We start from the raw sequence: 115,343 nt of genomic DNA, 5'->3' as shown, positions 1-115,343 counted from the left end.
TATTGTTGCTGCTATTGTCGGAATTTTCTGTATGAAAGTAAATGGTTTTTACTTTTTAATGCTAACATTAGCATTTTCACAGATGATTTATTCTTTTATTCATCAATCAACGAATCTAACTGGAGGATCAAACGGATTATCTGGTATACCTCGAGCAACAATAGGAGGATTTGAATTTGCAAATGCCGTATTCATCTTCTATTTAGTTGCCTTCATTTTTATCATTGCTTATGCTGTTTTAAGAATTGTTGTTAAGTCGCCATATGGCCAAGTATTAATCGGCATCCGTGAAAACGAAACAAGAGTAAAATCGATGGGGTATAACACAAGCCTCTATAAGTACACAGCTTTTGTACTTGCTGGTGGTGTTGGTGGATTGGCAGGGTCATTATACACTTATTTTAATGGATTTATTGCACCTAGTGATGTGTATTGGACAATGTCTGGAGGAGTATTAATTATGGTGTTAATTGGGGGAGCAGGGAAAATACTTGGACCAGTCTTTGGAGCAGCTCTATATGTGATCCTTGAAACCGTCATAAGTTCATATACAAATTCATGGATGATGATTGTTGGTGCTGTATTTATTATCTTTGTTATCTTCTTCCCAAAAGGTATTGTCGGAATTGGAGAAAGTGTTATACAAAAAATCAAAACAAAAAAACAACAGACATATGGAAAAAAATCACATGCGGCTTAATGTTTCATATTCAGTCATACACCACCCTTAAGATTCAGGATTTTATTGAATTTTGAATTTAATAAAGTACGACAAAAGCAAAGACTGTGTTGTTTTCATAGTGAAAAGTCCCGTTTTATTTGAAAATGAAATTGAGGTGAGTTGCTTGGGAAGTGGTAAAATCTTAAAAATCAATGGAATAGGTAAAAGTTTTGGGGGCTTACAAATCTTAAAAGATATTTCATTAGAAGTTGAAAAAGGAGAAAGAATTGGGATTATCGGTCCTAATGGTGCAGGTAAAACAACATTTTTCAATCTTTTAGTTGGTGATTTAGAACCAACCCATGGTGAAATCTATCATTATGATACAAACATTACGAAACAGCCTAATTTTAAACGAGTTCGCAATGGGATTGTTCGTACATTCCAAAAAAATAATTTATTAAATGAGTTATCTGTTTTAGATAATTTGCTTTTAGTTTTACAAAGAAAGCAAGGATCTGGTCAAGTATGGTTTAAATTAAGAGGTGAAAAGCAATACCCCAAATTATATGAAAAGGCCGACGAATTACTTGAAACATGGGGCTTGTCACATCAGCGAGATTCCATTGTGAAAAATCTGTCTTATGGCGAACAACGACAAATTGAGATTTTACTAGGTGTAGCAACAGAACCATCCATTCTTTTGCTAGATGAACCAACAGCTGGCATGTCTCAATCTGAAACAAATTATATTGTTAATTTGCTTCACAATCTTCCTAAAGATTTAACTTTGATGATCATTGAACATGATCTAGACGTTGTTTTCGGATTAGCTGACCGGATGGTTGTTTTATATGATGGTGGAGTTTTAGTAGAAGGTGAGCCTGATCAAGTAAGAAATGATGAGCGAGTGAACAAAATCTATATCGGAAGTGGAGATGAAATCTAAATGTTAGATATTCAAAATCTCCATACATATTATGGAGAAAGTCATATACTACATGGTGTTTCATTATCAGTAAAAAAAGGATCTGTATCTGTCCTCCTCGGTCGTAATGGAATGGGAAAAACAACAACCTTACATTCTATCATGGGAATGGTTCCTCCTAAAGAAGGAACAATCATCATGAACGGAAATGAAATTCAGAAAAAATCAAGCTATCAAGTTTCCAGAGCTGGAATCGGATTAGTACCCCAAGGGAGAAGAATTTTCGGTAATTTAACAGTAAAAGAAAATTTACTCACAACAGCTAGACCAGTAAAAGATGGCTGGAATTTAGATAAAATTTATGACATGTTTCCTAGATTAAAAGAACGTGAAACATCAATGGGCGGCAACCTCAGTGGTGGAGAGCAGCAAATGCTTTCAATTGGCAGAGCACTTTTGACAAATCCAGACCTATTGCTACTAGATGAACCGTCAGAAGGTTTATCACCATTAATGGTTCGTGAAGTAATGAAAATAATCAAGCGGTTAAAAGAAGATGGTTTATCTATGTTGCTAGTTGAACAAAATCTTGCTATGGCCTCAAGTTTAGCGGATTATGTCTATATATTAAATAAGGGCACAGTCGTATTTGAGGGTGAATCAGAACAGTTTGATAATGACGTAAAAAATAAATTCTTAGCTTTAAGTTCTTAGCGTTCAAAAAAGGAAGGAGGTTCTCGAGACCCTCCTTCCTTTTTTGAAGTGATTTTTTAGGCTCTTCTTAGAGATTGTCGATTTATAACGAAACTATTTTAAATTGATTGGAGCAGATTGCGAGACTCCTGCGGGAGCAGCGGGAGAGCTGAGGCCGCGCAAGTGTTTCACCTAGGAGGCGCTCACCACATGCACCCGCGGAAAGCAAGCAACTCTCGCTGCAATCAACCACACCGCACTACTTGGTAATTAGCAAAAAGTATGTGAAAGCAGCCCCTGGAAAGTATAAGGGTTATCTCCATTAAAAAAACCCCCAATGATGGAGGCCCGAGTATTATGCATTAACATGTGAATGGAATGGTTGATCTGCTACTTTTATCGATTCAGTTGGACAGCCTTCTTCTGCATCAATTAAATCATCTACTAGATCACCATCTATTTCAGTAATACCTTGGTTGTCATCAAGGATTGCATGTGCAATCCCTTCGTCATCATAATCAAAAAGATCAGGAGCTGTAGCACCACAAGCACCGCATGCTATACATGTATCCTTATCTACCAATGTATATTTAGCCATATTATCGCCTCCGTAATTATCTGACTTTCAAATAGGAATGTTCAGTTTCCCCACTTCGAGAATGAGGAGGGGATATCTTCACGTAAAAATCTACCAGACGAGCATTTTTGCCACGTGAATGCTACAGAGATAGAAGCTCACTTAAGCAAATACACTCGTACTATGAAGCGGTTGAACTTTAGCTTTTGGATCAATAAAAGCTTTGGCATTATTTATTGCAGTAGGTGCTTCTCCAAAGCCGGTTGCAATTAATTTTACCTTTCCTTCGTACGTACAAATATCTCCTGCAGCGTAGACTCCTGGAATATTTGTTTCCATTTTTGAGTTTACAACAATCGAATTTTTTTCGATGTTTAGTCCCCAATTTTTCATAGGTCCTAATGATGAAAGGAATCCAAAATTTACAATCACATCATCTACTTCGACTTCCTGTACTGTACCGTCTTTTGCATGCTCTATCTTTACTGAATGTATACGCTTACTGTCACCTGTTAAATGAATTGGTATGAATGGAGTTTTAATTTCTACATTGCTATCCATTAAATTTGATACACTTGCTTCATGTGCCCGAAATTTATCCCGGCGATGAACGAGTGTCACTTGACTTGCAATCGGTTCTAACATTAATGACCAATCAACGGCTGAATCACCGCCTCCACAAACAAGAACTTTTTTATCTCTAAATTTCTCAAGATTGTCGATAAAGTAATGAAGATTACTAATTTCGTATTGTTCAGCTTCTTCTAATTCAATTTTACGAGGCTGAAATGCCCCATTACCAGCTGTGAGAATGACAGTTTTGGTAAGATGAACTTCTTTATTTGTTGTAAGTCGGATAAGTCCATCATCTAGTAACTCTAAATTTTCAACCATTTGTTCAATGCAAATGGTCGGATTAAAGTGTAATGCTTGCTCAGTTAATCGATCGACTAATTCCTGTGCCTTAACTTTAGGGAATCCAGCTACATCATAAATGTATTTTTCCGGATACAAGGCAGATAGTTGCCCACCTAATTGTGGCAGGCTTTCAATAATTTTAACAGAAGAGTTACGCATACCTGCGTAAAAGGCAGCAAATAAGCCAGTTGGCCCTCCTCCAATAATCGTAATTTCATGAACATCTTGATTTGTCATAACAAACCTCCTAATTGGTTTAAATGAATATTTATTATGTTTATTTTACTATCGTTAATTATAAGTAATATAGAATATTCTAATAAGTCTGTCAAGGTGTTTTTATAAGATTAATAGTTAATATATTTGTTTTATCCTGTACAAGAAAGTAAATACACTAAATTTAAAATAAAAAATTAAAATTATGTTTTTTTCACGTTCGTCAAAATATTGTGAAAAAGAGAGTAATTGAAAGAAATAGTGAGCATGTGAGGTAAATTCGGCTTAAAACTTGGGAATGATCACTTTGTACATTGTTTGAAAATTATATATATTATGAATTAGTTACGAAAGAAACAAAATCATAATAAAAAATCCAGGAGGTTTTTACCAATGACTACAACTTTATCTGAAACTAAAACGCTTACAGTTAAAAAAGCTAATGGTATTGCTGAGGTACATATCCACGTTAACAAAACAAATGCTTATGATCTTGATTATTACAAAGAATTAAATGCAGCGATCGATAATATCCGTTTTGATAATGATATTAAAGTAGCCGTGTTAATGAGTGATATGCCTAAATTTTTCTCAGCAGGTGCAAACATCAACTTCTTAAAAGCATCAGAGCCACGTTTTAAAACGCAATTCTGCTTATTCTGTAATGAAACGTTAGATAAAATTGCTCGTTCACCGCAAATCTGGATCGCTTGCTTAGAAGGACATACAGTTGGCGGCGGTTTAGAAATGGCATTAGCTTGTGACTTACGTTTCATGGGAGATCAAGCAGGTAAAATCGGTCTTCCTGAAATTACACTTGGAGTATTAGCTGGTACTGGTGGTACACAACGTTTAGCTCGTCAAGTTGGTCATTCAAAAGCATTAGACCTAAACTTAACTGGTGAAACATTAACACCACAGGAAGCATTAAATATTCGCTTAGTTGACCGTATCTTCCCACAAGAAGAAACAAGAGCGAAAACATTAGAATACGCAGAAAAGATTGCGAACAGTGCAACATATGCAGCATCAAACATTAAACTATCCATTATGAATGGTAAAGAAATGCCGCTAAATGTAGCAATCCGCTACGAAGGTGAGCTGCAAAACCTATTATTCCGTTCACAAGATGCACAAGAAGGACTAAGTGCATTCATTGAAAAACGCGAAGCTAATTGGATTGGCAAGTAATTTAGGAAACGAAAATGGCGATATCGGAATTCCGATATCGCCATTTTAGACAGTTGGGAATGACTAGTGATTTCTTCACAGCCTCCTATTTTGGAAACTCATTATGGAGATTGAATAGATACAAAGATTTATAGCTAGGAAAGAGGAGGATTGAACGAAAATGAGATCAAATGAGATAGAATTATTAGTCAACTGGGGGGACACGGATAAAGCTGGAATTGTTTATTATCCTAATTATTTTAAATGGTTTGATATTGCCGGACATCAATTTTTCCGTAGTTGCGATTTATCACCGCGCCAACTGGAGGAAGAACGCCAAATTATCGTTCCCATGCTTGATGCAAGATGTAGCTTTGAAAAACCTTTATTATATGAAGATGTCATAACAATAAAAACCCAGGTAGCAGAGATTAATAATAAAACAATTAAACTCAATCATGAAGTTTTTAGAGGAGAAACTCGAACAGGTTTTGGATATGAGCTTAGAGGATGGGTCAAGCAAACGAATAATGTGATAAAGGCTGTTCCAATTCCCGAAGATGTCATAGCGATTTTAAACCAAGATATTCATACAAGTGATAAAGGAAAACGGATATCTTTTAATGCGTAATTCTCAGTTCTCCTCTATAATAAAAATACTCAAAAAATTTTAATAGTTTTTATATGGAGGGCGAACTGTTTTGAAACCAAGATCATTAATGTATACATTATATGGAGAATATATCCAATATTATGGTGGGGAAATTTGGGTTGGCAGCTTAATCCAAATAATGAATAAATTTGGTGTGTCAGAATCGTCTGTAAGAGGGGCGATCTTTCGTATGGTTCAAAAGAATTTAATGCAGGTAAGAAAAATCGGAAACAAAAGCTATTATTCTGTATCCGAACAAGGGAAACGGAAAGTTGATGAAGGTGTAAAAAGGGTCTACACAACTCAAAGTCAAACTTGGGATGGGATGTGGAGAGTACTTACATATTCTTTTCCAGAAGAAAAACGTGAACTTCGAAATGAAATTCGTAATGAACTGAATTGGACTGGCTTCGGTGTTATCTCAAATAGCACATGGGTGAGTCCTAATCCTTTAGAGGAGCAAGTATTAGAGATGATCGAAACATATCAAATAGAAGATAATATCTTTTTATTTAGTGCAGCTTCGATTGTATCTCATGATAATCAAAGTATTATTAAAAAAGGCTGGGATTTAGATCGTATTTCTAATGAATACAACATATTTATAGAAAAGTATACGCCTAAATTTGAAGAGTTACGTGAAAAGGCTTTAAATAATACGTTAACAGATGATGAATGTTTTATTGAAAGAACGAATTTGGTTCATCAATATAGAAAGTTTCTTTTTCAAGATCCTGGATTTCCACGAGATTTATTACCTCCACAGTGGGCTGGAACGAAGGCAAGAGAGTTATTTTGGAACATCCACCAGCTCATATCGATACCTGCTGTGCGGTTTTTTGAATCTGTATATGAACCGGCTCCAGATAAAAACATACAGGCACAGCGTGATAAGGCGATTAACCCTTTCAGAGAAATTTATATGTAAGTCATTAAATTTTTCGACGGATATGGATGTCTCTAAGCAAGTGATGTCATTTTTTAGGAACTGAGGGATGATAATGAAAAAAGTTTTGTTTGAAACAAACAACCATTTAGCATTTGTCACAATAAATCGACCTGAGCAACTAAATTGTTTTGATTATGAAACATTAGTTGAATTAGAAAACATCATTGAAGAGATTAAATTAGATAAAGACATTCGTTCGGTTATTTTTACTGGTGCGGGAGAAAAAGCATTCAGTGCTGGTGCTGATTTAAAAGAAAGACGTACATTAAATGAAAAGGAAGTAAGGAGAAATGTAAGTAAAATCCGCGATGTGTTTACGATGATTGAGGAACTTCCGCAACCAACGATAGCGGCCATTAATGGATATGCACTTGGCGGCGGATTTGAGCTCGCACTTGTATGTGATTTTCGGTACGCAGTGAAAAAGGCCAAAATGGGCTTGACTGAAGTAAGTTGGGCAATTATACCAGGTGCAGGCGGTACACAAAGATTAAGCAGATTAATTGGAACTTCTAAGGCTAAGGAATTAATCTTAACGGCAAGGAAAATCGATGCACAACAAGCTTTTGATTTAGGAATAGTAAATAAGGTCGTTGAAGATGATGAGTTAATCAAAAGTTCGATAGCTCTTTCGGAAGAAATTATGAAAAATGGTCCATTAGCTGTAGCTCAAGCAAAATATGCAATTAATTATGGTAGCAATGTTGACATGAAAACCGGACTTGCGATTGAGTCAAAAGCTTATGAAGTAATCATACCGACAAAAGATCGCATTGAAGCTCTACAGGCTTTTAATGAAAAACGTCCAGCGATATTTAAGGGAGAATAAATTGTATTCATTTTACTTCTATGAATCTAGCATTCAATAAACAATATAGTAAATAAATGAGGGACTTAATCACTGAAATGTTCCTGCTTCATTTAAAAATAACAAGAGGTGAATGTAATGAAAAACTATGAAACGATTCACGTACAAATTGAACAAAACGTTGCATGGCTTACATTATGTCGTGAACCAGTAAACGTATTAAATATTGATATGATGAATGAAATAGTAGACGCATTAGAAAACCTTCTTGCACATGAAGAACCACATGCATTAGTCATCCGATCAAATCAAAAGGTTTTTTCTGCAGGTGTATCAATAGAGGATCATATTGGTGAAAAGGCAGAGCAAATGATCCATGTATTTCATAAAATGTTTCATTTGTTAGCGAAAATTCCATGCCCGACAATTGCAGTTGTAGAGGGAGCTGCCATCGGTGGCGGTTGTGAAATTGCCAGTTTTTGTGACATTTCAGTTGCGACAGAAAAAGCAAAGTTTGGACAACCTGAAATTAATTTAGGACTATTTCCACCAGTATCTGTTGCGATCTTTCCATGGTTAATGGGGTTCAACAAAACAATGGAGTTGTTATTAACGGGGAAAACAATTTCTGCTGCAAAAGCTAAGGAATATGGGCTTATTAATGAAGTTGTTAGTGATGATGAACTTGCAAACTATTTAGAAGAATTACTAGACTCCTTTAGATCAAAAAGCAGAATCGCACTCAGTTACACGAGAATGGCAATTCGTGAAGCGATGGCAAATACGTTTGCGCAAACAATCAGCAAAGTTGAGCAAATATATTTGACTGACTTAATGAAAACAAATGATGCACAGGAAGGATTAATTTCATTTTTAGAGAAGCGTGAACCAGTATGGAAGCATTCTTAGGGGGCGCAAAATGAATATAGCACAGATTGAAGATATTGGATATCGCATTGGTATTCCTGTTCCGTTTCCAATGAAATATGTCTACTGTTATCTTTTAAAACAAGACGATGGTTATGTATTAATTGATGTAGGCTTAAATTATAGTAAAGCACGAGAAACATGGGAACAGGTTTTTGAGTATTTAGCAATCAATCCAAAAGAAATCAGGACAATTTATTTGACGCATTTCCATCCAGATCATTCAGGGCTTGCCGGATGGATGCAAGGATTAACGGGTGCAAAAGTTTATATGCATGAAATTGATGCAAAAATGCTTGAGCGAGTGTGGGGAAAGGATAGTATGCAATCAATCCGTATGAAGGAAATGGTACTTAATCACGGTGTACCTGAAAAACTAAGTGAAGAGATTATGATTCATATGGATAAACTTAATAACAGTGTGCTGCCGCTGCCAATAGTTGAGATAATCGGTGATAAAGTAGAATTCTCAGGCTTGGTGTGGCAAGTTATTCATACACCTGGACATAGTGAAGGACATATTTGTTTCCTGCAAAAGGAAGAGCAAATTTTAATAGCAGGTGACACAGTATTAGAGAAAATTACACCAAATATAAGTGTATGGCCTGGCTCTAGCCAAAAACCGTTACATGAGTACATTGAATCGTTACGTATGCTAAAAGAACTCCCTGTAAAAGTCGCCTATTCCGCACACCACACACCAATTACACAATTTAAGCAAAGAATTGATGAAATTATCTTACACCATGATGAACGTTTGGATAAAATTGAAAAACTTGCTGAAAATAAAACAGCTTTTGAAATCGCAGAAGTTTTATTTGCACACAAAAGCTTAAACCCTCATCAATGGAGATTTGCAATTGCAGAAACCATTGCTCATTTAAACTATTTAGAACAAGAAATGAGAATTGAGCATGAGGGAACCAGACCTATTATTTATAAACGAAAAGTAAATGTACAATAAAACACCAAAAACATGGGCTCTCTACACGAGTTCATGTTTTTTATTTTGTTATTATCCTTTTTACAATGATCGTCACTTTTCCAAAAGTTCGAAAATGGACATTAAGTACAATAATGTAATGACTTAGTCAAAGCATTTATTACAACTTGATCAATAGTGAGTCGAAAAATTTGTTTTGTATACGAAATGAACATGAAATTAAAAATCAGATTATGACCGACATATTGGAAAAATAGCCAAGTTAGTCGATGTTATCAGTTTATTCGGATATCAATTATTCATTTTTATTTTCTTTCGTCAAAAAAACATAATAAAAATATTGACAGATAATTTCGAATGCTTTATATTATTTAATATAAACGATAATATAAAAAACGTAATAAAAGAGGTGTTTATAATGAGTGTGAATCAAACTGAAGTATTAATGGAAAAAGTAAAAAGCGGTTACAAAGTTGAACGTGTTGAAGATATGAATGAAGAGTATTTAAAAGCATTAAAGCAAACGCTAACAATTGTGGGAGATACAGAGCTTCTAAGTGTTCCACCTCTATTAACGGTTTATGATCAAGCTCCTAATCTAAACTATAAAATTACTGCTCTAGCAGTTATGCAAGATGAAATTGGCCACGCACATATCGCTTACAGATTATTAGAAGACTTAGGTGAGAATGTCGATGAACTTCTTTACGATCGTCAACCAAACCGTTGGAAAAACCCATATGCTTTTGATTATAAGCTCGATAACTGGATTGAATTAGGCGTCTTTAATGGATTCTTTGATCGTGCCGGCTACACATTACTTGGTGATGCACACGAACATACATCATACGGACCATGGAAAAGAGCGTTAGTAAAAGTAGATAAAGAAGAGTTATTCCATTTAAGAAATGGCGAAATTATCATGAGAGCAGGTATGAAAAATCCAGAGACAGCTAAACAGGTTCAGGAAGCAGTGGATTGGATGTTCCTAATGTCATTAGAGTTCTTTGGTGTTGCAGATGGCTTAAAAAGTCGTTCAGCACAACTTGATTACAAACTAAAAGGTAGAACAAATGATGAACTTAGACAAAAATGGTTATCAACGGCCGTTCCATTCTGTGAATCAATCGGAGTTAAAGTACCTGCTCATTATGATGAAGAGCAAGGGAAATATGTTTTAGATGTACCATTCCCATGTAAATTTGACCCTGAGAATAAAAAATGGTTATTTGACCAACCGGATACTTGGGAAAATGTCATTAAACGCTTTAAAGAGCGTGGGCCGCAAAACGTAGAGTTCGTAACAAGAATTCAAAAAGGAGCCCGAGAATTAGAAGAAATGAGAGCAGAGGTGGTTTAATGATGAGCGAGACAACAATGATTAGCACATCAACAGAAAAATATTGGAACGCCTTAAAAGAAGTAATGGATCCGGAATTCCCAATTAGTGTTGTGGATATGGGATTAATTTATGAAATTTTTAAAAGTGATCGTGATTTGGAAGTTAGAATGACATATACATCAACTGGATGTGCTTGTATGCAATGGATTGAAAGCGATATCAAGGAACGGTTGCTAAAAGAGGAAGAAATCGACAATGTTGATATCCAAGTTGTTTGGGATCCGCCATGGACAACAAAAAACCTAAGTGAAGAAGGGAAAAAGATACTAAAAAATTGGGGGGTTAGTTCATGACAAAAGAAAATAATTTAATAGATTATGTTCTTTTTACTCGTATAAAACGCGGGGATGACTTAATACAAGTAGGCTCTTTTAAAGCTGTCAGCAATGAGTTGGCCGAAATTTATGCTCAGCATATATATGACGAAGAGGATTGGGTAGAAATGCAAATTGTGCCGAAAGATGCGATGATTTGCATCCGTAAGCCAGAACCACTATTTAAGTGATGAACTGAGTGAGGAGTGAGGGAAATGACAGAGCAAAACAACACTTCATTAATCGAATTAGCAGAAACAATTGCAGACAATAAATATATTTTAGGTGACCGACTAGTTGAAATTGGAGTAAGTGGACCAAAACTAGAAGCAACGCTTTCTGCGATTGCAATGGCACAACAAGAATTAGGACATTCGAGACTTATTTATAGATGGTCTTATGATTTAAAAGGGATCAATGGAAGTAAAGTTGAAATAAAAGACCAAACAGGGAAAGCCTTTTCAAAAAATGTTGAAATTAGTAATTGGATCGAACTAATTGCTGGGTTATATGCAACAAATGTTGCGACAGATTTAGTAATGAAAGCAATAATTGCAGCGGAAAATACTAGTATCAATCATCCATTTAGTAAAATGCTAAAGGAGCAAAATGAACACCTGATTTATTCCAAAAGCTGGTGTAAACAATTATTAAATGACAAGGGCTCAATACCTGTTAGATTTAAACATGCAATCGAGAAAGTTACGATTGAAGTAGTAGATTGGTTGAAGAAGGTAGAGAATGATCCTCTTTTAATCTCACAAAATATCATTGGTCCAAATGCGAACCTTGTTTCTGAAAGTAAACAACAAATCGATGAATTACTAAATAATGGAGTTGTTACAAGTGTCTGATAAAACTGCTTTGGTAGAATGTTCATTTTGCTCTTCTACTAACGTAGAGAAAATATCTTCATTTGGTACAGCCCAATTAGTAAGACAGTATTATTGCAATAATTGTAATAGTGTATTCGAATATATTCGCTGGCAGGAATCAGCAGATGAAAGAATGAAAGGTGTCGAATGACAATGGTTCAGATTAATAAAGTGGGGGTAGTTGGTTCTGGAACGATGGGCGCTGGAATCGCTCAACTAGTCATTCAGAATGGCTATACTGCCATCATGTTCGATATCGATCAAGAAACGGTAAACAAAGCAAAAATAGGTATTGAAGCGAGATTAGATCGCCTTGTTCAAAAGAAAAAAGCAAGTATTGATGAAATAACTTCAGCTAAACAATTACTTAAATCAACAACTACCATGGAAGACTTTAAAGATTGTCAATTAGTAATTGAAGCAGCACCTGAAAAAATTGAAATAAAACGTTCGATTTTTCAACAACTAGAACAAATTTGTTCACATAAAACAATTTTAGCGACAAATACATCGTCACTTTCAATTACCGAAATTTCTGGCCAAATTACACATTCAAAACGTGTTGCGGGATTCCATTTCTTTAATCCTGCACCCATTATGCCATTAGTTGAGGTTATACAAGGTTTAAAAACGGCACCAGAAACAATAGAAGCGTTAGTGGAATTTGCAAAAGCCTTAAATAAAGAGCCTGTTGTCTGTATGGATTCACCAGGGTTTATTGTTAATCGCGTTGCCCGTCCTTTTTACAATGAAGCGCTCAGAATAATGAATGATCAAGTTGCTACAGTCGAGCAAATCGATCGAATTATGAAACGAGCAGGTAATTTTAAAATGGGACCATTCGAGCTTCAAGATTTTATTGGAATTGATATTAATTTTGCAGCCACAAAATCGGTTCATGCAGGTTACTACGGAGAGAGCCGATTTAAGCCTCATTTTTATCAAGAGCGAATGGTTCAAGCAGGGAACCTAGGTAGAAAGGCAAATGGAGGGTACTATCGTTATGACGAGTAAAACGATTATCGTACTAGGTGAAAATTTACTTGCAAAGGAATTATTTAAAGCGATTCAAAAAAATAATACCGGCCAGGTACATTTAAATGAATTGTCTACAATCGGTCATGTTGACATCGTAATTGAAACAACAAATCTAGATTTAAATGATAAGAAAAGAAAACTTCAAGAGATTGAAGCAATGGTTACATCAAATACATTAATTTTATCATCAATCCTTCATGTAACAGCAACAGAGGTTGCATCATGGCTAAAACATCCTGAAAGATTAATAGGATTTGGTACATTTTCTAACTTTTATGAAAGTAATCTGATAGAAATTGCCTATCCATTGCAAGCTGATTCTAGTTATCTCCAAACTGCACAAGAAACTTTCCAATTGTTACAATTGGAAACCGAAATCGTTGAAGATGAGGTTGGTCTAGTCTTTCCACGTATACTATCTTTAATTATTAACGAAGCGGCTTTTGCACTGACTGAAGGGACTGCAACGGTTCAGGACATTGATCTAGCTATGAAAAAAGGGACGAATTATCCTTTAGGACCTTTTGAGTGGGCTGAGAAAATAGGTTTAGAGGATGTGTATGCTGTTTTACTTGGTTTATATAATCAATATGGTGAAGAGCGGTATAGACCAGCACCTCTTATCAAAAAGCTTGTTTCTGCAGGCTGGGTTGGTGGTGATAAAGAGAAAGGATTCTATCACTATCAATATCGCAAAACAAAGGAGTATTCAATATGAGAGAAGCCGTCATCATAGATGCTGTTCGTACACCGATTGGCAGAGTAAATGGTGCTTTATCAAATGTTAGACCAGATGACTTAGCAGGTCATGTGATAAAAGAGCTGCTTGCTCGAGTAAATATTGATAAATCACTTATTGAAGATGTCTACTTTGGCTGTGCAAATCAAGGCGGAGAAGATAATCGAAATGTAGCGAGAATGGGATTATTATTAGCAGGTGTACCTGAAACAGTACCAGGTGTAACTGTTAATAGATTATGTGGCTCTGGATTAGATGCGGTTAACCAAGCAACAGCTGCTATAAAAGCTGGATTAGGTGATGTATTTATTGCTGGTGGAACAGAAAGTATGACGCGTGCCCCATATGTCATGATGAAGCCGCATTTGTCCGGATCAAGAGGAAATCAGACGTTACATGATACAACACTTGGTTGGCGCTTAGTAAATCCAAAAATGGAAGAAATGTACCCTCCTATTAGTTTAGGAGAAACAGCTGAAAATGTTGCTGAACGGTATAACGTAACAAGAGAAGAACAAGATCATCTAGCATTGATTAGTCAACAGAAAGCAGCTATTGCAATTGAAAGCGGAAGATTTAATGAAGAGATTGTGCCAATAGAAATTCCGCAAAAAAAAGGTGAGAGCATCACTTTTGCTAAGGATGAACATGTTAGACCTGGGACAACAATTGAAGCGCTGTCAAACTTACGTCCTGTTTTTAGACAAGGTGGTACAGTGACAGCTGGCAACTCTTCAGGTATTAATGATGGGGCTTGTGCGCTATTAATCATGGAGAGAGAATTGGCTGAAAAATTGAATTTAAAGCCTTTTGCAAAAATCGTAACTTCTGCTGTAAGTGGTGTTGATCCATCTTATATGGGGATCGGTCCAATCCCTGCGACTCAAAAGGCATTACAAAGAGCTAGTATCACAACTGATGATCTGGATCTAATCGAAATCAACGAGGCTTTTGCAGCACAATCTGTTGCTTGTATCAAAGAACTAGGTTTAGACATGGATAAAGTTAATGTTAATGGTGGTGCTATTGCATTAGGTCATCCACTTGGATGCAGCGGAGCCCGTATTTTAACGACTCTTGTACATGAAATGCAAAAGCGTGACGCTAGATATGGATTAGCAACAATGTGTATTGGCGTAGGGCAAGGTATCGCAACAATTATTGAGAAAGTATAAGGAGTGATATACACGTGATCGAAGTGAGAAACGGTGTAGGTGTAATCAAAGAGACGTACCAACTATTTATCAATGGAGAATATACGAACAGCAGCAATAATGAATTTTTTGAAACGTACAATCCTGCAACTGGTGAAGTGTTGGCAAAAGTTGCAAAAGCAACAAAAGAAGATGTGGATCGTACGGTAGAAGCAGCAAGAACTGCGTTTGAATCAGGAAAATGGCCAAGACAAACACATACAAAACGTGCAAGACTTTTAAATAATATTGCTGAAATTATGAGAAAACGTTTTAACGAGCTTGTTGAGGCTGAAGTGTTAAATAGTGGTAAGACAGTAGCTGCAGCACAAGGGCAAATAGGTCAAGCAATCGAAGATTTTGAATTTTATGCTGGAGCAATTACAACTTATGGCGGGCGTACGAATCCTACTCCAAATGGATTTTTCAATTATACATTAAAAGAGCCTGTCGGCGTATGTGCACAAATCATTCCTTGGAATTATCCGTTAATGATGGCTGCTTGGAAAATTGCCCCTGCATTAGCAGCAGGTTGTACTGTGATTTTAAAACCAGCTTCAAATACACCTATTACAGCCTATATGCTAGCAGATATTTGCCGTGAAGCAGGTGTTCCAGAAGGTGTTGTAAACGTCCTGACTGGAAGTGGTTCTGAAATTGGACCATATTTAACTGAGCATCCAGGTGTTGACAAAGTAGCATTCACAGGAGAAACAGATACAGGGAAAGACATTATGTCCCGAGCTTCTGAAACGTTAAAGCGAGTGACACTTGAATTAGGTGGAAAATCACCAAGCATTGTGTTTGATGATTGTGATATTGATGCAGCAGTCGTAGGTTCTATTTATGGAATCTTTTACAATACTGGACAATCTTGTGAAGCAAGATCAAGAATTTTTGTTCATGAAAAAATATATGATGAATTTTTAGACAAATTTATTGAAAAAGCTAAATTACTAAAAATTGGCGATCCATTTAATAAAGAAACACATATGGGTGCATTAATTTCTAAGAGTCATGAAGAAGTAGTTGATGGTTATGTAAAAATCGCTATTGAAGAAGGTGCAGAGGTTCTTTACGGAGGAAAACGTCCTGAAGGCCCAGAGTTTGAAAAAGGGTACTGGTATATGCCAACTATTATTGGTAATGTGACAAACAATATGAGAATCGCGCAAGAAGAAGTGTTTGGTCCGGTAGTAGTAGTTATGAAGTTTAGTGATGAGAAAGAAGTTCTGAAACTATCAAATGATTCAATCTTTGGTCTTGGTTCAGCTGTGTGGACGAAAGATAATGGGAAGGCACATCGAATCGCCGCAGGACTTCGAGCTGGAATTGTTATGGTTAACAGCCCAATCTCAGCATTCCCAGGTACTCCTTTTGGAGGCTATAAGCAATCTGGATTTGGAAGAGAGCTATGTATTGAGACATTGGATTTATACTCTGAAACAAAAAGTGTTGTCTCTTATATTGGAGAACGTCCATTAAATCTATTTGGAATTTAAACTTTGTTATCTTAATCACATGTGAAATAGGCTATTTTTAGAATGATGTTTTTCAAAAGTGCCTAATAAAATAAAAAAAGTTAACTAATTGGAGGAATAAAAAATGACAACAGAAACTAAAACTCAAAATTTAACAGTAGTTAAAAACAATGGAATAGCAGAGGTTCATATCCACGTTAACAAAACAAATGCTTATGATCTTGATTACTACAAAGAATTAAATGCAGCAATCGATGATATCCGTTTTGATAATGATATTAAAGTAGCCGTGTTAATGAGTGATATGCCTAAATTTTTCTCAGCTGGCGCAAACATTAACTTTTTAAAAGCATCAGAACCTCGTTTCAAAACGCAATTCTGCTTATTCTGTAATGAAACGTTAGATAAAATTGCTCGTTCACCACAAATCTGGATCGCGTGCTTAGAAGGACATACAGTTGGCGGCGGTTTAGAAATGGCATTAGCTTGTGACTTACGTTTCATGGGTGATGAAGCAGGTAAAATCGGCCTTCCTGAAATTACACTTGGAGTATTAGCTGGTACAGGTGGTACACAACGTTTAGCTCGTCAAGTTGGACATTCAAAAGCATTAGACCTAAACTTAACTGGTGAAACATTAACACCACAGGAAGCATTAAATATTCGCTTAGTTGACCGTATCTTCCCACAAGAAGAAACAAGAGCGAAAACATTAGAATACGCAGAAAAGATTGCGAACAGTGCAACATATGCAGCATCAAATATTAAACTATCCATTATGAATGGTAAGGAAATGCCGTTAAATGTAGCAATCCGTTACGAAGGTGAGCTGCAAAACCTATTATTCCGTTCACAAGATGCACAAGAAGGACTAAGTTCATTCATTGAAAAACGTGAAGCAAATTGGATTGGTAAATAATATAGGATTTTATCCAACATCAAAAGGTAAAAGCTTAGCTTTTACCTTTTGATAAGCATTTTTTTATTGCAAATAATTCTATTGAAAAATTCTGACCATTTGTAAATAATTGAATAAACAATATGTAGCAAATCTTTTAGTAATAGTAGATCCTATTTATAATCTCATTTACTCTTAAAATCTTTAAAAATATGGAACATTTACGTTTGATCTCTAGCAACCATTCATTATATTGGGGGGAAAAATGTGATTGAAACAACACTAAATTTAAAAGGTGTAAAAAGCCATTATAATGCAGCGAGCCGATTCATCGAAGAAAACGTACGTAATGGTTTAGGTAACAAAGTAGCGATAATTAGTGATGATAAGACGATGACATACAATGAACTATTAACAGATGTTAATAAATTTGGAAGCGCTTTAAAGACCATCGGTGTAGAAAATGAGAATCGAATGCTTTTAATAACTTATGACTCGCCAGAATTTGTTGTTTCGTTCTACGGTGCCATAAAAGTTGGTGCTGTTCCGATTCCGATTAATACAATGTTTCAACCCAATGATTATGAATATGTTTTAAATAATAGTCGTGCAAAGGTACTCCTTATCCATGAAGACTTTTGGGTGAAGCTAAAGGATCAAAGAGAGCGCTATATTTATCTTAAACATGTTATTGTTATTTCTGATCAAGTTGTCCAAGATGCTGATGTGACCGATTATAAAGAATTTATTAATCGTGGTTCTGAAGAATTAGAGCCTTTTTATACAACAGCAGAGGACACTGGTTTTTGGCTTTATAGTTCAGGTAGTACTGGTAATCCTAAAGGAGTTATCCATTATCAAAAAAACATGGAAGCTTCATTTAAAAATTATGCTCAAAATATTTTAAAGATGACCGAAAATGATGTTACATTCTCAGCTTCAAAGCTTTTCTTTGCTTATGGATTAGGAAATGCTATGTATTTCCCGTTTGGAGCAGGAGGCACAACCGTTCTCTTAAAAGATAGACCAACTCCTGATAAAATTTACGAGACATTAGAAAAGACGAAGCCTACCATCTTTTTTGGTGTACCAACTTTATATGGATCGATGATTAATTATGTTGAGAAAACGGGTAAAATCCCAGATCTTTCTTCAGTCAGAATCTGTGTATCAGCTGGTGAAGCACTACCTTCAACCTTTATCCAGAAGTGGCGAGAACTTTTTAATCTTGATATTCTTGATGGAATTGGTTCAACAGAAGTTGCACACATTTATCTGTCCAACCGTATAGGAGATATTAAACCTGGAAGCACTGGTAAGATTGTGCCGGGATATGAAGCAAGAATTCTTAATGATCAATCAATTGAAGTAGGACCAAATGAGACTGGTGATTTACTCATTAAAGGTGAAAGTATAACAGGTGGATATTGGTGTAACATCGAAGAAAATCAACGTAAATTTTATGGTAAGTGGATGCATACTGGGGATAAATATTATCAAGATGATGAAGGATACTTTTGGTATGCAGGTCGTTCTGATGATATGTTAAAAGTTGGCGGCATTTGGGTATCACCAATCGAAATTGAATCCTTACTATTCCAACATGATAAAGTGCTTGAAGTTGCAGTGATTGGAAAGAAAAAAGAAAATAATCTCGTTTATCCAAAAGCTTATATTGTATTAAAAGATGGAGTGTCTCCTTCAGAAGAATTAAGCCAAGAACTAAAGGATTACGTGAAAACTAATTTAGCACCATATAAATATCCTAGAGAAATAGAATTCTTAGATGAATTACCAAAAACAGCAACTGGTAAAGTTCAACGTTTTAGATTACGTGTATAATCAGTAATTACCTTCAAACTCCCCCCCCAATAAGGATATATACCTATTGGGGGGGGAGTTTGAAATATATTATCGATTTTGGTGATTAAACCAATTAATAAAGTTATCAACGACTTTATCTAAAAACTGCACTGTCGGCTCGTGAATTAGTTCTCCTTTATCATTGAATTTCTCATGTACAGCCCCAACATAAACTTCGTTTCCTGGAAGAAGTGGTGATGAAAGGCCCATAGCAAATAAAATATCACGTAAATGTAATTGGGCTTTAACAGTACCTAAATTCCCCATTGAAGCGCCGACAATCCAAGAAGGTTTACCAATCATTACTTTCTCTACGCGTGACAACCAATCAATTGCATTCCCTAATACTCCTGGAATTGTAGCATTATATTCAGGCGTTACCCATAACACTGCGTCAGAATTAGCAACTTTATTTTTGAAATCTTTAACAACCTGAGGTGGATCATTTTCAATATCTTGATCATAGAAAGGCAATTCACGAATAGAAAGAATTTCAAGATCAAATTGTTCTGTATATCGGCTTTGAATAAATTTTGCAAGCTTTAAGTTGTAAGAGTCTTTGCGAATACTTCCCACAATTGCGACAATTTTCATTAAAATACCTCCAAATTACATGTATAGTTGTTATTGTATCATCCTTATCACTTTACCATAATAAAGGATAATTAATTGTAACGGAAATAAATTGCTCAGAAATGATAGAAACTATATAAATACATAAAGAAAGAAGCTGAATTAGAGTGGTATCATCAGCTTCCTATCACATCTTTATAAGACTTTAATGTTTAAAGGATAAAGATAAGGTTCTTTTGGCTCACTGACTTTTTCCCAATTCGTAATTTTAATATAGGGAAGGACTGTACCGTTATAAGTCGTTACATCTAATATGCCTTTAGCTTTAATCCATGTATCCTCTTTAATTGAAGAAGCTTCGGGTAATTCGGTTAGAAATCCAATAATGCTCGCATCTGCTACACAGTGGGAAATCAAATATCTTGAAATGACGAGTTGCTCCTGTTTTAACCCTGCCTCTTTATAGACAAATCCTGTTAATTCAATATTTTTGCCCTTATATTTATCGATATTCATACTAATTTCATCATAGTAAGTAGCAAACATTGCCTCGTCCATCACGATATTTGAGTTTTGTAATAATTCTTGTGTTAATTGTTCATATTCATCTTTTGTTATTGTATTTTGTTCTAAGTCATTAGGGTCTGCATTTTCATGAATGAGTAAATTTTCATCAATTTCATTTTCCTCAGTATTGTCATCAACATACCGTTCTTCCGTTCCTGTTTTATTATTATTTTCAGATGAACCGTTATTTAAGCCTGCATCAGCCATTTGTTTTTGATTGGTTAGAATCGCCATACCACCTTTTTTTTCAGCAATAGCAGCATCCAGAATCTTAGCTGGGAGCAGAAATCCTGATAATAAAGGAGAAATAATAATTAAGTAAGAAAATAGTTTTTTTACTGTAAATGGAGTGTTCCCATGATCGTGGTGATGTTCACAATTGTGATCATCATGATTATGATGACAACGATCATGATGATTTTCCCTATTAGTCCATATTCTAGTAATCTGAATGAAAAACAATAATAAAAAAATAATAGATGCTGATTGACTTAACCCCACATATTTAGGATTAATAAACTTAGTAATGTCCCCAGTAAAATGGAGATGGAAAATCAGAATTGTAAATGCAAGTAAAATTAGTGCTCTAATTGCCTGCTGAAAATTGAAAATCACGATATCACCCCCTTATATAAAACCTTTCAGCAGCATTAGAGTAATAAATATAATTGAAGCAACAATCGAGAGTACGCCAAAAACAAACTTAAATCGGAAGACGCTAAGCATCATGAGGGTATTCTTTAAATCAATCATAGGCCCGAAAATCAAAAAACCAAGGATAGATGGAGTTGGAAAAAGATTGCTAAAGGAAGCCCCTATAAATGCATCTGCTTCAGAGCATAGTGATAAAACATATGCTAAGCCCATCATGACTAGTAATGATGAAACGGGTCCACTGCCAGCTTCTAAAAGAGATTTAGCCGGCATATAGGTTTGTACAAAAGCAGCCAAAAAGGCACCCATGATTAAATATTTAGCCATGTCAAAAAATTCATCTATTGAATGGGTGAGCATTGACCAAAAGCGATTCATAAAAGTTTCATCCTTAACTTGTTCGTGAGAGTGACTTAAATGAAGGGAAGCTTTGAATTGATTTCCTTTAAATAGCATACTTACTATCATTGCAACTATTATTGCAATAATAAAGCCCAAACCCATCCTCAATCCTGCTATTTTAATATCATTGCCAAATGCCATATAAGTTGAAGCGATAACAATAGGATTGATAAGAGGACCTGTCAACATAAAGCCCATTGCTGCGTATATAGGTACACCTTTTGAAACAAGCCTCCGGACGATGGGGACAATTCCACATTCACATGCAGGAAATAATGCTCCTACTACACAACTCATGATAACCGCCATTATTTTGTTTTTAGGAATCCATCTTTGAATATGTTCTTCGGTTACAAAAATTTGAATCATTCCTGCAATAAGTACTCCAATTAAAACAAAGGGAAGGGCTTCTATCAAAATACTAAGAAAAATAGTGTTTAGGTTTAATAAAGAAGGGGGGAAATCTGAAGAAACTTTAACACCAGAGCTTAGCGATACGAGAAAAAGGGCCAAAGCTATAATTAATATACCGGTAATATCAATAATATTGCCACGAATTATGCGGTTCATAGTTACCTCCGAAATGATCATTTATATGATTCTATGTAAAATATATATAGTCATAATTGATAGAGTATGTATTGGAAATGATATTAAATTATGTTAGGTGATTAAATCGAAATAATTACGTTTTATATTTTAGTTTATAAGTATGCCTTTGTAAATTAAATTATTAATAATAATTTTTAAAAACTAATTTTTCAAGAGGGATACTTTGTGATTGTTTCTATTAGTGATATTACAAATTTAGAGATCCTCATTAATGAATGTATGAAAAGAGATGACTAAAAATGTAGTCACCTCAACTATTATTCATTGATCGTTTTTATTTAGAACCATTGATTTTGGCAGTGGTAGTATATTTGATTACTCTATAGTATGTTGGTACCTCGCTACAATAATCACGGTCTTTAGGTAGTTTTCCTAGTATTCAGTTTTGGGTGCTCTGTGTTTTTAGCCATTTATTTTCTTAAATTAATCCGAACACTTTTTCCAAGAAATGCTTGGAATATAGTCAAAAAACAGTGTTTTTACTAACACAATAAGATAAAAAATCATTTTCCCTGTTTTTCAAGAGAGAAAAAATAGAGTAAAATAATAGATGCTTAATAGATAAATAGCTTTAGATAAATGATAAGGTGATAAAGAAATGAAGCTTATAATCGCAGAAAAACCAGATCAAGCATCAACCCTTTGTGCACAATTTCAAAGGGTTAAGAAAGATGGCTACTTTGAGGTCAAACCTAATGAACTTTTCCCAAATGGCGCGTTTTGTACATGGGCAATCGGTCATTTAACACAATTAAGTGCACCTGAAGCTTATAAGGATGAATGGAAAAAGTGGTCAATCTCAATGTTGCCGATCATTCCTGATAAATTTAAATATGAAGTAACAAAATCAAAAGCGAAGCAATTCAATATTGTCAAACAGTTAATAAAAAATCCAGCAGTAAATGAAATCATTCATGCAGGTGATGCCGGGCGTGAAGGGGAGCTAATTATCCGAAATATTATTCAGCTTTCAGGTGTGAAAAAACCATTAAAAAGATTGTGGATTTCTTCCCTTACACCAGCATCCATTCTTGAAGGATTTCGCCATTTACTAGATGATGAAAAAACGAGAAATCTCTATTATGAAGCATATTCCCGAGCTTGTGCCGATTGGCTAGTTGGAATGAACGCTTCACGGGTATATTCCCTTTTATTAAAAGAGAAAGGGATGAATGACGTTTTTTCAGCAGGACGTGTTCAAACACCAACACTTGCATTAATTGTAAAAAGAGAAAAAGAGATCGATGCATTTAAACCTGAACCATTTTGGGAAATCGTTGCAACGTTTCAAGTCAATGGTAAGAAGTATCAAGGGAAATGGCAAAAAGATCATCAAACAAGGGTAATGGATGTTGAGCTTGCTAATAAAATTGCAGCATTTTGTAAAGATAAGCCCGCTGAAATTAATGAAATCATAACCGAGCGCAAGGAATACCAACCGCCATTATTATTTAACTTGTCATCGCTTCAAGCTACAGCAAATAAGGCGTATAAATTTTCTCCTAAAAAGACTTTGGACATTGTACAATCACTGTATCAAAAAGGGATTGTTTCCTATCCACGAAGTGATTCAACCTACGTCACAAAAGGTGAAGCAGAGCTCTTTCCAGAAATTTTAGCGAAATTAAGTGCTTTTGATGACTACAAAGACTTATTTCCTTTGCCAAAATCATCAATCATAGATAATTCACGTTATGTAAATGAAAAAAAAGTGACGGATCACTATGCGATTATCCCAACAGAGCAGGTGAAAGATCCAAAAAGATTATCAGCTGATGAACAAAAAATGTATGACATGATCGTTAGAAGACTGATTGCTGCTCATTACGATAAAGCCATTTTTGACTATTCTACTTTAACAACATTGGTTGATGGCCGTGCAGAATTTATTACAAAGGGAAAACAGCAAATTCAGGAAGGCTGGAGAAAAGTCATTTTCCAAGAGGAGAAAGAAAAAGACCAGCTCCTTCCGAATGTAAGTAAAGGCGATCGCGGGCAAGTTCACAAAGTGGAAACAAAGGAAAGCAAAACACAGCCTCCAAAACGATATACAGAAGGTCAGTTAATCACATTAATGAAAACGGCTGGAAAATATCTGGAGAATGATGAATTAGAAAAAGTGTTAAGCAGAGTAGAAGGGTTAGGAACGGAGGCAACGAGAGCCGGGATTATTACGATGTTAAAAGATCGTAAATATATAGATGTGAAAAAAAATCAGGTATTCGCTACAGATAAAGGCAAGGTTTTGATTGAAGCCATCGGTGATCAAATTTTAGCCTCACCTGAAATGACTGCGAAATGGGAGCAGCGTCTTTCAGAAATTGGTGAAGGACAGGCATCACCAAGCGTTTTTATGGAGTTAACGAAAAAGCTCTCTTCAAAGATCGTTCAAGATGCCATAACAGTTGCACCAAATTGGAGCTTCGAAGGATTAGAAGTAGAAGCTATTCAACGTAAATCTTCACGCTTCAAAGTGAGTAAAAAACTCGGTAAATGTAAGCTGTGTGACGGTGACATAGTTGACAAAGGTGAATTTTACGGATGTGCTAATTACAAAACGAATAAATGTACCTTTACGATTTCCAAAAAAATCCTCGGTAAAAAAATTACGCAGGCAAATGTTCAAAAGTTATTAAAAGACGGAAGCTCCGACCAAATAAAAGGCTTTAAAAAGGGCGAAAAAGCGTTTGATGCAAAACTTGAATGGAAAGATGGGAAAATTGGGTTTTTGTTTGAAACGTAAGCTTATTTTTTTAAGCATTCGTTGAAGCGGGATATGACACGTTTTGTTATATCCTGCTTTTGTACATAAAGAGTAATCATGGTCTTGATCGTTCTTGTGGAATTATCTTACAAATGTAATGAAATCTGTACCAACAGGTTCGAAACCGTCAAGTCGAAGTTTCTGATTAATTTGACCGCGGTGATAATGACCGTGAAGGGCGATATGGGTTAAAATATCTCTTATTGATGTTGTAAATTCTTGACCAGTACTATTTCTATAGGTAATAAGTTTATCCGCATGCTGGTCAGGCAAACTTGCAAAAAATTGTTCATACTTTTGCTTATTTTGATTTATTTGTTTCGAACATTCTTCAATTCCTAGTTCTGTCCAAATCAGTGAAGCTTGATTTTCGAGACCTATTATTCGATTTAACCATACTTCTTCCGTTAGAAGAATATGAGAAAATAATCGTTTCTCTTCATTCATTTTATCTTCACTATTTTGCAAGACAGCTAGTATTTGTTCATTTGCCCAATGTAAATGCTCAAACATCTTGTAAATGGTTTGCAACTAAAACAACCTCCCAGATTCATAATGTTTCCATATCTTGCTAAAAAACCATTCTTATCGATAGTCTATAACAATCTGTTCAAATTTAGTAGTTTTAAATAGGAGCTTTAGTATTGTAAGTTAATAATATAGCTTTGTGAAGAAATTAGTCGGAAGCTTGCAGCATGGATAGGAATCTTTTGCATCTTAATCAACATAGCCTTAAAAGCGTTTTCTTTAGACTCCATTTTAAAAATAGTTCAAGAGGTGATAGCATGAGCAACGTTTGGTCAAAAAAACTACCTGTCACTCAGTTTCGCATTGCAAGACCTACAAATCAATTACAGAAGATCATCGAATTTTATCGCGATGGAATTGGATTAGAAATAATTGGTCATTTTGAGCAACATAGCGGGTATGATGGAGTCATGTTTGGATTACCAAATGCAGCATATCACTTGGAATTTACTCAGTATATTGATGCAGAAGCATGTCCTCCCCCTTCAGAAGATCATTTATTAGTGTTTTATATACCTGACCGGAATGCTAGAGACAAAATCGTCCATAGATTAGCTGCAATGGGTTATCCAGAAGTAGCGCCAGAAAATCCGTACTGGAAAAAGAACGGTGTTACGATTGAAGACCCTGATGGATGGAGAATTGTTTTACAAAATGCCTATACACAAAATGGTGGTGAAACAAATAAAATGTAAAGGTTAATTGTAGTGAATAAGATGGCTTGATTAAATGATTAATAGAGGTCATTTCTTACATATAATTTCCAACAACGAAGAGCTGATCATAAGATAGCTTATCATGAAAATGATGAAAAAAAGCTTTTGCTGAAGGAGAGATTCGATGAAATTGAAATCAACACAACCAACCATTCTAGTATATAGTCCAGACCGAGCAAAAGCTTATGCAGAATGTGTAAGAAATCATGGATTTAATCATATAAAAGTAGCAGCAACGTCAGAGGAAGCAAAAAAGCATTTACCAGGTACAGAGATTATTTTAGGCTGGAAATTTCCAACCCACCTTTTAAATAAACCAAGCGCTTCATCTGTATCATGGTATCAGTCAATGGGAGCCGGGGTCGATGATTTGATGGCAGATGCTACCATTCCTAATAACATAACGATCACACGAATTGTTGATCAATTCGGTACTTATATTTCTGAATACGTTTTTACGTTTCTGTTATACATGTTAAAAGATGTCGCAAGGATGAAACAATCGCAACGTGAAAATCGCTGGGATCCATTTATTCCAGAATTACTAGCTGGGAAAACAATAGGAGTAGCAGGCTTAGGGTCAATTGGAGCAGAAATTGTCCAAAAAGCACGAGCATTTCAGATGAATGTTCATGGGTTAAGTTTTAATGGCAAGCAAGCTCATATAGTAGATCGCCATTTTTCACCGGAACAATGGGTAGCTTTTGTTAAAGATTTGGATTATTTAGTGCTGACATTACCATTAACAGATGCCACAAAACACATCATAAATCATGATATTTTGCTCGCGATGAAAACTAATGCCACTATTATGAATGTGGGACGCGGCGCATTAATAAATGAAACGGATTTGGTTTCTGTTATGAGGAAAGGTCATCTTAAAGCTGCCATTCTTGATGTATTTGAGACAGAACCGCTGCCAGTAGATCATCCACTATACACACTATCAAATGTCCATATCACGTCACATTTATCAGGACCAAGTACAACTGATGGAGTTTGTAGCTTTTTTGTGAATAATATCCAACGCTATGTAAATGATCAACCATTGCAAGGGCTTGTGAATCGTCAGCGAGGATATTAATGAATACTTTGTTTTTAAAGAATTCGCTTTTTCTAGACAAAACGTGTAAAATTTTGACTAGTTGCTAGAAATGATTGTCTTATAAGACTGTTATCGATATACTATTTAGTTGTATGTTTCTCTATTTTTATTCGCTTTATGTACAACATTTATGCAAAAAACAACGAGATCAAGACCATTTAGAAATAAAAGGGTAAGTTTGAAAGGAGAAAAACGTAATGAATGAACAACAACGTAAGGAAAGTACTCAAGTAAATCCATCGGACAAAAAATCCGAAAAGGACTACCCCTACGCTTCGCGTTCATTCAGCCTTACAGCCCCAAGGCTTCAAGCCTATTTCCGCAAAGTTTAAATTATGAGTTTGCCGTAATCCTAACGATTATTAAAATCAGGGAGGATTATCGCAAATGAACCTATCACTAGAAGACTACATTACAGAAATCGAAATCCAAAATTACAGTAAGTCAACCGTCAAAAACAAGAAAGCAATTTTAATACAGTTTGAAAGATGGTTGTGGGAATCCTTTCAGATTGAACTAGAGGATGCTACAACAAGACATATCAAAAGGTGGATTAAGCACCTGTTAGACGAAAGTATCAAAGCCAATACCATTAACACCAAACTAAAAACACTTAACAACTTCTATAAGTTCTGTATCAAAGAGAAAATCCTGAAAGACAATCCACTGAATGACATTGAACTACTTAAGGAAGAGAAGGTAATGATTAAGCCTTTTAGCATTGATGATATTCAGAAGATGATTGACTTCTATTGTGGAAGTAATTACATGGATGTCAGGAATAAAACTATCTTAACCTGTTTGTTTGAAACTGGTATCCGTTCTGCGGAGTTATCCAATATAATGTTAACGGATGTATTCGATGATGCCCTACTGATTAGGGGGAAAGGTAACAAACAGCGGTTAGTGCCTGTAAGCCTACATTTAAAGCGACAATTAAACAAGTATAGGAGAGTTAGAGAGAAGTACCTAAAAGGCGAGGAATGCCCCTTCCTGTTCGTCTGTACACGTGCCAAAGGTGGAGGGCTTGTAATGAAGGATGTTAACTCTATCGGTAGAATGGGTCATGATGCAGTTCTCAATGTAGTAAAGAGAAGCGGGAAAGCCTGTGGGGTAGATGTTAAGCTACTTGTACATAGTTGTAGGAGAAGCTATGCACAAATATCACTAGGGCATACAGACCTTTATACGGTTAGTCGGTTACTAGGACATAACCAGTTAGCGACAACCGAAAGATATATTCAATCAATGGAAGACAAGACTGTTTTAGAACGTGGGAGAAATGCTTCGCCGTTAACCACTCTTAGAAAGAAGTATTCATAATTAGAGATTACAAGCCTACCTATTAATGGTAGGTTCTTTTTTTTAGAAAGGGGCAGGATAGATAAAGAAGAACATAATAAAACAGTACATTTAGGTAAAAATAATTTTAATTTACTTGAATTTTGGGTGGTTCTAATGACAAAAAGATTAAAAACTCTTTTAATGAAGTTAATCATAATATTATTTGTATTTATGGCTGGTAATTATCTATTGGATTTCTTATTTGAGGATTTGTGTGGAAATGATATTAAACAAAAAATCCCTTCTCCTAATGGTGAGAATGTTGCTTATATTTTCGAAAGAAGTTGTGGTGCAACAACGGGATTTTCACCTCAATTATCCATATTAAACAAAGATGATGATTTTCAAAATGAATCAGGAAATACATTTAGGTCTGATAAAGACTTTTCTGTTGAATGGATTGACGAAAAGAACCTAAAAGTTATTTATGATAAATCTTCTGAAACTTGCGAAATGGATAAAAAAGTAAATGGGATTAATATTGAATATGTAGACGAGTAAAAGCCTATGAGGTAGAGACGCTTTTTCTTTATAAAGGATTCTAGCCTAAACGGTTAATCTTTTTTGTTTCGCCAATTTATACTGAGAAAAAAATAAAAATGGATGCCCCAAGTTTATTTTAAAAATGTATTAGATATTAATACCATCCACCAAATTATTCCAATTTTTAAAGCCCCCCAGCATTACCAACAATTCCCAACTATGGATAATCTAATCGTTATGTAAACAAATGGATTAAATGTATCAAAATGGCAATAAGGTTAAATGGTATGTACTGGTTATAATGACAGGTATTGGTAATGTGTTAGTGATAAGGATTTAATGTAAACAAATGGTAGTGTAGGAATGTACCGTTATAATTGGGTACTATTGGAACGGGTGGTATAATATGACATTATCTTTTTATTTCCATAATTCTACAACCAAACAAGATAATATTAACTTTATTGGAAAGGGGTGGGGCTAGGGGGTTGGTGTATCTACACTTATAATTATACAATCGGATGTATGTGGCATTCATCTCTATCCTTGGTAGTCCTAGCTTACCTATTGAATTAAAGACAATCTCCTATGGATTACCGCAAATATCACTCCAATTCTTACCATCTTGGTTGTATGAGGGGTGTATAAGGATAATCTCCCGCTTCCTTAAATTGGTACTTGACATAACGGTACATTTACCATTGGTTGACAAACCCTCTTTCCAACAAATACAAAAATCCTTCCATAAATTTCATGTTGACATTAACGGTTAGTTGTGACTAAAAAGTTTCCCTAAAATAACCATTGACAAAAATATTTATTTGTAAATATTAAAATTTCCAACAATTTACTATTGACATATCATCCCCGTAACGATACTTATTCTTAACACCTTCCAACAAATTCCACCCATCACAAACGCTGCTATGACAGTGTTTTCCTTAATTAGAATAAATATAATGTAGTATGTCTATCGTATCGGTATAACTCTTGTTTATATCGTTTCCCCTTCTTATAAACCTTTATCATAATTCTCTTATTAAGTTTACCGTTTGTATCCTATTTAAATATTTAATTGTGAGTGTAGACGAACAATTCATATCTTCATTAACTTGTAAAGCTTTTTAATAAGAACTGATTACCTTCGGTAGTGTTTTATTTCTTATCTATTATTTATTTCTCTATTAACTAACTTACCTCTCAATAATTAAAGCGACAAAACTTTTGAAAATCTAACAAATTTAAACTAAGTAATTATCACTAACTTATTACCCTTACAGTTATATAAGAGAGAAAAGTTTTGAAAATCTAACAAAAACATATCCCAATTTAAAGAACTGTCCTAACGGTACGGTTCTTTTTTTATGTCCTTTTGTGCATTCAATCCAGTTCCCTTTATTAGTAAGAGAAAGCTTATATAAAAATTGTGCATTTCATCAATTTGAATCGTTTTTTAAATAGGAAGGGTACAGAAAACAAGTTTCAATCGTTAAAAAATTATAGGGGCAAGGGTACAGAAAACGAGTTTGCTTTGTTAGTAAATTATAAGGCTTTTTAATCAACAGAAAAATGTCCCATGTTAAGAACATCATTCGATTAACAACTATGAGGGGTGCAAAAAACCAGTTTGACTTTATTAAGAAGTATAAACAAAACAAAAACAGGAGGAATTAAAATGACAATGTTAACAGAAGCAGAGGGAAAAATCATTAACAAGGTAGTTCAAAGAAAATTAAATCAGGTAATCCTATCTAACAACTGGAAGGTAGCAAAAGTTAAAGGTAAATGGAATGGAGGACACTGGAAAGCACAGGAGGTTGAATCCTATCTAATGGAGAAGGCAACAGTAAGGGCAATACGCTTCATTAATCGCCCAGAGAATGAAAGGACTACCGAATTAGAGAACTGGCTTAATAGGGGCATGGAATGGATTGTAAAGGACTTCTATAAACATATGAAGACACAAGATGTCCTAAACCTTGGAGATTCTTACACAGAGAAACTAAGTGTTAAACGTGCTTCAATGGATAACAAGGTAAAAGGAAACGGTAACCAAGACAATAACCTTACCCTACATGAAATGGTAGGAAATGACAATTCGCAGAAAACTGACAAAGTAACAACTGATAACACCATTATTGAATTGGTGGATGAAGTCCTAATGCTACTGGAAGATAAAGTAAGTGTTAACAAGTATGAAAAGTTTACTATCGTACTGGAAGGAATCGCCTTTGCTGATAAATGGACTATGAAAGATGACAAACTAGTAAAGACTGGAAGTGTAAAGGATAACGGTACAATCCATCTTGAGGGGTTAGGGGAAGAACTTGGAATGCACCCTTCTACCATCACTAGACTACTAAAGGAGATTGCTAAACTACTAGAGAATGATAAAAAATCTCTAAGAAAATTTGCAAAAACTGTAAGATTTTAAAAATAATATCCTCTTATATATATGTAAGGTAGTGCGAATCGCAATTACTTTTACCTCTCTTTTATTTTTTAGTTTGTCTATCTTATATTCCTCCTTTGCTAGACTTCATTAACTGCCATGTTGAGATAACACGCTTTGTTAGTGAGGTTTATGGAAAGTGGGAAACCATTTTCTAAATAAAATACTAATGACTAGAAGCCTAGCACATTCTTGGACATGGTATTGTATTTACCTTTAAGGTTTTCTTGGAATCAACAACCAAGATGTAAAAAGAACGTTGACGTATTCATGTGGACAATCCTTGTAATTTGGTGGGTAGAATTGGAACGCTATCCACCGCCTTTCTATCATGGGAAAAAGCAAGAGAAGAAAAACTGGTAACCAATCCAAGACGAAACAATCTTGTTAGTATCCCTCCGCCATTTCTTATTTTTCTTTCAAGAACCATCATTGTTCTTGTACAGGCTTTCTCTTTTACCTGTTCGCTTTGGAAGGGTTGACGGGTTATCTTGAGTCAGGTTGTTCCCCTTGAGGAAGGGAATGTAAAACCTAAAAGCTTTAACCACAAGTGCAAGACCCGTTACAACATGGATTGTAATGGCTTAGGACTATCCTATTAAAATCATCCTGTGAGGTGGTTATAGGGTAGTCCAATAATTTTTATAATCCGAAAAATAGAAAGGAGATTGGAGTTGGTATGGAAACTAACCAATTGTTGGAAGATACTGTTACCGTCTTATCGGTGGAAAATGAGAAATTAAAAAGAAAATACTTCTTTGCTACTAAGGAGAATCACCAGTTAAAGCAAGATTTAAAGAAAGCAATTGAAGAAATTGACAAACTGGAATTAGAATACCGAAGACTAACTAAGATGTTAGCACTATATGACAGGGGGAGAAAATAATTATGAACATGGAAGCACAATTAAAAGCAATGAACTCATTTATCAATTCACCAGTGGGAAGACAGATGAAATTAATGGCAGAACAAAATTTAAAATCTCAAAAGTCACTTATGGCACAAAAGGTACAAGAACTATCCAAGCTTAAAGAAATGGGAAATCCAACCATTACACTTGCTAGTAATGCAGGTGAAAAACGATTTGTAAAAGTGGATGGGATTGTAAGTTATTACACTGTTTCCCAAAACGGTAAAGTTTCTGATATTAAACCAGTAACCGCTAAGACATATGAAGGATTAGATGATTTATCCAAGGCTAACTTTAATTCTACTTTCAAAGCCGAAGCGATGGCTTTAGAATATGGAAGCTTTGACCAAAAGCCTTCAATGGATTACTATAACAAGGTTGTTGTAGCTAACGGAATGGACAGCCATCTCTTTGAATTAGAGTTGAATAGACCGAAAGTAGAACATGATATGGATTTCCATAAAGTTCCTGAAGTCTATAATGCTTATGATAGCTATGAGGACTATACAAAAGGAATCACTAAGGAAATGAAAGCATACCAACAAGCTACTTCAATCGAAGGTAGACAAGAACGGAAAGCAAAGATAGAGGAATTGGAAACAGAAATTAAATCACTGGAAAGAGAAGTTGGAATGTCTTCCAGTTATGTTCAATTTGAAGGAGGAAACGGAGAGTAAAATCCACTCCCTTTTTTTATTTGTCTTAAAACTAAGGAGGATATAACATGGAAAAACGTACCAAGAGTAAATTAGATGGATTAACCGATAAACAAAGAAGCTTTGCAATAGCCTATGCAGGAACGGGAGTTATAAAACAAGCTAGTGAACAAGTTGGTATTCATGTAAAGACAGGTGAAAAATACATGAAGAATGAACTGGTAAAAGCTTACATTCAGGAACTATCCACTGTTAACACCGAAGTTATGACAGGTTTACAAATGCAGGAAGAGTTATCCAAGATGATACTAAACGGTAAGGATGAAGTAGTAAATTATCAAACTGGTGAAATAGTAAAGGTTGCCATGCCTAACAGGGATAAAATAAAGGCTATTGAATTATTAGCCAAAATGACAGGTAACCTTCTAGCACCAGATAACCTTCATATCCATCTAACGGAGAAACCGAAGGAAATCATAGACCTAGAGAAAAGATGGGATTCCATAAACCGTAAAGAAGTCTATGCCCCAAGTGAAGAGGATTTAAATAACATCTTTGGAAGCGGTGAAGACAATGGAGAATAGTATCAGTAGTTATCGACTGGAAGATGATGGAACTATCATTATTGATTTACATGGTGAAATTTGGGATGGTGAGGAAGAAATATCCAGTGGGCAAATGGTTGGAAAATTTAAATATGCGGAACTACTTGCAGTTAACAAAGTGTATCACCGAATGAAGAAAAAGGAAAATCTTGCCTACGGGTTACATTCCAATCACTACCAAACTATGAAACTTCCAAAAGAATCCAATTGGGTTAAGGCAATAGAAAAATATCCAATAGGAAAAGTTATCCAGTTGAGAAAGGTTAAGTTTGAAATCTTTAAAGTAGAAGTCAATTTACCAGTGGAAGCCTTTGGAAAAGGTAAGGACATAACCAAAGTGGAGGATTTTTACATTGACGTTCATTTCAGGCTAGAAGGAACTAAAATAGACCCGTCAATTATACAAATCGTCTTATAAGCCCAAAGAGAAAAGGAGTTGTTCTAAAAATGTTTATTGATAGTTTTGAAGGATTACAGAATAGGAAACTTTACTTTATAACAGATGCTAATGGTACAGTACATTTACTGGATAACATTGTTAGTCGTGCATGGTTAAAAAAGAATCATCCGTTACATGTACAGCAAACTTCTTTCATATCTAAGTACATGCAATCACATACTAGGATTATTGATTGTACGGGATTGGGTTTAACAGGTAATGAAGAAAACAATTTAACACTGGAGGACTTCTAGGGGATAGCCTAAACGGGTTATTCTCTTTTTTGTCTAATTGCTTTACTAAAGAATAAAAACACTTTGAAGTAAAGAAAATATAGATATTAAATGAGGAAGTGATAAATTATGTCTTATTCTTGGTTCTATGTAGAGGATGAATTATTAATTAATATCTATAGAAAATCTGTTGAACAAAATTTAGATAAAGAATTTATTGAATTTGTATTTACTGAAATCAAAGGAAGAGATTTGGTTAGTGAAAAGCCAGTTCATCTTTTACGTATTAAGTAAACTCTAATTTAAATGGCTAACTCTTCCTCAACAACAAGGCTTTTGTTAAAAGTTCAATATCGCTTTGTAATAGTTTTTGGATGGATGGATTGTTACACTTGGAATAATCGTCTGTTAGTCTTTTTAGTTCCCGATAAAGTAACTCACTTTCAACCATTATTACTCCCCCCCTAAGCTAAGCATTATATCTATAAGTAATTATGAAATATTTTTAGACTAATTACTAGAATGTTTTTTGAAAATTAAGATTTCCTATAAGCACGACCTAACTAGGAGTGAGAAAAAGGGTTAAAAAAGCAAAAGAAGGAAGTCATAAAAATCTGATTAACGGTTAACTTAATATTTTCTTAATTAATAAACCAACAACCAATCCCGGTATAACAAATAGCATAGGAAGCCAAACAGGTCCGAATAAAACCCCAAATATCCTAAAACTTGATGAATAGATACATCCAACCGTTACAAAATAGGCTGAAAATACAAACGGAAGGAAAGCATACTTTTCTTTTCCCCCACCTGCGTCTTTAAACGCATCCCACATTGCGAAAAAATACAAACATGGATAAAACATTAACCATTGATAATCAACTTGTTCAATCGCTTTTTCAATATCCCTATGAAAACTTGAAATGATTGCTTCATTAAAATTCGCTTGTACATTAACTAGAAATTCTAAAAACAGAATAACAACACCTTTTACCACTTTTCCGTTTAAAAATTGTCCAAACCCTGGAAGTGCTATACTCCATAATAATTTTTCTTTTGCACTGTTCACATTATCCCGACTATCCTTTTATCAATTTAGTTTTTTCCATAGGGAGAATCATCATAATCTACTAATAGAAGTTTAGACTGCTTCATTTTTTCAACCGTTACTTTTTTGGTCAAGTGTTGAAGGTTGTATATTAAGCCATCCATTATCAATCATTAGAATATTAACTGGTAGGTAAACGCCCATAAAAAGCCTCCTAATATATAGCATTTAGAGTTAATATCTCCAAAATAAAAGGGAATTATATATTTTGTTTGCCTTATTCGGTAGGACGGGGAATACGGGGAAGGAATTTGAGTGAAAAAGAAAGGCTGGAATTAAGTTAAAACCTACCTTTTTATTTTGTAAGTTTATCCGAAGAAATTTTTAGACTAAAAAGGCTGTTTTTTATTTAGAGGATAAGGAAAGTAAACCATTATGATTATTAGGCAAGCGGTATTTGAATTTAGAAAAGAAAAACGGAATTGCTTTTTTGCTTAAACCGTTTTAGATGTCTTGGTTTATGAATTATCAGCTTTCTTTTACTGATTTCATTTGATACAAATTCAAATTCATACCTTTTATTGAATTGGTAAATAATATCCTAGAGGTGATAATGTGGAAGAGAATAAATTAAAACTCACATCTTCCGAAATAGGAACACTGTGGGGAGAATATGTGAACGGTACAATGACAGATGTAGTAAATAGATATATGGTTTCAATTATTGAGGACGAGTCAATTAAAGCCATTTTTGAGGATGCTATTAAGACGTTTGGAAAACAAAAGGAACAAATCGTAACTTTTATGGAGAACGAGGGGTTTCCAGTCCCAATTGGATTTACAGAATCAGACCTGTTTAAAGGTAAACCGAGATTGTTCACGGATATATTTTGCCTAAATTATTTACATATCATGACATTACATGGTTTGTTGGGGCACAGCACAGCATTTGCCGTATCAGTTAGAAAAGACTTAAGGGATTTTTACGATTCATGCGATAACGATGCGAAAAAGATGTATCATCAAACCATAGAGTTATTGCTTGAGAAAGGAAATTTTCAAAGAGACCCATTATTTTATCCTGCTAAGAATCCTGAATTTATTACTAGCCAAGATTTCACAGATGGGTTTTTTGGAAAAGGAAGGCGTTTAACTGCAACAGAAATTATCAGTATTTCTTTCAATCTTAAAAAGAGTATTATGGCTAAAACTCTTTCTATCGCATTCAGTCAGGTCACCCAAATAAAAGAAGTAAGAAAATTTTTAGAGGATTCCGAGAAAACGTCTGATGGACAAATACAAGCCCTTGCAAAAATCATGCACAAGGATAATTTGCCAGTTCCTAAGTCGTGGGAAACAGAAGTGACAACTTCAACAGATTCCCCTTTTTCCGATAAGTTAATGTTGTATCATATAGGTTTCTTGTTCCAAGCCGCACAGGCATATCATGGGACAGGTCTAGCATCAGCTATGAGAACAGACCTTGTGACCACTTTTGAGAGTACAATTCTACAAAATCTTATGGTAACAAAGAAATGGTTTGATTTGATGGTACAAAATAAATGGTTAGAACAACCCCCACTCGCCCCTAATAGAAAAGAAATTGCTAAAGAAGTGTAGCAAAAATTAGAAAGCTTATGACTTTGTAAACCGTTTGAATACAATATTATTGAAGCTAATATCCAAACTACAAAGACCACTTTTTAGATGTTTATTTCAAACTTGATGTAAGCAAAATAAATCATTCAGACATAATTATTCAAATAGGCTAGGTATCCTTAAAGGAGGTATCCTAGTCTTTTTTTTGTGTCTATCCTAATAATAGAGGTGGGAAACGGTTAAACTAAGGGATTACCGCAAACAGGAAATGAAATCAACTTGAGTTTGCCATAATCCTGCCTTATAATAGAAGGGTTAGAGATTGCGATAACAAACTCATGAAAACGCAATAACAGCAAGGAGTTGAACTAATAGATGAACGAAAAACAAAGATTAGATTCCCAAAAAGTAAATCCATCGGACAAAAAATCCGAAAAGGACTACAGCCAGTATTTCCAAGCAGTATATATGCCACCTTCCTTAAAAGATGCGAAAAAGCGCGGGAAAGAAGATGTTAAATACGAAGGCTTTTCAATTCCTGAGGAATTTAGAGGAATGGGTGAAGGTCGAAAATTTTATATTCGCACATATGGCTGTCAAATGAATGAACATGACACAGAAGTCATGGCGGGTATTTTTATGGCACTTGGCTATGAACCAACTGATGGTGTTGAGGATGCAAATGTCATCTTACTAAATACATGTGCAATTCGTGAAAATGCGGAAAACAAAGTATTCGGTGAACTTGGCCATCTTAAAACATTAAAAAAAGAAAGACCTGACTTATTATTAGGTGTTTGCGGCTGTATGTCACAGGAAGAGTCTGTTGTGAATCGAATCTTAAAGGTTCATCCATTCGTTGACATGATTTTCGGTACGCATAATATCCACCGATTACCAAACATTTTAAATGAAGCATATCTTTCAAAAGAAATGGTCATTGAAGTTTGGTCAAAAGAAGGGGACGTTATCGAAAATCTCCCTAAAGTCCGCAAAGGAAATATTAAGGGATGGGTCAACATTATGTATGGGTGTGATAAATTCTGTACGTACTGTATCGTTCCTTATACTCGCGGAAAAGAGCGAAGCCGCAGACCAGAAGAAATTATTCATGAGGTTCGTCAATTAGCAGCACAAGGATATAAAGAAATCACCCTTCTTGGTCAGAACGTAAATGCATATGGTAAAGACTTTGAAGATATGAAGTACGGATTAGGCGATTTAATGGATGAAATTCGTAAAATCGATATTCCGAGAATTCGCTTCACGACAAGTCATCCACGTGATTTTGATGATCACTTAATCGAAGTATTAGCAAAAGGTGGAAACCTTCTGGATCATATTCATTTACCAGTTCAATCAGGAAGTACGGATGTTCTCAAAATTATGGCACGAAAATATACTCGTGAACATTATTTAGAATTAGTACGTAAAATTAAAGAAGCAATGCCTAACGCATCATTAACAACTGATATTATTGTCGGCTTCCCGAATGAAACAGAAGAGCAATTTGAAGAAACTTTATCATTGTATCGTGAAGTAGAATTTGATAGCGCCTATACGTTTATCTATTCACCTCGTGAAGGTACACCAGCTGCAAAAATGGAGGATAATGTTCCGTTGGAAGTAAAAAAGGAACGTCTTCAACGTTTAAATGCTCTTGTAAATGAAACATCTGCAAAGAAATTAAAAGAATACGAAGGTAAGATTGTTAATGTTTTAGTTGAAGGGGAAAGTAAAAAAAATCCTGATGTTTTATCTGGCTATACGGAAAAAAGTAAGCTAGTTAACTTCAGAGCACCTAAATCTGCGATTGGGCAGATTGTAAAGGTGAAAATTACAAAAGCAAAAACATGGACGCTTAATGGAGAAATGATAGAAGAAGCGGTTGAGGTGAAATAAGATGACGACAATCTATACAAAAGATGATATTGTGGCAAAAGCTCGTGAACTTGCGCAAATGATTTCAGAATCAAAGGAAGTTGATTTTTTTAAACGTGCAGAGGCTCAAATCAATGAAAACCAAAAAGTACGTGAAATGATTGCCAGTATTAAAAGTCTTCAAAAGCAAGCAGTTAACTTCCAGCATTATAATAAATCTGAAGCCTTAAAAAAGGTTGAAGAAAAAATTGAAAAAATTCAAAATGAATTAGATGAAATACCGATTATCCAGGAATTTCAAGAATCACAAATAGAAGTAAACGAATTACTTCAACTTGTTTCTCATACAATTTCTAACAAAGTGACGAATGAGATTATCTCTTCAACTGGCGGCGATCTATTAGCTGGTGAAACGGGTTCTAAAGTTCGTAATTCTTCTGGAGGAAGTTGTTCATAACCTAGACTTATCACATTAGGAATACCACGAATAAGGCATTCGCCTAACGATGGCCCTTTTGAGTTTATGTTCAAGTATATTGCGAATCATATTAGTAAGGGATTGACATTAACTGTCAGTCCCTTATTTTATTTCTTTCGAATAAAAACATGACCATACCCTTTTTCAATCAAACATAAAATGCAACATTCGAGGGTGTAAATTTTTCATATTAAAGTAGCACCTTTTTTGAATTTTAGGCAAATATTTAGAATCCCAAGCATACAATGAACTATATCGTTTCATGAATTGGCGTAACTTGTCATCATTTTCGTTAATTAATTGGCACAATTGTAACTAGCCTAGCATAGGATTAAAAGGAAGATTTATTGAGGAGGGTATGGTCTAATGTCTGAATACAGAGAAATAATTACAAAAGCAGTTGTTGCGAAAGGACGTAAATTTTCACAATGTACACATACGATTTCACCATCGCAAAAACCTGCGAGCATTTTAGGTGGCTGGATTATTAACCATAATTATGATGCTCAAAAGAATGGGAATACTGTTGAAGTAGAAGGTACTTACGATATTAACGTTTGGTATTCCTACAATGAAAACACAAAAACTGAGGTTGTTACTGAGCGTGTAGAATATGTTGATGTCATCAAATTAAGATATAAAGACGATAACTTTCTTGATGATGAACATGAAGTCATCTGTAAAGCATTACAACAACCTAACTGCTTAGAAGTTACCATTTCTCCAAATGGAAATAAAATCATCGTTCAAGCAGAACGAGAGCATCTGGCTGAAGTGATTGGCGAAACAAAAGTTTGTGTACATGTAAACCCTGATGGTTATGATGACAATGATGAAGAATGGGAAGAATTAGAAGAGGAATTTGAAGATTTAAATCCAGAATTTTTAGTTGGCGATGTTGAAGAATAACTAGGAGGTTTAGTCCTCCTAGTTTTCTTTTTTTGTAGTCATAATAATATTATGCAAACTCGGGATAATGATTCCTATCATTCCCTCTCTCTAAATTCACAGAAATTTGTCGATTTATGATATAATGATATGTGATTTTTAAAGAACGTTACGTTAATAGTGGGGGATATACATGGCAACTTATACGCCGATGATACAGCAATATTTAAAGATTAAGGCAGAATATCAAGATGCCTTTTTATTTTTTCGTTTAGGAGATTTTTATGAAATGTTCTTTAATGATGCGATTCAAGCATCACAAGAACTCGAAATTACCTTAACAAGCAGAGATGGTGGGGGAGAAGAACGGATTCCAATGTGTGGAGTCCCGTATCATTCAGCACCGAATTATATAGAACAACTTATTTTAAAAGGTCATAAAGTAGCCATTTGTGAGCAAACAGAGGATCCAAAACAAGCAAAAGGTGTAGTGAGAAGAGAAGTTGTCCAGCTTATTACTCCTGGGACCGTTATGGATGGAAAAGGGATACATGATAAGGAAAATAATTTTATTGCATCATTAACAGCATTTGATTCACAAATTGGACTTGCTTTCAGTGATTTAACGACAGGGGAAAATCTTGTTGCAATTTGCTCTCATTTTGATGAAGCATTAAATGAGATTTATTCCGTTGGTGCCAAAGAAGTCGTTATTTCAACCGATTTACCTGATGAATGGAAAAAACAATTAATAGATCGTTGCCAAGCGACATTATCCTATGAACAAACAACAACCATTACACAGGAGATTTTGGAAGTCGTGAAAGACCTACACGATGAACGTCTGACTTCCACATTTGCTAGATTGCTAACATATCTGCAACGAACACAAAAACGTAGTCTTGATCATCTCCAACTTGTAAAAGTCTATTATTTACAAGATGCAATGAAAATCGATCTTTTTTCCAAACGGAATTTAGAACTAACAGAAACAATTCGCTCAAAAGGGAAGAAGGGTTCATTGCTTTGGCTTTTAGATGAAACAAAAACAGCGATGGGTGGCAGATTACTTAAACAATGGGTGGATAAACCACTTGTTGATCGCGAGAAAATTGAATCACGATTGGCAATGGTCGAAACCTTTATTGCTAACTTTTTTGAACGTGAAGATCTTCGTACTCTACTAAAAGAAGTATATGATTTAGAACGTCTTGCCGGAAGAGTAGCATTCGGAAATGTAAATGCGAGAGATCTAATCCAATTAAAAAAATCACTTCAACAAGTTCCAGCAATTGAAGAATTATTGCAAACACTGCAAAACGATGTGTATTTAACAAAACCACTCGACCCTTGTGAGGACTTAACACAGCTATTAGACGAAGCGATCGTTGATAATCCGCCGCTATCTGTAAAAGAAGGAAATATTATCAAGGATGGATTTCATGCAGGTCTTGATCAATATCGTGATGCAAGCCGTAATGGAAAAACGTGGATCGCCCAGCTTGAGCAGCAGGAGCGTCAACATACTGGGATAAAATCCCTGAAAATCGGCTATAATCGAGTGTTTGGTTATTATATCGAAGTCACGAGAGCAAATCTTCATTTATTGCCGGAAGGAAAATATGAGCGAAAGCAAACGTTGACGAATGCCGAGCGTTTTATTACACCGGAATTAAAAGAAAAAGAAGCTTTAATATTAGAAGCGGAAGAAAAGATTGTTGATCTTGAATATCAATTATTTCTAGAATTAAGAGAAAAGGTAAAAAACTTTATTCCTAGATTACAAATTTTAGCAAAACAAATCAGTGAGCTTGATGTGCTACAATGCTTTGCAACAGTAAGTGAAAACAGACATTATAGTAAGCCGCAATTTTCACAAAATGGTGAGCTTTTTCTAAAAAACGGCCGTCATCCAGTCGTGGAAAAAGTAATGGATTCACAAGAATATGTACCAAATGATTGTTATTTTAATCATGATCGTCAGATGCTTTTAATAACAGGTCCGAATATGTCAGGGAAAAGCACATATATGCGTCAAGTTGCCTTAACCGCGATTTTAGCGCAAATCGGTTGTTATGTACCGGCTACTGAAGCTGTTTTACCCATTTTTGATCAAATCTTTACAAGAATCGGGGCAGCAGATGATTTAATTTCTGGACAAAGTACGTTTATGGTTGAAATGCTTGAAGCAAAAAATGCAATCGCACATGCTACTTCACAAAGCTTAATCCTTTTCGATGAAATCGGTAGAGGAACGTCTACGTATGATGGGATGGCTTTAGCCCAAGCGATCATTGAATATATTCATGAACACATTGGTGCAAAAACATTATTTTCAACCCATTATCACGAGCTAACGATTCTGGAAGAGCAATTAACTTCATTAAGAAATATCCATGTAAAAGCAATTGAAGAGAATGGCAAGGTTGTCTTCCTACACAAAATTGAAGAAGGTGCTGCAGACAAAAGCTATGGTATTCATGTTGCGGAATTAGCTGACCTTCCAAAGTCGCTCATCAGCAGGGCGAAAGAAATTCTGTCAGAATTAGAAGCAGATAAAACCGATATGCCAAATCCTGTTGTCGTAAAGCAAGTCGTAAAAGAAGAAGTATTTTCCGATGCTCAGCTATCACTGTTTTCTGAAGAAGAGCCGAAAGCTAAGAAAGCATCAGCATTACCAAAAAATGTTCAAGCTGTTATCGAGCTGTTAAAAACAATGAACATCTTAGAAATGACGCCACTTGATGCAATGAATGAGCTATACAAGCTGCAAAAGAAAGTAAAGTAATTACATGGAGGTGAGAATTCTTGGGAAAGATTATTCGCCTAGATGAGCAACTTTCCAATAAAATTGCCGCTGGTGAGGTTGTTGAACGACCAGCATCAGTCGTAAAAGAACTACTTGAGAATGCGATTGATGCCAATAGTACGATTGTGGAGATTGAAATTGAAGAAGCAGGCTTAGGGAAAATTAGAATTTTAGATAATGGCGATGGAATCGAACAAGATGATTGCCTGAATGCCTTTCATCGTCATGCCACAAGTAAGATCAAGGATGAAAATGACTTATTCAGGATAAGAACCTTAGGTTTTAGAGGCGAGGCTCTCCCGAGTATTGCCTCCGTTTCTTTATTAGAAATGAAAACAAGCACAGGAAATGGCCCTGGTTCACACATTGTTCTTTCAGGCGGAAAAATGGAGAAGCATGAATCAACGGCTAGCCGTAAAGGAACGGATATCACCGTCAGCAATCTTTTTTTTAACACACCTGCTCGCTTAAAGTATATGAAAACCGTTCATACCGAGCTTGGTAATATAACTGATATTGTAAATAGAATCGCCTTATCACATCCTGAGGTCTCGATTCGTTTAGTTCATAATGGCAAAAAGCTCCTGCATACAAATGGGAATGGTGATGTTCGCCAAGTATTAGCTGCCATTTATGGTATCTCAATCGCAAAAAAAATGAAGAAGATATCGCTAGAATCATTAGATTTCGAAGTGGATGGCTATGTTGCACTTCCTGAGATCACAAGAGCGTCCCGAAATTATATTTCCACAATTATTAACGGTCGATTTATTAAAAACTATCCACTTGTAAAAGCGATCCAACAAGGCTATCACACATTGTTGCCGATTGGGCGTTATCCAATTGTGTTTTTAAATATAAAAATGGATCCAATCCTTGTGGATGTCAATGTGCATCCTTCAAAGCTCGAGGTAAGGCTAAGTAAAGAAGCAGAATTAAATGAGCTCATTACAAATGGAATCAAGGATGTCTTTCGACAACAACAGCTCATTCCATCTGTGGAAATTCCTAAGAAACAACGAGTAAAAATACTAGATGAACAACAGCAATTTTCATTTGACCATAGTCACAATGATGTGAAAAAGGAACAACAAGGATTTAACCAAAAGCCACAATATACGTTTGTAAAAGAAGAGTTTAACGAACCAACTCCTATTCTACAAACAGAAGAAACGAATGTGGAAATCGACAAATATGACTTTGATCCATTTTTAGGTAGAGAAAGTGATGTAAGTAGCCAGGAACAACCGTTAGGAGAAGAGAGTAAGGTAAATAATGATTGTTCGATTGAACATGATCATGAAGAATATGAAGTACAAGAAGTACAAGAAGTACAAGAAGTACAAGAAGTACAAGAAGTACATGAAGAACAAACAACAAAAGATCGGGTACCTCCACTCTACCCAATTGGACAAATGCACGGGACCTATATTTTAGCGCAAAATGAACAAGGACTGTTTATCATTGATCAACACGCAGCCCAAGAACGGATTAAATACGAATTTTATCGAGAAAAAGTTGGTCAAATCCATTCAGAAGTGCAAGAGATGTTAGTGCCGCTAACATTTGAATATTCAAATGATGAAGTGATGATTATTGAAGCACATCTGGATATCCTTGCGAGTGTTGGCATTTTCCTCGAACCATTTGGACGAAATAGTTATATCGTACGGTCACATCCGCAATGGTTTCCTAAAGGAGAAGAAACGAAAACGATTGAAGAAATGATTCAACAAGTTTTAGAAGAGAAACAAATCGATATCAAAAAACTCCGAGAAGAAGCAGCGATCATGATGAGTTGTAAGGCATCGATTAAAGCCAATCACCATTTGCGCAACGATGAAATCTTCGCCTTACTTGAGACATTAAGAAAAACAACAGACCCTTTTACATGTCCACATGGACGCCCGATCATTATTCATTACTCGACATATGAGATGGAGAAGATGTTTAAGCGGGTGATGTAATTACTTATAAGGTAAAACTCTTGATATATAAGGGTTTTACCTTGTTTTTTTGTTATTCTAACCACAAAACGACCACATTTATTGCTCCCTAAACGGTATAACATTATTTCAATATGAGAAAATCACAAGAGAGTCGTACAATGCGTAGGGCATTTTTTATTTCCCTTAACGATAAATGAGAATAGACAAGATGAATGAAGAAATGAATGAAGCAATACGGCAGAAGAAGTGCTCATATATTGAGTGCTTTTTATTTTTGAGGTAAGCATAATGCAGACTGGTGATAAAAATGGTACATGTGAGTGCTGTGATAAGGAAGTCCAATACAATACTGTGGATATTTTAGTGGTTGGATCTGTGAGAATTGTTGGGAAAGAATCGCAGAGAGTGTGCATAAGTGGCGAGTAATTTATACAGCATTTGTAGATACAACACGTTATAAATAGTTATGAATACAGATAAATAAACGTTTATGGATATGTTTAACGAGTGGACAACATTCCTTATTGCTTAAAGGTATGAATAACGTAGTCGGACAAGGTAATGATAAGAAAAAAATGGAATTTCCTTGGGAGACGATTATGCAAAAACAAAACATAAGTGCACTTCAACTCTTTTATATCATATTCGGATTCGAGTTAGGAACAACAATGATTATTGGGATAGGTGCAGAAGCTAAGCAGGATGCATGGTTAGTTATTTTAATTAGTATGTTGACCGGCATGATATTAATGGGTGTTTATACGCAATTATCTGTTTATTACCCGGATGATACTTTAGTTCAGATGATACCTAAAATTATTGGAAAATATTTATCTTATCCCTTAATTATAATTTATATATTACATTTCATTTATTCTGCGGCAAGAGCCTGTCGTGATTTTGGGGTTCTGATCGTCTCAACAATCTTAGTTGATACCCCCTTAGTAGTTATTATCGGAAGTTTTATGGTGTTAATGATGTATTGTCTTCGGGGTGGACTTGAAACTTTTGGTAGAATGGGAGAAGTGATTTTACCAATTTATATTTTAGCAACTGTGGTGGTTTGGTTTTTAATTTTTAGTACAGGTCAATTCAATATTAAGAATTTAACGCCCGTTTTAGGATATGGTTTAAAACCAATATTGAAAGAAGTATTTCCAGTTACAATAAACTTTCCATTTGGAGAAGCTTTTATCATTATGATGTTTTTTCCTTTTTTAAATAATAGAAAAAATGTCAGAAAAGTAGGCATGGCGGTAATTTTAATTACGGGGTTATTGCTAACAGCTAATATCGTTATAACTTTATCTGTATTAGGTCCTGGAATTTACAAAAAGGATTTATTTCCTCTTCTTACTGCAACTCGGTTAGTGTCAATTGCTGATTTCCTGGAACGTTTTGATGCTTTGATTATATTAATGATGGTAGTAGGAGTATTTTTTAAGATTGGTGGCTGGGCATTCGGAGCTGCAGTTGCAATCTCACAATTATTAAAGATAAATGATATGAAATCGGTTTTACTCGCTCTGGGGACCATTATAACTCCTTTATCATTATTAATTGCATCAAATTTTACTAGGCATCTAGAATTAGGACTGGAATATTTTGTTCCTTATTTCCATGTTCCTTTACAAATTATTTTCCCGATAATATTACTTTTCATTGCATTTATACGTAAAAAATTAAACTTAGATAATTATTCTGATTGAAATTCTATTGTTGTGGAGCTGCATACTTTGCAAAGTATTATTATTTTTTAATTTTGAAGAAAAATACAATAAAGTAATTTTTAAATGTTTAAGAAATGAATAGAATTTTGATATCGATGACAATATAAATTGTGAATCGATATTTGGAGGTAGTACGATGACTGATAATGATCAAAACATTAACAATGCATATGAAGACAAAACGAAGATATTTAAGAATGGAGCTCAATCTGCCACTTATTATGTACAGAACGCCATTGAAAATGTTAAAGAAACGACTCAAGATTCAACACAAAACTTGGTGAATAATGAAATGAAAAAAGAGCATCCGAATTAATCTATTTCTCTTTTTTAAATTTTTAAAACGACACAATTCAATAAGTCCTCAATGAGGGCTTTTTATTTTGCCTTTAAAGAGGTGAACAAAAATGTTAAAAGGGGGAGGAGTGAGCAATGTTACAAACTGTGGAGGTTCAACAGGAAATGAACTCATGGGGCTGAATTAAAAACTGACGTGAAGAATTTAGAGCAACGGGTTGCTACTCTTGAAAGAACTTCACATCTGAATGATCATCAGATTATGAATATGAATGAGAAGCTAAATAAAATTGATGATAAAATAACTTCGATAAAAACCACCATCACTGGTGCCATCATAATAGCGATTTGCACCGGAATCATTAAAGGCGCAATCGCTATTTTTTATGCAGTTTTTCAACGATAAATGAGGAACGTTTTTTATGTAAAGTAATAGATACATTCTATTAGTCTTTTATTCTATAATTAAATAAATATTGGAAATTGAGATAATAAGGGAGACAATTATTGAATTTACAAGGGGATTGTCTAGAAGAGATAAAAAACAGCAAGAAAGAAGTAAAAATAATATTAACAAAAGGAATTCCTATACAAGGAACATTTGAAGGACACGATAAATACTCAATTATTATTAAAGTTAATGGGAAACAGCAGACTGTTAGATAAGATAGGCAGACACACGTTTGTCTTTTTTGAATTGTTAGGGATTTTGTTTGAATCTAAAAGAACGAATTGAACATTGCTTGAAGTGAAACCAGCAGGGTTAACCCTGCTTTAGATCTTAAGGAAAGTTTTTTTATTCTGTGGTTACACAGTAAATGATTTATCGGATGTTAAAAAACTAAAAAAAGCAAAAGAGCATTTTCTTCACATTACTATTTTCTTAAATTAAACAAAATGAAAGAAGGCTGTCTCATTAAAAGTCACAATTTGCGACCTTTTGAAACCACCTCCTATCAGTCTCTAATAATTATAGTACATTAACAATTGAACTGGATTCCATTATTACTATTGATTTCTTTCATATCACATTGGTTTATCACCGATGGTATCCTTTTTTATTTGTAGTTTCTGAATTTACTATACTTATCTGCAATAAAAAATTAATGGTTAAGTAGACTAATCTCTAAACTAGGGCATAGTACTATTTCTTTATTCCGCAATCGGACCAGATTAACAATTGCTAAAATGCCGGCAAACTGAAATGATTAAGTTAAGCAAAAGAGACATTTTTTGAAATTACTTAATAGGAGAGAATTAGAATTGTTATATTATGTAATTGATGCATTTACAGAAACAAAATTTGGCGGGAATCCAGCAGGCGTAGTAATCCATGAAAATTTAGACGAAGAGTTTATGCAGAAATTTGCTGCAGAAGTTCGCTTTTCAGAAACAGCATTTATCAAAAAAATAGACAATAAAAATTTTGAAATAAAGTTTTTCACACCAACTTCACAGGTTGGACTTTGTGGACATGCTACCATTGCATCCTTCAAGGCCCTATTGGACAGCTATGCAGTTGAAGATAATAATACATATTTTATGAAAACACTTGCTGGTACACTTTCTGTTGAGCTGAATCAATCATTTATAATGATGGAGCAAGCTGAACCAAAGCTAGGAAAAATATTTGATGATTATGATTATTTATCTGACCTTTTTAAAATTGATAAAAGCCAAATAGGAAATATAAACTTCAATCTAGTTCCTCAAGCTGCAAGCACTGGTCTTTGGGATATCATGCTTCCAATAAAAACGAAGGATGCTTTGTATGCTCTAAATCCTGATTTTAAAGTACTTGCTGAATATACAAGGAATAATTTAGTGGGAGGAGTCCATGCATTTACACTTGACACAAAAGAAGGAATAGCAGAGAGTAGAAACTTTTGCCCACTCTATGGTATTGATGAGGAAGCCGCGACAGGTACTTCGAATGGGGCCTTAACATATTATCTTTTTAATTACCACGTATTAAATAAATTTAATCAAGAGTACTCTTTCCTTCAAGGGTATAGTATGGGCAGACCTTCTTCTATCATTACAAAATTAATTAATAAAAATAATCCAAGAGTTATGGTAGGCGGAAAAGCAATTATATTAACAAAAGGTGAGCTATACTAAGCTTCATCTTCATATACCTGATAACAGAATCCGGTATTCCAGCATAGGGCGCGATTCCTTAATCCAAACGATTCGCACTTTTCTACTTCAAGTATCGGTAAAGGTTGAATGAAATTAAAGGGGAATTTATACAATCTAACGAAATATACAGTAATGTCCAAAACAACAGGAGGAATTTTGTGAGGAATATGTACATATTTTTAACTTTATTCTTTTTTATAGTTATTACCGGTTGTGATTCAACCAAGGTTGATAATAAAAGCAGTTCCATAAATTTACCTAAAGATATTCCAAGTTTTGTAACGGAAAAAGACTTTGAAAAAGTAGATTGGGATAGAACAGTTACCGAATTTGACACAGGTACACGAAGTGATATGGTTGGAAACAAAAATAAACTTGGCATAATAGGACCAGAATTAAAACCAAATGAAGTGGAAAAGTGGTTGTGGCACTTTTGGGGGATTGATAAAGGGGAGATGACAGTCGTTGGTTATAACCAAAGCACTTCCAATATACATCCAGTTTTAAGTGATGGAGTATGGGCTAGGAATGGTGTCGGTGGTAAAGTTAACGGAGCTGATGGAAGTATGCCTTCGAATGTCGTACTACCAGAAGCAGGGAAATGGGCACTTTTGGTTTATATTGATGGTAAATTATTTGATACTTTGGTAATGGAAATAAGAGATTAATAAGTATCAATATCCTTTCTTTAAAAAGAAAACATAAATGATCTTTCAAAATACCAGCTAAATAGGAACTTCTTGCTTATTCAAGAAAAGGTCACGTTTTTTTAGGAACTGGTCTTTTTCGTTATTGGGCCAAGTCTAATTTGATAAAAGATTGCATCCCCCTCACTTTTTTATACTACTCATCAAGCTTACTTGAGCATGTACGAACATTGCTTTATCAACGATATATAAATACTTCTTAAAATAAAGGGTAACATAAAACAAGAGTATTGTAGTCATGAATCTCAAAGAAAAAACGTTTGGAAGGAAGGGACAAAATTGCAGGAAATAACACTTTTTATTAAAGAAGCAACAAAAGAGCAACCGATTCAAACTTTAGAAACTATTCTTATGCAAATGAATGGCATTGATAGAGCTTTGGTGGATATCGATGATGGTGAAGTAAAGATTATATACGACGAAACTCAGGTTGGTCATGAAAAAATCAAAAATAGGATTCAACAACATGGTTTACATCTTCTTGAATAATCATTTATTCTAAGTATTTAGCAGATCTATATTTATTGCCAATTGTTCTAATAGATTGAACTGAAATGCAATGCAATCTGGTTTCAATTCGGGAAATAAAAGAGATTAGGTTGCCTAGATATAAAATTAAGTTTTCTCATTTATAAAAGAGGCTTAGGGTTTTAAAAAATGATAAATTATAATAAAAGTTTGATCGAAATCCTGTATTGATTTATACAGGATTTTTGTGTTTTATTCCTTATATACCAACAATATTATTTAATAATCTGGCCAGATTGTTGAACAACCCCTTTAAATGAAGCTAAAACTACATCATTTTATTTTAATTTAAGTTTTTTATTAGCTGTTTTAGGTTCATTATCATTTAACAAATAAAACCTAAATTACAGAGTTTTTTATACTATCGAATGAGATTTTGTACCTTCAATAAACATACAACCATACCCCCGATTTGCCTGCCTAATCTCAACCCTTCATCATTATCTACTTTAAAATGTACGCCAGCGTACAAGCGTGATATTGCGCATTCTTCCATTGTGTTTTTTATTTCTGATGCTTCTGGTGGAAAGAAATAACTTAATACCGATTCTGCACATCCTGCAACAGTGGCGTGTGAAGAAGGGTAGGATGGAAAACGCGGTGTAGTTAACACAGTAGATAGGTTTCTGCCATATTGATTTGGACGTGCCACATCCCAAAGATATTTAAAATACCACGACATAACAAAGGCATCATTAACAGCAGCGTGAAAATATCCGAGTGCTCTGGCAATATGCGGTGATCCTAGTCTATATTTTTTGGCTAAACTGAAAATCATAGGAGTCATATTCTGAGTTGCTTCGACCGTCCCCCAGTATTGTGCGATGTGTATTTGTTGAGGCTTTATGGATGATAATGTTTGTTCTACAATAGTTAACTCTTTTCCCCAATCAACCTCAATAGGATTTTTAATTTGCCAATTAATACGCTGCCGAAAGGGATCTAGGAATTCATTGTTTCTTTGTCTAATAATAAAAAACATTGGAAAATACGCTGGCGCTGGATAAGCTTTTGGTGGGGTTTGCTCTCCTTGGTAAGGATATTCTGACCATCTTCTGTATCTTGTTCTCATTAAATCTAGCCCCTTATATTTTTTCTACTTATTCTTTATGAGTAAGAGTAATAAAATATAATAATATATGTTGTGGTTTATTATTAGATTGGTATTCGAAAGGGGCTTTTTAAATTCTCGATTTCGTAAAAAATGAAAAATTGATAGTCAGCCGCTAGAAATATCTGGATGACTTAATAATACGAACTGGTGTTTTTTTATTCAATAAGACAACATAAATTATCTTATACAATTGGGCGCTATCCTGGAATAAGCGCTTATTTTTTATTTTAGGGCCATTTAGTTTAAAAATAAAAAGCTGTGTTATTCAATTTGTATATATTCAGTATTATTTGATCTTTTGGGATATCTTTAATTACAAACTCTTTAATATCATGTATATTTGCCATACTAGAACCCTAATAAAAAAGTGAGGTTTTTAATATGTCATTAAAAAATCAATGGTGATATCCTAATGGTGGTACTATCGTGGTTGTCATTACCCATTCTAGGTATTCGTAATAAGATTTTTTCCTGCAACACTCATAATTGTTGTTATAGAAGTAATTCATGCGTGAACTGGAAAAAAACGTAAATGGTGGGTTTTTTACAATAAGCCAAACTCCTTTTTATTTGGTGAATTACCTTTTAATTCTGGTCCGTTTATTTTTATCTCATTGTGGACTCTTAAGATAGCATACGGTAATTTTAAAAAGTTTATTTTTATCAATGCATTAGTAGATGCTTTCTTTGCATTTCCATACTCAATGTTAGCGAAAAAAGTAAAATATTATACCCTAGTTCGTTTTAATAATTTCCAATTTTTCCTTTATTTCTTTTCAAAGGCATTTTTATTATATTGGTTCCAATATCTTTTCGAGAATAGAAATAACGTTTTAATTAAAAAGCATTGAATAATAATCTTCACTTGGAAATTACTTTTTTAATGCAGAAAAGAACTTTTTATGATGATTTGTATGAAGGCCCCTTAGAGCTTTCTTAAATACCCTGATAAAAGAAGATAATCAATAATTTTCTTTTCAATCAGTTATAAAACAGAGTATTGCTCAATTTAAGGGCGCATTTCTATAATAAGAGATGTGCTTTTTTCATTTAACAAAGAACCAAAATTGAATTCAAATCCGATTTGATTGAAAAGGTTTCACATAAACAATAGGGAAGGATAGTTGAACTTAGGAACAACAATTGGTGCGGCTGTAGGTGGATTATTTATTTCAGAATTAGGTTCACCATACGTCGTATTTGTGGGATTTTTATCGTTGCTATTAAGTGAGTATCTATTTTACTAAGGAACTACATGTATAGTGGACAAAAAATCTTTTAGATAATAAATTAATTTAACATACTTTAGAGTTTGTTAATCAAAAGCAGATATATGAAGCGTCCAAAAGCTCAAATTCATCTTTTGATGATTCTTCCATCCGAATCAAGCTTTCACTTTTCAAAGAATATGATTGGGATAGCGAAGTTTGCGTGTCTATACATTTAAAAAGAGTATTCAGAATGGAAAGAAAAGCGTGTGGGGATAGGCGAGATATAAAATAGGATAAAATGACAGAATCCAGAAACCGAATGTGTTGAAGTAGTTAATCCTTTCATGCGTCGTTCTACGATACGTGGGCAAAAAGAAAAACAAAAAGAAAAACAACAACAAAAAGAAAAAGCTTTTAACCCAAGTATAGAGAATAATCAAGAAGTAGAGGGTCAATCACATATACAAAAAACAATCGATGTGAAAGTAGTAGTTGTTCCCTTTTGGAATGTCCAACCGTAACTGAATTTAGAAATCAAACGTTTCTTACACATTGTGAGGAACGTTTTTTATTTTGAAAATGAGTACATCAACCAAATCTTTTTTTGCTTAACAGGAGATTAATAGTAACACAGAATAGTGTTGTCACAAAATGTTCACATTTCAATCCGCTACTTTTCGTCTCATTTTCCCTATATAGTCCATGAAAAGAATTTTCTAAGATGAAAGGATAGTGGTTGAAAATGGCAAAATATCGTATGGTGCGTACTGATTTTTGGAAGAATCCGATTGCTTTAGAAGAGATGACCCCTGAGGATAAGTATTTTTACCTTTATCTTCTTACAAATTCAAATACAACTCAAATTGGAATCTATCGAATGACGAAGAAACAAATGGCATTTGATTTGGGGTATTCGATTGAGACTGTTCAATCATTAATGGAACGATTCATTGAACATCACAAACTGATTCGTTACAATCCGATCACAAGAGAACTCGCGATTAAAAACTGGGGGAAAGATAACCTGCAGAAGGGCGGGAAGCCTGTTATGGATTGTATGAAAACGGAATTAAAAGATGTCGAGGATACTTCGCTTATTTCATACGTTGCCGAAGCCATTACGAAAGAGGAAATTCGCAGTCTATATGAATCTTTTTGTAAACATGATGTAGAGAAGGAAATTAGCCATCAAGCTGATGATGATACATATCCAGATAATGAGAGTGATGAAGTTGACGATCCTTTTATACCTGGTGATAAGGTACTTAGACAACAACCAAGTGTAGAGAACAATCTAGAAATAGAGGATCAAACACAAGATGTGAAAGAAATTGTTGAGTTTTGGGATCACAATGGATTTGGTCTTTCAAACATGAATGGCAAACAGCAGCTGTTATCCTGGTTAGAGAATTCTAGCTTTTTACAGCCAAAAGAAGTCATCTTAAAAGCGATGGCGATTGCCTGTGCGAATAACAAGCGAAAGCTTAATTATGTCGTGGGGATTCTGAAAAACTGGGAAAATGAATCATTACTGACAGCCCGCGAAATTGACTCTTATCATGAGAACCAAAAGTCCGTTCCTAAGAATAAGCATTCAACCGAATCATTTCCTGCTGGAAGAGCAATTCCAGATGAAGTTAACCTTGATCTATCAGCAGGTGAGGATTGGTGAGTATTGCCGAAAAAGCGTTCCTTGGTACCTTGATGAAGGCAGAGTACCTGCTCAAGGATACCGTTATACAACCCCAGCATCTGGAAGGAACAAGGCATAAAGAATTAATGCGAAGAATGGTGGAAAGCTCGTTCTCGATCTTTGTAAGGAACGGGAAAAGAAAATCATTTTAAGAGTTGCAGCTGTGAATGATTGGGAAATCACGAAAGTCATTACTGAATTGGATAACATTAACCAAATGAAGATGGATGATCATATGTCCATACAACAAGCATTGTCAGCTATCTATGAGGCACCCTGGGAAGATCAAACAATCTTAAAAAGTGCAACAACAGGTATCAAAAAGCTCGACGAAGTGACAGGAGGTTTTCAGGATGGGGAAGTGACAATCCTAGCCGCAAGACCATAGATGGGAAAAACCGACGTCATGCTTCATTTTGCAAAGGTGTCCGGTTGGGCTGGATATTTGCCGCTCGTCTTTTCCTTGGAAATGCCTGAAAAGCTGATCACCAAACGATTAATTGCTTCGACAGGGGGCTATAACCGTAGAAAAATGCGGGACCCGAAAAGAATGCTAAATAAATCAACAGAATAAATGGTCGGATGTGATTGATGATCTCAATGAAACGCATATGCAAATTTTTGATGTGCTGAACAAACGGTTGCTGAGATGAGAGCAAAAACGCGAAAATTGATGAATCAATTTCCAAACAAAAAACCAATTCTTTATATCGATTACTTAACACTCATCCGTTCTGGTGAGCTTTACGGAGGGAATTCCCATTTACAGGTTACTGAAATATCGAAATCTCTCAATACGATGGCAAAGGATTTTCATTGTCCAGTCAATGTTTTGTGCAGCTAAATCGATCGGTGGAATCAAGAGCCAATAAACGGCCGATGATGTCAGATATCCGAGAATCAGGCAGTGTTGAACAGGACGCCGATGACATTTTGTTCTTGTATCGTGAAGCGTATTATGACAAGGACTCTCAGAATCAAACACTAGAAATCATTGTTTTGAAATTCCGAAATGGTCTAGATGGAACCATCGCAGTGAATCACAACGAGTATACAGGAAAGATTGAGGAGCAACAAAGACTTATCCTTGAATAACCTAAAAAACAATGACCCAAGGTGAAAAAAATTCTCATATCGAGGTGTTATCACATGATTGTGAAAGACTTTATCTGGACTCTATACGATTTGAAGAATCATCATTGGCCCTTTTGCATTCACCATTTACTAGAAGAGTGGGAAATTTCATTGGACGACAACATATCCAATATAGACCTTGATCAAGCAGTTCAGCAGAATTTCAGAGAATGACAGCTAAAATAAATTGAGTCACAATTATCCAACTATAGATGGTGAGCACCATATCATAAATTTTATCTTTAAAAAAACACATAAAAAAAGTCTTCAGCTAAGAACTCCTTATTATGTGGATAATCCCTGGTTCAATTACAAAATGAAGAAGGATTTAAGCATGTTTTTTTCTACCACAATCAATACATTTTTCAGTGAAATAATCGTATTTATGATATCTGCGAAAAAAGCATACAATAGATTTTAGTACTTTCATGATGTGAATTTACTCCTTACATTGTGTTATGTAGATAATCATACATAAAATACATGATAGCTCCATTACAAAAATATTAAGAAATAAGACAATATAATTAAATCATAATAACATACAACAAAAGTAACCACATCTCCTGTTCAGTTGTTAAGTGAAATGAATGAGGGGGCTGAACTCATGCTCAGGTTTTATAGTTTTGGTTCATGTGAAAACACATATAAATCGCATCTATAAGGAATTAAATTTCCTGGGTAAGCGCGTAAACTGACCTTTTTCTGCAGTAAAGGAAAGAATTCGAGTCTAAGTTATTACTTCTATTAAAATGTTAATTAAATTTTTATTATTGATATGTCGTTTCAATGATGAAAGACTATTTATTCGATTTTTAAACAAACGTTTAATTAAGTATGATAATCATGTCGGGAGGGAATTGATAAAATAGTTCACTATTCTGAAGATTTTTATTTTTATATTCATTACTATAGAAATAAAATAATATTTATTAATAAAAATAAAAGAAGAAATTAAAGGCTTTAATTTTCAACATAAACTCTAATTTTATCTACTAACTATAAAAATAAAGAATTATATTAATAATCCGCAAGATTTTTCTAAATTTTTTTACTTTTCCTCATCATATTCTCACAAAAATTTGACTATGTTACTATCGTATAGGTTTTGGAAGAATTGATATGTACATCAGTGAATTTAATTATCAAGTCAAATCATCATTTTCAAAATCAAATATGAAAGCTTATGAGGTGTACAAAGATGAAAGCAATTGATCATGTTCAAAGTGAAAACATGAATCTATTATTGGAAATATATAATCTAAAAACAACTGTAAACGAATTGTATTCGAAAAAAGGTCCAGTTAATAGAGATTATATTAATTATTCAATTAAGTTAGATTTGTTGATAAAAAAATATATAGATGAGAAAATCACAATATTAAACGATGATCTGAATGAGATGCGAAATCAAAATAAGTTTTCAGCATCATAAATCAGCTGTTGATGGGTGATATTTAATAGAAGGATTGTATATTGGTTCAAGTTAATTAAAAACACTTTTTTAATTTAGTTTAGGTGTCCTGAAAATAAAGGAATTTTTCTGCCCTCCTTCCTAAATAATAAATTCATCTATGTTAATAAAGAGTATAATAAGAATCGATACTTATGGAACAGGAGTGCAGACAGATGGATAAACAAAATAGCAAATACAGATGGGTTGTTTTTGCCACAGTATTGTTCACATATTTTATTATTGTAAGCCAAAGAACTGCACCGGGATTAATTTCTGACCAATTGATGAAAGATTTCAACGTTACTGCAGCAACTATTGGTTTATTAACAAGTATACAATTTTTTGCATATGCAGGTTTGCAAGTTCCGATCGGAATTTTGTCTGATCGTTATGGTCCAAATTTCTTTCTTATTGTAGGCACATTCCTTACTGGTTTAGGTACAATAATTTATAGTCTTGCACCTAATGAGTCCTTTCTCCTTTTTGCAAGATTAATAGTCGGAACAGGTGATGCGACGATTTGGGTGAATTTAGTTTTAATTTTAAGCCAATGGTTTAAAGGAAATGAATTTATTAAATTACTCGGTATGGCCGGAATGACTGGTAGTCTTGGGTTTTTATTGGCAACTGTACCTTTTTCTTTATGGATTGCGATAACGGGGTGGAGAGCGTCCTTTTTTACGACTGGAATTATTTTATGCCTGTGTGGAATTCTTCTTTATTTTGTACTTGTTAAAAATACAAAACGGATGATAAAAAACAGTTCTGTTACGAATTCATCTTCTAATAAGATGGAGAAAAATCGCGAAAAACCGATGATAATATTAAAAAGAATTTTTTCTAATCGTCAAGCATGGGCAGCGTTTTTCTGTCACTTTGGCGCAGTTGGTACGTATGTAGGATTCATCGGTTCATGGGCAGTACCATATGGAATGCATGTATATGATATGTCACTTTCCGTTGCAAGCCAATTTATCATGATTGGTCTCATTGGAGCAATCATTGGTGCTCCTTTAACTAGTTGGATTTCAAGTCGCTTACATTCAATCAAAAAACCGTATATTTTTGTTCATTTGCTAATTTTAATAAGTTGGACTGCTTTTCTTTTATTTAGCGGGAAACCACCATTTTTTATTCTTATTTTTCTTTTTTTATTGATTGGATATGGAAATGGAGCGAGTGCCTTAACATTTGCATTTGTACGTAAGTCATTTGATATAAAAGAGGTCGGTGTTGCCTCGGGGTTTGCGAATATGGGAGGTTTTTTAAGTGCTGTTCTTTTACCGATCATTTTTGGAAAAGTATTGGACCATTTTCAATCTGCAGAAAGCAGTGTTGGTTATCTATACGGTTTTATTATTCCAGTGATCTTTTCAGTCATTGGTCTAATTGGAGGAGTTCTAATAAAAGAACAGTCAAAGGAAGAAACTCATGCAAAAAAATTAACAGTAAGAAGCCACCCTTAGCTGCTGCTAGCTTTATTTGGGTGGTTTTTTGTTTCATTTAATTATTGACATGTTGAATGTCTATGCTTATTTCTAAATGAATTGTGATAAATTCAAGTATTTATCAAGGTTTATATCCTTATGAACCCATTTCAGGTAACTGAATACAATGGGAAAAAAGGAAAGGAACATCAATATGCTTGAACTTTTAATTTATATGATGATTGGTATTGTGTATTCAGTCTATAAAGTGAAAGAGTTAAAGCGTCATGAGATCATCCTTACAACGTTAATATGGCCCTATGATTTGTTAATTAATTATATTAGGCTTATCGACCGAGTGAAAAATCAAAGAGACAAACTCTAGTCCTCAGCTGAGGGCTTTTTATTTTGCTGGATTCATTCCACAATTTAATTGTTTTAAAAATAAGTCTAGCTATAGAAGGGGTGAATATAAGATATAAGAGATGATTTGAAAAAAAGAGAGATATAGAGGAGGCATTAATTTGGATATTCCAAGCATTGTTCGTTTTACACTTCTAATTGTTGCTGTTGTGAATACTGTGTTAAATACATTGGGCTATCAAACAATTCCTGAGGATAAAGTTAATGATGTTATCACGATCTTATCTGGATATTATTTTCTATATGCTGGTTGGAAAAATAATTATCTGTCAAAAAAAGGAGTAAGGCAAAAGGAATTATTACATGCAAATAAACTAAAGTAAGGTGTATTAATTTCCGATAAATATATTATGTAAACTTAAATTTGTTAGAAGGTAAAATGTTTACAATTGTATAAAAAAGGGTACAATATTCTGGTGTTCACGATGTTCACATGGTAAGATGATGAACGTAGTATTTATCTGGTGTGAAAGAGTGATTGTATTTGAAAAAAAGGAAACTCGTCGTCATCATTGGTCCAACAGCAGTTGGGAAAACGAAACTTAGTATTGATTTAGCACATCGACTAAATGGAGAAATAATTAGTGGTGACTCAATGCAGATTTACAAAGGAATGGACATCGGTACAGCGAAAATAACCGAAGCTGAAATGGAAGGGATTAAGCATCACTTACTTGATATTAAAAATCCTGATGAAGACTTTTCTGTCGCTGAATTTCAACATAGAGTCCGACCCTTAATTGATGAAATTAGCAATCAGTCTAAGACACCTATGATTGTTGGAGGAACTGGATTATATATCCAATCTGTATTATATAATTATCAATTTACAGAGAATCCATCTGATCCTGAATTTAGATCTAATATGGAATTGGTGTTAAAAGAAAAGGGTGAACATGCAATACATGAAATGCTTGAGAAAATCGATCCTGAATCGGCAAGTAAAATTCATCCAAACAATAGTAGAAGAGTGATTCGTGCGCTTGAGGTTTTTCATTGTACGAATAAACCGATGTCTGAATACATAAGCAGCCAGGAACAAGAATTACTTTATGATGTAGCTTTAGTTGGATTAACGATGGATCGTGACATACTCTATGAACGTATAAACAAAAGAGTGGACATTATGGTAGCGCAAGGACTGTTCGAAGAAGTTAAGTGGTTATACGATAAAGGAATTCGCAACACACAATCAATTCAAGCAATAGGCTACAAAGAGATCTATGACTATTTTGATGGAAAGATCACATTTGATGATGCCATAAATCAGCTGAAGCAAAATTCACGAAGATATGCGAAACGTCAATTAACATGGTTCCGCAATAAAATGGATGTTAATTGGTTTGATATGACGCCACCAATTAACTATAATAATATGGTTGATGAAATATTTACATACATTGCAGGAAAGCTTTAGTTTTAAGCGAATTATATAGGTATAGAGAAAAGAGGAGGACGAAACATGAAACAATCAATCAACATTCAAGATCAATTTTTAAACCAATTACGCAAGGATGGTACATTTGTCACTGTGTTTCTATTAAATGGATTTCAATTAAGAGGACTTGTGAAGGGCTTCGATAATTTCACAGTTCTTTTAGAAACGGAAGGTAAGCAACAGCTAATATATAAGCATGCAATTTCAACTTTTTCCCCGCAGAAAAATATCCAATTGGAATTAGAATAGTTTACATTCAAAGTTAAAACGGAGCTGATCTTCTATCAGCTCCGTTTGTTTTTTAGTTTTTATCTTCAAACGGTTGTAATTTTTTAAGAAATGAATATAAATAAAGGAATGAATATTTCTTGGGAAAGCGCAAATATCAACAGTTTTCAAGTGTTTTCGTCAATAATTTGTAAAAACATGTAGAGTTGTACAAGATGAATGTTCATTTTTAGGCTTATAATGATGCAATCATTTTAAGCCTACATATCAATAGTCAGAGATTTGGGGTGAACATCTATGGAAAGAGATCAAGCTGTCACATATAAAACAAATGGACAGATTAATATCATCTTAAATAATCAATCTAAGGAAAAATTCGATGAAAAAGATAAGGCCTCTTCCTTTGATTTGAAAATTCCAAAAGTGGAAGGAAAACATATCATTCTAAAAGAAATTGAGAACGAAATGAGCTCGCTAGTAGGAATGAATGAAATGAAACGAATGATAAAGGAGATCTATGCTTGGATATTTATCAATAAAAAACGTGAAGAACAAGGGTTAAAGGTAGGGAAACAAGCTCTTCATATGATGTTTAAGGGCAATCCAGGTACAGGAAAAACAACAGTTGCTCGATTAGTTGGAAAGTTGTTTTTTCAAATGAATGTATTATCGAAAGGCCATCTTATTGAAGCAGAGCGAGCAGATCTAGTTGGTGAATATATTGGTCATACTGCTCAAAAAACGAGAGATTTAATTAAAAAATCTCTTGGAGGAATATTATTCATTGATGAAGCTTATTCACTTGCAAGAGGTGGTGAAAAAGATTTCGGTAAAGAAGCAATTGATACATTAGTAAAGCATATGGAAGATAAACAACATGACTTTGTGTTGATTCTTGCAGGGTATCCTCGGGAAATGGATAACTTTTTATCACTTAATCCTGGCTTATTATCTAGATTTCCATTGGTTGTTGATTTTCCAGATTATTCTGTTGAGGATCTTATAGAAATTGCAAATAGAATGATGTCTGAAAGAGAATATCGATTTAATGATGAAGCAGCTGTCAAACTCAAAGAACATTTAATGGCTGTAAAAGTAATGACACATCCATCAAAATTTAGTAATGGCAGGTATGTTCGAAATATAATCGAGAAATCAATTCGTTCCCAAGCCATGCGATTATTGCTCACCGATCGATATAATCGGGAAGATCTATTGACGATTAAAGGTCAGGATTTAGACTTATCTGATGAAAAAAAGTAATAAAGAAAAGGACTAACTACTATGGTTAGTCCTATTTGAATTAGTTTATTTATTTCCTAGATATTCCCTTGCTCTTTTTTGATTCTACCGGCTTACAAGATATATCATATTGAATGTTCTGAAGGTCATGATGAAAGCGGTCGGTCTAGTATTATTTGTTGTATAATTAGGTATCTTTTTTTCTTATTCTTTTATTAGCTAAACCATCTGACAAACTAGAAACAGAACAGTTAAAACATGTAGAAGAGAAGGGATTAAAATTAAAGTATGTTATTAGAGAAGTAAAGGGATATAACAATTACTGTCAATCATTGGCATTTGTAGAGTGTGAAAATCATACAGTTGGAATAATTAAATAAGAAAAAACCGTTTAAGTCAAAGAGGCTGAAAATTTTTCAGCCTTTTTAAAATTTATTTTTCATAAGGAGTATACATACGATCATGAACAATTTCTTCTTCTAGAGATAAAGGCGGAGTGACTTCCGTTTGATTAAGTGCAGAATTTGTTTCATTATATACTTCTGTTTCTTCTGAAGGTAAGTTAGCTTGTTCTGGTGCGGAATTTCCAGGTATACTCGGTGGAACTTTTGCATTGAAATAACCTTTGCCGTTTTCAGGATTTGAAATGATCCCTAAAGAAACTAAAATACCGAGAATGGCTGTCACATATGTTTGCCATGCTGTTAAGTCGATTTCCAAACCAAAATCTTTAAATATCATATATAGAAGCGATGCAATTGAGACCCATAATCCATAGTTTTTCCATTTCATACATTCATTCACACCTTTCAGAAAGGAGCATTCTTCTTAATTTATTCATTTACTAAATTTTCGGTGAATCATTTCTTAGGGTGAGATGAATTATTCAATGTGTATAAAAAAATCAATCAGTAAAAAGCATTAAACTCGTTAAATTTGATCGTAAAAAGCTATAGAAATTATTTATGGAACCGCTTACAAAAATAGTGCTGTAATGTTAAAATATTAGTATCAAAGGAGTGATTAGCATGAGTGATAATAAAGAATTTTTAGAAGAGCTTAAATATCTTGTTGAAAATGATTTGTCACTTAACGAGAATAAGATGATCGATTTGCATCATAGGTTTGAGAAAAGCCCTATCCTAATTACTCAGCTTTATCAAATTTTAACAAATAATAAATTACTTTTACCATTCTTCAATGATATAGAAGCAACAATCTATGATTATATAGTTAGTAATGAAATGTTGAATGACAAAACATATTATGGAGCAACTTTATTTGTCGCTGAATTATTTGATACTACTCACACATATGTTAAATGTAAAGTAAATCAATCAAGACAAATTCTGCAAAAAATTAGCTGATACATAAAGTGACATAACACGGAGAGAGGCAAAAACTGTTGTTTTTCTCTAATTTAAAGGTAAACAAGAGGAACTTATAGTAGATAGTTTGTAAGGTCCTCCTGTTTATATGTTATATAAGAGTAAGATGACAAGCTTTTGTTTATCATTACATCATTTGATTTTTAGTAGTCGAATGCAGGCTTCTAATCGGTAATCTCCAATTGAATGTATAGGAGAGGACTCTTAATACAACGATTCCAATGAATAAGATATAGAGTTCGATAGGTTGTTTTACAAGCTCAAATCCTATAAGTAAACCAGCAATGATTGCCCAAAAAGCGTAAATCTCAGCTCGTAAAACTAATGGTTTTCGACCTGCAAGTAAATCCCGTACAAGTCCACCACCACTGCCTGTTAGTACTGCTGCAACGACAACTGCACTTGTTGGATGTCCCATTTCAACTGCATAAAGTGCACCTTGAATAGCAAATGCTGAAAGACCAATCGCATCCGTAATATTCCCCCATTTATTCCAATGCTTTAGTAACTTGTCAGGGAAAAGGAAAATAATTGTCATGGCAAAAAGGGCAATTTGAAACAATAAACCTTGGTCCCATAAAGCAGTGACAGGTACTCCTATAAGGAGGTTTCGTATCGCCCCACCTCCAAAAGCGGTAACAATTCCTAAAATATATACACCTAAAATATCATATTCTTCTTCCATAGCAACAATTGCACCACTAATGGCAAATGCAAAAGTTCCAATAATACTCAAAACTTCCCAAGTCATAGTCAAATCTCCTTCAAGTTCAATCAATCTAATTACTGAAATTGATTTTAAAGTCCATTTTTAAAAAGGTCAATGATAATTGTGAAGGATAATATTTTTTTGTAAGAAAGGTGATAAAAATGGTTCAATCATATTTTGATGAAAAGTAAGAAATAGTAAGAAATAATTAGTGAAATATCAAAATGTTTGATATGATAATATTGGCAAATTAGCGAAAAGGAAGGATTTTTTATTGAATCATACAATTGATGTTTTAAAGGAAAAAGTCATATTAGTTGGTTGTCAACTTCAAACGATGCTTGATGATCATTTTCAATACTCAATGGAAGAACTCGCTTCATTAACGAAAACGGCAAATGGTGAAGTATTAATAAACATGATCCAAAAAAGAGACAGGCCGCATCCTGCTACATATATAGGAAAAGGGAAAGTCGAAGAACTATTGAATCTTGTCGAAGAGCTAGATCCTGACATCATAATATTTAATGATGAGCTTTCACCTAGTCAAATGCGTAATTTATCTTCAACTTTAAATGTGAGAATCATTGACCGCACACAATTAATATTAGATATCTTTGCAGGTCGTGCGAAATCTAAAGAAGGTAAACTACAGGTTGAATTAGCACAACTCCAATACTTGTTGCCAAGACTATCAGGCCAAGGGATCTCTTTATCACGACAAGGCGGGGGAATTGGTACTAGAGGTCCTGGTGAGACACAACTAGAAACTGATCGAAGACATATCCGTAATCGGATTCATGAAATTAAGCAGCAGCTTTCAACGATTGTAAGCCACCGAAATCGTTATAGGGAGCGCCGTAAAAAAAATCAGGCGTTTCAAATTGCACTTGTTGGCTATACAAACGCAGGTAAATCAACGATTTTTAATCGATTAACAACAGCTGGGAGCTTTGAAGAAGACTTATTGTTTGCAACCCTTGATCCAATGACGAGAAAAGTAGTATTGCCTTCAAACTACCAAGCGTTGCTTACTGATACAGTTGGATTTATTCAGGATCTTCCAACAACTCTAGTCGCGTCATTTCGTTCAACGTTAGAGGAAGTGAAAGAAGCTAATTTAATACTCCATATAGTAGATAGTTCAAATTTGGATTATTCAAACCATGAACAAACTGTTTATCAGCTACTTAAGCAGTTGGAGGTAACAGATATTCCGATTCTTACTGTTTACAATAAAAGAGATAAAACACCAAATTCTTTTGTTCCTTCACCTAATGAGGATTATATAAGCATCTCTGCTTTCTCAATTGAAGATTTAGAAAAATTAATGAGCAAAATAGAAAAATTCGCAATAGAAATTATGGAGAACTATAGTGTGACAGTACCTGCAAGTGAAGGAAGAATCATTTCTCTGCTAAAAACCGAATCATTAATTCACAATTTAGATTTTAATGAGGATGAGGAAACATATGAAATTGACGGGTTTGTTTTACCTACCCATTCAGTCAAAGGACAACTAGAGAAGTATACTAAAAGAGGTTAAAAGAGGTAAAGGATATGTTTAATTATTTAAAACACGGGAGAACTCTTGCCCCAATAGTCAAAAAAATAGAAGAGCAGATTAAAGATATACTTGATAATATAGAGAGACAAAGTGAAGCAAATCAATTTCGCGTTTTGAGAAGTTTTCAAAAGCATCGTGTAAGTGATTCCCATTTCATTCCAACTACTGGTTATGGATATGACGATATAGGCAGAGATACATTAGAGGCTATATACGCTGAAGTATTCGGTGGTGAGGCAGGGTTGGTAAGACCCCAAATTATTTCTGGAACGCATGCGATTTCAATTGCATTATTTGGTATATTAAGACCTGGTGATGAACTTGTTTATATAACAGGAAAGCCATACGATACTCTTGAAGAAATAGTCGGAATTCGTGGAAACGGAGTAGGATCATTAAAGGAATTTCAGATTGATTATAAAACCGTAAATCTGCAAGATAATGGTACAATCGATTTCAACGCTGTGAAAAATGCTATTTCTTCAAAAACGAAAATGATTGGAATCCAACGTTCAAAAGGATATGCAACACGTCCTTCTTTCACAATTGCTGAGATTCAAGAAATGATCAGTTATGTTAAAACTCTAAAAGATGATGTTGTTGTCTTTGTAGATAATTGTTATGGTGAATTTGTTGAGGAACTAGAACCGTGTCATGTAGGCGCAGATTTAATGGCTGGATCTTTAATAAAAAATCCAGGCGGAGGTATCGCTAAAACTGGAGGATATATTGTAGGAAAACAACCTTTAGTTGAAGCTTGTTCCTATCGGATGACATCTCCAGGGATTGGTGCTGAAGCAGGTGCGTCACTTTTTAGTTTACAGGAAATGTACCAGGGCTTTTTCTTAGCACCGCATGTAGTCGGACAAGCATTAAAAGGTGCAATATTCACAGCTGCATTTTTAGAAGTACTTGGCTTAAAAACAAACCCACTATGGAATAGTGTAAGGACAGATTTGATTCAATCAGTTCAATTTGATGATCCAAAGCTAATGGTGGCCTTTTGCCAAGCAATTCAATATGCGTCACCAATTAATTCACATGTTACACCATACCCTAATTATATGCCTGGCTATGAAGATGATGTTATAATGGCAGCGGGTACATTTATTCAAGGCGCAAGTATAGAACTTTCTGCAGATGGACCGCTAAGAGCACCATATGTTGCTTATGTTCAAGGCGGACTAACATATTCACATGTTAAAATTGCCATTTGTACGGCTATTGATTCATTAATTGATCAAGGATTAATCTCAGTAAATAGCTAACTAGTAAATAAACTTTTTCTATGTTATAAATTCTACCATATTCTTGACAGATAATATTACATAATATATAATGAATATAGATAAAAAAAGGAGCCAACAACATGAGTGATAATATTCGACGCTCAATGCCCCTCTTTCCAATTGGAATTGTTATGCAGCTAACAGAACTTTCTGCAAGACAAATTCGATATTACGAAGAAAATGAATTGATTTTTCCAGCGAGAACAGAAACCAACCGAAGAGTTTTTTCATTTAATGATGTCGATAAGTTATTAGAAATTCGCTCATTAATTGAACAAGGGGTAAATCTTGCAGGGATTAAACAAATTTTTTCTCGTAAAGAAACGACACATAATGTCGATCAACAAGAGCAAACTAAAACTGTTGAAAAACCAGATCTTACAGATGCTGAGCTTCGTAAGCTTTTGAAATCAGAATTAATGCAAGCCGGCCGTAATCGTCCTTCATTAAGACACGGGGACATGTCAAGATTTTTCCAATGAGTATATGTAATAAATTAAATATAAATATACTTTTTTCACACAAGAGAGGAGAATTTTTTCAATGGCTAAATATTCAAGAGAAGATATTATAAGCTTAGTTAAAGATAACAATGTTAAGTATATCCGTTTACAATTTACAGATATTTTAGGGACAATTAAAAACGTTGAAATCCCTGTAAGCCAACTTGATAAGGCATTAGACAACAAAATGATGTTTGACGGATCTTCAATTGAAGGCTTCGTACGTATTGAAGAATCTGATATGTATCTTTATCCAGATCTAGATACTTTCGTAATCTTCCCTTGGACAGCTGAAAAAGGTAAAGTAGCTCGTTTTATCTGTGACATTTATAATCCAGATGGAACTCCATTTGCTGGTGATCCACGTAACAATCTTCGCCGCATCTTAGGAGAAATGGAAGAGCTTGGATTTACTGATTTTAACTTAGGACCTGAGCCAGAATTCTTCTTATTTAAATTAGATGAAAAAGGCGAACCAACATTAGAGCTTAACGATAATGGCGGTTACTTTGACTTAGCACCAACTGATTTAGGTGAAAACTGCCGTCGTGATATCGTGTTAGAGCTGGAAGAAATGGGCTTTGAAATTGAAGCATCACACCATGAGGTGGCACCTGGTCAACATGAAATTGATTTTAAATATGCTGGTGCAATTAAAGCATGTGATGATATTCAAACATTTAAACTAGTTGTTAAAACAATTGCTCGTAAACATGGTTTACACGCGACATTCATGCCAAAACCACTATTTGGTGTAAATGGTTCAGGTATGCACATGAACTTATCTTTATTCCGTAATGGTGAGAATGCATTCTTGGATACTAGTGCTGATTTACAATTAAGTGATACAGCAAGACAATTTATTGCAGGGATTATCAAACATGCACCATCATTTACTGCAGTAACAAATCCAACAGTTAACTCATATAAACGTCTTGTACCAGGCTATGAAGCACCATGTTATGTTGCTTGGTCTGCACAAAACAGAAGTCCATTAATTCGTATTCCTGCTTCACGCGGCTTAAGTACTCGTGTTGAAGTACGTAGCGTTGATCCTGCTGCAAACCCATACTTAGCAATGAGTGTTCTTTTAGCAGCTGGACTAGAAGGAATCAAAAATGGTCTTGAAGCACCAAAACCAATCGATCGTAACATCTATGTAATGACAAAAGAAGAACGCGTAGAAAATGGAATTGTTGATCTACCAGCTACTCTTGCACAAGCATTGGATTTATTAAAAGCAGACAGCACAATGAAAGCTGCATTAGGTGAGCACTTATTTGAGCATTTCATTGAAGCAAAAGAAATTGAGTGGGATATGTTCCGTACACAAGTACACCCATGGGAAAGAGAACAATACATGTCAATGTATTAATAAGTATAACCCTTGACACTTCTGGTGTTGAGGGTTTTTATTTTTGTAAACATAATATTCTTCTTAGTCTTTTGAATAAACAAACGCACAATTTCCCCACATTTTTTAAGTACTTTTAATCGATAATGTCGCCCAAGATATGCAAATTTCTCATCACTGACAATCTCCTTTGGAGAAGCTGGATCTACGACGACTTCTTCAAGTTCATAAATTCTCTTTATGATCGAGGGAGCTTTTTTATAAAAAATTGTTTGTATGAATCAAATCCGGCTGGTGGTAGCTTGTATGTATTCCACTGAGTAATTAAATGTGGTTTTCCCGTATTGAAAGCTGTGCATGATGTTACTCTCCCTAAAATAGGTTTTATTATGCTTGGCCAAACTACCAATGAATGATTTATTATAGTTGTAGAAATAAAAAAAAGAGGAGATGTAGATTTTGGCAAATATAAAATTTGAAATACAAGAAAAGCTAGGAACAATTTCTGAAGGAGCAAAGGGTTGGAAAAAGGAGCTGAACCTTATAAGCTGGAATGGGCGTGATCCAAAATATGATTTGCGTGACTGGGATCAAGACAATGAAAAGATGGGTAAAGGAATTACACTTTCTAAGGATGAGTTAATACAATTAAAAGAAATTTTAAATAGGATGGATTTATAAATTTTATGATTTCTATTTTGAAAAATTGAAGAGCAATTATATAGAAAACCTGTTAAAACCGTAAACACAAGGTATTTATCTTGTGGTGTTATGGCGGCAAGTAGATCAATATTTCTCCAAATTAATCTGTTATAATCAGATCCAATCCTTGACAGGGAAGGTTTACAGGTGCTATACAATCATACAATAAATAGACTCCTTTTTTTCTGACTTGCTTCGCATAGTTACGGTCTTTTTTGTTAAAAAATTTGAAGTTGCAGTATCATGTCAAAACAAAGTAACCCGTAGAGATATTTTCTATGGGTTTTTCCTTCAAATTCAACATTTAGAGAGTATAGTTTCTTTGTATAAAAGGTTAATTCACCACTATTTTCACACCCATAAAACCACCCGTAATTAACCCACAGAAGTTTGAAAGGAATAAATGAAATGAAAAGGAAATATAGGAATTAATTATATCAGTCAATTCGAATGAACTTAATTTTTTAAAATAAGAAAGTATATGTTCCGAACACAAGTGCACTAATGGGAAAAAGAACAATACATGTTAATGTGACCTTTTTGATTTCCCGTAAGATGCTTTTATAAAATTTTCTAAAATAACAATAATTGACAGTAAATTAACACAGTGATAATATAATAAAATTGGAAAGCACTTGTTTACAAGATTTATATTCATATAGAAATAGTAATGAAAATTCAAAGGATGTGCCCGTGTTGTTTGAGAATGATAATGATAGAAATACAATAAGCCACAATAGTCACAATAGTCACAATAGTCACAATTATCTTCGTGCTGACTGTGAAAACTGCTTTGGCTTGTGTTGTGTAGCGTTACCCTTTGCTGCTTCAGCAGATTTTGCGATGGATAAGGACGCTGGTAAACCTTGTACTAATTTAAAATCAGACTATAGTTGTAGTATTCACAAAAGCCTGAGACAGCACGGATATAAAGGGTGTACTGTATTTGATTGCTTCGGAGCAGGACAAAAAGTTTCAAATGTCACTTTTGAAGGGATCAATTGGAGAAAAGATACAGATATAGCAAAGAAAATGTTTGATGTGTTTCCAATTATGCAACAACTTCATGAGATGCTCTGGTATCTGACCGAAGCACTGACGTTGAAAGCATCTCGACTGATTCACAGTGAGCTGCACTTTGCTCTCGACAAAACGGAACAACTTACAAAGCTTCGTGCTGATTCACTCATTGATCTAGATATTCCATTACATCGGAAAGAAGTGAACACTTTACTTTTAAAGACAAGTGAACTAGTACGGAAAGAGTCACTTCTCCAATATAAGAGCTCTATAAATAGGCGGAAGATCGACCATAGAGGGGCAGATCTTATGGGGGCAAACCTTAGAGGGGCAGATCTCAAAGGAGCCAACTTGAGAGGGGCATATCTCATTGCTGCTGATCTTCAATATGCGGACTTGAGATTCGCTGATTTTATCGGTGCTGATTTAAGGGATGCTGACATAAGGGGGGCGGACCTGACAGGGAGTATCTTTCTCACTCAAGTACAGATTAATTCGGCGAAGGGCGATGCAAGTACAAAAATACCAATCTTGCTTTCTCGACCAACACATTGGTTCGAATAAAAATGATATTCAAATCCAACATTACCTGTTAGAGATAGTAGAGACAGATGAACTATTTAATTTTAACACGTTGTAAAAGCGAATCATTGACATCTGGATGTTACTTTTGTTCCAGAGGTTCGTAAATATTACATATTAAGGATACAGAAATTTAGCATTAGAAAAAATTTCTGTATCCTTATTATTTTTACATTCGGCCAATGTTAACTAGTAAAATGTATAAGCGAAAGAGATAATCAACAATCAGCTAATAGGAAATCACGTTGCTCTGTATTCAGAAATCATAATGATTGGTATAATTGATGAACATTAATTGTACAAACATATTTGAAACAATAGATAAGATCAAAATACTTGAAAGTGAATTTTTAATAGGTTTAGAGTATGAAGAAAGTTTAATAATTATTTCTGAAAACATTTTGATGTAAAGTCAATTTCAAAAAATTCTATTTGGATAAATATGCTGAAACGAATGAACAATTCGCTCATTTTATTGAAGATAAAGGAGACGTTCAGCGATATTTAACAGGTGAGGATCCTATTACGATTGTGAAGCCATTGGTACATCGGAAAGTGTTGTAAGGAATTGTGTAATGTAATACGAAGAACATGGTTTAGAAGTGTTGTTTAAAAGATCCTATAGTTTAAAAAGTCCTTAATAATATGAATGATAAAGTAAAAACTGCACCTGCAATTGTTAGATTGTATCCAACAATTGCAGGTGCAGTTCAAATTGGCAAGAGTTTAATGTATTGAACGGTACACACCAATTACTTTACCTAAAATAGAAACATTGCGTAAAATAATTGGTTCCATTGTAGAATTTTCAGGTTGTAAACGGATATAATCCTTTTCCTTAAAGAATCGCTTACACGTTGCTTCATCTTCCTCTGTCATTGCAACAACGATATCGCCATTATTCGCAGTTTGCTGTTGTCTTACAATGACCATATCTCCATCAAGGATTCCAGCCTCTATCATACTTTCACCCATAATTTCTAACATAAAAATATGTTCATCGTCAGTAGCGTATTTGTCTGGAAGCGGAAAATATTCTTCTACATTTTCAATTGCAGTAATAGGTAGACCAGCTGTTACTTTACCGATAACTGGAACATTTATAACCTTGCTTTTTGGGATGTGTAAGGAGTCATCCTCTTCGAGTATCTCAATTGCTCTAGGTTTTGTTGGATCACGTCGAATTAATCCCTTTGATTCTAACCTAGCTAAGTGCCCGTGAACAGTAGAGCTAGATGCTAATCCAACTGCCTCGCCAATTTCACGTACAGAGGGTGGATACCCTTTCTTTTGTACTTCATCTTTTATAAAGCTTAAGATATCTTGTTGTCTTTTTGATAGTTTCGTCATCCTCTGAGACACCTCGGATTCCTATAATATATGTTTATTATAGCATCTTTTTCCTATTAATACAAACATAAGTTCGAGAAAAAAGATTGACTAGAACAATCGTTCGTATTATACTCAATTTATAAATGCGAACAAATATTCTTATGGGGTGATTAATATGAAAAAAGAGTCAATGATCTACATCTTTTCATTTTTTGTGGTATTAGTAGCTGTTTTTGGGGCCGTTTCTTATACAGGTACAAAAGAAAGTTTAGAAAAATATCATCAAGTTGAAATTAAAGAAGGTGACAGTTTATGGAGTATTGCCGAAGAATATTCAGTTAACACAAAAATATCAAAACAAGAATTTGTTGTGTGGGTACAGGAAAAAAACGAAATTCATTCAAGTATAATTAAGCCAGGCGATTTAGTTTATGTACCAGTAGAAAGAGAGCAGGAGCATCAAATTGAACAGATTGCCAGTAGTAAATAAAATGTAGTTTTTACTTTTTTAATTTAGATTAGGTATAGTCATATATAAATCATTTGGGGAGTTAAAAATGAAGGCTATTATTTATTGTCGTGTTAGTACAGAAAAAGAAACACAGGATTCATCAATTGAAAGACAAAGAGAAGAATTAGAAAAGCTAGCGTGTTTACATAAAATTGAAATTATAAAGATTATTGAAGAACGGCATAGTGGATTTGATATCGATCGAGAAGGAATGATAGAAGCATTAGCGCTGTTAAAAGATAAACAAGCTAACATTCTTCTTGTTCAAGATGATACCCGCTTAGGGAGAGGTCATGCAAAAATAGCTATCTTACATGAAATAAGGAAATTAGATGCGAAGGTTTTTACACTTACAGAACAAGGAGAGCCTGAATTATCAGAAAGTGATCTTATGGTATTGAATATTCTTGCAACGGTTGAAGAATTTCAAAGGAAACTTGTAAACTATAAAATCAGTAGAGGTATGAATAGAGCTATAAAAAAGGGGTATAGACCTCAAGATAATTTATCGAATTTAGAAAGTGGAGGAGGTCGTGAAAAAATTGAAGTTCCAATTGAGGAGATATTAAAACTACGTCAAAAAAAGTTAACCTTTCATGAAATAGCTGCTACTCTAAGAGGTGTAGGATTTGATGTTAGTAAAGCAACAGTTCACAGAAGATATAAGGAATACATTGAAAAGCATATGGAAGATGCACAAAATTAATTGAAAGAGAGCAACATAATGAATGCATTGCTCTCGTTAATTTAATGACTCTTTTTTATAAAGACTTTCATATGTGTGCGCTTTCAAATAATATTTTTTATATATTGTTTTACCTATTATTGATTATTACTTTTCAGTTAGTAGTAGAGAGTTTATTTACATACATCCAAATAGCTAATTGAAGAGGAACTGAATCTTTAAAAACTTGTGGATCATAGCCTGTTTCTTCTTTTATTTTTTTTAATCGATAAATAAGAGTATTTCTATGGATAAATAGTTTACTTGCTGTTTCAGTAATATTAAAATTACATTGAAAAAATGCTTGTAATGTTTCAATTACTTTTGCATCTATTGTTGGGAAGATTCTCTCTAAAAAACGTTTTTTCAAATCCTCATCAATCTGAATAATAAGTGCTTCTGCTTCCATATTAGAGTATGAATTAAATGATAGTTCTCTAACTTTTCCAATCGATAACGCAATTTCTGATTCATTAAAGGATACTTTTAGCATTTCTCTTGTGTAAACAGGAGTACCGTAGCCTATTTTACATTGTATTTGTAATTTAGTTAGCATGTCTTGAATAATGTTGATTTTATCTATTGCCTGTTTACTAGAAATACCGGAAGACAGAATAAACATTCTGCCAACTTCTAGAAACCCAATAAGTGTGCATTTTTTATTAAATATCTCTTCAAGTTTTCTAATTAGTGATTGACTTTGTATTTTTATCAATTTGATTTCTATTAAAAACATATGAAAAGGTGGAATCAGATTAATTTGTAATAATTCAAGCCTTTGATCAATAAAGTCATAATTAGGTTTTTCTTTTACTAATTCAACAAACGTTTCTTCTTTTGATCTAGCCTGCCATTCTGATTGAGTAGCTAAATATGACTGTTTAATCATCATCTCAGTAGTCATTTTTACGAGTTCACCAAATTCTTCTACTTCGTTTTGTTCTCCGGTTATTCCGATGACTCCAATAATTTTATTTTGGAATTCAATTGGCAGATTAATTCCTATTTTACTTCCTCTCCACTGATCTTTGTTATGTTTTGTAATAACTAAAGGCTTTCCAGACTTAATGACATGAAATCCACCTTCATGGAAATAACTTATTCGAGTTGAATCTCCTGAAGCAATAATTGTCCCAGTAGGATCCATGATATTTATATTGCGATTTAAACGTCTCATCGTTTCTTTAACAATTTCTTCTGCAATTTCTTGAGTTAACAATTTGTACACATCCTCATTGTCTCATTTGTAAGATTTATAGTGGAATTGTAAAAAGACTTTCAATTTATATCTGAATTATATAGTTAATGACAAATTTTAAAGTTCCTCTGAGCTAACTAGATGAAAGCGGAAAATTAATTCTTGAGAGGCATTTAGCTTTTTTATTTATAGTAAACAAAAAATTCTTAAAAATATACACTATTTTTATTTAATATGAACAAAGCTATTTCTCGGTACTATTTATATAATAAACTTAACCTATATTGAACAAGGTTAATAAAAATGTAAGCGCTAACCAGGGGGTGGATACCATAAAAATTGTCATAGCACCAGATTCTTTTAAAGGAAGCGTTAGTGCATTAGAGGCTGCGGTTGCAATTGAAAAAGGAATTAAAAATTATCTTCCATATGCTGAAACTGTATTAGTTCCTGTTGCAGATGGGGGAGAAGGTACAATGGACAGTCTTGTTGAAGCTACTACAGGAAAAAAAGTATCAGTGAAAGTAAAGGGGCCAATAGAAAAAGATGTATTAGCGGAATATGGAATGCTAGGTGATGGAAAAACATGCATTATTGAAATGGCAAGTGCATCTGGCTTAAATTTAGTTCCTGCTAATTTGAGAAATCCATTGAAAGCGACAACATATGGTACAGGACAATTAATTAAGGAAGCATTAAATAATGGATGTCGTCATTTTATTCTGGGTATTGGTGGAAGTGCAACAAATGATGGTGGTATTGGAATGCTTCAAGCATTAGGAATGAAGTTACTAGATATTAATGGTAATGAAATTTGCCTGGGAGCTGAAGAAATAGACAAAATCGCCACAATTGATGATAGCACATTTGATAAAAGAATTGCTGAATCATCATTTCTACTTGCTTCGGACGTGCAAAATCCACTTATAGGTTTAAATGGAGCATCATATGTATTTGGTCCACAAAAAGGAGCGACACCTAAAATGGTCGAAGAATTAGATCGAAAGCTTCGTCATTTTGCTGAGAAAGTTGAAGAATTAACAGGTATACGACTCCATGATAGACCTGGTGCAGGAGCAGCTGGGGGATTAGGAGGGGCTTTTCTAGCATTTTTTCCAGTTAATATGAGGCGAGGTATAGATATTGTCATTGAGTATACAAATTTTGCTCATGCATTAACAGGAGCTGATCTTGTCATAACAGGTGAGGGGCAGATCGATTTCCAAACTGCGTCAGGTAAAACTCCTATGGGTATTGCACAAGAAGCTCAAAAATGGGGGATCCCAACGATTGTATTAGCTGGATCAATAGGTAAGGGGATTGATGAGTTATATCAATATGGAATTCGAAGTATCCATAGTATTGTAAACGCTCCCATGGATCTTGATGAGGCATTTGAGAAGGCTACTTTCTTACTCGAACAAGCAGCTGAACAAGTTTTACGTACTTTTTCCATTCATAATTCGAAATTCGTTAAACAAGGGGGAGATGTTAATGAAAATAAAACAATCTATTGAAAAAGTTCCTGGTGGTTTAATGGTTGTTCCACTTTTGTTAGGTGCACTAATAAATACAATCGATCAACTGCATATCCCATTTATTATGGATTTTCTAAAAGTATTAGGTGTTGCTCCTACTGAAGAAGGAAACTATGAAATGCTTAAGATTGGCGGTTTTTCAGAAGCATTGTTTAAAAACGGCTCATTAACATTAATTGCTTTATTTCTATTTTGCTGTGGAAGTCAAATGAATTTAAAGGTTGGCGGAAGAGCGCTTAAAAAAGGTGTATTACTTACTACATCTAAATATCTTACAGGTCTTGCTGTTGGTGTTGTGTTTGGGATGTTATTTGATCCTATGAATGGATTATTAGGATTATCAACTGTAGCTATTATTGCCGCTATGACAAACGGAAATGGTGGTATGTATGCTGCTTTAACAGGTCAATACGGCAACCGTTCTGATGTTGGAGCAGTTTCAGTTCTTTCATTAAACGATGGTCCATTCTTTACATTAATGGCTCTTGGAATGATGGGTTCAAGTTTTCCGGTTATTGCATTTATTGCTGTATTACTTCCGATCGCAATCGGTATGATTTTGGGTAACCTAGACCCTGAAATACGTGAATTCCTAAAACCGGGAGAGCTGTTACCTGTACCATTCTTTGCCTTTGCTTTAGGTGCAGGAATGAACTTAGCAAATTTCTTTAATCCGGAAGTAGTAGGTGCGGGATTATTGCTTGGAGTTTTGACTGTAGTCTTAACAGGAGGTACAGGTATTCTTGTATTTAAATTGTTCAGAGAAAAGAGTCAAATCGCACCAGTTGCAGAAGCTTCTACAGCTGGCAATGCGGCAGCAACACCTGCAGCAATTGCAGCGGCAGCAACAGTTGCTGCTGGCTCTGGTATGATGACAGCTGCTGAAGCTCAAAGCTATCAGGATATTGTTAACATTGCCACTGCTCAAATTTCAATTGCTACTTTAACAACTGCTGTTTTATGTCCAGTTGCTGTTATATTGATGGATAATTATCAGAAGAAAAAAGGTATTGATGCGAAAAAAGAATATGATGAATCTAGTCATGCTGGTAAAAATGCATCAATCGATCTGTAAAATTGTTTATTTGCCCCTGATGTGTAAAGAGCTTCAGGGGTTTTAAAATAGAAAATGAAAAAGGACATTTGATACTAACACAGGAAGTGAGATAAAAGAATGAAAACAACACTTTTATATGGTAAAGAAGGATTAACAATAAATGTTCCAGATGACTCAGTAATTGTTGTACCTAATAATCTAGAGGGCTTAGAAAATGAAGAAAAAGCCGTTATAGAAGCATTAAGAAATCCTATCGGGTCAAAACCACTTCATGAAATGGTTAAAGAAACCGATAAAGTTGCAATCGTTATTAGTGATATTACACGTCCAACACCAAACCACAAGCTAGTACCTTGGTTAATTAAAGAATTACCACATGTTCCATTAAATAATTTTGTCATCATAAATGGTACAGGTACACATCGAGATCAAACAAGGGATGAATTTGTACAAATGTTGGGTGAATGGGTCGTAGACAATGTGCGTGTAATCAATAATAGTTGTCATGATAAAGAAACGCTTGTGAACGTTGGGGAAAGTAAATTCGGGTGTGATATTTATCTCAATAAAGAGTATGTTGAAGCAGATTTTCGTATTGTTACTGGTTTTATTGAACCACATTTTTTTGCTGGATTTTCAGGGGGACCTAAGGGTATTATGCCTGGCATTGCTGGTATTGAGACAATTATGACGTTTCATAATGCCCGAATGATTGGTGATCCATTATCAACATGGGGAAATATGGTCAATAATCCTGTACAGGATATGACCCGCGAAGTAAATAGTTACTGTAAACCACATTTCATGTTAAACGTAACATTAAATAAAGCAAAACAAATTACCAATGTTTTTGCAGGTGAGCTTTATGAAGCACATGATGAAGGTTGTGCTTATGTCAAAGAACACTCAATGATTAAATGTGATGATCGTTTTGATGTCGTCATCACATCTAATTCTGGCTATCCGTTGGATCAAAATTTATACCAGGCTGTAAAAGGTATGAGTGCTGCTCATAAAATTGTCAAAAAAGGAGGGACAATTATCTGTGCAGCTGAATGCTCAGATGGATTACCTAACCATGGAAATTATGCAGAAATACTTAGGATGCGAAAAACTCCGCAAGAAATATTAGATATGATTAATGATCCTGAATTTAAAATGTTTGATCAATGGCAAGTTCAAAAGCAGGCTGTTATTCAAGTATGGGCAGATGTTTTTGTTTATTCAACATTATCAGATGAAGATGTAAACAATGCAATGTTTACATCTACTAAGGATATTGATCGAACATTGGAAGAATTGAAGGAGAGTTACGGAGAAGATATGAAAGTTGCAGTACTTCCTTTAGGACCACTGACAATTCCATATGTTGAAGAATAACGTATTCATTCAAATTTACTTAATAAGCATTCTAACTACAAGCAAAACTACTCCATGAAGAGGAATGAAAAACGAAGTATATTGATAAGTGGCAGTCATATTAGTTGTCAGATGTTTCTCCTTTTAGTAATATGACATGTATGTTATAACTATTTTAGGTATTTTAAAGATAAAAGATTACGGAGATATGAACTCCTTCTATTTCTTTTATTTCTTTAAATCAATGATATAGAATTCTAACATGCATGAGCTGAGAGGAGAAGATAAAATATGTTACCTAAACAAAAACTTAATCGTATAAATGAATTATCAAAAAAAGCTAAATCTGTTGGTTTAACATCGGAAGAAAAAGAAGAGCAACAATCACTTCGTCAACAATATCTTCAAACTTTCCGTTCATCTATCAAAAATACTTTAGAAGGTGTAACGATTATTGATCCAAATGGAAATGATGTAACACCTCAAAAACTAAAAGATGTGAAAAAACATAATCTTCATTAAAAAGGATAAATCCTAGTGATTTATTCTTTTTTATATCAGTAATTAAGATGACCCCTTATTTGCTAGACCAATTATTTAGTTGTATCGTTATGGTATTTAGCTTTAAAAATGATTTGGATCTTTCCGTGGGATTAAAGTTTAGCAGGACTGATATTTTGTCCTACTTCTATGGACTTATTTTAACGGGTTTTGGTTTTCTTATCACTTCGACAAAAATAGTGGCTTCTTTCTCCATCTTAAGACAATTATTGCTTAAAGAATCTTTTATAATTATAGCAATTGGATGGTAGAGGGAGAGTGAAATAGTGAGACACTATTATATATACTTAATAGAAGAGGAATTTGCTAGTCACTACTTTGGACGGGAGTCGAAAATTTATCACCTGTTTCAAGACTATCATTGGACAACAGCTCGCTCAAATCATGTAGATATGCTTGCAAAACAAATAAATTATATTACAAAACCAATACCTACTTTGTTTATAGATCAGCTGCTCTGTTCACATTTAGCAAATCGGGTTGATTATCAGAAGGTTCAACATATTCACAAAGTGGAATTAAAGGGAAATAGAGGCAGTGCTACGATGATTGTGAAAGACCGGTATATTGAACTATCTTCGAATGGAAGTTATGAGGCGGAAACTATTTTCTTTGAAGTATTAAGGAAATTTGATCCTTGTTTTTTAGCTATGGATTTACAAGGAGAAAGATACGGGTGGTTAAATCCTATTAAAGAAAGAAATTTTGGTTAAAAGTGAAGAAATTATTAAGCAAATGTTGTATAATATCCAAGGGTTTAGTACACTGTAAGATAGACAACACGAAGGAGGAAAAATAATGGAATTATGGGTTGTTATTCTAGTAGGCATTCTAGCACTACTTGCTGGTATTGCACTAGGATTTTTCATTGCGCGTAAATATATGATGACTTACCTGAAGAAAAATCCACCAATCAACGAGCAAATGTTAAAAATGATGATGATGCAAATGGGGATGAAACCTTCCCAAAAGAAAATCAATCAAATGCTAAAAGCTATGAATGGTCAAATGAAATAAAAACCGTTGATATAATAAGGTTTTAAGCAATTTACATAATGAAAACATCTTCTCTATTAATAGCGGTTGGTGAATCTTTCATCGGATTTTTTATTCTAAAATGCTTAATCCTTCTTATAACAATTAATAAACCACTTTTTCTGCTGGAAATATCAGCAGCGAAGGTGGTTTTTTGTACATTTAGAAGATATTATTACGAGTATTATTACCATTGTGAAGCTAAAGGAATCACTCCAAAAACATTAAAAAACAAATGTTAGGAGTTAAATCAATTAATACAATTCTTAATTGAAGTCTCATAGTGTTTAACCATTTTGTATTATATGAAGCACAACCTTCTTCTATTTCAAATCATATTGAACCACCTAAAGAGGAACAAATGAACCAGCAATTAACTCTCCACCTTTTAAAACTAACAACATATCAAAAGAACGTACTCACACGCTTGATTCATCATTCACAAGCAAGCAAGTTCCAAAAGAATATATTGAATTAGCAACTAGTTACTATTCATGCCCAAAGACAATTGAGGAGCTTTATACAGGTGTTAAACAGGTGACTAAATACTATTTCCAATACTCAGAGCAAGACAAATTAGGACCAGCTATTAAGTGCTTTAAACAGCTAATTAGAAACATTAAACTGGGTAAACATAAGATACTTAATTTGTTTGCTATTTCAACGGAATTGTTATTAGTGTACATGATCAAAGATTGTTTAGTGAGTTGTATGAAGAGATTGGATAAATCAATTCTAAGCTGAAAATCGTAGTAAATAGTTAAGGGAAAATGAAATATCTAGCTAAGGGTGTTAGTAAGGTAAGTGGTCAAAATTTGTAAGTAAATTAGTTAGATTGAAATGGGTAATTTTGGATGAATAAACTGTTAGAAGGATGGAAAACTATTTTTAAAATAAAGAATGTAGCTGATAACCGCATATTATCAGCTACACATAATCAATTATTGATACATTTGGTTATTATTCATACCCATTTGTCCTTGACCTTGGTTCTGTTGTTGCTGGTTTTGATTTTGTTGTTGTTGTTGTAATTGTTGTTGTGATTGGTTAATTTGTTGTGCTATTTGGTTCAACATATTTACTGATTGTAATGATTGTTCTACACCAGTTAACATTTGTGCAGCTTGATGAATAGATTGTTGCAATTGTTGGAATGTTTTTTGCTGTTGTTGTTGAGTTTGTAAGCTAAACTGTTGGATCTGTCTTAATAATTCATTTGTTTGTTGTTGATTTTGCCCGATTGATGGATTCATCTGTTGACTATTTGATTCAAGTTGATTTAGAGCAGTTTGTATTGATGATAATTGACTCTTTAATGGTAAAAGCTCCTCACCAATTTCTTCTTCAACCTTAGCAGCCGCAACTTTTTCAATTTTAGCTTTTTCTGCGTCTGAAGATTTAATATTCTTTTTAATAACTTCTAATTCTGTCTCTTTTACCATACTAATTCCTCCTTGAATTGACCGTTTTAAATTTAAATAGTTAAGTGTGACTATTGCTGGAATGTATTCCTTTTCAAAAGAACAAAGGTTCCATTCTGCAAAAGTTTACTAATTGTATCTATTGAACGAGTAGACAAATATATTGTCTTCTAGACCTTGTTATTTAATATATGGTATAAATATCCAATTTCAATTAAAGGGTTATGTTACTTTTTTTACTTTAGACATGTTTTTAAGTTATCCAATTAGAAAAGCGTTCTCTTACGAAGGTCTACAAAAGTGTAGAAACTAGGCGTGATTAATAAAGCCAACAATATGAATCTAAAAAGAGACACTTCTTGTTATTCTGAAAGGGTTTACTATGGTAAGGAACAAAAAGGTTGGATAAAGGAGTATGATACATACGCAGCACATGTAACTGTTATACCCCCTGCAAGTGAGGATATGACTTATGAAGAAACAGTTGATCGTTTCACAATAATTTACAAATATTCGGAATTTTTGTAAGGAGTATATTGATTCAAGAGCTGGTAGACATGTGTAGTAGATATGATATTCATATTTGGATTTAAAGCAGATGACTTTTTACATATTAGAGAATTTGAATTTTCTGAGGAGTTTTTATTAGAACTTCTTAAAGCATTGTTAGTAATTGCTGAGATGGAAGGGTATATAATATTAAAGGCCACTGATTAATTTTCAGTGGTTTCTTTGTTTGATTATTTTCAGATAATTAATACTATAGTAACCTTTTAGCTTAATGGCTGGTAAAAAATGGTCGTTTGTATGTAGATATAAAATGATTCCTTAGCACATCGAAATACAAATTTTTACATGGTAAAGTCTAGAAAAAGGAAAGGAGGGTTGTTACGATGAAAAAATTATTTAATATTGGAATGATATTTACTCTTGTTTTTAGTCTATTCTTTGCAATTGTACCAATAAATAAAGCATCTGCATTAACGTATGATGGTACGAATCCATATTCGACAGGTTGTGCGTATAAAAGTCCAATCACCTATGAGACAGAATATATCTATAAAAACGGTGTGAAAATTGGATATGTACAGCTAAAAGGTAGTGCGTATTGTCATACGGCTTGGGGTTACTTAAAGTTTTATAATGCAGCTCCGTACGATTTTTATGCGAATGTTTGGATTGATAGTTTTAATGGCACGACTAAGAGAGGATATGCAAGTTGTGCCAATTCTGGTGGTAACGGATGGATAATGAAAGGTCAGACCTCCTGTTATACTGCTCAAATGTGGAATAAAGATCCGTATAATGCTCTAGCCAAAGCTGGTATTTATTCTTCAAGCGGGGCTCTCATTCAATCTGCGAACACTGGCCGTTATTAAAATGTTATAAATAATAGTTAAATTAATAAACCCACTCATCATTTTTCAGTGGGTTCTTTTTTTATGTAAACTATAACCTCATCAACCTCACAATTTTAAACTTCACAAATATTATCAATAACCTTCGCGGTTAAATATTTAAATGGAAAGTTAAAACAGTCGATGGAATTGTAATATGGCATGAAGAAACGAATACTGATGAAGACCGATTGAGGATTATATAAGTGAATATAGACTTGATATTTAAATTTTTTACTTTTTTAAAATAAGAAAAACTAATGGACCATGTATTTTGAAATCCACCTTTTGACATGGACAAATCTAAGGAAGGTATGGTATATTTTTCTTAACAGAAAATGTGGCAAAAACAGTTATAGAAACCCTTATATATCAACGTTTTGATGCAAGTAGGGATGAAACCTTCCCAAGGGAAAATCAATCAAATGCTAAAAGCTATGAATGGTTAAATGAATTAAAGTCCCGATTTTTAGGCTTTTATTTTATGCAACAAATGTTCAAGATACATACTATAACTAATGTAGAAGAACGATATGAAAAATAATAGCACGCAAAATGCGTGCTATTTCTTTGAATTTATCTGTTTTATTATTTAGACTATTAGTAGCATTCAGTTATATTATTTTTTTTAGCATGATCATTTTTAATATATTCAATTAATAATTGATCAAGCTCTTGGCTATATTTAATAGAAATCGTTGAATTAAGCCCGTTTTTTAGGACAATGTCAATAAGTTCAGCTCGTTTCTGTTCAATTAAATGAAGCATTTCTTGTTTTGACACGAGAATTTGTCCTTTCTTTTTTAGATGGTTAGAATCATTTTTTTAGTATGATTTTTGATTATATTAAAGTATACCTTTTTATTTAAATGAATTCAAAGGAAGATGCTAGAAACAACAATGAATCTATTATAAATGTATCTTAGGAAGAAAGAAAAGGAGAAATTGTAAGTGTTAAGAAATTGACAAAAAAATGACATACTATGCAATATTTCAAGAAAGGGGAAATTTGTTAAAATAAAGAAGACATTTCCTTTTAGGAGGAGTAACATGGCTGATGTAAACATATTTCTGGCGTTCGGAGCAGGTTTTTTATCATTTATTTCTCCGTGCTGCTTACCATTATATCCTGCATTTTTATCGTATATAACTGGTGTTTCAGTAGGAGAGTTAAAAACTGAACAAGTACTGGTGCAAAAGAGAAGTTTATTACACACAATTTTCTTTTTAATAGGTTTTTCTTCAATATTTATAGCTCTAGGATTTGGTACATCTTTTGTGGGTCAATTCTTTCAAAACTACCAAGATTTAATTCGGCAAATAGGTGCAATCATTATTGTGATTTTTGGTTTAATGGTCGTTGGAGTATTTACGCCAGAATTTTTAATGAAAGAACGAAGATTTGAATTTAAAAATCGTCCAACTGGATATGTTGGTTCTGCTCTAATTGGGATGGCTTTTGCAGCAGGTTGGACACCTTGTACTGGACCTATTCTTTCGGCCGTTATTTGGCTAGCAGCATCAAATCCAAATTCTGCAATGTTGTATATGATCGCTTATATTTTAGGGTTTGCCATTCCATTTCTTGTTTTATCTTTTTTCATTGGCAAGCTTAGTTTACTTAAAAAGCATAATATGAAAATTATGCAAATCGGTGGATATCTAATGATTATTATGGGTATCTTATTATTCTTTGATTTAATGACTTCGATTATCATATTTTTAACACAAATTTATGGAGGTTTCACAGGATTTTAGTCCAAAAGGAATATTGATTTATTTGAAAATTATGCTATTTTTACTATTTTTTGCTATAATATAGTTATTAATGATAGAGATTGCTACAATTGCAAATATAATGGCAATATTGACTTATAAAGTCAAATGGCAATCGCTTTCATATTGGAGTTTGACTATCATCAGGCTTCCTTTATCATTATTGAGGAGGAACAAAGCGTGGCTAGAATATTAATTGTTGATGATGCCAAGTTTATGAGATTAACGCTTTCTAATATATTAGAAAAGGCAAACCATGAGATCGTCGGTGAGGCAGAAAATGGAGATGAAGCTGTAAATCTTTATGAAAAAGTAAAACCAGATTTAGTTACAATGGATATCACAATGCCGGGGAAAAATGGACTTGTTGCACTAAAAGAAATAAAAACAAAGCATGCCAATGCGAAAATTATCATGTGTTCTGCCATGGGCCAGCAAAAAATGGTCGTTGAAGCGATTGAAGCAGGGGCTAAGGATTTTATTGTTAAACCTTTTGATGAAAGTCGTGTTATTGAAGCGATTAATCGTGTTTTAGGATAAAAGAAGGGGCCATTTAGGAGAGAATCTTAAATGGTTTTTTTAAAAAATTCATATTAATTATAGTAGACAATTCAATTCTTTAACTAAACAAAAAATTGAAAGTTCTAGTAGGTAAATATGGTAAATTCGTATATACTAGGAATAGTAGCTGTAGAGTAAAGGGTTGATTTATTTGGTCACATTTTTTTCTTCAATCATTGCAGTCTGTATGGCATTATTCGTTATTTTCATTAGAATGAAATCTGCAAATAAGCCTGCTACTGCAAAGAAAATCATTTTACCGCCAATTTTCATGAGCACAGGTGCACTGATGTTTATTCATCCTATGTTTCGAGTAACAGTTGGTGAATTCTTTGAAGCTATACTAGTAGGGATGGTATTTTCAATTTTTTTAATTAAAACATCAAACTTCGAAATAAGAGACAATCAAATTTATCTAAAACGATCGAAGGCATTTGCGTTTATTTTAATTGGGCTCTTAATTATTCGAATCATTCTAAAATCTTATTTAAGTAATACCATCGATATTGGTGAGCTTAGTGGTATGTTTTGGATACTTGCATTCGGAATGATTGTTCCTTGGAGAATTGCTATGTTCCTTTCCTATAAAAAAACAAGAAACAAACTTGACACGACAACTCCAAGTATTCCACCACTTTAACAAATAAAAAAAACGAAACAAATTATATGTTTCGTTTTTTTTGTTTTGAGAATATATGGGATCCAGATCCTTTAAAATAGTGCTTTATATTTAGAAAAATCTATTTGTTTTTCATTCAATCGCTTAATTAAGAATTTATGATCTCGTTTAGGCGTGGCCATGATATAACCTCTGATAATTAAATCTTGAGTGATATTTGACGCTTTTTCATTTAAAGCAAGTTGACCTATTTTACCAGCAATTTTTGCTCGTGCTACATCACGAAAAAGCTCTGGTACTGGTTCAACAAGATCTTCCAAAAAGTTTTTTTCTTCCTGTTTCCATAAATGTCTCGTTTTTTCGAGATAATAGTCTTGCCAATCTAAATCGGATTTTCCATCTTCTTTAGGAAGTCTTTGAAGAAATTTTCGAAACATGAAAAAACCGCCGATTGCTAACATCGAAATTAAAAAGACGACCCAAAACATAATAAACCACAAAAACCAACCTTCTAACATGTTATTCACCTCTAGTGCTTAAATCTTTGGCAGGCATTCACCTTTATTCTTAAGTACATTGTATAAGGAAAAAACTTATCTGTTAAAACAATTTTTATTCTTGATGTCCAAACGCATGGTGTTCTTTTGCGAGTAACAATAAGGATTTTTTGACTGCTTCCACTTTTTTACGATCATAAGAAGAAGTCACTAAATCATCTAACTCAGCTTGAACATGATACATAGAATGTTTGTAGTAAATATCAAGTCGAATTGTTCCAACATCAGTTGGCAAATAAACAAATTCAATTGTACGTAACATAGTCTTTCCTCCTATAAATGCACACTTTATGTATATAAGAATTTAAAATTACATATTTTGTTTGAGTAAGTAAAATGGAACCCTATCCCAATAATAGCAGATAAATAGAAGATAATCACTACAACTTTATGTAAAAAGAGCCATCTGAACAATAAAAAAAGTGCCTGATAAATATCAGACACTAGTCCCTTCCGATCCGTACATGGTTAAGTGTCCCGCAACAAGCGAAATGTTTCGGAAGGGACATATTTATATTATACATTTTGACAGTTGTTAATGCAATCTTAGAGGCATTTAAGAGAAATTAATTCAATTAATTATTTCCTTTATTGAGTATAGCTAGATGGTGTATGATTGTTCATTCTAGGTACGGATATGAAGTAAAAGCGTTCAACATTTTGTTGCATAACATGTTGGTGAAGCTGCTTGACCTGATAAGATTGATGTTTATTTTGGAATAAATATAGTACATAAGCCAACTAAATTTGGAACACAGTATTTTTTATTTCACATGCTGGCATTCCTAATAAGCTAGCCATCGCTTTACATTGAATTAGCATAAAACCAAATAGACGTTGATCACTAGCTCATTAGATTGACTAGGTTGTTAAGGACTATAAACCATACACAATTTCATGCACATGTGGCATATTATAAACTGGAGCCGTGTATGATGGTCTATTCCCAATTGGAAATACTTTTACCATGTTATTATTAATAATCATTCATAAATGTATATGGACGATTAAGAAGTGACTTAAATTCATTATCATTATATTTCTTTTCTTGTAGTTGAAAGGTTTTTTCTGCTTAAATATCGAAAATTAGAAGAGGGAAAAGTAAGCGTAATCATAAACATATAACAGAGGGGAGATGGTTACGATGGTTATATATGAAGACTTTACTTCTTTTATTATGACTGATCAACATCAGCATGGATTATTATCTGAAGGTTTTGCTAGGAATTGGAATGAGAATAACTTCTTGGGATTTGAAAAAAAAGAATCAGTTTTATATGCAATTGCTCAACATGATCGGGCATGGATTGATATTGATGAATCACCTATCTGGAATGATAAGTCCGGAGCACCCTATTCATTTCATGATTATCCAATCCCGATTAAACTTCAATTTTATCGTAAAGGGATCGATGAGATCGAAAACCAAAACCAATATGCAGCATTACTTTGCAGTGTTCACTATACTAATTTTTTTATGGGTATGGCAGAGGATCATCGCATCAGAAGATATCTTGAAGATGAAAAAAAGAGACAAACTAAGCTATTCGATATATTAAATATCAAACAGACGGATATGGAATTGGACTTTCACTATCAATTACTTAAGTTTTGTGATAACCTTTCTCTTTTTGTATGTATGCAGGAGGCGGGAGCTTTGGATAGTGGGGTCCATGAATGGTTTAAAAATGGAATAAAACAACCATTTGAGCAGTTTCCTGAAAAAAACTTTCAAGTAGAGTGGAGTAGTTGTCATGAAATCATTATTTATCCTTTCCCTTTTAATGATGATTTTGAGATATCTGTTCCTATAAGAAATGTACCTAAAAATCTTATTTCAAAGTATGGAATAGAGGATGCATATCACAAAACACCCATTCATTTTAGAACTGTAAAAATAAAAGAAAATTAACTAGATTTTTTATTGATCAGATCTGAGCATGTGCTTAATATCAGATCAATCAATAAAAAAAACAAAAAATAGTTAAGAGTCAAAAAGCTACTATTGATAAGTAGCTTTTTTGTATGTAAACATATTTTATCAAATGGGATAAATTATCATCTTTGGAGAAAATATAGAATTAATAACGATTTTTTTTTGAGGTGGTTAGCATTGAAAACCAGGATTCCAATCCCTTTGCAAAAGCTATTAAGAGATAAGCAGGACGAGAAACAGAAAGATCTCGCAAAAGCTGAACAAAAAGTGGAAGAAAAGCATCAGGGTAGCCAAAATCAACTGAAAAATGAAAATAAAAGTAAAACACTAAGGAATCCAAAAGTTAAAATCAACTATAAAAAACAGGTACAAAATCAAGATGTACAGGTACAGGAAAAAATTAATATCGGTTTTGACCTCAAAAAAAATATGAATTATATAAAAGAAACGTTAGGAAATAGTTCTGACATCGTAATAAGGGATTTTCATGTTGGTCTTAACGGAGAAATTAAAATTGGCGTCATCTATACGGATGGTCTAACTAATTCAGATTCTGTTCAAGAGTTTATTCTTGAAAATCTAATGGTCAAAATTCGCAATGCAGAATTAGAATCAGAAGAGTTTCATGCTTCAAATTTAATGGACGCACTGAAAGCTGATTCACTACCAGTAGGAGAAATAAAAGAAATAAGTGAGTTTCAAAAACTTTTTTTACACTTATTGTCAGGTGATACAATCATTTTATTTGATTGCTATGAGAAGGGATTCGTACTTGGTTTTAGAAGTTGGGTTGATCGCGGTGTTCAGGAGCCATCATCACAAACTGTTGTTAGAGGTCCTAAGGACGGTTTTTCAGAAACACTGAGGACAAATACGGCATTAATAAGACGAAGAATAAAAGATCCGAACCTTTGGTTAGAAACAAGTCAGATTGGAAAAAAGACACAAACAGACGTTTCAATTATGTACTTAAAAGGAGTAGCGAATGACAAATTAGTCAAAGAGGTTCAAGACAGATTAAAGAGAATTAACATTGATGCTATTCTTGAAAGTGGTTATATTGAAGAACTCATTCAAGATTCAACATATTCTCCATTTCCAACTGTTTATAATACAGAACGTCCAGACGCTGTTGCTGGTGCAATTTTAGAAGGAAGGATTGCAATACTTGTTGATGGAACGCCCTTTGTGCTTATCGTTCCAGCATTATTTACCCACTTCTTTCAATCAAGTGAGGATTACTATCAACGGGCTGATATTGCATCTTTTATTCGAATCTTACGTTATATATGTTTTTTCCTGGCATTACTGACACCATCTTCCTATATTGCTGTTACGACATTTCATCAAGAAATGCTCCCAACCTCATTAATCATTAACCTTGCCTCTCAGCGTGAGGGTGTACCATTTCCAGCACTTGTAGAGGCGTTACTAATGGAATTAACATTTGAAATCTTAAGGGAGGCAGGAGTGAGATTACCTCGAGCTGTAGGTTCTTCTATATCAATTGTGGGTGCATTAGTTATTGGTCAAGCTGCAGTTGAAGCTGGCTTTGTTTCAGCATCGATGGTAATAGTTGTTTCCTTAACAGCGATAAGTAGCTTTGTATCTCCATCCTTTAATTTATCTATATCAATTCGAATTCTTCGGTTCTTGTTTATGTTTCTCGCAGCTACATTTGGACTGTTTGGTATTATTTTAGGATTAATTGTTATGGTTCTTCATCTTAACAGCTTAAGATCGTTTGGTATACCTTATTTATCTCCAAGCGCCCCATTTATTTTACAGGACCAAAAAGATAATATCCTACGCTTTCCGCATTGGGCTTTAGCTTCGCGTCCACGGTTAATCAATCAAAAGGATATAAAAAGAGGAGATACACCTCCTCCAAAACCAACACGCTAAAAACTCTCAGTTGCCGGGGGAAGAAAATGAAAAAAAGGAATTTGTATGTCATGATTAGTATCCTGATCATATTTCTATCAGGTTGTTGGAGCAGGACTGAACTAAACGAACTGGCCATCGTGACATCAATGGGAATTGATAAAACAGAAGAAGGGTATATGGTATCAGTCCAAATCGTTAATCCAAGTGAAATTGCTGGACAATCTGCATCAGGTCGGACAGAAGTTGTAAGCTTTATGAAAAGTGGAGAAACGATTTATGATGCTGTAAGACATTTATCTACTGATGCCCCTAGAAGAATTTATGTGGCGCATCTTCAGTTAGTCGTTATAGGTGAAGAACTTGCACAGGAAGGTATTGGAAAAGCTCTGGACGTGCTTTCCAGGCAACATGAATTACGTTCTGATTTCTTTATTACTGTTGCAAAAGGAACAACTGCATACGATGTTCTAAATGTCCAAACTGCTCTTGAAAAAATACCTTCAATAAAAATCGCAAACGCCTTAGAAAATTCAGAGAAAGCATGGTCGCCTACTAAGACTGTTAGGTTGGATGAGTTAATTAGTAGCATTGTCAGTAAAGGGAAAGAGCCTGTTTTAACTGGTGTATATGTGTATGGTGATCCTGAAACTGGAAGTGAATTTACTAATATACAAAATGTTTCCCCAGCAACTGGTTTAAGAATTAACTCAATAGGAGTATTTAAAAATGATAAGCTATTAGGTTGGTTAACGGAAGATGAAAGCAGAGGCTTTAACTATATAACAGATAATATAAAAAAGACACCTGTTACATTTGCATGTGAAGATAGTAAGGTAACAATAGATACTACCCGCTCAAAAACAAAGGTTAAAGGGAAAGTCGTAAAAGGAAAACCTAAAATAGAAATAGATGTTAACGCTGAAGGATTCGTTGGCGAAGTTGAATGCAGTATCGATTTAACAAAACCAGAAAGTATTCAACAGTTAAACGAAAAATATAAGGAATCGATAAAAGGGAAAATTAAAGCAGCACTTAAATCGATGCAGGATAATTATCAAAGTGATATTTTTGGATTTGGAGAAGTGATCCATCGTTCGGATCCTAAGGCTTGGAAGAGCCTTGAGAAGAATTGGGATCAAGAATTTGCAAAAATGGAAGTGACTGTTAATGTAATGGCAAATATTCGCCGATTAGGCACAATAACAGAAGAATTCCAAAAAGAAATTGAGGAGCAATGACCAATGTGGGCAATTATTGGTATGTTAACAACAGGTGTGGTTATTTCATTATTTGAAATTCCTCCCCTAGTAAAGAAGAGATGGTGGAGAGAAATTATTGCCTATTTTCTATTACTTTCAATCGGTATGACTTTTGCTGTTTTATTGTGTTTGAAAATTAATATCCCTACACCCATAAACTGGATAGAAAAAATATATAGTCCAGTAACATCTTTCGTCGAGCGGATTTTATCCTAGATGTTGGAAAGTACGAAAAGGATTTATAAAAAATGTGCATCCTTTTTAAATTAATCTGTTTTTTATTGTAAAAATAAACTTGATTACTATAATGTCATGATGAAAAACTTCGGTTGTAGGTGGGATGAGTGAATATGCTTGAAAAAGGAAAAATTAATGCAACGGAATTTCAATTATTAGTCATTGTATTTACAATTGGATCTTCCGTTCTTACTTCACCTTCACAAGTTACAAAGATTGTAAAACAAGATGCCTGGATTACATCAGCGTTAACAGTTCTAATCAGTTTATTTTTTATTTATCTATATAATAAAATAGCTGATCTTTATCCATCTATGACATTTATTGAATGTCTTGAAAAAGTGTTTGGAAAATGGTTAGGTAAAATCGCTGCCCTGATCTTTCTTTTTTATTTATATTACCTTACTGCTGGAGTACTCAGAGAAATCGGGAATTTTTTCACAACGCAAATATTGGTTGAAACGCCGATTGAGATAATCATGATCTTGTTTTTATTAACAGTTTTATACGGTGTCAGGTTAGGGTTAGAGGTTATCGTCCGCACTGCACTTATTTTTTACCCTTGGATAATCTTTCTTTTACTTATGTTATTTTTATTTCTCATTCCTGAAATCAAGCTAGAAAATGTTCAGCCAATTTTAGAAGCAGGATTAAAACCATTTATGAAGGCTACATATAACAATTTATCAATCCCATATAACCAACTAATAATCTTATTAATGGTAGCACCATATGTAAATGAAAAGAAACAAATGAAAAGGGCCTTTTATAAAGGGACATTATTTGGTGGTTTGGTAATAACACTGATCATATTATTTAGTATTTTAGTTTTAGGTGCAGAAAACAGTGCCAGACAATCTTATCCATCTTTTATATTAGGTAAAAAGATAAATATAGGCGGCTTTTTAGAACGCATTGAAGCCATTGTGGCCATTATATGGATACTTACAGTATATTTCAAAATCTCCATCTGTTATTACAGTTTATCAAATGGACTAGCGAATGTACTGGGATTAAAAAGTCATCAAATATTAATGTTTCCATTGTTTTTATTAATCATTTCTTTTTCAATTATTGCACATCCAGATATGGTTCATTTTCAACATTTCCTTGCGAAAACATGGCCACATTATTCTTTCACGATTTGTTTGTTTCTCCCGCTCTTAGTAGTAATCATAGGGAAACTTAGTAAGAAAATCTCTGCTGCTAAATCATCTTAGCTGAAATCTTGAAAAAGGAGGTGTTACATTGATTCCAAACAAGCTACAGCCGTTTCAGCTATTCGTTTTAATGGTTTTATTTGAAGTTGGAAGTTCGGTAGTGGTTGGATTAGGTTTAGAAGTAAAACAAGATGCATGGTTAGCAATACTTTTAGGGCTGTTGGGAGGTCTTGTTTTATTTTCTTTATATATTTATCTCTACACACAATTTCCAGACTTATCTATGATGAATTATCTTGAATTAATTGTGGGAAAGATGATTGGCCGATTACTTGCGGTCATCTATATTTGTTTATTCTTATATATTGCAGCAAGGGTTTTAAGAATATTCTGTGAGCTTGTTTTAATCACGATATTAGTCGAAACACCAATTTTGGTAATAGCAATTATGTTTATGGCAGTCATCTGTTTTGCCTGTTATTTAGGATTTGAAGTGATTGCAAGAACAGCAGAGATTTTCTTTTTTTGGGTCATGTTCTTTAGTTTCCTGTTTATCCTTTTTATCTTGATCAGTGGTCTTCCTAAGCTAGAAAATCTTCAACCTGTCCTTGAAGGTGGATGGCAACCTATATGGAAAGTTGCTTTCCCGACAATTTTTTCTTTTCCTTTTGGCGAATCTATTGTCTTTACTATCTTTTTTCCATATTTAAATAGTCAGAAGCAAGGGGTTATTAGTGGTTTTTTAGGAATTATTTTTAGCGGAATTATCTTACTAATTGCGACTACAGTAATGATTAGTGTTCTTGGACCATATGCTGCTAAAATCAGTACATTTCCTTTATTAGATACAGTTGAAAAAATAAATATTGGAGATGTCTTTCAAAGGCTCGATCCTATTGCACTTATTATGTTGATAATTGGTGGATTTTTTAAAATTACCATATTTTTTTTAGGTGCTATTGAGGGTATTTCAAATCTTATAAATAAGGATCAGATAACTAAATATACGATTCCGATTTTAGGAACTGCAGTTATTGCTTTGTCGATATTAATGGCGCCTAATTATATAGAACATGCGGTAGTTGGAAATAAAATAATACCAAAATACGTCTATATTCCATTATTTATGGTGGTCCCATTTTTATTAGTTATGATTGTTTTTTTTAAAAAGAAATGGCTAATGAATAAATAAAAATAATTTCTGATATCTACCTAATCTTTATTTGTAGGTTTAACTATCACTTAGATTTAAAGCTTCTTAATATTCCATATGAGTGTATCAACACCTCTTGAATAATAGGAAAGTGAATTCTCTTCAATAACATTGAATGAAAACATAGAAAAGAGTGTATTCATAGATATATTCGTGTTTACGGTTTGTAAAGGCCATGGGCGATGATGAATATCCCCGCAATACATATTTCCTCGCTTATCATTACTATATAAACAATACCTTTCAATAAACCAATGTTCTAACGTTTCTTTTTTTGCATAAAAGACATCCTGGTTAGGTGAATAACTTCCTTTAAATTCAATAGGAATATTTGTTTTTGCTTTACGAATGCTTTTAACATGAAAGGTTGGTCCATCCTGTTGATAAGAAATTGAAGCAAGAGAATATGGCAAGTGATACCATCTTTTCGCTATTGTATACGATGCTAAATCATTCACGTCTAGGGATAAAAAGTAAATACCTGGTTTTCCGTTATAACGGACGTATGTTCTGACATTAATTTCTGAAAAGGTTGGAGTAAGCGATATAGTTGGCAAGTAACGATGATAAATCCCTTCCATAACAAATACAACAACACCAATCCAGGCTCTATCATTATATGTATCAATTTGTAATTGAGATGGAATATAAGGTCGTAATACTTCTGGTGAAATTGGCCAATGTGTAAACAAAAGATTACGCCATGATTGCCGCATAATCCATTTCTTTTCAGGCAATGAGAATGGACGATGAGTAGTTTCGTTTAATACATTCATAAAAAGATCTCCTTAATTACAGCTAATTCTTGTTCGTTCATTGATTGCGTGTTGTTGTACCTATTATTCTAGTCTCCACTTTAAATTTTAATACATTTGCAAAAAATAGGATCCTGATTAAAATACATTTCGATTAAATATAAATTAGTCCTAGCAATATAAATAATTAATATAATTTTTAATTATTGGGAAATAATGAGAATAATCAAGGGTGTAATTTTTAAGTTACTGGAGTAGTGATTATGTCGAATTTTTTAGATTATATGGTTTTTGCCATGATGTTGATTTTATTCATCATCTTTTTATTTATGCTAATTGGATGGCGTTGGATTTTAAAAAGAATCGTAAAGAAATATGGAAAGATCATCTTAACTGATAGTTATCAAGAAAATATCATGGAATTGATTCCAGGACTAAGGCATATGGGAATTCAAAATATGTTAGAAAATAGTTTGCGAGCTGAGACAGGTGATATCCTTCATCGTCCGCTTGGGTCTTCAAAAAAATGGCCACACTTAGATTCCATTACATTTATTCCTGCCCAAACTTCACCATTTCCTATTGATGGTGAAGAAGATGTTGATGTAAAAGTTACAATAGGACCTAAAGCTAAAAAACCTTTGGATCTAAACATTCCACTCATGATCAGCGGAATGGCATACGGAATTGCACTAAGTGAAGAAGTAAGACTTTCGTTAGCAGAAGCAGCTAAAAATGTAGGAACGGCGATAAATTCTGGAGAAGGCGGTGTATTACCAGAAGAATTAGACAAAGCTGGAAAGTATATTCTACAATATGCCAAAACAAAATGGTCAAAAGAGGAAGATACGATAAAACGTGCTGATATGATAGAAATCAAGCTTGGCCAGGGGGCGTTATTTGGTGTAGGAGCAAAGATTTCACCAAAAAATTTAACAGGACGTGCTCGTAATGTGATGGGTTTACAAGAAGATGAAGATGCTGTGATTTATGACCACTTTTTTGAAGATCAAACATTAAATGATTTAAAAAATCTAGTTGAAGATTTACGGGAGCTATCAGGTGGTGTCCCAATTGGGGTAAAAATGGGTGCTGGCGGTAAAATTGAAGAAGATATTGATCATGTAATTGAACTAGGGGTGGATTATATTGCAATTGACGGGGGACAAGCTGCAACATTAGGTGCACCACCGATACTTTCTGATGACATGGGAATACCAACTATACATGCAGTTGTTCGTGCTGTAAAACACCTTGAAAAAAGAAAGATGAAAGAACATATTAGTTTAATCGTTTCAGGCGGACTTTTAGTTCCTGGTCACTTTTTAAAAGTACTTGCACTAGGTGCTGATGCTGTCTATGTAGGTTCCGCCATTTTATTTGCAGTTGCACATAATCAATCATTGAATGCAATGCCATTTGAACCGCCGACTCAAGCTGTTTGGAACCAAGGGAAATTTAAAGATAAATTTAAAGTAGAAGACGGTGTGAAAACAGCCGAGAAATTCCTGACTTCTAGTACGGAAGAAATGAAAATGGGTTTAAGAGCCATGGGGAAACACTCTTTAAAAGAATTATCAAAAGAAGATTTAGTCTCATATGATGAGCTAACAGCTAAAATGGTTGGAATACCTTTCTCCTTTGAACCATGGGTTAATAAAAATAATAGTCAAAATCAAAATGAATAACATAAAATGTATAAAATCCGTTCTTTGATCTTGTTGTAGTATCTGAGCGGATTTTTAATATATTGGTAATTAGTTACTTTAAAATAGAGGCAATCTGCTTAATAAAGATATTCTGTACAAAAAGTTTAGGTTGAAATTCTTCAAGGTACGCAAATCCTCTATGTTAAATAGGATTTTTTAAGGTTCTCATTTATTAGAACACAACTCTTTATACCTTTTTTATAAAATGTGTTTTATATACAAAAATGAAGTTTATGAGTTTAATTAAAGGAAATAGTAATAATCTCTCCTTTTTTATATACATAATATAAAAAAGGCTTTCAATATTAGTTGATACTCATCTTGAAGCCCTCAAAATTATGATTTAGTTCTCTTTATTTTTTCTTTATTAGTTCATTTCGATCGTCAGTCTGAGGTGGTTCCTCTAACCAGCTGTGTTTAATCAAAATATTTGCTCCATCTTCAGCATATAAAGCTATCTCTGGTATGAGAGTTGCATATTTTAATGCGATATCTCTTCTTGGACTTGCGCCCATTGCTACCCCATAATTTCCAACACCAGCAGCAATCATCGCTGAAACATGAAACATGATTAATTTATCTGAGAATATTGGAATAGTATTATCTGTTACGGCAGTGTCCCATGACATTGGAGCAGGTAAATCATACTTTTTTAATATTTCACTAAAAAGATCTATATGTTTCTGCGCTAATTGCTTACCTCTAACTAAATAATTGATTACTTCTTTATTTTGAGCTATTTGAGAGAATCCTACAATTAATGTTTTGCCTATCATGTTTGTTTGAATATTAATAAATAAATGTGTAATTTCAATTGAAGTAAGTGGTCGTTTTTTGCCAATAAAACCTGCTAAAAATTGCTGACTATCAATAAAATCAACTTTATCTGGTATAGAGATAAAAGGCGGGCGTACATAAGTGCCTTGTTTTAGCATTAATTCCCTTGAAAGATATTTTAATTTAACAGAAGATTGTAATACTTCTTTATGAAAGGCAAAAATGTCTTCTCTTGTTACAAAACCAAGAGCCATACTACTAGCAGTCATGCCAAGAATTGACATTTGACGTAAATACATCAAAACAAATGTGTCTGAAAAAAGCTTATGTTTTTTTGAAATGACATCCTCATTCGTAAACCCTACTGGTACAGGAAAGTGTTCTTTTTGGAAAAGTTCTTTTAAAAATATAAGATTATCGTTTGATGTTTTTAATGCAAGCTCAATAACTGGGCGAACTTCTTCATCTTCTAGATTTTCGAGGAATTGAGTAAGCATACAGATTAATGCAGTATCATTCATATACTGCGACCAGAGTGATGACATCTCTGCCGCTGTTAGGCGAATAGCCTTTTTATCTTGCATGGTGACCTCCCTGAGACAGCTTTTTGAAATATTTTGCGCTGTTATATCGTGAATTATTCATGAAAGGAAGGATTCTGCCTGGATAAAAATTGTTTATAATTACTATTAATGTAACTTAACATATACACATACATATGAGGTGCAATAAAATGAAACGTAGCGTAAAAATAATAGGAATAGGTTCATATTTACCAAAACGAATTGTAAAAGCTGAAGAAATCGATAAAATGTTTTCTCAATCTATTGGATGGTCCGAAAAAAAATCCGGTGTGAAGCAACGATACTATGTAGATGGGGAAACCGCATCATTCATGGGAGCTGAAGCTGCTTTACAAGCAGTTCAAGATGCAGGCATTTCTCTAAATGATATTGATTGTATTATTAGTGGAAGCGGAACAATGGAACAAGCTATACCTTGCACTGCATCCTTGATCCAGGAACAATTGGGACTTCATCATTCAGGTATCCCATCTTTTGACGTGAACTCAACTTGTCTAAGCTTTGTGTCAGCATTAGATATGATTTCATATGCAATCGAATATGGAAGATATAAGAATGTTCTATTGGTTTCTTCAGAAATTTCATCTGTAGGGTTGAACTGGGATCAACCAGAAAGCAGTATCTTATTTGGTGACGGTGCTGTCGCCATTGTATTATCTAAATCTCATGATCATTCAGGAATTATTAGTTCCCATATGGAGACGCATAGTTTGGGTGCACATTTATCTGAAATAAGAGGTGGGGGAACAAAGATACATCCAAAATTTTATGATGAACAAACAAAAGATGATTTCCTTTTTGATATGGATGGAAAAGCTTTATTTAAATTATCTTTTAAACTACTTCCTAGTTTTATTGAAACGTTATTTTCATCTACTAATCTTTCAATAAAAGATATACATATGGTCATACCTCACCAAGCAAGTGCTTCTGCGATGAAAATTATCAGGAAAAAACTTGGCGTAGATGAATCAAGGTTTATGAATATTATTGAAAACTATGGAAATATGATTGCAGCGTCTATCCCGATGGCACTTTATGAAGCGATTAAACAAGGAAGAGTAAACAGGGGAGATACAATATTACTTTTAGGTACATCTGCCGGTCTATCAATTGGAGGCATCGTTCTTGAGTATTAAAAAGAAACGAATAATGATTACAGGTGCAAGAGCACCGATTACACTTCATCTATGCCGAGTCTTAGCAGAGTCAGGAAATGAAATCTATACGGCTGACAGTGTTTTTCATGCACTAGCAAAATCATCGAGATATAGCAAAGAATACTTTTTATATCCAAGTCCAAAATTTGAAACACATCGGTTTATTGAGTGCTTAATTCAAATTATTAATAAGAGAGAAATTGATGTATTGATACCAACATGTGAGGAAACTTTCTATATATCGATGTTCCGGAAACAATTATCACACTACTGTGATGTGTTCGTAGATGAATTTGATAAAATGAAATTACTTCATCATAAAGGCAACTTTATACAATTTGTAGCAGATCTGGGTTTCAAAACCCCTAAAACGTTTTTACTCTCATCGCAATTGGTTCCATTTTTTATTGAAAGGGAATTCCCTAGCGAATTTGTATTAAAAAAAGTATATTCACGTTTTTCTGAGTCAGTTACTTTTTATAAGTCTGGTGATGAAATACCGAAATGTGATTTTACAAATTCGTCTTGGTTAATTCAGGAGAGAATTAGAGGAACACAATATTGTTCCTACGGCATCGCTAGAGATGGGAAATTACTTGCACATGCGGTCTATAAATCCGAATTTACTGCTGGTATAGGAGCGACACTTACATTTGAACACAGTGAAAAAGATGATATTGAACTTTTTGTAAAAATGATAGTAGAAAAGTTATCGTATACAGGCCAAATATCATTTGACTTTATTGTGAATCAAGCTGGTATTGCGATACCAATAGAATGTAATCCTCGAGCAACGAGCGGGTTACATTTATTTGGCAAGGAAATTGCACATTCGATAATAAATGATGAAATACGAGAAACTATGTATCCTAAGAAGGAAACGAAAGAAGCAATTAAATTAGGTGTTCTTCTATATAGCATGAAAAATGTTAAAAGCATATATCAAATAAAACGATTTTTTCTAATGTTGTTTACATATAAAGATACGGTTTATCGAAAAAACGATAAAACTCCATTTTTCTATCAATTCATCTGTATGTATGACTTATGGAAGGCTAGTCGAAAGAATCATGTTAACATGCTAGAACAGTCAACTTATGATATTAGCTGGGATGGTGAAGATATTTGAATGTATTAGTAACTGGAGCAACAGGATTTTTAGGTCAAAAACTAGCTTACAGATTGGTTTCACTTGGATTCAATGTCACTGGCATTGGACGTAATTGGGAAATAGGTAAACAGTTAACAGAGAAAGGAATTACATTTGAAGCAGCAGCATTAGAGAATCAAGAACGGATTATAGAGCTTTGTAGAAATCAGGATTATGTTTTTCATAGTGGAGCGCTTTCGTCACCATGGGGGAAATATAAAGAATTTTATTCAGCAAATGTTATAGGCACGAAGAATGTCATTGAAGGCTGCAAAAAGTGGAAGGTTAAACGTCTTATACATGTATCAACACCAAGTCTTTATTTTTATTATGATGAGCGCCGAGATGTGAAAGAAACAGATCCTTTACCGGAAAAATTTGTTAACCATTATGCGGAAACGAAATATTTAGCTGAGTTAGAAGTTGATAAAGCTTTTCAGGAAGGTTTGCCGACAATTACCATTAGACCGAGAGCCATTTTTGGCCCTGGAGATAACGCAATTCTACCAAGGTTGATTAGGGTTTGTGAAAAAGGAGTTTTTCCGAAAATAGGTAATGGAGAGGTCGAAATTGATCTTACCTATGTTGAGAATGTTGTTGATGCATTACTACTATGCCTTAGCTCAGAGGAGTCAACTTTAGGTACCAAATATAACATTACAAATGGTGTCAGAGTTAATTTATACGATATGATCAATGATGTTATGGGGCAATTGAATAAGACGACGAAATTTAGAAATATTTCTACTAAAAAGGCATTTTTTATTGCTAGGTTACTAGAATGTACCTCAACAATTTGTTTAGGTGGAAAAGAACCACTGTTAACTCGTTATACCGTAAGTGTTCTTTCACAATCACAAACATTATCAATTGAGAAAGCTCGACGGGAATTAGGTTATCGTCCAGCTCTTTCAATTGAGGATGGAACGAAGGAATTTGTAGAATGGTGGAAAATGCATGCTAATTAACAAACTTAAACTTTATGAATGTGGTTACTGTACACATCCAGAAAAGGTTGTTTTACCAAATGGCTCACTAAAACGATTAAAATTTCCGGCAACAGTTGCTTTATTACAGCATCCTACAAGAGGGTATATTCTTTTCGATACAGGTTATGCCGCTCGTTTTTTTCAAGCAACGAAAAAATTCCCTTATTCAATCTATGCGAAATTAACACCAGTGTTTTTCTCGGAAGAAAAAGCAATCGTAAACCAATTAGAAAAAGACGGAATTAAACGAGAGCAAATTCATACGATTATTCTTTCTCACTTTCATGGTGATCATATCGGCGGATTAAAAGATTTTCCTAATGCTACAATTTTAACTTTTAAAAATGCCTATCAATCGATTCGATCGATAAGTAAATTCAGAGCACTATTAAAGGGATGTTTGCTTGATTTACTTCCAAATGATATTGATACGAGAACTTCGTTTATAGATCAAGGAGAGATTGTCTTGGATAAATGCTATGGAGATTTTTCAAAGGGTTATGATGTGCTAGGTGATAACTCAATCATTGCAGTTGATTTAACAGGGCATGCAATAGGACAATTTGGAATTTTTGTAAATCTTCTAAGCGGTAAAAAGGTCTTTTTATGTGCGGATGCAGTATGGGTTAGTCAAGCATATGAGCAGCTTATTCTTCCACATAAAGTAGCAAGTTTTATTATCGAAGATGTTGAGGCTTATAAAAAAAATATAAAAAAACTGCATCATTTATCAATAACAAATCCTGATATTGATATTTTGCCGACACATTGCAGCAAAACATGGGATCAGGTGAAAAAGGGGTTTGTTTATGAATAAACTAGAACTTGTAAAACAATTTTTGATAACGAAGTTTAGACGGAATTTTTCTAGCATCGAAGAATTGCAATCTTTTCAGAATCGTAAAATAAAAAAACAACTATCATTTGTGATGAATCATTCCCCTTTTTATCAAATGTTTTATCATGATTTTCAAAAAGCTATTAACAATAACAATTTATCAGCCCTGCCTATAATAGATAAATCCATCATGATGAACCATTTTGATGATTTAAATACTGTAGGAATTAAAAAGGAAAGTGCTCTTAAATTAGCAATTGAGGCAGAGAGATCCAGAGATTTTTCACCAAAGCTCGGACATATTTCGATAGGGTTATCCTCTGGAACAAGTGGAAATCAAGGCGTCTTTTTAGTAAGTGACAAAGAATCTGCCATGTGGGCTGGGACGGTTTTAGCTAAGCTATTACCAGGTAAATTGTTTGATAAGCAAAAGATTGCGTTTTTTCTTCGCGCTAACAATAATTTATATAGGACAACTGCAAATGGCCGTATTTCCTTCACTTTTTTTGATCTATTCGATGATCTTCCCTTACATATTGAGCGAATTAATAAATTGCAGCCTACTATTATTATTGCTCCTCCATCCATGTTAAGGAAATTAGCAGAATGGCAAATGGATGAAAAGATTTCAATTCGGCCACTTAAGATCATTTCGGTCGCTGAAGTCTTAGAGGAAATTGATAGAAGATTAATTGAAACTGTTTTTAAACAGACTTTGCATCAAGTGTATCAATGTACTGAAGGATTTTTAGCAGCTACATGCTCAAAAGGTATTCTTCACATAAATGAAGATCTAGTATTAGTAGAAAAAGAATATCTTGATAAGGATAAAGGTGTATTTGTGCCAATCATCACTGATTTTACTAGGAAAACACAACCAATCATTCGATATCGATTAAATGATCTATTAATTGAAAGAAAAACTTCTTGTCCTTGTGGATCTCCTTTCTTAGCATTAGAAAGAATTGATGGTCGTTGTGATGACTTATTTTACGGATATAAAAACAATAGTAAAGAGATAGGAATCCTTTTTCCAGATTTTATCCGACGGGCAATCATGTTAGCTTCTGATCTGATTCTTGAATACAAAGTAACCCAGCTAACTTTGGATTTGATTGAAATAAAACTTAAGGTAAAAGCAAATCAAGAATTAGTTTCAGAAAGTGTGAAGAATGAGCTTGGAGCTATTTGGGCACACCATCAGTTAGTCATCCCCGACATGCATTTTCTTCCATATGATTTAATCCCATCTGCTAGTAAACGTAAACGGATTGCAAACGAGATGAGGGAACAATTCGATGGTAAAATTGTATAATGCAAATGATATGGATTCAATTGAATGGTCAACAAAGCAGGATGGAGAATTCATAAGGGGATTTTTTGAGCCTTTAATAAAGAAGGGTACACAGGCAACAATTAAAAATATAGAGACAAGTATTTTTTTACTGGAAATCGATGATCTTATTTTACCAATTACTATAAATGAAAAAGAATTTAATAATTCATATGTGGCTTCACCATATACACATTATATTAGTTATGCGAAAGAAGAGCTTTGGGAACTAGGAAATAGGAGACTAGAAAAACTCTTTACACATATCCTAAGCATAATAGGATTTATACTTCGTAAAAGTAATATAAACAAAGTTATAGTTGTAAATAACTTTCTTATGTCAACTAACCTATACCCGCACATTTCAAATGACCAGGTTAAAAGATTAACTGCCTATCTTACAAGCTGTTTTCCACAGCATACGATTCTATTTAGATCCATAAATGAAACACTACATCACGATATGATCACTGGGTTAAGAAGAATAGGCTATAAAGGTATCATGTCTCGTTCAATTTATTTATGGGATCCTAAAAAAACGTTAACAAGAAAACAAAGAAAGGTCCTAAATCAAGATCAGAAACTTATCCAAAAATTTGGTTATCAAATAAGAGATATAAAAGATGATGAATATTCGATTATTGAAGCATTATACAATCAACTTTATATAGATAAATATTCAAAAAACAATCCACAATTTACAAAGGATTTTTTTGAAAATATAGTGACAAATAAGCTTCTCTATTTCAAACTAGTATGTAAGGATTCCGAAATATTAGGTGTAATAGGGTGTTGGGTGAAAAATGGCGTACTTACAACTCCTATTTTAGGTTATTTAGTAAATCGTGATAAGGAATACGGGCTTTATCGAGTATTATCATATTTAATTACAAAAGAAATCTTGGCTCATCACTATTTAGGCCATCGAAGTGCTGGTGCTTCAAAATTTAAGCAAAAGCGAGGCTCAATTCAGGAGATTGAATATACTTACTTTTACCAGGAGCATTTACCATTCAAATCAAAACTAGCTTGGAGTTTTTTAAAGTGGATAATGGATTTCTTTGTTGAACCCCTAGCAAAGAAAATGAAATTTTAAGTTTCCATTTCGTTCATAGGATGATATTACCATCATTTTTCCGTTCGATTTTTTGTTACTATATTCGTAGAGTACATGATTTGTGAAAGGAAGGAAAATGATGAAAAAACATTACGTCCTCCTTATAATGACAGGACTTTTTATTTTTCTTGGAGGACTTTTTTCTGGAGTAATTTTCTCAGAAAATAACTTAACTCAAAAAAAGTTAAAAACAGATCAGTCACCTCTATCTGCAAAGCAGTTAAAACAAAAACAGTTTCCAAAGATAGAACATTTGAAACCAAAAGTATTGATCGGATATGTACAGGATTTTCGTGACCCTGCCTCAATTGATTATACCGAATTAACACATGTCATTTTTTCCTTTGCTCATCCCGCAAGAGATGGAAAACTATTGCTGAATGGTGAATCGGCACTATCTAATTTACGGTTAATGGTACAAAAAGCACATCAAGCTGATAAGAAAGCAATGTTGGCTGTGGGCGGCTGGTATCATATTGAAGGTGGAGAATCATACGATTACTTTAAAGCGGCGATTTCTAATCCAGTATCCCGTCATAAACTTATTAATGAATTAATTGGAATAGCAGACCGAGAAAATCTAGATGGTATAGATATAGACTTCGAACATCCTCGTTCGAAAGAGGATGCACACCATCTTGCAGTTTTTACAAAATCTTTAAGCGAAAAATTACATGCAAAAGACAAGGAGATATCTATTGCCGTCTATTCAAAAATCCACAGTGTAACTGGAACAGAAATCCATTCGGTTGTATTTGAACCAAAAATGTTTAACACGGTCGATCATATAAATATCATGGCATATGACGGTCAGTGGGATGGTGAGTACAATGCAGCCAATTTATCTCCTTATTCATTCACTGTAAATATTGTTGACTACTGGTCCAAGCTATTTGACAAACATGGAATTTCTAAAGAAAAACTAGTATTAGGGGTTCCTTCTTATGCACAACCTGAAGACTTATCAATTAAACAAGTTTCATATGCTGCCATCCTTAATAAGGATCCAGCAAACGCTGAAAAAGACCGTGTTGATATGAACGGTACCACTTATCATTATAATGGAGTAACAACTATTCAAAAGAAAACAAACCTAGCACTAGAAAACGGCTTTGGCGGGATGATGCTCTGGGAATTAGGGCTCGATGCAAAAGGGTCAAAAAGTATAACGAATACAATTTCAGAAGTTTTTAATCAAGAGCAAGCCTTACAAAAACAATACGCATTTAAATCCGGATCATAATAGAAAATAAAAAGCTGTTGAGTTATACTTAACAGCTTTTCATTTCAATTAAAATAGATACGTATAGGTAATCACTCGGCAACATTTGATTTAGTAAGCGTAAAGTAAATTACATTTCTTCCTTCTCCAATTCTTCTTTGATTCTTTCTTCTTCCTCTTTCACACAAATTCGTGTGATCTGTTCATTCAGCATATGATTTACATAGTCCATTTCTTCATTACAAATAAATTTATCGTCATTTTTCATTGAAAAAACACCTTCCTATCCATCATCTCTTTGTTATTTTGCTAAAAAGAGAGACCTGTATACCATGATTTTTTATTATGATTTTACCTTAGTTTTGATTGATAGTTAAAATGGAGAGTAGGTTACTACATACACTGTATTTGCATGAATAAACAATATCTGCCTTTAGAAATAAAAAAGCTTGAGGATTCCTATTAATTAGGATCTTCAAGCTTCTGTTTAAATTGTAATCATTTTTGCTTATACCGAACAAAACTTTTCAGTATCAGTATGTAAAAAAAGGATGTTCTCTAATTCTTTTTCGGTTGCTTCATAAAATTGTCTTCCGTCAGGCATCTTGTACAAATTTTTATGTAAAAGGGCATCAATGATGTCAACTTTGTTCGATACTTTTCGATTATTTGATCCACACATAAAACCACCCCTATTATTGAAAGCGTTTACAATAATATTTTAATAAATAATGTAATGAATGTCAAATAAGAAATGTGCAATTCTAATTGGAGGGACATAATAGGTATGATTGATAGGAATAATATGTAGTAGAAAGTTATCAGTATATAAAGAATAAAAAAGTCTGAATGAACCATCTATGAAACCAATGTATTCAGTCAGACCCTTTTTTAACCTATTATAGGATTCCCTATTGATTTGTTGTTTACTAAAGAGTTGGCTTAACAACCATAAACCAAAGCATTGTCAGTAATAATATAATATAAATCCAAATCGTGCGATTAAGCTTTCCGACTAATAACTCTCTATTATGATTTATCTCATCAAATTTCCGAAGTGTTGGGGAAAAAGCACGGGCTAGAAAGAATAATGAACAAAACATGGTAATAAGTGTAAAAACGACCCAAGGTGTACTCCAAGACCATGGACCTGTCATCACGAGCAAGATTCCTGAACCAACAAGTACATGACCTGAATGCTTCGAGAGTCTAACAACTAATTTGAATGTGTCCAATTGGGTAACTAATTCTTTATCCCCGGCCACTCGAAGTTTTTTTATAAGTGGTATGAGAATAAAGAAAGGACCTATTGATATGATAGCGCTAACAACGTGAATAAAGATTAAAAATCGATAAAGTAAAAATTCCATTTCCATTTCCTGTTATTCATTTACTGGACTAAACTCATGAACCCATACTCTCATATGCGGAAGCCAAGGCATTCCAGGATGATATGACAAAATAGATTCCTTGTATTCTTCTACTGTATCGTAACCTTCCTGGTGTGCATGTTCATTAGTTAATTCGCCAAGTGATTGAGAATACACGCGATCCACTCTGAATTTTTTACCCTCTAAGATCCTAATTTCTCCTACATCAGCATATCTACCATTTCTGCGAGTAGCTGTTTTCTTACCCTCAATAACTTTTTTTACATCTGCTGGCATAGTTACAAGTCGTTCAATTGAACAAGTTTTTGGTGGTAGGCTATTATGTACATCGTGATTAGACATATAAAAACTCCCTTCATCATTATTCCTTAATACTATATCATAGGCTGAATAAGACTAGAAACCTAAGTGAGAAAGAATTTGATGCTTCTTAAAACACCATAGATCTATAATATGATAAAATTAAATTGATATATATAACTCTTATACTCTCTAACTATCAAGCCAAGTAAGTGGATCAAAAGGAAGCGGTTAAATCGTATAGGGTTGGGTCACTATTGATTAAAATGTAGAAAGTATGTGAAGACAATAATAAGGATTAGAAAAATAATTTATATTTTCCTTGGTTTCATTTTTATGGGTTTAGGGGTATTAGGTATTATTATGCCGTTCCTTCCTACAACTCCATTTTTACTTTTGGCGTCAGTATGTTTTGTCAGAGGTTCTAAGAAATTTGAAATTTGGTTTAAAGGAACGAGACTTTACAAAAAATACATAGAAGAATTTGTTGAAAACCAATCGATGTCATTAAAGCAGAAAATATCGTTGAATATATTTGCCGATTGTATGATCGCGATCCCGTTTATATTGACTGAGAACGTATTTTTAAGAATGGCACTAATCTTTATTGTTGGTTATAAATATTATTATTTCATTTTTAAAATTAAAACGGTAAAAGTAAGGTAGAAGATATATGTATTAATTGAAAAGATTTTGCTGAAACTTGCTAAGCTATTAATTAGGAAAATCATAACTTATAAACTAAAGTTTAAATATTTGTAGTTATTTTCTAGGATTAGTCGACTAGGTTTAGCACTATAGAATCAGTAAGCTTTGATTATAGTATGCAAATACAAATTTCGTATACGCATTGGAATTCCAAATAGTAGTCCATAATACTCTGAATGAAAAGTAGTTATTACTTCATTAATGAAGTAATGACTACTTTTCATTCATTAATTGCTTAACAGCAGGAAGATCAGCAGGAGCCCATATTAATGAGTTTAAATTTTCTCTTTTCAGCCAAATCAATTTTGAATGTTCGCGAGCAATCGGATATCCCTCAGTGATTGCACAACGAATACAAAACAAGTTAATAATAAACGGTTCGTATTCATGTGTGTTTATATGAAAAATATTTTGAGCTTCAATTTTACATTCTAATTCCTCACGTATCTCCCTTTCTAAAGCTGTGTAAATGTCCTCATTTTTATTAATTTTCCCACCTGGAAACTCCCACATATTTGGTAATGACATATCGAGAGATCTTAAAGCACATAATATTTCATTTTTGTCATTTTCGATGATGGCAGCGACAACTTTTACCGTTTTTTTCATAGGTACTCTCCAATCTATAAGATAAATTTTTAAGTTCTTACCACATTTTTCATTAAATCATTACAAAAGGATTAAATGAAAGAAAATAATAATAACAATATAAAAATTTTTGTTCTCAGACAAATAAGTCGTGACGTAAAATCACTTCAAACGTTGATTATCATTTTAAGTAAGTTAATTTCATCCAACTCAAATATGACAAATTATTTATTCCTTGTCACTACCAAGTGAGATCTCATAGCTAATATAACTCCATCTGCCTTTGTTAACATAGCCAAAAACAATTTATGCTTTTCAATATAACTAATCACAGCAAAATAGTTTTTAAAATAAATGACCTGATCTTAGTTACTCAATTAAAGGGCAAGATTGTGTTTGACTTTAATCGAAACTCTAAGTTAACAGTGTTAGAATGCCACCTCGCATCAGTTGATGTAGAACTAATCCTTGGTCTAATCCCTCGGAACCACCGGGTAGAAGCCGCAGTAAAACAAGGAGACTACAACGTGATAGAGTGGCTTCTTAATCTTCTTTCAAGCCCCTACGCGCACTCCCCCGAACAGGCTGAATACTGTTACACTGCCTGCGCCATCAACCCGTCCTTACCGAATCTTTTGCGGTACATGATTATAGAAGCATTAGGGATGATTCTTTCTGCTTTTCTACAATCACGTTGACACCTTGTCATAAAGCCTTCCTTTAGGCGTAATTAATCTACCAGAAAACTCATTAGCTTCATGCTCTTTAATTAATAATTCTGTATTAGATTTTATAAGGCTAGGTATTAAAAGAAGGTCCAACATAATATGACTATAGTAAAGTTAAGTCTTCTGTTTCTGGAGTGTTCATAGGGGGTGTCAAGTTATCGTTTTCTTTGAAAGACCCGGATATTTAACTTTGAATCACTTATCCAATGATAAGGGGGTAATCTCCTTACATCGGGGGTAAGGCATCAATTTTAAACCTTCTCGAGACCCTATTTCGATAGTTGAATTCAATAGAGGTAAAAGAGCTAAAAAAATATGTGCTTCTATAGCCGTTACAATCGCCGTCAGGCTAGAGAAGAGTCGTTGTAGAAACCAACTTTTCTTTAAAAATCCTTAAAAGAAGAAACGATAAAAATTTATATTAAAGAAATGTATACATCAGAAAAAGCTAAAAATCCTGTGATTAGAATCCAAATAGAAATTTTATAGCCAACTCTCAGAAAACTGACAATAGCAAGGATTGAAGCTATAATTGAAAAAACTATAGAATGTCAATTAAGAGTTTAATAAGATAGAGGGTCCATATATATGCCTCTAGAACAATTAGAAAAGACACTTATTAAATATCTTTTCGTGACGATAGGGTAGGTGAATGTTTTGGATGAGAAGGATTGTCTGATCTTGCAATATTTGTATGAAAACCCGAATTTAACAAAGGCTGCAGAGCGTTTTTATATGACGCAGCCTGCTTTGACGTATCGAATTCGGCAAATTGAAAAGGAGTTTCAGATTCTGATTTTCTCAAAGAATGGGAAAAACATTAAGATAACACCTGCTGGTGAATATATCGTCGGGTATGCAAAAAGAATGCTAACTGATTTGCGCAGGACGAAAGAGTATTTGTTAAATATGGGGAATGAGGTGCAAGGAAGTTTAAAAATAGGAGTGAGCAGCAACTTCGGGCTTTACAAATTGCCTTCGATTCTAGAATATTTAATGAACCAATATCCGAAAGTTCATGTGAATGTGGATACAGGCTTTAGTACGGAAATGATGGATTTGCTCATGGAAGGGGAGATTGATGTTGCAATCGTAAAAGGGGATTATAACTGGTCAGATCAAACGTATCTCCTCAATGAAGAAAATATTTGCCTTATCTCCAAGAATGAAATAGATTTAGATGAACTTCCTGAATTACCGATGATTAATCGAAAAGAACCAGCCGTATTAATGAAATATAAAAATGTTTCATCAAGTCCTCTAGATAAAAGCATCAATAGTTGGTGGGATGAACGATACGAGCAACCACCGCATATTACAATGCAAGTAGACAGTTATGAGACGTGTAAAGAAATGGTGAAAAAAGGGCTTGGGTATGCAATTATCCCAAGGGTATTTATTCACGAAAGTGATGAATTAACATGTCATAATTTAATCTTTAAAGACGGCCAGGAATTAAAAAGAAGAACATGGATGTTATTTCGCCAGTCATCCTTGCAATTAGCAACAGTCTCGACATTTGTTAATTATATTAAGAAAATATTTTAGTAGGAGAAGAGGACACTTAATGAGGTGTTCTTTTTTTGCTTTTGAAAAAACGGTTTGGATAAATTTGTATATTTAAACTATAAAAAAATTTTATAGATACCCAAAAAAACATTAATTTTACTTATGGTTTGTTGGAAAGTAAAATGAATAATCAAATAGTGAATTTTCTGAATTATAAGGAGGTTGTATATTTATGAATAGTGATGTTTTGGAAGGGAAAAAAATGATACAAGCAGCTGTTGATGCTCGTGACCATGAACTACGTGAATTGTCATTGAAGATTCATAGGAATCCTGAACTTAGCTTCCAAGAATATCAAGCGATGGAATGGTTGACAGAGCCTTTAGAAAAAGCTGGTTTTACAATTGAAAAAGGAATATCTAATCTGGAAACATCGTTTAGAGCAACATGGAAAGGACAACCTGGCGGACCTACTGTTGCCATATTAGCTGAATACGATGCCCTAAAAGGACTCGGCCATGGGTGTGGCCATAATATTATTGGAACGTCTGCAGTAGGTGCAGCGTTAGCATTAAAGGCTGCTCATCCGAATCTTCAAGGGGAAATTGTCGTTTTAGGTACACCTGCTGAAGAAGAAGGCGGAGGTAAAATCTTAATGGTTCAAGACGGGGTATTTGATGATGTTGATGTGGCAATGATGTGCCATCCGCAAAAACAATCAATGGTACTTCGTGGCGGACTAGCATGTGTTGATGCAATATTTAAATTTTACGGGAAATCTGCGCACGCATCTTCTGCCCCGGAAAAAGGAATTAGTGCTCTTGATGCAGTTATTAACACCTTTGTTACAGTTAACTCATTGCGACAATTTTTCAAAGATGATGTTAGGATTCATGGGATTATCACAAAAGGCGGAGAAGCAACAAATGTTGTACCAGACTACTGTGAAGCAGAATTTTTACTTAGAGCCGAGACTGTTGATGAACTGAATATCGTTCGTAACAAGGTTTACGCAGCTGCTCGTCATACTACTGAAGCTGTGGGTGCAAAGCTCGAAATAATAGAGGGACTAGTCTATGCGGAACGAAATAATAATAAAAAATTAGCATCTTTATTTAAAGAGAATTTGGAACTCTTAGGTGAAGAAGTCATTGAACCTCCCAAAAAAGGAGGGATTGGTTCGTCTGATATAGGAAATGTGGGTCAAGTTACAGCTACGATCCATCCGTATATCAAAATAACGGATGATGCAACGACCCATACTCCTGAATTTGTCGAAGCTGCAAAGTCAGAGAATGGCATGCAGGGTTTAAATAAGGCAGCGAAAGCATTAGCGATGACTGCTTATGATGTATGCTGCAATCCGGCTCATTTTCAAGCGATCCGAAATGAATTTGAAGAATGGAAGAAGAAAAAGCAATCTAAGTAGGAACAAGTTTGAAATAACCATTTCAGCAAAATCTTATGAAATCCTATGAAGGGTGGTTTTAATATTGAATACTAATTCTAAACTTGAACCGAAAGCAAAACCCACATCGAAATTAAAGAGCTTTTTTAAAATGCCCCATACACTTGTCATTATCGTTTTTATTATCTTAGTATGTGCGCTATTAACGTATATTTTACCAGCAGGTGAATTTGATCGAGTTGAAGATAAGGAAAAGGGTAACACTGTTGTTGTTGAAAATACGTTTCATTCCGTGGAGCAAAATCCTGTAAGTATCATCGATGTACCTTTAGCCATTGTTCAAGGGCTGACCAGTGCCAGCGATACAGTCTTTTTCATATTTATTATTGGCGGAGTGTTTCAAATTATTAATTCGACGGGAACGATTGAAGCAGTAACAGCAAGGGTCGGAAAAACCTTTATGAATCGGGGGCTCGTTATCATCCCTATTTTCTTGACGTTGTTTTCAGTCGGTGGATTTACGATGGGGATGTCGGCAGAGGTTATGGCGTTTGTACCAATCGGAATTGCTATAGCAAGATCGTTGGGATATGATGCGGTAACAGGTACCGCGATGGTCATGTTAGGTGCAGCCAGCGGGTTTACAGCAGGGCTCTTAAATCCATTCAACGTAGGAATTGCCCAATCGATTGCTGAGATTCCATTGTTTTCTGGAATGTGGCTGCGGGCTATTTTGTTAGTCATTTTATTAGTTGTTACAAGTACTTATATTATTCGCTATGCCAAAAAGGTGAAAAAAGATCCTACCCTTAGCTTATCTTATGAACTTGAAAAAGAAGAAGCGAAAGGAATAACAGATTTAATATCCTCTTTACCACAAATAAAAATAGCTCATTATTTAACAATCATTGCTGTGGTTGCAGGTTTCGGTGTCTTAATTTGGGGTGTCTCCAGCAAAGGCTGGTGGATGGAGGAGCTAGCAGCGTTTTTCTTATCATTAGGAATTATTGTTGGATTTTTAGCAAAGTATGGACCTAGTAAAATTGCAAGAGAGTTTGTTATTGGAGCAAAGGAAATTACATTTGGCGCCTTTATCGTCGGAATTGCCAAAGGGGTTGTTGTCGTCTTAGAGCAGGGCGCAATTATCGATTCTGTTGTTAATGGATTGTTTACTTCAATTGCTCATTTACCTACTCAGATTCAAGTTTTAGGAATCTATGTCGTGCAAAACCTCATGAACATTTTTATTACTTCTGGAACAGGACAAGCTGCAACGACAATGCCGATTTTAGTGCCGCTGGCTGATTTAATTGAAGTATCAAGACAAACAACGGTTTTGATTTTTCAATTAGGAGACGGCTTATCAAATTGTATCCTTCCTACTTCTGCTATGCTCATGGGGAGTTTAGCTGTTTCTAAAATTAAATATCAGGAATGGGTCAAATTTTTCTGGCCGTTGCTATTGATTTGGATTGTCATTGGAGCTGGATTTGTCCTGTTTGCAGATTTTATTCAATATTAAAAATTGTTACTTGTCTAATATGAATTCTGTACGTAAGCAAAGGGTGAAAAACTTGGATAAATATAAATTTAATCCTTCAGAATATGCTGAACTAATCCAATTGATTAATAAAGAACAATTGGATAAACATGCAAAAGCGTTGACCCAATGGGAACGATTAAGTGGTGAAAAAGAGGCAGAAATAGCTGCTGATTATATTTTAGAACAGTTAAACAAGTATGGCGTGTATCATGAGCGGTGTGAATTTGATAGCTATTTCAGTGATCCAATACATGGGGAAGTCAATGTGATTTCTTCGGATATAATTAGCTTAAAGGCAAAATCGCGATCATTTAGCCTTCATTGTCCAGAAGGTATCGCAGGAGAAGCCGTTTATGACTTCTATAGTGAAGAACGTTATAACAGCTGTACTGATGCAATTGATCGTTATACAAATTTACAAGGGAAGATTGTTGTCAGTTGGAATTTTTATGAGGATTACGTCAAGAAAATTCAGAGTGCTGGCGCGAAGGGATTAATTCATATATGGCCATCACATGAAAAGGTAATCCATGAAGAAACGGTTGGAGCAGTATGGGGAACGCCTACAATTGAAAATGTGGATCAGTTAACAAAAATACCTGTGGTTGGGATTACTTTTCACGATGGAATGCAATTATTGGAACGTATGCAAAAAGAAGAAATCAAAGTTGTCGTGAAAACGGTCGTACGGACCGGAATCAAACGAGTCAGTTTACCGATTGCTTCGATACCAGGTAAGACAGATCAATACATTTTAGTCTCAGGTCATTACGATTCATGGCATAAAGGTGCAACCGATAATGCTGGCGGTAATGCATTATTGCTTGAATTGGCACGGGTATTTTCAAATAAAAAAGGAGGTTTGACACGAGGGATCAAATTGGCATGGTGGCCCGGACATTCAAATGGAAGATATGCGGGCTCTACATGGTATTGTTCATTATTGGCATGAAATCAATGAAAAGTGCATTGCACACATCAATGTGGATTTCCCTGGAACCATGGGAGGGATCAACGTCATTCCAAGGTCAAGCTCCATCGAGGATCGAAGATTACTAGAAAACATTATTGCTTATTTTACAGGTCAAAAGCCAAATCATTTCGTATACCTCCCTCGCGGTGCAGACCAATCCTTTTGGGGGACGAATGTTCCGATTCATATTCAGTTTAAGTATGAACCTAATGAAGATGAAAAGATCTATCAAACACCTGGCGGTAATTGGTGGTGGCATACAGAGGAAGATTTGTATGACAAAATTGATTTAGAACTATTAGTTCGGGATACGAAGTTGCATACTTCGCTTGTCTATGAACTTACCAATTTAGCAATTATACCGCTTAATCTAACGTTATTTGTAAATAATAGCCGAAA

Annotated in this window: 119 protein-coding genes and 2 pseudogenes (2 of these 121 cut by a window edge); 97 read left to right on the top strand and 24 right to left on the bottom strand. The window is 34.0% G+C overall.

Annotated features, from left to right (window positions below):
* The 3 genes from GMB29_RS14695 to GMB29_RS14685 all read left to right on the top strand — a co-directional run.
* On the top strand, nt 1–700 hold the 3' portion of the coding sequence (locus tag GMB29_RS14695) for a branched-chain amino acid ABC transporter permease (protein ID WP_136354800.1). The gene continues 272 nt to the left of window position 1, outside the view; the window shows 700 of its 972 coding nt (coding positions 273–972); its start codon lies beyond the left edge, outside the window; the stop codon is at nt 698–700.
* Between the two features lie 145 nt (nt 701–845).
* Nucleotides 846–1,610 carry an ABC transporter ATP-binding protein gene (locus GMB29_RS14690; RefSeq protein ID WP_136354798.1) on the top strand — a complete coding sequence of 255 codons (765 nt, stop codon included), beginning with the start codon at nt 846–848 and terminating at the stop codon, nt 1,608–1,610.
* Nucleotides 1,611–2,303 carry an ABC transporter ATP-binding protein gene (locus GMB29_RS14685; protein ID WP_136354796.1) on the top strand — a complete coding sequence of 231 codons (693 nt, stop codon included), beginning with the start codon at nt 1,611–1,613 and terminating at the stop codon, nt 2,301–2,303.
* Between the two features lie 334 nt (nt 2,304–2,637).
* Here GMB29_RS14685 and GMB29_RS14680 read toward each other — a convergent pair whose 3' ends face one another.
* Together GMB29_RS14680 and GMB29_RS14675 are read right to left on the bottom strand one after the other, a co-directional pair.
* A complete protein-coding gene (locus GMB29_RS14680) occupies nt 2,638–2,880 on the bottom strand; it encodes a ferredoxin (protein WP_136354794.1) in 243 nt (80 codons plus the stop codon).
* A gap of 141 nt (nt 2,881–3,021) precedes the next feature.
* Complete coding sequence (locus tag GMB29_RS14675; RefSeq protein WP_136354792.1) at nt 3,022–4,014, bottom strand: NAD(P)/FAD-dependent oxidoreductase; 993 nt, start codon at nt 4,012–4,014, stop codon at nt 3,022–3,024.
* 372 nt (nt 4,015–4,386) lie between these two features.
* On the opposite strand from GMB29_RS14675, the gene GMB29_RS14670 reads away from it, so the two are divergent.
* The 17 genes from GMB29_RS14670 (at nt 4,387) to GMB29_RS14595 (ending at nt 19,224) form a co-directional block, all read left to right on the top strand.
* Nucleotides 4,387–5,184, top strand: a complete 798-nt coding sequence (locus GMB29_RS14670) for an enoyl-CoA hydratase/isomerase family protein (RefSeq protein WP_155443903.1) — start codon at nt 4,387–4,389, stop codon at nt 5,182–5,184.
* Between the two features lie 160 nt (nt 5,185–5,344).
* Nucleotides 5,345–5,794, top strand: coding sequence for an acyl-CoA thioesterase (locus GMB29_RS14665; RefSeq protein WP_136354791.1), 450 nt, complete (start codon nt 5,345–5,347; stop codon nt 5,792–5,794).
* 70 nt (nt 5,795–5,864) lie between these two features.
* Nucleotides 5,865–6,743 carry a PaaX family transcriptional regulator gene (locus GMB29_RS14660; RefSeq protein WP_136354789.1) on the top strand — a complete coding sequence of 293 codons (879 nt, stop codon included), beginning with the start codon at nt 5,865–5,867 and terminating at the stop codon, nt 6,741–6,743.
* Nucleotides 6,744–6,816: 73 nt separating this feature from the next.
* Nucleotides 6,817–7,593 (top strand): enoyl-CoA hydratase-related protein, encoded by a 777-nt coding sequence (locus tag GMB29_RS14655; RefSeq protein WP_136354787.1) that lies wholly within the window; start codon nt 6,817–6,819, stop codon nt 7,591–7,593.
* A gap of 117 nt (nt 7,594–7,710) precedes the next feature.
* Nucleotides 7,711–8,481 (top strand): enoyl-CoA hydratase/isomerase family protein, encoded by a 771-nt coding sequence (locus tag GMB29_RS14650; protein WP_136354785.1) that lies wholly within the window; start codon nt 7,711–7,713, stop codon nt 8,479–8,481.
* 10 nt (nt 8,482–8,491) lie between these two features.
* Nucleotides 8,492–9,463: an MBL fold metallo-hydrolase gene (locus GMB29_RS14645; RefSeq protein ID WP_136354783.1), complete on the top strand. Its 972-nt coding sequence runs from the start codon at nt 8,492–8,494 to the stop codon at nt 9,461–9,463.
* A gap of 397 nt (nt 9,464–9,860) precedes the next feature.
* Nucleotides 9,861–10,802, top strand: a complete 942-nt coding sequence (locus GMB29_RS14640) for a Phenylacetic acid catabolic protein (RefSeq protein ID WP_406600267.1) — start codon at nt 9,861–9,863, stop codon at nt 10,800–10,802.
* Between the two features lie 2 nt (nt 10,803–10,804).
* The gene (locus tag GMB29_RS14635; protein ID WP_227551359.1) at nt 10,805–11,137 is read left to right on the top strand and encodes a metal-sulfur cluster assembly factor; all 333 of its coding nucleotides are present in this window, start codon (nt 10,805–10,807) and stop codon (nt 11,135–11,137) included.
* A complete protein-coding gene (locus GMB29_RS14630; RefSeq protein ID WP_136354781.1) occupies nt 11,134–11,349 on the top strand; it encodes a hypothetical protein in 216 nt (71 codons plus the stop codon). Before GMB29_RS14635 ends, GMB29_RS14630 begins: the two co-directional genes overlap by 4 nt.
* Nucleotides 11,350–11,373: 24 nt before the next feature.
* Complete coding sequence (locus tag GMB29_RS14625; protein ID WP_136354779.1) at nt 11,374–12,012, top strand: Phenylacetic acid catabolic protein; 639 nt, start codon at nt 11,374–11,376, stop codon at nt 12,010–12,012.
* Nucleotides 11,990–12,184, top strand: coding sequence for a PaaD-like zinc ribbon domain-containing protein (locus GMB29_RS28165; RefSeq protein ID WP_136354778.1), 195 nt, complete (start codon nt 11,990–11,992; stop codon nt 12,182–12,184). The genes GMB29_RS14625 and GMB29_RS28165 overlap by 23 nt, the downstream gene beginning before the upstream one ends.
* A 2-nt stretch (nt 12,185–12,186) precedes the next feature.
* On the top strand, nt 12,187–13,047 hold the full coding sequence (locus GMB29_RS14620) for a 3-hydroxyacyl-CoA dehydrogenase NAD-binding domain-containing protein (RefSeq protein WP_136354776.1): 861 nt from the start codon (nt 12,187–12,189) through the stop codon (nt 13,045–13,047).
* Nucleotides 13,037–13,789 carry a 3-hydroxyacyl-CoA dehydrogenase family protein gene (locus tag GMB29_RS14615; RefSeq protein WP_136354774.1) on the top strand — a complete coding sequence of 251 codons (753 nt, stop codon included), beginning with the start codon at nt 13,037–13,039 and terminating at the stop codon, nt 13,787–13,789. Before GMB29_RS14620 ends, GMB29_RS14615 begins: the two co-directional genes overlap by 11 nt.
* Nucleotides 13,786–14,985, top strand: coding sequence for a thiolase family protein (locus tag GMB29_RS14610; RefSeq protein WP_136354772.1), 1,200 nt, complete (start codon nt 13,786–13,788; stop codon nt 14,983–14,985). Before GMB29_RS14615 ends, GMB29_RS14610 begins: the two co-directional genes overlap by 4 nt.
* 14 nt (nt 14,986–14,999) lie before the next feature.
* Nucleotides 15,000–16,505 (top strand): aldehyde dehydrogenase family protein, encoded by a 1,506-nt coding sequence (locus tag GMB29_RS14605; RefSeq protein ID WP_136354770.1) that lies wholly within the window; start codon nt 15,000–15,002, stop codon nt 16,503–16,505.
* A 103-nt stretch (nt 16,506–16,608) separates the two neighbouring features.
* Complete coding sequence (locus tag GMB29_RS14600; protein WP_136354768.1) at nt 16,609–17,403, top strand: enoyl-CoA hydratase/isomerase family protein; 795 nt, start codon at nt 16,609–16,611, stop codon at nt 17,401–17,403.
* A 246-nt stretch (nt 17,404–17,649) separates the two neighbouring features.
* Nucleotides 17,650–19,224, top strand: coding sequence for a benzoate-CoA ligase family protein (locus tag GMB29_RS14595; RefSeq protein ID WP_136354766.1), 1,575 nt, complete (start codon nt 17,650–17,652; stop codon nt 19,222–19,224).
* A 69-nt stretch (nt 19,225–19,293) separates the two neighbouring features.
* On the opposite strand, the gene GMB29_RS14590 is transcribed toward GMB29_RS14595, so the two are convergent.
* The 3 genes from GMB29_RS14590 to GMB29_RS14580 all read right to left on the bottom strand — a co-directional run bounded on the left by GMB29_RS14590 (nt 19,294) and on the right by GMB29_RS14580 (nt 22,011).
* Nucleotides 19,294–19,839, bottom strand: coding sequence for an NADPH-dependent FMN reductase (locus GMB29_RS14590; RefSeq protein ID WP_136354764.1), 546 nt, complete (start codon nt 19,837–19,839; stop codon nt 19,294–19,296).
* A gap of 174 nt (nt 19,840–20,013) precedes the next feature.
* Nucleotides 20,014–21,000, bottom strand: coding sequence for a TIGR03943 family putative permease subunit (locus GMB29_RS14585; RefSeq protein WP_136354762.1), 987 nt, complete (start codon nt 20,998–21,000; stop codon nt 20,014–20,016).
* A 12-nt stretch (nt 21,001–21,012) separates the two neighbouring features.
* Nucleotides 21,013–22,011 carry a permease gene (locus tag GMB29_RS14580; RefSeq protein WP_136354760.1) on the bottom strand — a complete coding sequence of 333 codons (999 nt, stop codon included), beginning with the start codon at nt 22,009–22,011 and terminating at the stop codon, nt 21,013–21,015.
* Between the two features lie 640 nt (nt 22,012–22,651).
* Here GMB29_RS14580 and GMB29_RS14575 point away from each other — a divergent pair.
* Nucleotides 22,652–24,796, top strand: coding sequence for a DNA topoisomerase III (locus GMB29_RS14575; RefSeq protein WP_136354758.1), 2,145 nt, complete (start codon nt 22,652–22,654; stop codon nt 24,794–24,796).
* Between the two features lie 102 nt (nt 24,797–24,898).
* Here the strand turns inward: GMB29_RS14575 and GMB29_RS14570 are convergent, their stop codons facing one another.
* Complete coding sequence (locus GMB29_RS14570; RefSeq protein WP_136354756.1) at nt 24,899–25,348, bottom strand: DinB family protein; 450 nt, start codon at nt 25,346–25,348, stop codon at nt 24,899–24,901.
* 254 nt (nt 25,349–25,602) lie between these two features.
* Here GMB29_RS14570 and GMB29_RS14565 point away from each other — a divergent pair, with 254 nt between their 5' ends.
* The 12 genes from GMB29_RS14565 to sda all read left to right on the top strand — a co-directional run bounded on the left by GMB29_RS14565 (nt 25,603) and on the right by sda (nt 34,582).
* Nucleotides 25,603–26,040, top strand: a complete 438-nt coding sequence (locus GMB29_RS14565; RefSeq protein ID WP_136354754.1) for a VOC family protein — start codon at nt 25,603–25,605, stop codon at nt 26,038–26,040.
* Between the two features lie 145 nt (nt 26,041–26,185).
* Nucleotides 26,186–27,145 (top strand): D-2-hydroxyacid dehydrogenase, encoded by a 960-nt coding sequence (locus GMB29_RS14560; protein ID WP_227551357.1) that lies wholly within the window; start codon nt 26,186–26,188, stop codon nt 27,143–27,145.
* Between the two features lie 218 nt (nt 27,146–27,363).
* Nucleotides 27,364–27,498, top strand: a complete 135-nt coding sequence (locus tag GMB29_RS27730) for a hypothetical protein (RefSeq protein WP_264766579.1) — start codon at nt 27,364–27,366, stop codon at nt 27,496–27,498.
* 55 nt (nt 27,499–27,553) lie between these two features.
* Entirely contained in the window at nt 27,554–28,489 is a 936-nt protein-coding gene (locus GMB29_RS14555) for a tyrosine-type recombinase/integrase (RefSeq protein WP_136354753.1), read from the top strand.
* Nucleotides 28,490–28,624: 135 nt separating this feature from the next.
* The gene (locus GMB29_RS14550) at nt 28,625–29,011 is read left to right on the top strand and encodes a DUF5412 family protein (protein WP_136354751.1); all 387 of its coding nucleotides are present in this window, start codon (nt 28,625–28,627) and stop codon (nt 29,009–29,011) included.
* Between the two features lie 1,657 nt (nt 29,012–30,668).
* Complete coding sequence (locus GMB29_RS14545; protein WP_136354749.1) at nt 30,669–31,427, top strand: hypothetical protein; 759 nt, start codon at nt 30,669–30,671, stop codon at nt 31,425–31,427.
* Between the two features lie 697 nt (nt 31,428–32,124).
* The gene (locus GMB29_RS14540; protein ID WP_136354747.1) at nt 32,125–32,331 is read left to right on the top strand and encodes a hypothetical protein; all 207 of its coding nucleotides are present in this window, start codon (nt 32,125–32,127) and stop codon (nt 32,329–32,331) included.
* A 2-nt stretch (nt 32,332–32,333) separates the two neighbouring features.
* Entirely contained in the window at nt 32,334–33,032 is a 699-nt protein-coding gene (locus GMB29_RS14535; RefSeq protein WP_136354745.1) for a hypothetical protein, read from the top strand.
* A gap of 47 nt (nt 33,033–33,079) precedes the next feature.
* On the top strand, nt 33,080–33,595 hold the full coding sequence (locus tag GMB29_RS14530; RefSeq protein WP_136354743.1) for a terminase small subunit: 516 nt from the start codon (nt 33,080–33,082) through the stop codon (nt 33,593–33,595).
* A complete protein-coding gene (locus tag GMB29_RS14525; RefSeq protein WP_136354741.1) occupies nt 33,585–34,034 on the top strand; it encodes a hypothetical protein in 450 nt (149 codons plus the stop codon). Before GMB29_RS14530 ends, GMB29_RS14525 begins: the two co-directional genes overlap by 11 nt.
* Nucleotides 34,035–34,063: 29 nt before the next feature.
* Nucleotides 34,064–34,309, top strand: a complete 246-nt coding sequence (locus GMB29_RS14520) for a hypothetical protein (protein WP_136354739.1) — start codon at nt 34,064–34,066, stop codon at nt 34,307–34,309.
* Between the two features lie 108 nt (nt 34,310–34,417).
* The gene (sda, locus tag GMB29_RS14515) at nt 34,418–34,582 is read left to right on the top strand and encodes a sporulation histidine kinase inhibitor Sda (protein ID WP_136354738.1); all 165 of its coding nucleotides are present in this window, start codon (nt 34,418–34,420) and stop codon (nt 34,580–34,582) included.
* Between the two features lie 16 nt (nt 34,583–34,598).
* Here the strand turns inward: sda and GMB29_RS14510 are convergent, their stop codons facing one another.
* Both GMB29_RS14510 and GMB29_RS14505 read right to left on the bottom strand, forming a co-directional pair.
* Nucleotides 34,599–34,739 carry a hypothetical protein gene (locus GMB29_RS14510; RefSeq protein WP_155443902.1) on the bottom strand — a complete coding sequence of 47 codons (141 nt, stop codon included), beginning with the start codon at nt 34,737–34,739 and terminating at the stop codon, nt 34,599–34,601.
* 174 nt (nt 34,740–34,913) lie between these two features.
* Nucleotides 34,914–35,357 (bottom strand): hypothetical protein, encoded by a 444-nt coding sequence (locus GMB29_RS14505; protein WP_136354736.1) that lies wholly within the window; start codon nt 35,355–35,357, stop codon nt 34,914–34,916.
* 594 nt (nt 35,358–35,951) lie between these two features.
* Between GMB29_RS14505 and GMB29_RS14500 the strand changes: the two genes are divergently transcribed.
* The 13 genes and pseudogenes from GMB29_RS14500 (at nt 35,952) to GMB29_RS14440 (ending at nt 50,305) form a co-directional block, all read left to right on the top strand.
* A complete protein-coding gene (locus GMB29_RS14500; protein WP_136354734.1) occupies nt 35,952–36,956 on the top strand; it encodes a DUF3231 family protein in 1,005 nt (334 codons plus the stop codon).
* 354 nt (nt 36,957–37,310) lie between these two features.
* Complete coding sequence (gene miaB / locus GMB29_RS14495; protein WP_136354733.1) at nt 37,311–38,837, top strand: tRNA (N6-isopentenyl adenosine(37)-C2)-methylthiotransferase MiaB; 1,527 nt, start codon at nt 37,311–37,313, stop codon at nt 38,835–38,837.
* A 1-nt stretch (nt 38,838) separates the two neighbouring features.
* A complete protein-coding gene (locus tag GMB29_RS14490) occupies nt 38,839–39,273 on the top strand; it encodes a regulatory iron-sulfur-containing complex subunit RicA (RefSeq protein ID WP_136354731.1) in 435 nt (144 codons plus the stop codon).
* Nucleotides 39,274–39,660: 387 nt separating this feature from the next.
* Complete coding sequence (gene cotE / locus GMB29_RS14485; RefSeq protein ID WP_136354729.1) at nt 39,661–40,203, top strand: outer spore coat protein CotE; 543 nt, start codon at nt 39,661–39,663, stop codon at nt 40,201–40,203.
* 172 nt (nt 40,204–40,375) lie between these two features.
* Nucleotides 40,376–42,970 (top strand): DNA mismatch repair protein MutS, encoded by a 2,595-nt coding sequence (gene mutS, locus GMB29_RS14480; protein ID WP_136354727.1) that lies wholly within the window; start codon nt 40,376–40,378, stop codon nt 42,968–42,970.
* Nucleotides 42,971–42,990: 20 nt separating this feature from the next.
* A complete protein-coding gene (gene mutL, locus GMB29_RS14475) occupies nt 42,991–44,958 on the top strand; it encodes a DNA mismatch repair endonuclease MutL (RefSeq protein ID WP_155443901.1) in 1,968 nt (655 codons plus the stop codon).
* A 581-nt stretch (nt 44,959–45,539) separates the two neighbouring features.
* Nucleotides 45,540–46,649: a GerAB/ArcD/ProY family transporter gene (locus GMB29_RS14470; protein ID WP_196305188.1), complete on the top strand. Its 1,110-nt coding sequence runs from the start codon at nt 45,540–45,542 to the stop codon at nt 46,647–46,649.
* 157 nt (nt 46,650–46,806) lie between these two features.
* The gene (locus GMB29_RS14465; protein WP_136354721.1) at nt 46,807–46,986 is read left to right on the top strand and encodes a hypothetical protein; all 180 of its coding nucleotides are present in this window, start codon (nt 46,807–46,809) and stop codon (nt 46,984–46,986) included.
* 162 nt (nt 46,987–47,148) lie between these two features.
* Nucleotides 47,149–47,373: pseudogene (locus GMB29_RS14460) on the top strand (hemolysin XhlA family protein); the annotation flags it as partial.
* A gap of 101 nt (nt 47,374–47,474) precedes the next feature.
* Complete coding sequence (locus GMB29_RS14455) at nt 47,475–47,633, top strand: RNA chaperone Hfq (RefSeq protein WP_136354717.1); 159 nt, start codon at nt 47,475–47,477, stop codon at nt 47,631–47,633.
* Between the two features lie 597 nt (nt 47,634–48,230).
* Nucleotides 48,231–49,088 carry a PhzF family phenazine biosynthesis protein gene (locus GMB29_RS14450; RefSeq protein ID WP_136354715.1) on the top strand — a complete coding sequence of 286 codons (858 nt, stop codon included), beginning with the start codon at nt 48,231–48,233 and terminating at the stop codon, nt 49,086–49,088.
* A 179-nt stretch (nt 49,089–49,267) separates the two neighbouring features.
* On the top strand, nt 49,268–49,777 hold the full coding sequence (locus GMB29_RS14445) for a DUF4871 domain-containing protein (protein ID WP_136354713.1): 510 nt from the start codon (nt 49,268–49,270) through the stop codon (nt 49,775–49,777).
* A gap of 318 nt (nt 49,778–50,095) precedes the next feature.
* Nucleotides 50,096–50,305, top strand: a complete 210-nt coding sequence (locus tag GMB29_RS14440) for a heavy-metal-associated domain-containing protein (protein WP_136354711.1) — start codon at nt 50,096–50,098, stop codon at nt 50,303–50,305.
* 400 nt (nt 50,306–50,705) lie between these two features.
* On the opposite strand, the gene GMB29_RS14435 is transcribed toward GMB29_RS14440, so the two are convergent.
* Complete coding sequence (locus GMB29_RS14435) at nt 50,706–51,416, bottom strand: vanadium-dependent haloperoxidase (RefSeq protein WP_136354709.1); 711 nt, start codon at nt 51,414–51,416, stop codon at nt 50,706–50,708.
* A gap of 1,166 nt (nt 51,417–52,582) precedes the next feature.
* Here GMB29_RS14435 and GMB29_RS27725 point away from each other — a divergent pair.
* From GMB29_RS27725 to spoVK, 12 genes and pseudogenes are all read left to right on the top strand, one after another.
* A complete protein-coding gene (locus GMB29_RS27725; RefSeq protein WP_264766578.1) occupies nt 52,583–52,705 on the top strand; it encodes a hypothetical protein in 123 nt (40 codons plus the stop codon).
* Between the two features lie 308 nt (nt 52,706–53,013).
* Entirely contained in the window at nt 53,014–53,190 is a 177-nt protein-coding gene (locus GMB29_RS14430) for a hypothetical protein (protein WP_155443899.1), read from the top strand.
* 221 nt (nt 53,191–53,411) lie between these two features.
* Nucleotides 53,412–54,341: a DnaD domain-containing protein gene (locus GMB29_RS14425; RefSeq protein WP_227551356.1), complete on the top strand. Its 930-nt coding sequence runs from the start codon at nt 53,412–53,414 to the stop codon at nt 54,339–54,341.
* 184 nt (nt 54,342–54,525) lie between these two features.
* Nucleotides 54,526–54,750, top strand: a complete 225-nt coding sequence (locus GMB29_RS27455; RefSeq protein ID WP_227551353.1) for a hypothetical protein — start codon at nt 54,526–54,528, stop codon at nt 54,748–54,750.
* Complete coding sequence (locus GMB29_RS27865; RefSeq protein ID WP_227551351.1) at nt 54,751–54,936, top strand: P-loop NTPase family protein; 186 nt, start codon at nt 54,751–54,753, stop codon at nt 54,934–54,936.
* Nucleotides 54,937–55,011: 75 nt separating this feature from the next.
* A pseudogene (locus GMB29_RS28100) lies at nt 55,012–55,457 on the top strand (DnaB-like helicase C-terminal domain-containing protein).
* A gap of 1,240 nt (nt 55,458–56,697) precedes the next feature.
* On the top strand, nt 56,698–56,931 hold the full coding sequence (locus GMB29_RS14415; RefSeq protein ID WP_136354707.1) for a hypothetical protein: 234 nt from the start codon (nt 56,698–56,700) through the stop codon (nt 56,929–56,931).
* Between the two features lie 194 nt (nt 56,932–57,125).
* Nucleotides 57,126–58,418 carry an MFS transporter gene (locus tag GMB29_RS14410; RefSeq protein ID WP_136354706.1) on the top strand — a complete coding sequence of 431 codons (1,293 nt, stop codon included), beginning with the start codon at nt 57,126–57,128 and terminating at the stop codon, nt 58,416–58,418.
* 485 nt (nt 58,419–58,903) lie between these two features.
* The gene (locus GMB29_RS14405; RefSeq protein WP_227551349.1) at nt 58,904–59,125 is read left to right on the top strand and encodes a phage holin; all 222 of its coding nucleotides are present in this window, start codon (nt 58,904–58,906) and stop codon (nt 59,123–59,125) included.
* A 155-nt stretch (nt 59,126–59,280) separates the two neighbouring features.
* Nucleotides 59,281–60,219: a tRNA (adenosine(37)-N6)-dimethylallyltransferase MiaA gene (gene miaA, locus GMB29_RS14400; protein WP_319941360.1), complete on the top strand. Its 939-nt coding sequence runs from the start codon at nt 59,281–59,283 to the stop codon at nt 60,217–60,219.
* 45 nt (nt 60,220–60,264) lie between these two features.
* Nucleotides 60,265–60,489 carry an RNA chaperone Hfq gene (hfq, locus tag GMB29_RS14395; RefSeq protein ID WP_136354700.1) on the top strand — a complete coding sequence of 75 codons (225 nt, stop codon included), beginning with the start codon at nt 60,265–60,267 and terminating at the stop codon, nt 60,487–60,489.
* Between the two features lie 276 nt (nt 60,490–60,765).
* Nucleotides 60,766–61,731: a stage V sporulation protein K gene (gene spoVK, locus GMB29_RS14390; protein ID WP_136354698.1), complete on the top strand. Its 966-nt coding sequence runs from the start codon at nt 60,766–60,768 to the stop codon at nt 61,729–61,731.
* Between the two features lie 411 nt (nt 61,732–62,142).
* On the opposite strand, the gene GMB29_RS27045 is transcribed toward spoVK, so the two are convergent.
* A complete protein-coding gene (locus GMB29_RS27045; RefSeq protein ID WP_196305187.1) occupies nt 62,143–62,502 on the bottom strand; it encodes a hypothetical protein in 360 nt (119 codons plus the stop codon).
* Nucleotides 62,503–62,738: 236 nt separating this feature from the next.
* On the opposite strand from GMB29_RS27045, the gene GMB29_RS14380 reads away from it, so the two are divergent.
* Entirely contained in the window at nt 62,739–63,077 is a 339-nt protein-coding gene (locus GMB29_RS14380; RefSeq protein WP_136354696.1) for a hypothetical protein, read from the top strand.
* 148 nt (nt 63,078–63,225) lie between these two features.
* On the opposite strand, the gene GMB29_RS14375 is transcribed toward GMB29_RS14380, so the two are convergent.
* Nucleotides 63,226–63,849 carry a trimeric intracellular cation channel family protein gene (locus GMB29_RS14375; RefSeq protein WP_136354694.1) on the bottom strand — a complete coding sequence of 208 codons (624 nt, stop codon included), beginning with the start codon at nt 63,847–63,849 and terminating at the stop codon, nt 63,226–63,228.
* 232 nt (nt 63,850–64,081) lie between these two features.
* On the opposite strand from GMB29_RS14375, the gene hflX reads away from it, so the two are divergent.
* The 6 genes from hflX (at nt 64,082) to GMB29_RS14340 (ending at nt 70,806) form a co-directional block, all read left to right on the top strand.
* Nucleotides 64,082–65,353 (top strand): GTPase HflX, encoded by a 1,272-nt coding sequence (gene hflX, locus GMB29_RS14370; protein WP_227551347.1) that lies wholly within the window; start codon nt 64,082–64,084, stop codon nt 65,351–65,353.
* Between the two features lie 14 nt (nt 65,354–65,367).
* On the top strand, nt 65,368–66,642 hold the full coding sequence (locus GMB29_RS14365) for a methionine gamma-lyase family protein (RefSeq protein ID WP_136354692.1): 1,275 nt from the start codon (nt 65,368–65,370) through the stop codon (nt 66,640–66,642).
* Between the two features lie 101 nt (nt 66,643–66,743).
* Nucleotides 66,744–67,145: a MerR family transcriptional regulator gene (locus GMB29_RS14360; RefSeq protein ID WP_136354690.1), complete on the top strand. Its 402-nt coding sequence runs from the start codon at nt 66,744–66,746 to the stop codon at nt 67,143–67,145.
* A gap of 61 nt (nt 67,146–67,206) precedes the next feature.
* On the top strand, nt 67,207–68,541 hold the full coding sequence (gene glnA, locus GMB29_RS14355; protein ID WP_136354688.1) for a type I glutamate--ammonia ligase: 1,335 nt from the start codon (nt 67,207–67,209) through the stop codon (nt 68,539–68,541).
* Between the two features lie 438 nt (nt 68,542–68,979).
* Nucleotides 68,980–69,201 (top strand): YdbC family protein, encoded by a 222-nt coding sequence (locus GMB29_RS14345; RefSeq protein WP_136354687.1) that lies wholly within the window; start codon nt 68,980–68,982, stop codon nt 69,199–69,201.
* A 717-nt stretch (nt 69,202–69,918) separates the two neighbouring features.
* Nucleotides 69,919–70,806 carry a pentapeptide repeat-containing protein gene (locus GMB29_RS14340; protein ID WP_227551343.1) on the top strand — a complete coding sequence of 296 codons (888 nt, stop codon included), beginning with the start codon at nt 69,919–69,921 and terminating at the stop codon, nt 70,804–70,806.
* A 744-nt stretch (nt 70,807–71,550) separates the two neighbouring features.
* Here the strand turns inward: GMB29_RS14340 and lexA are convergent.
* Nucleotides 71,551–72,174, bottom strand: a complete 624-nt coding sequence (lexA, locus tag GMB29_RS14335; RefSeq protein WP_136354681.1) for a transcriptional repressor LexA — start codon at nt 72,172–72,174, stop codon at nt 71,551–71,553.
* A gap of 157 nt (nt 72,175–72,331) precedes the next feature.
* On the opposite strand from lexA, the gene yneA reads away from it, so the two are divergent.
* Together yneA and GMB29_RS14325 are read left to right on the top strand one after the other, a co-directional pair.
* Nucleotides 72,332–72,646 carry a cell division suppressor protein YneA gene (yneA, locus tag GMB29_RS14330; protein WP_136354679.1) on the top strand — a complete coding sequence of 105 codons (315 nt, stop codon included), beginning with the start codon at nt 72,332–72,334 and terminating at the stop codon, nt 72,644–72,646.
* A gap of 67 nt (nt 72,647–72,713) precedes the next feature.
* Nucleotides 72,714–73,373, top strand: a complete 660-nt coding sequence (locus GMB29_RS14325; RefSeq protein ID WP_136354677.1) for a YneB family resolvase-like protein — start codon at nt 72,714–72,716, stop codon at nt 73,371–73,373.
* A gap of 133 nt (nt 73,374–73,506) precedes the next feature.
* Here GMB29_RS14325 and GMB29_RS14320 read toward each other — a convergent pair whose 3' ends face one another.
* On the bottom strand, nt 73,507–74,610 hold the full coding sequence (locus GMB29_RS14320; protein ID WP_136354675.1) for a CdaR family transcriptional regulator: 1,104 nt from the start codon (nt 74,608–74,610) through the stop codon (nt 73,507–73,509).
* A gap of 311 nt (nt 74,611–74,921) precedes the next feature.
* On the opposite strand from GMB29_RS14320, the gene GMB29_RS14315 reads away from it, so the two are divergent.
* The 6 genes from GMB29_RS14315 (at nt 74,922) to GMB29_RS14290 (ending at nt 80,121) form a co-directional block, all read left to right on the top strand.
* Nucleotides 74,922–76,106: a glycerate kinase family protein gene (locus GMB29_RS14315; protein ID WP_136354863.1), complete on the top strand. Its 1,185-nt coding sequence runs from the start codon at nt 74,922–74,924 to the stop codon at nt 76,104–76,106.
* Nucleotides 76,084–77,202 carry a 2-keto-3-deoxygluconate permease gene (locus GMB29_RS14310; RefSeq protein WP_136354674.1) on the top strand — a complete coding sequence of 373 codons (1,119 nt, stop codon included), beginning with the start codon at nt 76,084–76,086 and terminating at the stop codon, nt 77,200–77,202. Before GMB29_RS14315 ends, GMB29_RS14310 begins: the two co-directional genes overlap by 23 nt.
* A 99-nt stretch (nt 77,203–77,301) precedes the next feature.
* On the top strand, nt 77,302–78,564 hold the full coding sequence (gene larA, locus GMB29_RS14305; RefSeq protein WP_136354673.1) for a nickel-dependent lactate racemase: 1,263 nt from the start codon (nt 77,302–77,304) through the stop codon (nt 78,562–78,564).
* A 270-nt stretch (nt 78,565–78,834) separates the two neighbouring features.
* Nucleotides 78,835–79,065 carry a DUF896 domain-containing protein gene (locus GMB29_RS14300; RefSeq protein ID WP_136354671.1) on the top strand — a complete coding sequence of 77 codons (231 nt, stop codon included), beginning with the start codon at nt 78,835–78,837 and terminating at the stop codon, nt 79,063–79,065.
* A gap of 305 nt (nt 79,066–79,370) precedes the next feature.
* A complete protein-coding gene (gene sirA, locus GMB29_RS14295; protein ID WP_406600266.1) occupies nt 79,371–79,817 on the top strand; it encodes a sporulation inhibitor of replication protein SirA in 447 nt (148 codons plus the stop codon).
* An 85-nt stretch (nt 79,818–79,902) separates the two neighbouring features.
* The gene (locus tag GMB29_RS14290) at nt 79,903–80,121 is read left to right on the top strand and encodes a YneF family protein (RefSeq protein ID WP_136354667.1); all 219 of its coding nucleotides are present in this window, start codon (nt 79,903–79,905) and stop codon (nt 80,119–80,121) included.
* Between the two features lie 959 nt (nt 80,122–81,080).
* Here GMB29_RS14290 and GMB29_RS14285 read toward each other — a convergent pair.
* Nucleotides 81,081–81,581: a hypothetical protein gene (locus tag GMB29_RS14285; RefSeq protein ID WP_136354665.1), complete on the bottom strand. Its 501-nt coding sequence runs from the start codon at nt 81,579–81,581 to the stop codon at nt 81,081–81,083.
* A gap of 872 nt (nt 81,582–82,453) precedes the next feature.
* On the opposite strand from GMB29_RS14285, the gene GMB29_RS14280 reads away from it, so the two are divergent.
* Nucleotides 82,454–82,939: a DUF2690 domain-containing protein gene (locus GMB29_RS14280; RefSeq protein WP_136354663.1), complete on the top strand. Its 486-nt coding sequence runs from the start codon at nt 82,454–82,456 to the stop codon at nt 82,937–82,939.
* Between the two features lie 618 nt (nt 82,940–83,557).
* Here GMB29_RS14280 and GMB29_RS14275 read toward each other — a convergent pair.
* Nucleotides 83,558–83,725, bottom strand: a complete 168-nt coding sequence (locus tag GMB29_RS14275; RefSeq protein ID WP_319941513.1) for an aspartyl-phosphate phosphatase Spo0E family protein — start codon at nt 83,723–83,725, stop codon at nt 83,558–83,560.
* A gap of 282 nt (nt 83,726–84,007) precedes the next feature.
* Here GMB29_RS14275 and GMB29_RS14270 point away from each other — a divergent pair, with 282 nt between their 5' ends.
* From GMB29_RS14270 to GMB29_RS14260, 3 genes are all read left to right on the top strand, one after another.
* Nucleotides 84,008–84,715, top strand: coding sequence for a cytochrome c biogenesis CcdA family protein (locus GMB29_RS14270; RefSeq protein WP_136354658.1), 708 nt, complete (start codon nt 84,008–84,010; stop codon nt 84,713–84,715).
* A gap of 198 nt (nt 84,716–84,913) precedes the next feature.
* Nucleotides 84,914–85,273 (top strand): response regulator, encoded by a 360-nt coding sequence (locus GMB29_RS14265; protein WP_136354656.1) that lies wholly within the window; start codon nt 84,914–84,916, stop codon nt 85,271–85,273.
* A 172-nt stretch (nt 85,274–85,445) separates the two neighbouring features.
* Nucleotides 85,446–85,934: a CcdC family protein gene (locus tag GMB29_RS14260; RefSeq protein ID WP_136354653.1), complete on the top strand. Its 489-nt coding sequence runs from the start codon at nt 85,446–85,448 to the stop codon at nt 85,932–85,934.
* A gap of 71 nt (nt 85,935–86,005) precedes the next feature.
* Here GMB29_RS14260 and GMB29_RS14255 read toward each other — a convergent pair whose 3' ends face one another.
* Both GMB29_RS14255 and GMB29_RS14250 read right to left on the bottom strand, forming a co-directional pair.
* Entirely contained in the window at nt 86,006–86,431 is a 426-nt protein-coding gene (locus GMB29_RS14255) for a DUF2621 domain-containing protein (protein ID WP_136354651.1), read from the bottom strand.
* A gap of 94 nt (nt 86,432–86,525) precedes the next feature.
* A complete protein-coding gene (locus GMB29_RS14250; RefSeq protein WP_136354650.1) occupies nt 86,526–86,732 on the bottom strand; it encodes a hypothetical protein in 207 nt (68 codons plus the stop codon).
* Nucleotides 86,733–87,614: 882 nt separating this feature from the next.
* On the opposite strand from GMB29_RS14250, the gene GMB29_RS14245 reads away from it, so the two are divergent.
* From GMB29_RS14245 to GMB29_RS14220, 6 genes are all read left to right on the top strand, one after another.
* A complete protein-coding gene (locus GMB29_RS14245; RefSeq protein ID WP_168733862.1) occupies nt 87,615–88,382 on the top strand; it encodes a DUF3891 family protein in 768 nt (255 codons plus the stop codon).
* 453 nt (nt 88,383–88,835) lie between these two features.
* On the top strand, nt 88,836–90,311 hold the full coding sequence (locus tag GMB29_RS14240; RefSeq protein ID WP_136354861.1) for a spore germination protein: 1,476 nt from the start codon (nt 88,836–88,838) through the stop codon (nt 90,309–90,311).
* A gap of 26 nt (nt 90,312–90,337) precedes the next feature.
* A complete protein-coding gene (locus GMB29_RS14235; RefSeq protein WP_136354646.1) occupies nt 90,338–91,531 on the top strand; it encodes a Ger(x)C family spore germination protein in 1,194 nt (397 codons plus the stop codon).
* A gap of 3 nt (nt 91,532–91,534) precedes the next feature.
* Nucleotides 91,535–91,768, top strand: coding sequence for a hypothetical protein (locus GMB29_RS14230; RefSeq protein ID WP_136354644.1), 234 nt, complete (start codon nt 91,535–91,537; stop codon nt 91,766–91,768).
* 134 nt (nt 91,769–91,902) lie between these two features.
* Nucleotides 91,903–93,009 carry a GerAB/ArcD/ProY family transporter gene (locus tag GMB29_RS14225; protein ID WP_227551747.1) on the top strand — a complete coding sequence of 369 codons (1,107 nt, stop codon included), beginning with the start codon at nt 91,903–91,905 and terminating at the stop codon, nt 93,007–93,009.
* Between the two features lie 28 nt (nt 93,010–93,037).
* Entirely contained in the window at nt 93,038–94,141 is a 1,104-nt protein-coding gene (locus GMB29_RS14220; RefSeq protein ID WP_136354640.1) for a GerAB/ArcD/ProY family transporter, read from the top strand.
* Nucleotides 94,142–94,197: 56 nt separating this feature from the next.
* On the opposite strand, the gene GMB29_RS14215 is transcribed toward GMB29_RS14220, so the two are convergent.
* On the bottom strand, nt 94,198–94,938 hold the full coding sequence (locus GMB29_RS14215) for a YqjF family protein (protein WP_136354638.1): 741 nt from the start codon (nt 94,936–94,938) through the stop codon (nt 94,198–94,200).
* 242 nt (nt 94,939–95,180) lie between these two features.
* On the opposite strand from GMB29_RS14215, the gene GMB29_RS14210 reads away from it, so the two are divergent.
* The gene (locus tag GMB29_RS14210; protein WP_136354636.1) at nt 95,181–96,605 is read left to right on the top strand and encodes an FMN-binding glutamate synthase family protein; all 1,425 of its coding nucleotides are present in this window, start codon (nt 95,181–95,183) and stop codon (nt 96,603–96,605) included.
* Between the two features lie 374 nt (nt 96,606–96,979).
* Here GMB29_RS14210 and GMB29_RS14205 read toward each other — a convergent pair whose 3' ends face one another.
* The gene (locus GMB29_RS14205) at nt 96,980–97,987 is read right to left on the bottom strand and encodes a DUF3231 family protein (RefSeq protein ID WP_136354634.1); all 1,008 of its coding nucleotides are present in this window, start codon (nt 97,985–97,987) and stop codon (nt 96,980–96,982) included.
* Nucleotides 97,988–98,136: 149 nt separating this feature from the next.
* On the opposite strand from GMB29_RS14205, the gene GMB29_RS14200 reads away from it, so the two are divergent.
* From GMB29_RS14200 to GMB29_RS14170, 7 genes are all read left to right on the top strand, one after another.
* Nucleotides 98,137–99,126, top strand: coding sequence for a beta-ketoacyl-ACP synthase III (locus GMB29_RS14200; protein ID WP_136354632.1), 990 nt, complete (start codon nt 98,137–98,139; stop codon nt 99,124–99,126).
* The gene (locus GMB29_RS14195; protein ID WP_136354630.1) at nt 99,116–100,276 is read left to right on the top strand and encodes an ATP-grasp domain-containing protein; all 1,161 of its coding nucleotides are present in this window, start codon (nt 99,116–99,118) and stop codon (nt 100,274–100,276) included. Before GMB29_RS14200 ends, GMB29_RS14195 begins: the two co-directional genes overlap by 11 nt.
* Nucleotides 100,273–101,265 (top strand): NAD-dependent epimerase/dehydratase family protein, encoded by a 993-nt coding sequence (locus GMB29_RS14190; protein WP_136354629.1) that lies wholly within the window; start codon nt 100,273–100,275, stop codon nt 101,263–101,265. Before GMB29_RS14195 ends, GMB29_RS14190 begins: the two co-directional genes overlap by 4 nt.
* On the top strand, nt 101,255–102,103 hold the full coding sequence (locus tag GMB29_RS14185; RefSeq protein ID WP_136354627.1) for an MBL fold metallo-hydrolase: 849 nt from the start codon (nt 101,255–101,257) through the stop codon (nt 102,101–102,103). Before GMB29_RS14190 ends, GMB29_RS14185 begins: the two co-directional genes overlap by 11 nt.
* Nucleotides 102,096–103,439 (top strand): F390 synthetase-related protein, encoded by a 1,344-nt coding sequence (locus GMB29_RS14180; protein WP_136354625.1) that lies wholly within the window; start codon nt 102,096–102,098, stop codon nt 103,437–103,439. Before GMB29_RS14185 ends, GMB29_RS14180 begins: the two co-directional genes overlap by 8 nt.
* The gene (locus GMB29_RS14175; protein WP_136354623.1) at nt 103,423–104,553 is read left to right on the top strand and encodes a hypothetical protein; all 1,131 of its coding nucleotides are present in this window, start codon (nt 103,423–103,425) and stop codon (nt 104,551–104,553) included. The genes GMB29_RS14180 and GMB29_RS14175 overlap by 17 nt, the downstream gene beginning before the upstream one ends.
* A 100-nt stretch (nt 104,554–104,653) precedes the next feature.
* Complete coding sequence (locus tag GMB29_RS14170) at nt 104,654–105,817, top strand: glycoside hydrolase family 18 protein (protein WP_136354621.1); 1,164 nt, start codon at nt 104,654–104,656, stop codon at nt 105,815–105,817.
* 109 nt (nt 105,818–105,926) lie between these two features.
* On the opposite strand, the gene GMB29_RS27040 is transcribed toward GMB29_RS14170, so the two are convergent.
* The 4 genes from GMB29_RS27040 to GMB29_RS14155 form a co-directional block, all read right to left on the bottom strand.
* Complete coding sequence (locus GMB29_RS27040; RefSeq protein ID WP_168733861.1) at nt 105,927–106,064, bottom strand: hypothetical protein; 138 nt, start codon at nt 106,062–106,064, stop codon at nt 105,927–105,929.
* A gap of 240 nt (nt 106,065–106,304) precedes the next feature.
* Nucleotides 106,305–106,478: a hypothetical protein gene (locus GMB29_RS14165; protein WP_155443898.1), complete on the bottom strand. Its 174-nt coding sequence runs from the start codon at nt 106,476–106,478 to the stop codon at nt 106,305–106,307.
* Nucleotides 106,479–106,725: 247 nt separating this feature from the next.
* The gene (locus GMB29_RS14160; protein ID WP_136354619.1) at nt 106,726–107,166 is read right to left on the bottom strand and encodes a hypothetical protein; all 441 of its coding nucleotides are present in this window, start codon (nt 107,164–107,166) and stop codon (nt 106,726–106,728) included.
* Between the two features lie 12 nt (nt 107,167–107,178).
* Entirely contained in the window at nt 107,179–107,529 is a 351-nt protein-coding gene (locus GMB29_RS14155; RefSeq protein ID WP_136354617.1) for an ASCH domain-containing protein, read from the bottom strand.
* A gap of 237 nt (nt 107,530–107,766) precedes the next feature.
* Between GMB29_RS14155 and GMB29_RS14150 the strand changes: the two genes are divergently transcribed.
* Nucleotides 107,767–108,153 carry a YbaN family protein gene (locus GMB29_RS14150; protein ID WP_227551341.1) on the top strand — a complete coding sequence of 129 codons (387 nt, stop codon included), beginning with the start codon at nt 107,767–107,769 and terminating at the stop codon, nt 108,151–108,153.
* A gap of 255 nt (nt 108,154–108,408) precedes the next feature.
* Here the strand turns inward: GMB29_RS14150 and GMB29_RS14145 are convergent, their stop codons facing one another.
* On the bottom strand, nt 108,409–108,804 hold the full coding sequence (locus GMB29_RS14145; protein ID WP_136354615.1) for a (deoxy)nucleoside triphosphate pyrophosphohydrolase: 396 nt from the start codon (nt 108,802–108,804) through the stop codon (nt 108,409–108,411).
* Between the two features lie 1,364 nt (nt 108,805–110,168).
* Between GMB29_RS14145 and GMB29_RS14140 the strand changes: the two genes are divergently transcribed.
* The 5 genes from GMB29_RS14140 to GMB29_RS14120 all read left to right on the top strand — a co-directional run.
* Nucleotides 110,169–111,059: a LysR family transcriptional regulator gene (locus GMB29_RS14140; protein WP_136354596.1), complete on the top strand. Its 891-nt coding sequence runs from the start codon at nt 110,169–110,171 to the stop codon at nt 111,057–111,059.
* A 193-nt stretch (nt 111,060–111,252) separates the two neighbouring features.
* Nucleotides 111,253–112,449: a M20 family metallopeptidase gene (locus GMB29_RS14135; RefSeq protein WP_136354595.1), complete on the top strand. Its 1,197-nt coding sequence runs from the start codon at nt 111,253–111,255 to the stop codon at nt 112,447–112,449.
* A 64-nt stretch (nt 112,450–112,513) separates the two neighbouring features.
* Nucleotides 112,514–113,950, top strand: a complete 1,437-nt coding sequence (locus GMB29_RS14130; protein WP_227551339.1) for a YfcC family protein — start codon at nt 112,514–112,516, stop codon at nt 113,948–113,950.
* Nucleotides 113,951–114,002: 52 nt separating this feature from the next.
* A complete protein-coding gene (locus GMB29_RS14125) occupies nt 114,003–114,923 on the top strand; it encodes a M28 family peptidase (protein WP_168733860.1) in 921 nt (306 codons plus the stop codon).
* Nucleotides 114,877–115,343, top strand: partial view of a hypothetical protein gene (locus tag GMB29_RS14120; RefSeq protein ID WP_136354591.1) — the 5' portion only. Its footprint extends 397 nt past the window's final position; the window shows 467 of its 864 coding nt (coding positions 1–467); its start codon is at nt 114,877–114,879; its stop codon lies beyond the right edge, outside the window. Before GMB29_RS14125 ends, GMB29_RS14120 begins: the two co-directional genes overlap by 47 nt.

It is taken from the genome of Metabacillus sediminilitoris (assembly GCF_009720625.1).
Classification (GTDB): Bacteria; Bacillota; Bacilli; order Bacillales; family Bacillaceae; genus Metabacillus; species Metabacillus sediminilitoris.
This window is presented reverse-complemented; position numbering and strand designations above follow the sequence as displayed.

Coding starts and splice junctions, on each gene's coding strand:
- GMB29_RS14685 (WP_136354796.1), top strand. CDS start 1,611: ATGTTAGATATTCAAAATCTCCATACATATTATGGAGAAAGTCATATA.
- GMB29_RS14680 (WP_136354794.1), bottom strand. CDS start 2,880: ATGGCTAAATATACATTGGTAGATAAGGATACATGTATAGCATGCGGT.
- GMB29_RS14675 (WP_136354792.1), bottom strand. CDS start 4,014: ATGACAAATCAAGATGTTCATGAAATTACGATTATTGGAGGAGGGCCA.
- GMB29_RS14670 (WP_155443903.1), top strand. CDS start 4,387: ATGACTACAACTTTATCTGAAACTAAAACGCTTACAGTTAAAAAAGCT.
- GMB29_RS14665 (WP_136354791.1), top strand. CDS start 5,345: ATGAGATCAAATGAGATAGAATTATTAGTCAACTGGGGGGACACGGAT.
- GMB29_RS14655 (WP_136354787.1), top strand. CDS start 6,817: ATGAAAAAAGTTTTGTTTGAAACAAACAACCATTTAGCATTTGTCACA.
- GMB29_RS14650 (WP_136354785.1), top strand. CDS start 7,711: ATGAAAAACTATGAAACGATTCACGTACAAATTGAACAAAACGTTGCA.
- GMB29_RS14645 (WP_136354783.1), top strand. CDS start 8,492: ATGAATATAGCACAGATTGAAGATATTGGATATCGCATTGGTATTCCT.
- GMB29_RS14640 (WP_406600267.1), top strand. CDS start 9,861: ATGAGTGTGAATCAAACTGAAGTATTAATGGAAAAAGTAAAAAGCGGT.
- GMB29_RS14635 (WP_227551359.1), top strand. CDS start 10,805: ATGAGCGAGACAACAATGATTAGCACATCAACAGAAAAATATTGGAAC.
- GMB29_RS14630 (WP_136354781.1), top strand. CDS start 11,134: ATGACAAAAGAAAATAATTTAATAGATTATGTTCTTTTTACTCGTATA.
- GMB29_RS14625 (WP_136354779.1), top strand. CDS start 11,374: ATGACAGAGCAAAACAACACTTCATTAATCGAATTAGCAGAAACAATT.
- GMB29_RS28165 (WP_136354778.1), top strand. CDS start 11,990: ATGGAGTTGTTACAAGTGTCTGATAAAACTGCTTTGGTAGAATGTTCA.
- GMB29_RS14620 (WP_136354776.1), top strand. CDS start 12,187: ATGGTTCAGATTAATAAAGTGGGGGTAGTTGGTTCTGGAACGATGGGC.
- GMB29_RS14615 (WP_136354774.1), top strand. CDS start 13,037: ATGACGAGTAAAACGATTATCGTACTAGGTGAAAATTTACTTGCAAAG.
- GMB29_RS14610 (WP_136354772.1), top strand. CDS start 13,786: ATGAGAGAAGCCGTCATCATAGATGCTGTTCGTACACCGATTGGCAGA.
- GMB29_RS14600 (WP_136354768.1), top strand. CDS start 16,609: ATGACAACAGAAACTAAAACTCAAAATTTAACAGTAGTTAAAAACAAT.
- GMB29_RS14590 (WP_136354764.1), bottom strand. CDS start 19,839: ATGAAAATTGTCGCAATTGTGGGAAGTATTCGCAAAGACTCTTACAAC.
- GMB29_RS14580 (WP_136354760.1), bottom strand. CDS start 22,011: ATGAACCGCATAATTCGTGGCAATATTATTGATATTACCGGTATATTA.
- GMB29_RS14575 (WP_136354758.1), top strand. CDS start 22,652: ATGAAGCTTATAATCGCAGAAAAACCAGATCAAGCATCAACCCTTTGT.
- GMB29_RS14565 (WP_136354754.1), top strand. CDS start 25,603: ATGAGCAACGTTTGGTCAAAAAAACTACCTGTCACTCAGTTTCGCATT.
- GMB29_RS14560 (WP_227551357.1), top strand. CDS start 26,186: ATGAAATTGAAATCAACACAACCAACCATTCTAGTATATAGTCCAGAC.
- GMB29_RS27730 (WP_264766579.1), top strand. CDS start 27,364: ATGAATGAACAACAACGTAAGGAAAGTACTCAAGTAAATCCATCGGAC.
- GMB29_RS14555 (WP_136354753.1), top strand. CDS start 27,554: ATGAACCTATCACTAGAAGACTACATTACAGAAATCGAAATCCAAAAT.
- GMB29_RS14550 (WP_136354751.1), top strand. CDS start 28,625: ATGACAAAAAGATTAAAAACTCTTTTAATGAAGTTAATCATAATATTA.
- GMB29_RS14545 (WP_136354749.1), top strand. CDS start 30,669: ATGACAATGTTAACAGAAGCAGAGGGAAAAATCATTAACAAGGTAGTT.
- GMB29_RS14540 (WP_136354747.1), top strand. CDS start 32,125: ATGGAAACTAACCAATTGTTGGAAGATACTGTTACCGTCTTATCGGTG.
- GMB29_RS14535 (WP_136354745.1), top strand. CDS start 32,334: ATGAACATGGAAGCACAATTAAAAGCAATGAACTCATTTATCAATTCA.
- GMB29_RS14530 (WP_136354743.1), top strand. CDS start 33,080: ATGGAAAAACGTACCAAGAGTAAATTAGATGGATTAACCGATAAACAA.
- GMB29_RS14525 (WP_136354741.1), top strand. CDS start 33,585: ATGGAGAATAGTATCAGTAGTTATCGACTGGAAGATGATGGAACTATC.
- GMB29_RS14520 (WP_136354739.1), top strand. CDS start 34,064: ATGTTTATTGATAGTTTTGAAGGATTACAGAATAGGAAACTTTACTTT.
- sda (WP_136354738.1), top strand. CDS start 34,418: ATGTCTTATTCTTGGTTCTATGTAGAGGATGAATTATTAATTAATATC.
- GMB29_RS14510 (WP_155443902.1), bottom strand. CDS start 34,739: ATGGTTGAAAGTGAGTTACTTTATCGGGAACTAAAAAGACTAACAGAC.
- miaB (WP_136354733.1), top strand. CDS start 37,311: ATGAACGAAAAACAAAGATTAGATTCCCAAAAAGTAAATCCATCGGAC.
- GMB29_RS14490 (WP_136354731.1), top strand. CDS start 38,839: ATGACGACAATCTATACAAAAGATGATATTGTGGCAAAAGCTCGTGAA.
- cotE (WP_136354729.1), top strand. CDS start 39,661: ATGTCTGAATACAGAGAAATAATTACAAAAGCAGTTGTTGCGAAAGGA.
- mutS (WP_136354727.1), top strand. CDS start 40,376: ATGGCAACTTATACGCCGATGATACAGCAATATTTAAAGATTAAGGCA.
- GMB29_RS14470 (WP_196305188.1), top strand. CDS start 45,540: ATGCAAAAACAAAACATAAGTGCACTTCAACTCTTTTATATCATATTC.
- GMB29_RS14465 (WP_136354721.1), top strand. CDS start 46,807: ATGACTGATAATGATCAAAACATTAACAATGCATATGAAGACAAAACG.
- GMB29_RS14435 (WP_136354709.1), bottom strand. CDS start 51,416: ATGAGAACAAGATACAGAAGATGGTCAGAATATCCTTACCAAGGAGAG.
- GMB29_RS14430 (WP_155443899.1), top strand. CDS start 53,014: ATGCGTCGTTCTACGATACGTGGGCAAAAAGAAAAACAAAAAGAAAAA.
- GMB29_RS14425 (WP_227551356.1), top strand. CDS start 53,412: ATGGCAAAATATCGTATGGTGCGTACTGATTTTTGGAAGAATCCGATT.
- GMB29_RS27865 (WP_227551351.1), top strand. CDS start 54,751: ATGGGAAAAACCGACGTCATGCTTCATTTTGCAAAGGTGTCCGGTTGG.
- GMB29_RS14415 (WP_136354707.1), top strand. CDS start 56,698: ATGAAAGCAATTGATCATGTTCAAAGTGAAAACATGAATCTATTATTG.
- GMB29_RS14410 (WP_136354706.1), top strand. CDS start 57,126: ATGGATAAACAAAATAGCAAATACAGATGGGTTGTTTTTGCCACAGTA.
- hfq (WP_136354700.1), top strand. CDS start 60,265: ATGAAACAATCAATCAACATTCAAGATCAATTTTTAAACCAATTACGC.
- spoVK (WP_136354698.1), top strand. CDS start 60,766: ATGGAAAGAGATCAAGCTGTCACATATAAAACAAATGGACAGATTAAT.
- GMB29_RS27045 (WP_196305187.1), bottom strand. CDS start 62,502: ATGAAATGGAAAAACTATGGATTATGGGTCTCAATTGCATCGCTTCTA.
- GMB29_RS14380 (WP_136354696.1), top strand. CDS start 62,739: ATGAGTGATAATAAAGAATTTTTAGAAGAGCTTAAATATCTTGTTGAA.
- GMB29_RS14375 (WP_136354694.1), bottom strand. CDS start 63,849: ATGACTTGGGAAGTTTTGAGTATTATTGGAACTTTTGCATTTGCCATT.
- GMB29_RS14365 (WP_136354692.1), top strand. CDS start 65,368: ATGTTTAATTATTTAAAACACGGGAGAACTCTTGCCCCAATAGTCAAA.
- GMB29_RS14360 (WP_136354690.1), top strand. CDS start 66,744: ATGAGTGATAATATTCGACGCTCAATGCCCCTCTTTCCAATTGGAATT.
- glnA (WP_136354688.1), top strand. CDS start 67,207: ATGGCTAAATATTCAAGAGAAGATATTATAAGCTTAGTTAAAGATAAC.
- lexA (WP_136354681.1), bottom strand. CDS start 72,174: ATGACGAAACTATCAAAAAGACAACAAGATATCTTAAGCTTTATAAAA.
- yneA (WP_136354679.1), top strand. CDS start 72,332: ATGAAAAAAGAGTCAATGATCTACATCTTTTCATTTTTTGTGGTATTA.
- GMB29_RS14325 (WP_136354677.1), top strand. CDS start 72,714: ATGAAGGCTATTATTTATTGTCGTGTTAGTACAGAAAAAGAAACACAG.
- GMB29_RS14310 (WP_136354674.1), top strand. CDS start 76,084: ATGAAAATAAAACAATCTATTGAAAAAGTTCCTGGTGGTTTAATGGTT.
- larA (WP_136354673.1), top strand. CDS start 77,302: ATGAAAACAACACTTTTATATGGTAAAGAAGGATTAACAATAAATGTT.
- GMB29_RS14300 (WP_136354671.1), top strand. CDS start 78,835: ATGTTACCTAAACAAAAACTTAATCGTATAAATGAATTATCAAAAAAA.
- GMB29_RS14290 (WP_136354667.1), top strand. CDS start 79,903: ATGGAATTATGGGTTGTTATTCTAGTAGGCATTCTAGCACTACTTGCT.
- GMB29_RS14285 (WP_136354665.1), bottom strand. CDS start 81,581: ATGGTAAAAGAGACAGAATTAGAAGTTATTAAAAAGAATATTAAATCT.
- GMB29_RS14280 (WP_136354663.1), top strand. CDS start 82,454: ATGAAAAAATTATTTAATATTGGAATGATATTTACTCTTGTTTTTAGT.
- GMB29_RS14275 (WP_319941513.1), bottom strand. CDS start 83,725: ATGCTTCATTTAATTGAACAGAAACGAGCTGAACTTATTGACATTGTC.
- GMB29_RS14270 (WP_136354658.1), top strand. CDS start 84,008: ATGGCTGATGTAAACATATTTCTGGCGTTCGGAGCAGGTTTTTTATCA.
- GMB29_RS14255 (WP_136354651.1), bottom strand. CDS start 86,431: ATGTTAGAAGGTTGGTTTTTGTGGTTTATTATGTTTTGGGTCGTCTTT.
- GMB29_RS14250 (WP_136354650.1), bottom strand. CDS start 86,732: ATGTTACGTACAATTGAATTTGTTTATTTGCCAACTGATGTTGGAACA.
- GMB29_RS14245 (WP_168733862.1), top strand. CDS start 87,615: ATGGTTATATATGAAGACTTTACTTCTTTTATTATGACTGATCAACAT.
- GMB29_RS14240 (WP_136354861.1), top strand. CDS start 88,836: ATGAATTATATAAAAGAAACGTTAGGAAATAGTTCTGACATCGTAATA.
- GMB29_RS14235 (WP_136354646.1), top strand. CDS start 90,338: ATGAAAAAAAGGAATTTGTATGTCATGATTAGTATCCTGATCATATTT.
- GMB29_RS14230 (WP_136354644.1), top strand. CDS start 91,535: ATGTGGGCAATTATTGGTATGTTAACAACAGGTGTGGTTATTTCATTA.
- GMB29_RS14225 (WP_227551747.1), top strand. CDS start 91,903: ATGCTTGAAAAAGGAAAAATTAATGCAACGGAATTTCAATTATTAGTC.
- GMB29_RS14215 (WP_136354638.1), bottom strand. CDS start 94,938: ATGAATGTATTAAACGAAACTACTCATCGTCCATTCTCATTGCCTGAA.
- GMB29_RS14210 (WP_136354636.1), top strand. CDS start 95,181: ATGTCGAATTTTTTAGATTATATGGTTTTTGCCATGATGTTGATTTTA.
- GMB29_RS14205 (WP_136354634.1), bottom strand. CDS start 97,987: ATGCAAGATAAAAAGGCTATTCGCCTAACAGCGGCAGAGATGTCATCA.
- GMB29_RS14200 (WP_136354632.1), top strand. CDS start 98,137: ATGAAACGTAGCGTAAAAATAATAGGAATAGGTTCATATTTACCAAAA.
- GMB29_RS14185 (WP_136354627.1), top strand. CDS start 101,255: ATGCTAATTAACAAACTTAAACTTTATGAATGTGGTTACTGTACACAT.
- GMB29_RS14180 (WP_136354625.1), top strand. CDS start 102,096: ATGAATAAACTAGAACTTGTAAAACAATTTTTGATAACGAAGTTTAGA.
- GMB29_RS14175 (WP_136354623.1), top strand. CDS start 103,423: ATGGTAAAATTGTATAATGCAAATGATATGGATTCAATTGAATGGTCA.
- GMB29_RS14170 (WP_136354621.1), top strand. CDS start 104,654: ATGAAAAAACATTACGTCCTCCTTATAATGACAGGACTTTTTATTTTT.
- GMB29_RS27040 (WP_168733861.1), bottom strand. CDS start 106,064: ATGAAAAATGACGATAAATTTATTTGTAATGAAGAAATGGACTATGTA.
- GMB29_RS14165 (WP_155443898.1), bottom strand. CDS start 106,478: ATGTGTGGATCAAATAATCGAAAAGTATCGAACAAAGTTGACATCATT.
- GMB29_RS14160 (WP_136354619.1), bottom strand. CDS start 107,166: ATGGAATTTTTACTTTATCGATTTTTAATCTTTATTCACGTTGTTAGC.
- GMB29_RS14155 (WP_136354617.1), bottom strand. CDS start 107,529: ATGTCTAATCACGATGTACATAATAGCCTACCACCAAAAACTTGTTCA.
- GMB29_RS14145 (WP_136354615.1), bottom strand. CDS start 108,804: ATGAAAAAAACGGTAAAAGTTGTCGCTGCCATCATCGAAAATGACAAA.
- GMB29_RS14135 (WP_136354595.1), top strand. CDS start 111,253: ATGAATAGTGATGTTTTGGAAGGGAAAAAAATGATACAAGCAGCTGTT.